At 66.2% G+C, this 112,572-nt stretch carries 104 protein-coding genes and 3 pseudogenes (1 of these 107 only partly in view); 52 read left to right on the top strand and 55 right to left on the bottom strand.

Annotation, left to right across the window (positions count from 1 at the left end):
- Both ACV22V_RS00535 and ACV22V_RS00530 read left to right on the top strand, forming a co-directional pair.
- Positions 1–1,277 carry the 3' portion of an NAD(P)/FAD-dependent oxidoreductase gene (locus tag ACV22V_RS00535; protein WP_448012678.1) on the top strand. 82 nt of this gene lie to the left of the window's left edge, so 1,277 of the gene's 1,359 nt are visible here — the last part of the coding sequence; its start codon lies beyond the left edge, outside the window; its stop codon occupies positions 1,275–1,277.
- A 324-nt stretch (positions 1,278–1,601) separates the two neighbouring features.
- Positions 1,602–2,036, top strand: a complete 435-nt coding sequence (locus ACV22V_RS00530; RefSeq protein ID WP_059533628.1) for a phosphatase — start codon at positions 1,602–1,604, stop codon at positions 2,034–2,036.
- A gap of 149 nt (positions 2,037–2,185) precedes the next feature.
- On the opposite strand, the gene ACV22V_RS00525 is transcribed toward ACV22V_RS00530, so the two are convergent.
- The gene (locus ACV22V_RS00525; protein WP_059447486.1) at positions 2,186–2,437 is read right to left on the bottom strand and encodes an energy transducer TonB family protein; all 252 of its coding nucleotides are present in this window, start codon (positions 2,435–2,437) and stop codon (positions 2,186–2,188) included.
- A gap of 41 nt (positions 2,438–2,478) precedes the next feature.
- Positions 2,479–3,018 (bottom strand): transcriptional regulator, encoded by a 540-nt coding sequence (locus ACV22V_RS00520; RefSeq protein ID WP_448012677.1) that lies wholly within the window; start codon positions 3,016–3,018, stop codon positions 2,479–2,481.
- A 113-nt stretch (positions 3,019–3,131) separates the two neighbouring features.
- Here ACV22V_RS00520 and ACV22V_RS00515 point away from each other — a divergent pair, with 113 nt between their 5' ends.
- From ACV22V_RS00515 to ACV22V_RS00500, 4 genes are all read left to right on the top strand, one after another.
- On the top strand, positions 3,132–3,443 hold the full coding sequence (locus ACV22V_RS00515; protein ID WP_059698731.1) for a hypothetical protein: 312 nt from the start codon (positions 3,132–3,134) through the stop codon (positions 3,441–3,443).
- A gap of 353 nt (positions 3,444–3,796) precedes the next feature.
- Positions 3,797–5,443 carry an EAL domain-containing protein gene (locus ACV22V_RS00510; protein ID WP_448012676.1) on the top strand — a complete coding sequence of 549 codons (1,647 nt, stop codon included), beginning with the start codon at positions 3,797–3,799 and terminating at the stop codon, positions 5,441–5,443.
- A 197-nt stretch (positions 5,444–5,640) separates the two neighbouring features.
- A complete protein-coding gene (locus ACV22V_RS00505) occupies positions 5,641–8,007 on the top strand; it encodes a DNA polymerase II (RefSeq protein ID WP_059698727.1) in 2,367 nt (788 codons plus the stop codon).
- Between the two features lie 116 nt (positions 8,008–8,123).
- Positions 8,124–9,257: a molecular chaperone DnaJ gene (locus ACV22V_RS00500; protein ID WP_448012675.1), complete on the top strand. Its 1,134-nt coding sequence runs from the start codon at positions 8,124–8,126 to the stop codon at positions 9,255–9,257.
- A 30-nt stretch (positions 9,258–9,287) separates the two neighbouring features.
- Here the strand turns inward: ACV22V_RS00500 and ACV22V_RS00495 are convergent, their stop codons facing one another.
- From ACV22V_RS00495 to ACV22V_RS00470, 6 genes are all read right to left on the bottom strand, one after another.
- Complete coding sequence (locus ACV22V_RS00495) at positions 9,288–10,193, bottom strand: LysR family transcriptional regulator (protein WP_059698723.1); 906 nt, start codon at positions 10,191–10,193, stop codon at positions 9,288–9,290.
- Positions 10,194–10,272: 79 nt separating this feature from the next.
- Positions 10,273–11,517 (bottom strand): acyl-CoA dehydrogenase family protein, encoded by a 1,245-nt coding sequence (locus ACV22V_RS00490; protein WP_448012674.1) that lies wholly within the window; start codon positions 11,515–11,517, stop codon positions 10,273–10,275.
- A gap of 39 nt (positions 11,518–11,556) precedes the next feature.
- On the bottom strand, positions 11,557–12,315 hold the full coding sequence (locus tag ACV22V_RS00485) for an SDR family NAD(P)-dependent oxidoreductase (RefSeq protein ID WP_059692622.1): 759 nt from the start codon (positions 12,313–12,315) through the stop codon (positions 11,557–11,559).
- A 7-nt stretch (positions 12,316–12,322) separates the two neighbouring features.
- Positions 12,323–13,087, bottom strand: coding sequence for an SDR family oxidoreductase (locus ACV22V_RS00480; protein ID WP_448012673.1), 765 nt, complete (start codon positions 13,085–13,087; stop codon positions 12,323–12,325).
- Positions 13,088–13,153: 66 nt separating this feature from the next.
- Positions 13,154–14,185: a phosphotransferase gene (locus tag ACV22V_RS00475; RefSeq protein ID WP_448012672.1), complete on the bottom strand. Its 1,032-nt coding sequence runs from the start codon at positions 14,183–14,185 to the stop codon at positions 13,154–13,156.
- A 20-nt stretch (positions 14,186–14,205) separates the two neighbouring features.
- Positions 14,206–14,880 (bottom strand): histidine phosphatase family protein, encoded by a 675-nt coding sequence (locus tag ACV22V_RS00470; protein ID WP_059533609.1) that lies wholly within the window; start codon positions 14,878–14,880, stop codon positions 14,206–14,208.
- A 212-nt stretch (positions 14,881–15,092) separates the two neighbouring features.
- Here ACV22V_RS00470 and ACV22V_RS00465 point away from each other — a divergent pair, with 212 nt between their 5' ends.
- A complete protein-coding gene (locus ACV22V_RS00465; protein WP_082721856.1) occupies positions 15,093–15,248 on the top strand; it encodes a DUF3309 family protein in 156 nt (51 codons plus the stop codon).
- A 370-nt stretch (positions 15,249–15,618) separates the two neighbouring features.
- Here ACV22V_RS00465 and ACV22V_RS00460 read toward each other — a convergent pair whose 3' ends face one another.
- From ACV22V_RS00460 to ACV22V_RS00425, 8 genes are all read right to left on the bottom strand, one after another.
- Positions 15,619–18,504: a beta-propeller fold lactonase family protein gene (locus ACV22V_RS00460; RefSeq protein WP_448012671.1), complete on the bottom strand. Its 2,886-nt coding sequence runs from the start codon at positions 18,502–18,504 to the stop codon at positions 15,619–15,621.
- A gap of 269 nt (positions 18,505–18,773) precedes the next feature.
- Positions 18,774–20,708: an SMP-30/gluconolaconase/LRE-like region family protein gene (locus tag ACV22V_RS00455; RefSeq protein WP_448012670.1), complete on the bottom strand. Its 1,935-nt coding sequence runs from the start codon at positions 20,706–20,708 to the stop codon at positions 18,774–18,776.
- Between the two features lie 89 nt (positions 20,709–20,797).
- The gene (locus ACV22V_RS00450; protein WP_448012669.1) at positions 20,798–21,160 is read right to left on the bottom strand and encodes a hypothetical protein; all 363 of its coding nucleotides are present in this window, start codon (positions 21,158–21,160) and stop codon (positions 20,798–20,800) included.
- Positions 21,161–21,165: 5 nt separating this feature from the next.
- Positions 21,166–22,464, bottom strand: coding sequence for a dicarboxylate/amino acid:cation symporter (locus tag ACV22V_RS00445; RefSeq protein ID WP_059698710.1), 1,299 nt, complete (start codon positions 22,462–22,464; stop codon positions 21,166–21,168).
- A gap of 345 nt (positions 22,465–22,809) precedes the next feature.
- Positions 22,810–24,015 (bottom strand): MFS transporter, encoded by a 1,206-nt coding sequence (locus tag ACV22V_RS00440; protein WP_448012668.1) that lies wholly within the window; start codon positions 24,013–24,015, stop codon positions 22,810–22,812.
- A 10-nt stretch (positions 24,016–24,025) separates the two neighbouring features.
- A complete protein-coding gene (locus tag ACV22V_RS00435) occupies positions 24,026–24,211 on the bottom strand; it encodes a DUF1289 domain-containing protein (protein ID WP_059508013.1) in 186 nt (61 codons plus the stop codon).
- A gap of 2 nt (positions 24,212–24,213) precedes the next feature.
- Positions 24,214–25,509, bottom strand: coding sequence for a CDF family Co(II)/Ni(II) efflux transporter DmeF (gene dmeF / locus ACV22V_RS00430; RefSeq protein ID WP_448012667.1), 1,296 nt, complete (start codon positions 25,507–25,509; stop codon positions 24,214–24,216).
- A gap of 11 nt (positions 25,510–25,520) precedes the next feature.
- Positions 25,521–25,793 (bottom strand): metal/formaldehyde-sensitive transcriptional repressor, encoded by a 273-nt coding sequence (locus ACV22V_RS00425; RefSeq protein WP_059692646.1) that lies wholly within the window; start codon positions 25,791–25,793, stop codon positions 25,521–25,523.
- Positions 25,794–25,954: 161 nt separating this feature from the next.
- On the opposite strand from ACV22V_RS00425, the gene ACV22V_RS00420 reads away from it, so the two are divergent.
- From ACV22V_RS00420 to ACV22V_RS00385, 8 genes are all read left to right on the top strand, one after another.
- Positions 25,955–26,932 (top strand): chromate resistance protein ChrB domain-containing protein, encoded by a 978-nt coding sequence (locus ACV22V_RS00420; protein WP_448012666.1) that lies wholly within the window; start codon positions 25,955–25,957, stop codon positions 26,930–26,932.
- Positions 26,929–28,107, top strand: a complete 1,179-nt coding sequence (locus ACV22V_RS00415) for a chromate transporter (RefSeq protein ID WP_448012665.1) — start codon at positions 26,929–26,931, stop codon at positions 28,105–28,107. The genes ACV22V_RS00420 and ACV22V_RS00415 overlap by 4 nt, the downstream gene beginning before the upstream one ends.
- Before the next feature lie 174 nt (positions 28,108–28,281).
- Positions 28,282–29,442 carry an MFS transporter gene (locus tag ACV22V_RS00410; RefSeq protein WP_448012998.1) on the top strand — a complete coding sequence of 387 codons (1,161 nt, stop codon included), beginning with the start codon at positions 28,282–28,284 and terminating at the stop codon, positions 29,440–29,442.
- Between the two features lie 98 nt (positions 29,443–29,540).
- Positions 29,541–30,596 (top strand): YncE family protein, encoded by a 1,056-nt coding sequence (locus tag ACV22V_RS00405; protein WP_448012664.1) that lies wholly within the window; start codon positions 29,541–29,543, stop codon positions 30,594–30,596.
- A gap of 495 nt (positions 30,597–31,091) precedes the next feature.
- Positions 31,092–31,655 carry a Cap15 family cyclic dinucleotide receptor domain-containing protein gene (locus ACV22V_RS00400; RefSeq protein WP_448012663.1) on the top strand — a complete coding sequence of 188 codons (564 nt, stop codon included), beginning with the start codon at positions 31,092–31,094 and terminating at the stop codon, positions 31,653–31,655.
- A gap of 2 nt (positions 31,656–31,657) precedes the next feature.
- Positions 31,658–32,791 (top strand): hypothetical protein, encoded by a 1,134-nt coding sequence (locus tag ACV22V_RS00395; RefSeq protein WP_448012662.1) that lies wholly within the window; start codon positions 31,658–31,660, stop codon positions 32,789–32,791.
- A gap of 743 nt (positions 32,792–33,534) precedes the next feature.
- Complete coding sequence (locus ACV22V_RS00390; RefSeq protein WP_059698690.1) at positions 33,535–34,152, top strand: LysE family translocator; 618 nt, start codon at positions 33,535–33,537, stop codon at positions 34,150–34,152.
- A 110-nt stretch (positions 34,153–34,262) separates the two neighbouring features.
- Positions 34,263–34,511, top strand: a complete 249-nt coding sequence (locus ACV22V_RS00385) for a hypothetical protein (protein WP_059818331.1) — start codon at positions 34,263–34,265, stop codon at positions 34,509–34,511.
- Between the two features lie 123 nt (positions 34,512–34,634).
- Here the strand turns inward: ACV22V_RS00385 and ACV22V_RS00380 are convergent, their stop codons facing one another.
- From ACV22V_RS00380 to pobA, 7 genes are all read right to left on the bottom strand, one after another.
- Complete coding sequence (locus tag ACV22V_RS00380) at positions 34,635–35,993, bottom strand: MFS transporter (RefSeq protein ID WP_448012661.1); 1,359 nt, start codon at positions 35,991–35,993, stop codon at positions 34,635–34,637.
- Between the two features lie 149 nt (positions 35,994–36,142).
- A complete protein-coding gene (gene pcaC / locus ACV22V_RS00375; protein ID WP_059692656.1) occupies positions 36,143–36,529 on the bottom strand; it encodes a 4-carboxymuconolactone decarboxylase in 387 nt (128 codons plus the stop codon).
- A gap of 10 nt (positions 36,530–36,539) precedes the next feature.
- Positions 36,540–37,325, bottom strand: coding sequence for a 3-oxoadipate enol-lactonase (gene pcaD / locus ACV22V_RS00370; RefSeq protein WP_059533583.1), 786 nt, complete (start codon positions 37,323–37,325; stop codon positions 36,540–36,542).
- Entirely contained in the window at positions 37,325–38,698 is a 1,374-nt protein-coding gene (locus ACV22V_RS00365) for a 3-carboxy-cis,cis-muconate cycloisomerase (protein ID WP_448012660.1), read from the bottom strand. Before ACV22V_RS00365 ends, pcaD begins: the two co-directional genes overlap by 1 nt.
- Before the next feature lie 88 nt (positions 38,699–38,786).
- Positions 38,787–39,443 (bottom strand): CoA transferase subunit B, encoded by a 657-nt coding sequence (locus ACV22V_RS00360; RefSeq protein WP_448012659.1) that lies wholly within the window; start codon positions 39,441–39,443, stop codon positions 38,787–38,789.
- Between the two features lie 18 nt (positions 39,444–39,461).
- Entirely contained in the window at positions 39,462–40,175 is a 714-nt protein-coding gene (locus ACV22V_RS00355; protein WP_014900666.1) for a 3-oxoacid CoA-transferase subunit A, read from the bottom strand.
- Between the two features lie 145 nt (positions 40,176–40,320).
- On the bottom strand, positions 40,321–41,553 hold the full coding sequence (gene pobA / locus ACV22V_RS00350) for a 4-hydroxybenzoate 3-monooxygenase (protein ID WP_448012658.1): 1,233 nt from the start codon (positions 41,551–41,553) through the stop codon (positions 40,321–40,323).
- Between the two features lie 116 nt (positions 41,554–41,669).
- Here pobA and ACV22V_RS00345 point away from each other — a divergent pair, with 116 nt between their 5' ends.
- The 3 genes from ACV22V_RS00345 to ACV22V_RS00335 all read left to right on the top strand — a co-directional run bounded on the left by ACV22V_RS00345 (position 41,670) and on the right by ACV22V_RS00335 (position 44,130).
- A complete protein-coding gene (locus tag ACV22V_RS00345) occupies positions 41,670–42,596 on the top strand; it encodes a LysR family transcriptional regulator (RefSeq protein ID WP_059692669.1) in 927 nt (308 codons plus the stop codon).
- Between the two features lie 101 nt (positions 42,597–42,697).
- Positions 42,698–43,327 carry a GTP cyclohydrolase I FolE gene (folE, locus tag ACV22V_RS00340; protein ID WP_059533577.1) on the top strand — a complete coding sequence of 210 codons (630 nt, stop codon included), beginning with the start codon at positions 42,698–42,700 and terminating at the stop codon, positions 43,325–43,327.
- Positions 43,327–44,130 (top strand): SDR family oxidoreductase, encoded by an 804-nt coding sequence (locus tag ACV22V_RS00335; protein WP_059692675.1) that lies wholly within the window; start codon positions 43,327–43,329, stop codon positions 44,128–44,130. Before folE ends, ACV22V_RS00335 begins: the two co-directional genes overlap by 1 nt.
- Positions 44,131–44,244: 114 nt before the next feature.
- Here ACV22V_RS00335 and epsC read toward each other — a convergent pair whose 3' ends face one another.
- Both epsC and ACV22V_RS00325 read right to left on the bottom strand, forming a co-directional pair.
- The gene (gene epsC, locus ACV22V_RS00330) at positions 44,245–45,165 is read right to left on the bottom strand and encodes a serine O-acetyltransferase EpsC (protein ID WP_059533573.1); all 921 of its coding nucleotides are present in this window, start codon (positions 45,163–45,165) and stop codon (positions 44,245–44,247) included.
- Between the two features lie 137 nt (positions 45,166–45,302).
- Positions 45,303–45,536 (bottom strand): hypothetical protein, encoded by a 234-nt coding sequence (locus tag ACV22V_RS00325; protein ID WP_011659947.1) that lies wholly within the window; start codon positions 45,534–45,536, stop codon positions 45,303–45,305.
- Positions 45,537–45,814: 278 nt separating this feature from the next.
- Here ACV22V_RS00325 and ACV22V_RS00320 point away from each other — a divergent pair, with 278 nt between their 5' ends.
- From ACV22V_RS00320 to fnr, 3 genes are all read left to right on the top strand, one after another.
- On the top strand, positions 45,815–46,225 hold the full coding sequence (locus tag ACV22V_RS00320) for a DUF3005 domain-containing protein (RefSeq protein ID WP_059692678.1): 411 nt from the start codon (positions 45,815–45,817) through the stop codon (positions 46,223–46,225).
- 340 nt (positions 46,226–46,565) lie between these two features.
- The gene (locus tag ACV22V_RS00315; protein WP_059533566.1) at positions 46,566–47,033 is read left to right on the top strand and encodes a universal stress protein; all 468 of its coding nucleotides are present in this window, start codon (positions 46,566–46,568) and stop codon (positions 47,031–47,033) included.
- Positions 47,034–47,171: 138 nt separating this feature from the next.
- Positions 47,172–47,918: a fumarate/nitrate reduction transcriptional regulator Fnr gene (gene fnr, locus ACV22V_RS00310; RefSeq protein WP_059447453.1), complete on the top strand. Its 747-nt coding sequence runs from the start codon at positions 47,172–47,174 to the stop codon at positions 47,916–47,918.
- Between the two features lie 53 nt (positions 47,919–47,971).
- On the opposite strand, the gene ACV22V_RS00305 is transcribed toward fnr, so the two are convergent.
- The gene (locus ACV22V_RS00305) at positions 47,972–48,865 is read right to left on the bottom strand and encodes a LysR family transcriptional regulator ArgP (protein WP_059533564.1); all 894 of its coding nucleotides are present in this window, start codon (positions 48,863–48,865) and stop codon (positions 47,972–47,974) included.
- Positions 48,866–48,972: 107 nt separating this feature from the next.
- On the opposite strand from ACV22V_RS00305, the gene ACV22V_RS00300 reads away from it, so the two are divergent.
- The 6 genes and pseudogenes from ACV22V_RS00300 to ACV22V_RS00275 all read left to right on the top strand — a co-directional run bounded on the left by ACV22V_RS00300 (position 48,973) and on the right by ACV22V_RS00275 (position 53,285).
- Positions 48,973–49,593, top strand: coding sequence for a LysE/ArgO family amino acid transporter (locus ACV22V_RS00300; protein WP_059533562.1), 621 nt, complete (start codon positions 48,973–48,975; stop codon positions 49,591–49,593).
- A gap of 325 nt (positions 49,594–49,918) precedes the next feature.
- Entirely contained in the window at positions 49,919–50,866 is a 948-nt protein-coding gene (locus ACV22V_RS00295; protein WP_448012657.1) for an aldo/keto reductase, read from the top strand.
- Between the two features lie 27 nt (positions 50,867–50,893).
- Positions 50,894–51,160, top strand: a pseudogene (locus ACV22V_RS00290) (GH3 family domain-containing protein); the annotation flags it as partial.
- Between the two features lie 211 nt (positions 51,161–51,371).
- A complete protein-coding gene (locus ACV22V_RS00285; RefSeq protein ID WP_448012656.1) occupies positions 51,372–52,082 on the top strand; it encodes a PadR family transcriptional regulator in 711 nt (236 codons plus the stop codon).
- 37 nt (positions 52,083–52,119) lie between these two features.
- Positions 52,120–52,941, top strand: a complete 822-nt coding sequence (locus tag ACV22V_RS00280; protein ID WP_059533539.1) for a siderophore-interacting protein — start codon at positions 52,120–52,122, stop codon at positions 52,939–52,941.
- Positions 52,942–53,060: 119 nt separating this feature from the next.
- Positions 53,061–53,285: a hypothetical protein gene (locus ACV22V_RS00275; protein WP_059533537.1), complete on the top strand. Its 225-nt coding sequence runs from the start codon at positions 53,061–53,063 to the stop codon at positions 53,283–53,285.
- 26 nt (positions 53,286–53,311) lie between these two features.
- Here ACV22V_RS00275 and ACV22V_RS00270 read toward each other — a convergent pair whose 3' ends face one another.
- Complete coding sequence (locus ACV22V_RS00270) at positions 53,312–53,893, bottom strand: undecaprenyl-diphosphatase (RefSeq protein WP_448012655.1); 582 nt, start codon at positions 53,891–53,893, stop codon at positions 53,312–53,314.
- 456 nt (positions 53,894–54,349) lie between these two features.
- On the opposite strand from ACV22V_RS00270, the gene ACV22V_RS00265 reads away from it, so the two are divergent.
- From ACV22V_RS00265 to ACV22V_RS00250, 4 genes are all read left to right on the top strand, one after another.
- Positions 54,350–55,090: an acetoacetate decarboxylase gene (locus ACV22V_RS00265; RefSeq protein ID WP_006485181.1), complete on the top strand. Its 741-nt coding sequence runs from the start codon at positions 54,350–54,352 to the stop codon at positions 55,088–55,090.
- A gap of 52 nt (positions 55,091–55,142) precedes the next feature.
- Positions 55,143–55,928, top strand: a complete 786-nt coding sequence (locus ACV22V_RS00260; protein WP_107938172.1) for a 3-hydroxybutyrate dehydrogenase — start codon at positions 55,143–55,145, stop codon at positions 55,926–55,928.
- A gap of 129 nt (positions 55,929–56,057) precedes the next feature.
- A complete protein-coding gene (locus tag ACV22V_RS00255) occupies positions 56,058–57,275 on the top strand; it encodes a patatin-like phospholipase family protein (protein WP_059529084.1) in 1,218 nt (405 codons plus the stop codon).
- Between the two features lie 60 nt (positions 57,276–57,335).
- Positions 57,336–57,800 (top strand): hypothetical protein, encoded by a 465-nt coding sequence (locus ACV22V_RS00250; protein ID WP_059689201.1) that lies wholly within the window; start codon positions 57,336–57,338, stop codon positions 57,798–57,800.
- 75 nt (positions 57,801–57,875) lie between these two features.
- On the opposite strand, the gene ACV22V_RS00245 is transcribed toward ACV22V_RS00250, so the two are convergent.
- Positions 57,876–58,760, bottom strand: a complete 885-nt coding sequence (locus ACV22V_RS00245; protein ID WP_448012654.1) for a LysR family transcriptional regulator — start codon at positions 58,758–58,760, stop codon at positions 57,876–57,878.
- 118 nt (positions 58,761–58,878) lie between these two features.
- Here ACV22V_RS00245 and argC point away from each other — a divergent pair, with 118 nt between their 5' ends.
- Positions 58,879–59,817, top strand: a complete 939-nt coding sequence (gene argC / locus ACV22V_RS00240; RefSeq protein ID WP_448012653.1) for an N-acetyl-gamma-glutamyl-phosphate reductase — start codon at positions 58,879–58,881, stop codon at positions 59,815–59,817.
- A gap of 151 nt (positions 59,818–59,968) precedes the next feature.
- Here the strand turns inward: argC and ACV22V_RS00235 are convergent, their stop codons facing one another.
- Positions 59,969–60,892: a LysR substrate-binding domain-containing protein gene (locus ACV22V_RS00235; protein WP_059689202.1), complete on the bottom strand. Its 924-nt coding sequence runs from the start codon at positions 60,890–60,892 to the stop codon at positions 59,969–59,971.
- Positions 60,893–61,009: 117 nt separating this feature from the next.
- Here ACV22V_RS00235 and ACV22V_RS00230 point away from each other — a divergent pair, with 117 nt between their 5' ends.
- Positions 61,010–62,095, top strand: a complete 1,086-nt coding sequence (locus ACV22V_RS00230; protein WP_223960384.1) for a tartrate dehydrogenase — start codon at positions 61,010–61,012, stop codon at positions 62,093–62,095.
- A gap of 436 nt (positions 62,096–62,531) precedes the next feature.
- Here ACV22V_RS00230 and ACV22V_RS00225 read toward each other — a convergent pair whose 3' ends face one another.
- A complete protein-coding gene (locus ACV22V_RS00225) occupies positions 62,532–63,011 on the bottom strand; it encodes a nuclear transport factor 2 family protein (protein ID WP_027781811.1) in 480 nt (159 codons plus the stop codon).
- 55 nt (positions 63,012–63,066) lie between these two features.
- Positions 63,067–63,681: a TetR/AcrR family transcriptional regulator gene (locus ACV22V_RS00220; RefSeq protein ID WP_448012652.1), complete on the bottom strand. Its 615-nt coding sequence runs from the start codon at positions 63,679–63,681 to the stop codon at positions 63,067–63,069.
- Between the two features lie 191 nt (positions 63,682–63,872).
- Here ACV22V_RS00220 and ACV22V_RS00215 point away from each other — a divergent pair, with 191 nt between their 5' ends.
- Together ACV22V_RS00215 and ACV22V_RS00210 are read left to right on the top strand one after the other, a co-directional pair.
- Positions 63,873–64,511, top strand: coding sequence for a GNAT family N-acetyltransferase (locus ACV22V_RS00215; protein WP_448012651.1), 639 nt, complete (start codon positions 63,873–63,875; stop codon positions 64,509–64,511).
- Positions 64,508–64,909, top strand: coding sequence for a hypothetical protein (locus ACV22V_RS00210; RefSeq protein WP_059698209.1), 402 nt, complete (start codon positions 64,508–64,510; stop codon positions 64,907–64,909). The genes ACV22V_RS00215 and ACV22V_RS00210 overlap by 4 nt, the downstream gene beginning before the upstream one ends.
- A gap of 524 nt (positions 64,910–65,433) precedes the next feature.
- Here ACV22V_RS00210 and tdh read toward each other — a convergent pair.
- Positions 65,434–66,462, bottom strand: a complete 1,029-nt coding sequence (gene tdh, locus ACV22V_RS00205) for an L-threonine 3-dehydrogenase (protein WP_448012650.1) — start codon at positions 66,460–66,462, stop codon at positions 65,434–65,436.
- Between the two features lie 13 nt (positions 66,463–66,475).
- Positions 66,476–67,675, bottom strand: coding sequence for a glycine C-acetyltransferase (locus ACV22V_RS00200; RefSeq protein ID WP_059529057.1), 1,200 nt, complete (start codon positions 67,673–67,675; stop codon positions 66,476–66,478).
- A 161-nt stretch (positions 67,676–67,836) separates the two neighbouring features.
- Between ACV22V_RS00200 and ACV22V_RS00195 the strand changes: the two genes are divergently transcribed.
- The 3 genes from ACV22V_RS00195 (at position 67,837) to ACV22V_RS00185 (ending at position 70,071) form a co-directional block, all read left to right on the top strand.
- Complete coding sequence (locus tag ACV22V_RS00195; RefSeq protein ID WP_059529054.1) at positions 67,837–68,448, top strand: helix-turn-helix domain-containing protein; 612 nt, start codon at positions 67,837–67,839, stop codon at positions 68,446–68,448.
- A 129-nt stretch (positions 68,449–68,577) separates the two neighbouring features.
- On the top strand, positions 68,578–68,955 hold the full coding sequence (locus ACV22V_RS00190) for a DUF2471 family protein (RefSeq protein ID WP_448012649.1): 378 nt from the start codon (positions 68,578–68,580) through the stop codon (positions 68,953–68,955).
- A gap of 102 nt (positions 68,956–69,057) precedes the next feature.
- On the top strand, positions 69,058–70,071 hold the full coding sequence (locus ACV22V_RS00185) for a tyrosine-type recombinase/integrase (RefSeq protein WP_448012648.1): 1,014 nt from the start codon (positions 69,058–69,060) through the stop codon (positions 70,069–70,071).
- A gap of 139 nt (positions 70,072–70,210) precedes the next feature.
- On the opposite strand, the gene ACV22V_RS00180 is transcribed toward ACV22V_RS00185, so the two are convergent.
- Positions 70,211–71,392 carry a DNA-binding protein gene (locus ACV22V_RS00180; protein ID WP_448012997.1) on the bottom strand — a complete coding sequence of 394 codons (1,182 nt, stop codon included), beginning with the start codon at positions 71,390–71,392 and terminating at the stop codon, positions 70,211–70,213.
- 1,822 nt (positions 71,393–73,214) lie between these two features.
- Here ACV22V_RS00180 and ACV22V_RS00175 point away from each other — a divergent pair.
- Complete coding sequence (locus ACV22V_RS00175) at positions 73,215–74,579, top strand: RepB family plasmid replication initiator protein (protein ID WP_448012647.1); 1,365 nt, start codon at positions 73,215–73,217, stop codon at positions 74,577–74,579.
- Positions 74,580–74,669: 90 nt separating this feature from the next.
- On the opposite strand, the gene ACV22V_RS00170 is transcribed toward ACV22V_RS00175, so the two are convergent.
- Positions 74,670–75,731 carry a ParB/RepB/Spo0J family partition protein gene (locus tag ACV22V_RS00170; RefSeq protein WP_448012646.1) on the bottom strand — a complete coding sequence of 354 codons (1,062 nt, stop codon included), beginning with the start codon at positions 75,729–75,731 and terminating at the stop codon, positions 74,670–74,672.
- Between the two features lie 23 nt (positions 75,732–75,754).
- Entirely contained in the window at positions 75,755–76,417 is a 663-nt protein-coding gene (gene parA, locus ACV22V_RS00165) for a ParA family partition ATPase (RefSeq protein ID WP_040138954.1), read from the bottom strand.
- Positions 76,418–77,312: 895 nt separating this feature from the next.
- Between parA and arsC the strand changes: the two genes are divergently transcribed.
- Complete coding sequence (gene arsC / locus ACV22V_RS00160; RefSeq protein ID WP_059529036.1) at positions 77,313–77,669, top strand: arsenate reductase (glutaredoxin); 357 nt, start codon at positions 77,313–77,315, stop codon at positions 77,667–77,669.
- 217 nt (positions 77,670–77,886) lie between these two features.
- On the opposite strand, the gene ACV22V_RS00155 is transcribed toward arsC, so the two are convergent.
- Together ACV22V_RS00155 and ACV22V_RS00150 are read right to left on the bottom strand one after the other, a co-directional pair.
- Positions 77,887–78,126: a zf-HC2 domain-containing protein gene (locus tag ACV22V_RS00155; RefSeq protein WP_448012645.1), complete on the bottom strand. Its 240-nt coding sequence runs from the start codon at positions 78,124–78,126 to the stop codon at positions 77,887–77,889.
- Entirely contained in the window at positions 78,107–78,703 is a 597-nt protein-coding gene (locus ACV22V_RS00150) for an RNA polymerase factor sigma-70 (protein ID WP_059529031.1), read from the bottom strand. The genes ACV22V_RS00155 and ACV22V_RS00150 overlap by 20 nt, the downstream gene beginning before the upstream one ends.
- 372 nt (positions 78,704–79,075) lie before the next feature.
- Here ACV22V_RS00150 and ACV22V_RS00145 point away from each other — a divergent pair, with 372 nt between their 5' ends.
- The gene (locus tag ACV22V_RS00145) at positions 79,076–79,630 is read left to right on the top strand and encodes an NADPH-dependent FMN reductase (protein ID WP_448012644.1); all 555 of its coding nucleotides are present in this window, start codon (positions 79,076–79,078) and stop codon (positions 79,628–79,630) included.
- Positions 79,631–79,675: 45 nt separating this feature from the next.
- Here the strand turns inward: ACV22V_RS00145 and ACV22V_RS00140 are convergent, their stop codons facing one another.
- Complete coding sequence (locus ACV22V_RS00140) at positions 79,676–81,919, bottom strand: hybrid sensor histidine kinase/response regulator (RefSeq protein WP_059529027.1); 2,244 nt, start codon at positions 81,917–81,919, stop codon at positions 79,676–79,678.
- Between the two features lie 442 nt (positions 81,920–82,361).
- Between ACV22V_RS00140 and ACV22V_RS00135 the strand changes: the two genes are divergently transcribed.
- From ACV22V_RS00135 to ACV22V_RS00125, 3 genes are read left to right on the top strand one after another with little or no spacing between them, the layout of a single operon-like run.
- Positions 82,362–82,730 (top strand): response regulator, encoded by a 369-nt coding sequence (locus ACV22V_RS00135; RefSeq protein WP_011548759.1) that lies wholly within the window; start codon positions 82,362–82,364, stop codon positions 82,728–82,730.
- A complete protein-coding gene (locus ACV22V_RS00130; RefSeq protein WP_059689214.1) occupies positions 82,723–83,349 on the top strand; it encodes a chemotaxis protein CheC in 627 nt (208 codons plus the stop codon). Before ACV22V_RS00135 ends, ACV22V_RS00130 begins: the two co-directional genes overlap by 8 nt.
- Positions 83,346–84,296, top strand: a complete 951-nt coding sequence (locus ACV22V_RS00125; protein WP_059689215.1) for a GGDEF domain-containing protein — start codon at positions 83,346–83,348, stop codon at positions 84,294–84,296. Before ACV22V_RS00130 ends, ACV22V_RS00125 begins: the two co-directional genes overlap by 4 nt.
- Before the next feature lie 38 nt (positions 84,297–84,334).
- Here the strand turns inward: ACV22V_RS00125 and ACV22V_RS00120 are convergent, their stop codons facing one another.
- Positions 84,335–85,219, bottom strand: coding sequence for an alpha/beta fold hydrolase (locus ACV22V_RS00120; RefSeq protein ID WP_448012643.1), 885 nt, complete (start codon positions 85,217–85,219; stop codon positions 84,335–84,337).
- A gap of 207 nt (positions 85,220–85,426) precedes the next feature.
- Here ACV22V_RS00120 and ACV22V_RS00115 point away from each other — a divergent pair, with 207 nt between their 5' ends.
- From ACV22V_RS00115 to ACV22V_RS00095, 5 genes are all read left to right on the top strand, one after another.
- Positions 85,427–85,759, top strand: a complete 333-nt coding sequence (locus tag ACV22V_RS00115; RefSeq protein WP_059529016.1) for a hypothetical protein — start codon at positions 85,427–85,429, stop codon at positions 85,757–85,759.
- Between the two features lie 257 nt (positions 85,760–86,016).
- Positions 86,017–86,865 (top strand): presqualene diphosphate synthase HpnD, encoded by an 849-nt coding sequence (hpnD, locus tag ACV22V_RS00110; RefSeq protein ID WP_059529130.1) that lies wholly within the window; start codon positions 86,017–86,019, stop codon positions 86,863–86,865.
- Between the two features lie 4 nt (positions 86,866–86,869).
- On the top strand, positions 86,870–88,123 hold the full coding sequence (gene hpnE / locus ACV22V_RS00105) for a hydroxysqualene dehydroxylase HpnE (protein WP_448012642.1): 1,254 nt from the start codon (positions 86,870–86,872) through the stop codon (positions 88,121–88,123).
- An 11-nt stretch (positions 88,124–88,134) separates the two neighbouring features.
- Positions 88,135–90,108: a squalene--hopene cyclase gene (gene shc, locus ACV22V_RS00100; RefSeq protein ID WP_059529011.1), complete on the top strand. Its 1,974-nt coding sequence runs from the start codon at positions 88,135–88,137 to the stop codon at positions 90,106–90,108.
- Positions 90,109–90,162: 54 nt separating this feature from the next.
- The gene (locus ACV22V_RS00095; RefSeq protein ID WP_415877876.1) at positions 90,163–90,819 is read left to right on the top strand and encodes a phosphorylase; all 657 of its coding nucleotides are present in this window, start codon (positions 90,163–90,165) and stop codon (positions 90,817–90,819) included.
- Positions 90,820–90,934: 115 nt separating this feature from the next.
- Here ACV22V_RS00095 and ACV22V_RS00090 read toward each other — a convergent pair whose 3' ends face one another.
- Together ACV22V_RS00090 and hpnN are read right to left on the bottom strand one after the other, a co-directional pair.
- Complete coding sequence (locus tag ACV22V_RS00090) at positions 90,935–91,894, bottom strand: MlaA family lipoprotein (protein WP_448012995.1); 960 nt, start codon at positions 91,892–91,894, stop codon at positions 90,935–90,937.
- Positions 91,890–94,521 (bottom strand): annotated as a pseudogene (gene hpnN / locus ACV22V_RS00085) (hopanoid transporter HpnN); the annotation flags it as partial. The pseudogene hpnN and the gene ACV22V_RS00090, both read right to left, overlap by 5 nt.
- 327 nt (positions 94,522–94,848) lie before the next feature.
- Here hpnN and ACV22V_RS00080 point away from each other — a divergent pair.
- Positions 94,849–95,445: an MlaC/ttg2D family ABC transporter substrate-binding protein gene (locus tag ACV22V_RS00080; protein WP_175910757.1), complete on the top strand. Its 597-nt coding sequence runs from the start codon at positions 94,849–94,851 to the stop codon at positions 95,443–95,445.
- 109 nt (positions 95,446–95,554) lie between these two features.
- On the opposite strand, the gene ACV22V_RS00075 is transcribed toward ACV22V_RS00080, so the two are convergent.
- From ACV22V_RS00075 to ACV22V_RS00025, 11 genes and pseudogenes are all read right to left on the bottom strand, one after another.
- Entirely contained in the window at positions 95,555–96,199 is a 645-nt protein-coding gene (locus ACV22V_RS00075) for a response regulator (protein WP_059528999.1), read from the bottom strand.
- Positions 96,200–96,230: 31 nt separating this feature from the next.
- Entirely contained in the window at positions 96,231–97,610 is a 1,380-nt protein-coding gene (locus tag ACV22V_RS00070; RefSeq protein ID WP_448012641.1) for a cache domain-containing protein, read from the bottom strand.
- A gap of 130 nt (positions 97,611–97,740) precedes the next feature.
- On the bottom strand, positions 97,741–99,303 hold the full coding sequence (locus ACV22V_RS00065) for a sensor domain-containing diguanylate cyclase (RefSeq protein ID WP_448012640.1): 1,563 nt from the start codon (positions 99,301–99,303) through the stop codon (positions 97,741–97,743).
- Between the two features lie 548 nt (positions 99,304–99,851).
- The gene (locus tag ACV22V_RS00060; protein WP_448012639.1) at positions 99,852–102,026 is read right to left on the bottom strand and encodes a malate synthase G; all 2,175 of its coding nucleotides are present in this window, start codon (positions 102,024–102,026) and stop codon (positions 99,852–99,854) included.
- Between the two features lie 42 nt (positions 102,027–102,068).
- A complete protein-coding gene (locus ACV22V_RS00055; protein WP_448012638.1) occupies positions 102,069–102,473 on the bottom strand; it encodes a GlcG/HbpS family heme-binding protein in 405 nt (134 codons plus the stop codon).
- 22 nt (positions 102,474–102,495) lie between these two features.
- Positions 102,496–103,026, bottom strand: a pseudogene (locus ACV22V_RS00050) (heterodisulfide reductase-related iron-sulfur binding cluster); the annotation flags it as partial.
- A gap of 238 nt (positions 103,027–103,264) precedes the next feature.
- Positions 103,265–104,116, bottom strand: coding sequence for a carbohydrate ABC transporter permease (locus tag ACV22V_RS00045; RefSeq protein WP_039318652.1), 852 nt, complete (start codon positions 104,114–104,116; stop codon positions 103,265–103,267).
- 26 nt (positions 104,117–104,142) lie between these two features.
- Entirely contained in the window at positions 104,143–105,102 is a 960-nt protein-coding gene (locus ACV22V_RS00040; RefSeq protein ID WP_059689227.1) for a carbohydrate ABC transporter permease, read from the bottom strand.
- Between the two features lie 54 nt (positions 105,103–105,156).
- Complete coding sequence (locus ACV22V_RS00035) at positions 105,157–106,416, bottom strand: ABC transporter substrate-binding protein (protein ID WP_059529124.1); 1,260 nt, start codon at positions 106,414–106,416, stop codon at positions 105,157–105,159.
- Between the two features lie 63 nt (positions 106,417–106,479).
- Complete coding sequence (locus ACV22V_RS00030) at positions 106,480–108,465, bottom strand: beta-galactosidase (protein WP_448012637.1); 1,986 nt, start codon at positions 108,463–108,465, stop codon at positions 106,480–106,482.
- Between the two features lie 8 nt (positions 108,466–108,473).
- The gene (locus ACV22V_RS00025) at positions 108,474–109,622 is read right to left on the bottom strand and encodes an ABC transporter ATP-binding protein (RefSeq protein ID WP_448012636.1); all 1,149 of its coding nucleotides are present in this window, start codon (positions 109,620–109,622) and stop codon (positions 108,474–108,476) included.
- A gap of 190 nt (positions 109,623–109,812) precedes the next feature.
- On the opposite strand from ACV22V_RS00025, the gene ACV22V_RS00020 reads away from it, so the two are divergent.
- Complete coding sequence (locus ACV22V_RS00020; protein WP_448012635.1) at positions 109,813–110,847, top strand: LacI family DNA-binding transcriptional regulator; 1,035 nt, start codon at positions 109,813–109,815, stop codon at positions 110,845–110,847.
- Between the two features lie 114 nt (positions 110,848–110,961).
- Here ACV22V_RS00020 and ACV22V_RS00015 read toward each other — a convergent pair whose 3' ends face one another.
- Positions 110,962–111,603 (bottom strand): GntR family transcriptional regulator, encoded by a 642-nt coding sequence (locus tag ACV22V_RS00015; RefSeq protein WP_448012634.1) that lies wholly within the window; start codon positions 111,601–111,603, stop codon positions 110,962–110,964.
- 94 nt (positions 111,604–111,697) lie between these two features.
- Here ACV22V_RS00015 and ACV22V_RS00010 point away from each other — a divergent pair, with 94 nt between their 5' ends.
- Positions 111,698–112,174, top strand: coding sequence for an OsmC family protein (locus tag ACV22V_RS00010; RefSeq protein WP_448012633.1), 477 nt, complete (start codon positions 111,698–111,700; stop codon positions 112,172–112,174).
- 162 nt (positions 112,175–112,336) lie between these two features.
- On the opposite strand, the gene ACV22V_RS00005 is transcribed toward ACV22V_RS00010, so the two are convergent.
- The coding region (locus tag ACV22V_RS00005; RefSeq protein WP_448012632.1) for an ISAs1 family transposase at positions 112,337–112,572 on the bottom strand (236 nt) is incomplete at its 5' end.

Raw genomic sequence — 112,572 nt, 5'->3', positions numbered from 1 at the left:
GCCTGCAGCTCGCCACGCGCCTCGGCGACACGGTCGGCCGCCGCGGGCAAGCCGACGTCGTGCTCGTCGACCGCTACCCGACGCACTTCTGGAAGCCGCTGCTGCACGAAGCCGCATCCGGGCATCGCGATCCGGCCTCGCACACGATCGAATACGCGGCGCAGGCGAAGCGCCACGGCTTCCGCTTCGTGCAGGGCGCGTTGCAGCAGGTCGACCGCGCGGCACGCACGGCGACGATCGCGCCGGTGCAGGACGCGGACGGCACGGAGATCCTGCCGCAACGCGCGCTCGGCTACGACGATCTGGTGCTGGCCGTCGGCAGCGTGACGAACTTCTTCAACGTGCCGGGCGCCGCGCGGCACGCGCTACCGCTCGAAAATCTCGACCAGGCCGAGGATTTCCGCCGCAAGTTCCTGGCCGCCTGCACGAAGGCGAACCACCTGGCCGAGCAGCAGCCGGCGCACCGCGCGGCACCGGTCTGCATCAACGTGATCGGCGCGGGCGCAACGGGTGTCGAACTGGCCGCGGCGCTGCGCCACGCGATCCAGCAGCTGACGACGTATCGCTTCAAGGCGCTGGTGTCCGCGCGCGACGTGCATATCCGGCTGATCGAAGGCGGCCCGCGCATCCTGCCGGCGCTCGACGCAAGGCTGTCGGCCAGGATGCACGCGCAATTGCGCACGCTGAACGTCGACGTGCTGACGGATACACGCGTCGCGGAAGTGGGCGCGGACGCGGTCATGACCGCGACGGGCGAGCGGCTTGCGAGCGACATCACGATCTGGGCGGCCGGCGTCGCGGGCCCCGCGATCCTGCGGGAACTGGGCGACATCGCGCTCAACCGGTCGAACCAGGTGATCGTGACCGACACGCTGCAGACGCCCGACGATCCGCACGTGTATGCGTTCGGCGACTGCGCTGCATGCCCGTCGGCCGATGCGAGCGGTTTCCTGCCGCCGCGCGCGCAGGTCGCGCACCAGCAGGCCGTGTATCTCGGCGATGCGCTCGCACGGCGCCTCGCCGGCAAGCCGGTGTCGGGCTTCACGTTCCGCGATGCGGGCACCGTCGTGTCGCTCGGCCAAGCGGGCGCCGTGTATCAGGCCGACCTCAGTGTGCGTTCGCGCTCGCTGATCGTCGACGGGCTCGCCGCGATCGGGCTGTACAAGTTCCTGTACCGCAAGCATCTGTTCAGCGTGTACGGACTGAAGCGCGCGCTGTTCCAGTCGCTGAGCCACTGGCTGCAAAGCCGCAACCAGCCGTCGATCAAGCTGCACTGATCGCCGACCGCCACGCGGCATCGCAACACGGCGTATCGGGCGCATCTCGCCCGATACGCCGTTTTTTCATCTGCACACATCGGGTGCATTCATTTCGTGCGCGCCTTTGGTGCATCACGTCGAAGCGCGTCGATACGATGCAGATCATCCGGAAAACACGGCCTCACATGCATCCCGCGCCAGCGCTGGCTCACCGCCCCATTCATTAGTCGAATCGTATGAGTCGGATATAAATATTAATTGGTCGCATATTCCGGATCGACGCTAATGTGTGCGGCATTCCCGTCCGCGAACGGATCGTCACGTCTCAGGAGAGGAATCACCGTGGTCATCGAAGCCATCGTCACCCGTCTCGACGCCGCATTCGCTCAGATCGAAGCGACACCGGATTCCCACGAATCGCGCAACCAGCGCGATGCGATCATCCAGTGGCTCGACAGCGCGTCGGAGCAGGGATATCGACTCGGTCTCGTCACGACGCTGCCTGCCGCCCGGCTCAGCGACATGTTCGAAGGCCAGTTCGGCCGCGCGAACCTCGACCGCTTCTCGGTCGTCGTGACCGACGCTCATCAGAAGGACTCCGTAGCAAATCAGCATCCATTCGACGTCGCGCTGCAGGCGCTGGGCGTGCCGCCCGAGCGCGCGGTGGCAGTCGCGAGCAGCGAACCGGAACGCCGCGAAGCCGAGACGTTCGGCCTGTCGCGTTGCGTGCGCATCACCGACACGATGCGCTCGATCGCATCGGCAGGCCTGCACTGACCTGAGCACCTGCATACGCGCATCGAAACGGCTCGCGGTTCATCGTGAAGATGCTGCGCAACGCACGCGAGTCGGATTTTCAGGCAGCGTGCGACGGCGCGACGATTGCAGGAAATTGAAGTGCTGCTACGGCTATCCGTGAGGCGTCGTCAGTCCACCGGGTAATCGAGATCGTGCCAGCGCTTCGCCGATTTCCCACCCGAGCCGAGGTGACCGCCGGGGAAGCGCATCACCGCAATCGCGTGAAGCGCCTTCTCGTCGAGCGCGGCGTCGCCGCAACTGCGCCTGACCTTGAGATCGCGGACACGCCCGTGCTCATCGAGCCAGACACGCACGATCACGCGCCTTCTCGACGTGCCGTTCTGCACGCCGCGTGACAGCAGGCGGTCCATCAGCGACATGAGATTCTCCGTGAAGGTCGAATGCGTCGGTTATCGCGGCGTCAATGCTGGACGGCCGCGGTTTTGTGCGCCGTCTGCACGGCCTTCGGCTTCGCGACGACGGGCGCCTTCGGATCGATGCCGACCGCACGCTCGACCTTGCGGGTCTTCGCGTGCGCCGCGTGCGCCTTCGACACGGGTTTTGCGTCGGCGTGCACTGCGGCCGGCGCATTCGACCGCGAAGAGCCGGTTTGCCGCCCCGGCTTCACGGCCGTCACACCGCTCGCCGCCACGGGCGAATGCTTGATCTGATGTGCGTATTCCTTGACGTCGTGGTCGCTCATCCACGATTCCGTATAGGCCGCCGACGCGGGCTGCGACAGGTTGAGATACGCGACCGATGCGACGAGAAAGGCACGAATTTGCGTGCGACGATTGAATGCGGTAATGACGAATGCTCCTTGCGAGCTGGCTCGACGCCCGGTATCGGCGCCGTCGTGGCGGCACGATAAATGAGCGCATTCGGCATCGCAAGCGTCTGACGGGTGATCCAAACGATTCTTGACGTTTGAACGATCGATCCGGTGCGCGAGACCGCTCACGCAGCGCGTTCGACCGCGTCGGACATGCCCATGTCGTCGCGCCTGCGGGGCCTCGGCGGCTTGCCGAACTTGGGCCCGCCGGCGGTGTCGAACGTGCATCGCCGGAGAATCACATGAAACGCGCCGCTCCTTTCGCCATCCTGATCCTGCTTGCCGCCGTCGGCTTGCCGGCGGTCGCCGGCACCGCGACGGACAATGCCGCCGCGCCGGTTGCGCAGCAGGCGAGAAACTGCGTGCCGTCCTCGACGTCCGCCGGCACGGCGCCCGGCTCCCGCGCGGCATCAAAGGCGCCGCCGATCCGCATCTGCGTCGGCGATTCCGATACGCAGCTGAACCTGCCGTGGTTCCTGACCGACGTCCTTACCGCCGTGGACACGCATCAATCGCCCCGCGACCTGCTCCACAAGATGCGCAACGACTTCTGAAGCACGGCCGCCGGAAATGACGCGCGGCGCAAATATTTCTCCACAAGCATCAATCTCGATATTTATCTACATTTTGGATAGCAATATTTCGTAATAAGGTGGGACACGCCTTATACTTGCCGCGCACCATCCTCGTGCCAAGAGACGGTGACTTCTGTCCCGGCTGCATACCGATGCGGCCGGGTTTTTTTTGGGCGTGCGATACCGATATACATGCGTTGTCGATGTATGTTACGAGAAAGCGCCTCGAATCCTGTGCCCGCCGCGCTGTCGCTTCGTGCGTTTCGCGAGCGTAGAATCGATTTGCGTCCCGATATGGGCGCGAGCCGCCGTGCCCCGGCCAGGCACGGCGAATGCCTCGCGCCAAGCCATCGACCGGTTCGACCTGCATTCACATGCGCACAACAACAAGTACGACCCGAGGACCCGCCGCGCTCGCACCGCGCCCGAAGCCCGCGTTCCAGCGCAGCGGCGCGTGGCCGCATGTCGTCTTTCCCGGCGCCCTGATCGTCTGCATTCTTGTGTTCATGCTGGCGCTCGTCGTTGCAGGGCGCCTCGCGCGCGACTCGATTGCACGGCACGAACGCGACGTCGCGAACGACATCGTGATATCGGTCGACCGTATCCTCGACGGGATTCGCTCGCGGCACCCGAATGAGCTGAACGCGCTGGTCGGGCGGCCCTGCACGACGATCTTCAGGACGCTCGCCGAAGTGGGCACTCACCTGCGCTATCTTCGGGCCGTCGGGCTGGCGAACGGCGGTCGCGTCACGTGCTCGTCGGCGCTGGGCGCGATCGACGTCCCGCTCGACGCGTACATTCACGCGCCCGCGCCGGGGATGACGGCCATCACGCTGCTTCGGCAGACGCCGTTTCAGCAACACGTTCCGGTGCTGGCGGCGTTTCGCGCGACCGCGCCCGACTCCGGCGTCCTTTATGTGGTCGAGGGCGACTATGTGGCGGACATGCTCGCGCACGGGACCCGCTTCGGGGCGGAAACGGCCACGCTGTCGATCGAGGGCGCGGGCAGCATCGATCAGCATGGCGCGTTCGTGCCGTCATTCGGCGCGGCGCCGGCCACCGGCAGCAAGATCGCGTCGAACGCCTGGCCGTTCACGGTCTCCGTCACCTCGGCGGAACCCTACGTTTCGCAGGTGCAGCGGCGCTACCGACTCATCTGCCTGACGATCGCGCTGCTGGTCAACGGCCTCGTCGCGGCCGCGTACCTGCTCGCAATAGCGCCGCGCCGGCTGTTGCTGAAGGCCGTTCGCAATGCGCTGAAGCGCAACGAATTTCATGTCGTCTACCAGCCGATCGTCGACGTCGAAACGCGACGGACCGTCGGCGTCGAGGCGCTGCTGCGCTGGCACCATCCGAAATGGGGGGCCATCAGTCCGGCCGTGTTCGTGCCGCAGGTCGAGTCGAGTGCGGTCCTGCCGAAGGTGACCGAGTTCGTGCTTCGGACGGCCGTATCGGAGCTGACCGCACTCGCGCCGTCGATGCCGCTGCGCATCGCGATCAACGTCGCGCCGAAGGATCTCGAACGCGCCCGCTTCGTGTCCGTCGTCGAAGACACGATCGGCCGGCTTCCACCGGGTTGCACGCTGGTGCTCGAAGTGACCGAGCGCATCCTGCTCGAGAAGAATCCGCGCACCACCGAGATGTTCGCCACGCTGCGCGCGAAAGGCGCGAAGTTCGCGATCGACGACTTCGGCACGCATCACAGCAACCTCGACATGCTGTCGCGCTTTCCGTTCGACTACGTGAAGATCGATCGACAGTTCATCTCGCAGCTCACGACGGGCAACGCGAAACTGATCGAAGGGATCGCGGCGGTCGCGCACCATTACGGCCTGAAGATCATTGCAGAGGGCGTGGAAACGGAAGAGCAGCATCGCGCGCTGCATGCGGTCGGGATTCAGTACGCGCAGGGTTATCTGTATCAGCGGCCACGGCGAGCGGAACACCTGAAGCGGAATTTCGCGCCGATGCCGGCTTGAATGCCGCAGCGGCGCGGCACGCTCGGCAGACGAATACGTGACGCACTCGCGTCGTCCGGTCTGCACGCGGTCGATGCGCTGCGTGGCGGATCGCGCGGCGGCTTCCCGCCACCTGATGCCATCGACGCGCCCTTCGGCGGGAGCCGCGCGAGAGGCGCTAAAATCCGCCGCCTGGGCATCCACGACGAGCAAGCGTTTTGACGGCGTTCGAGCAGGGTTTCATCCTCACCCGCCACTGGCGGGACACCGCATCCGGCATCGAGATCGAGTTCTGGCTGGCAACCGAACACGGTCCGCGCCGCGTGCGGCTGCGCCCGCAGGAAGCCGTCGCGTTCGTGCCGGCCGAGCAGCAGGCGCTCGCCGAACGCGCGCTCGCCGGCGAACGCGATGCCGAACTGCGCCCGCTCGCGCTGCGCGACTTCCGGCAGCGCGCGGTGGCGGGCCTATACTGCCGCCGCTACCGCCACCTGTCCGGCCTCCAGAAACGCCTCGCCGCGGCCGGCGTCGACGTCTACGAAGCCGACGTGCAGCCGCCCGATCGCTACGCGATGGAGCGCTTCATCACCGCACCCGTGCTGTTTCGCGGCACGGCCGGCCGCGACGGCACGCTGACCGACGCCGAACTGAAACCCGCGACCGACTATCGGCCGGCACTGCGCTGCGTGTCGCTCGACATCGAGACGAGCGTCCACGGCGAGCTGTATTCGATCGCGCTCGAAGGCTGCGGACAGCGACAGGTCTACATGCTCGGCCCACCGAACGGCGACGCGCCGGCCATCGACTTCCGCCTCGACTACTGCGACAGCCGGGCCGAGATCCTCACACGCCTCAACGACTGGTTCGATGAACACGATCCCGATGCGGTGATCGGCTGGAACCTCGTGCAGTTCGACCTGCGCATCCTCCATGCGCATTCGGAGCAATACGGCGTGCCGCTGAAGCTCGGCCGCGGCGGCAGCGTGCTCGAGTGGCGCGCGCACGGCCAGCAGCCCGACCATTTCTTCGCGGGCGCGGCCGGCCGCCTGATCCTCGACGGCATCGACATGCTGAAATCGGCGACGTGGACGTTCCCGTCGTTCAGCCTCGAATACGTGTCGCAGTCGCTGCTCGGCGAAGGCAAGTCGATCGACAATCCGTATCAGCGAATGGACGAGATCCAGCGCCGCTTCGATCACGACAAACCCGCGCTCGCGCGCTACAACCTGAAGGACTGCGAACTCGTCACGCGCATCTTCGACAAGGCCGACCTGCTGTCCTTCGCGCTCGAACGCGCGACCGTCACGGGCCTCGCGGCCGATCGCACCGGCGGCTCGGTCGCCGCGTTCACGCACCTGTACCTGCCGCGCATGCACCGGCTCGGCTACGTCGCGCCGAACCTCGGCGACGTGACGGGCCAGAACAGCCCCGGCGGCTTCGTGATGGATTCGCGGCCCGGGCTGTACGACTCGGTGCTCGTATTCGACTACAAGAGCCTTTATCCGTCGATCATCCGCACGTTCCTGATCGACCCGGTCGGGTTGATCGAGGGGCTCGCGCATCCGGGCGACGACACGTCGGTGCCGGGCTTTCTCGGCGCGCGCTTCTCGCGCACCGCGCATTGCCTGCCCGACATCGTGCGGCGCGTGTCGGAAGGCCGCGACGAAGCGAAACGCCAGCGCAACGCGCCGCTGTCGCAGGCGCTGAAGATCATCATGAATTCGTTCTACGGCGTGCTCGGTTCGACCGGCTGCCGGTTCTTCGATCCGCGCCTCGCGTCGTCGATCACGATGCGCGGCCACGAGATCATGCATCGCACGCGCGAGCTGATCGAGGCGCAGGGCTACGAAGTCATCTACGGCGATACCGATTCGACCTTCGTCTGGCTCGGGCGCGAGCACGACGACGACGCGGCCGCCGCCAAGGGCCGCGCGCTCGTCGACCACGTGAACCGCTGGTGGCAGGCGCACCTGCGCGATCGCTTCGGGCTGGAAAGCGCGCTCGAACTGCAGTACGAGCGGCATTACCGGCGCTTCCTGATGCCGACCGTGCGCGGCGCGGAGGAAGGCAGCAAGAAGCGCTATGCGGGCCTCGCGCTCGCGGCGAACGGCGGCGAGGACCTCGTGTTCAAGGGGCTCGAAACGGTGCGCACCGACTGGACGCCGCTCGCGCAGGCATTCCAGCGCGAACTGTACCGGCGCGTGTTCAAGCGCGAGCCGTACCAGGATTTCATTCGCGACTACGTGCGCCGCACGCTGGCCGGCGAATACGACGCGCAACTCATCTATCGCAAGCGCGTGCGCCGGCCGTTGAGCGAATATCAGCGCAACGTGCCGCCGCACGTGCGCGCCGCGCGGATCGCCGACGAATTCAATCAGGCGCGCGGCCGGCCCCTGCAATACCAGCGCGGCGGCTGGATCAGCTACGTGATGACGACGGCCGGCCCGGAGCCGCTCGAAACGATGCGCTCGCCGATCGACTACGCGTTCTACGTGAGCCGTCAGTTGCAGCCGGTCGCCGATGCGATCCTGCCGTTCCTGCGCGACGATTTCGAACGCGTGATCTCGGGGCAGGGGCAGTTGTTCTGAGCTTGCCGCTCGGCGTGCACGGCTCCCCGAGCCGTCCGTCCCGCCGCCGGCCACGGAGATGCCGGCTAAAATACCGGCCTGCCGCGCCCCCTTGCCGCGGCCGGAGGAGATTCATCATGACCGCACGTCGCGGTGCCGCGGTCGCCATCGCGCCCGGTCACGAGACAGCCAGCCTGTCGAAAGCCCAGCAAACCTTCAATACGCTCGTCAAGCACATCGAAAAGCGGCGCGAGCGGCTCGGCGCGTGGGAAGCCGTGATGCCGGCGTTCCAGAAGAAGTTCGTCGACGGGCTGTTGCCGCTCGAACAGGAAGCGACGGCGCTGCGGATCCGGCTGATTCATCTGCTCGACGACACGTTCCTGCGAAAAGGCTTGAGCAAGGCCGAGCAGCGCATGCTGTCCGACCTGATCGCCGACATGGCGCGCGACCTGCTGAACGTCAGCGACGACGCGGCGTTGAAGGTCATCTTCAACCGGCACGCGGAATCGGCGCGCGTCGGCAACGCGGCGGGCGAGCCCGAGCCGACGGAACGGGAACCGGAACGGGAGCCCCAACCGCAATCGCAACCGGCCGAGGATCTCGACTCACTGTCGCCCGACGAACTCGCCGAGCGGATGCAGGCCGAACTCGACGCACAGTTCGAACGCGACATGGCCGCTCACGCAGCCCGCGAGGCCCAGCGCGCAAAACGCAAGAAATCGCCGAAGCAGTCGGCCGCGCAGGCCAGGATCGAGGCCGAGCAAGCCGAATCGAACAAATCGATCCGCGAGATCTATCGCAAGCTCGCGAGCGCGCTGCACCCCGATCGCGAAACCGATCCGCAGGAACAGCAACGCAAGACCGCGCTGATGCAGCGAGTCAACCGCGCTTACGAGAAGGGCAACCTGCTGCAACTGCTGGAACTGCAGCTGGAGATCGAACAGATCGATCGGCGCGCGATCGACGGCCTCGGCGAAGCGCGGCTCGCGCGCTACAACGGCATCCTCGAGGAACAACTGCGCGAACTCGATCAGGAGATCCGGCACGTCGAGAACGATTTTCGGCGGAGCTACGGCATCGCGTCGTCCACCAAGGTCGCGCCCGATACGGTCCTGCGCATGCTCGCGCGCGACATCGCCGGCATGCAGCGCAGCAACCAGGACCTGACCGTCGCGCTGCGCGAATTCGAGGATCCGGATCAGGTGAGGGCCTGGGTGAAGGACATGAAGCGTCGGCCCGCATCGTCGCGCTTCGACGACGATTCGTATTGAGCCGGCACGCGCGGGCGCACGCCGCGCCCTTCACTGCGGCTCGCCCATCCCGCCCATCAGCATCATCAGTTGCTCACGCAGCCACCGACTGCCCTGATCCTGATCGGCGCTGCGATGCCAGTAGCAAAAGTATTCGAGCCCCGGCATCTCGAACGGCAGTTCGAGAATTCGCGCCGGGTAACGCTGCAGCAGCCTGAGCGGCGCCGTCAGCGCGAGATCGCCGCGCATCGCGATCAGCGGCGCGACCATGTAGTGCTGCACGCGCATCTGGATGTTGCGGCGCAGCCCGAGGCGCGTCAGCTCCGCGTCGACGTGCCCGCTGCCCTTGCGGCGGCTCGACACGTGGATGTGCCCCATCGACAGGTAGTCGTCCATGGTCAGCGTGTCGCCCTTGAACGGATGATCGTCGCGGATCATGCACGCGTAGCGGTCGCGCACGAGCAGCGCCTGGTGCAGGTGCGGATCGCCGATCAGCGGCGCGTCGATCGCGATGTCGACGGAGCCGTTCGCGAGCGCGGTCGCCACTTCGCGGCGGTCCATCGTGTAGCTGCGCACGTGCATGCCGGGCGCATGCGTCTGCAGCAGTTCACCGAGCGCGGGCAGCAGCAGCGCCTCGGTCAGGTCGCTCATGCTGAGCCGGAACACGCGCTCCGACGAAGCGGGATCGAACACGTCGCCTTCGTGCGCGCTCGAATCGAGCAGTTGCAGCGCCTCGCGCACGCGACCGACGATGTTTTCGGCCATCGGCGTCGGCATCATCCCGGCCGGCGTGCTGACGAACAGCGGGTCGTTCAGCGTCTTGCGCAGCCGCGCCAGCGCGTTGCTGACGGCCGGCTGCGTGAGGTTCAGCACCTCGGCCGCGCGCGTCAGGTTGCGCTTGTTGTAGATCGCCTCGAATACGACGAACAGGTTCAGATCAATCTTCGAAAGGCGCATCGCCGGATCTCCTTGCCGGCATCTTAATACGGCATGCGTCTCCCGCTCCGCCACGTCGCCTCCCCGCGCGGCGCGCGGCTCAACCGCGCGGCGGCCGCGTCAGGTACGGCTCGGTCGAACCGCGCACGGCGTCCTTGATTTCCATGCGCGCGATCGCCTGCAGATGCACCTCGTCCGGGCCGTCCGCGAAGCGCAGCGCGCGGCCCCAGGTCCACAGGTCGGCGAGCGGCGTATCGGGGCTCAGGCCCATCGCGCCGAACACCTGCATCGCGCGGTCGCACACGTCCGTGTAGACGGTCGGCACGAGCGCCTTGATCATCGAGATTTCCTTGCGCGCCGCCTTCGCGCCGACCTTGTCGATCATCCATGCGGCCTTCAGCACCAGCAGGCGCGCCTGATCGATCTCGATGCGCGAGCGCGCGATCCATTCGCCGATCGTGCCGTGCCGGTTCAGCGGCTTGCCGAACGCCTCGCGCGACTGCGCGCGGTCGATCATCAGTTCCAGCGCGAGTTCGGCCGCGCCGATCGAACGCATGCAGTGGTGAATCCGGCCCGGCCCGAGGCGCGCCTGTGCGAGCGCGAAGCCGCTGCCTTCGTCGCCGAGCAGGTTGCGCGCCGGCACGCGCACGTTGTCGAACGTGATCTCGCAATGCCCTTCCGGTGCGTAATGATTGACCACCGTGATGTTGCGCACGACCGTCACGCCCGGCGTGTCGCGCGGCACGAGGATCATGCTCTGTTGCCGGTGCGATTCCGCGTCGGGATCGGTCTTGCCCATCACGATGAAGATCCTGCAATTCGGATGCGCGGCGTTCGTGATGAACCACTTGCGGCCGTTGATCACGTATTCGTCGCCCACGCGCTCGATGCGCGTCGTGATGTTGGTCGCATCCGACGACGCGACGTCGGGCTCCGTCATCGCGAACGCCGAACGGATCTCGCCGCGCAAGAGCGGCAGCAGCCACTGTTCGCGCTGCTCGGGCGTCGCGAACATGTGCAGCAGCTCCATGTTGCCGGTGTCCGGCGCGTTGCAGTTGAACACCTCCGACGCCCAGCCCACGCGCCCCATGATCTCGGCGAGCGGCGCGTATTCGAGATTCGTCAGCCCGGTGCCCGGCTCGTCGTCCTTCAGGTGCGGCAGGAACAGGTTCCACAGCCCTTCGGCCTTCGCGCGCTCCTTCAGCGCCTCCATGAACGACACGGGATACTGGCCCGCATGCACTTCCTCGTTCCACTGGCGGATGCGCGGCACGATGTGCGCGTCCATGAACGCATGCACGCGCGCGCGCAGTTCTTCCACTTTCGGGGTGTAGCCAAAGTCCATGATCGACTCCTCGAGATTTTCGTGTTCCGTTCGTTCGGTTCAGAAGGCCGACACACCGCCGTCGACGGCGACGGCCTGCCCGGTCAGATAGGTGTTTTCCTTCGCGCACAGCGTGAGCATCGTCGCGACGATTTCCTCGGGGCGGCCGAGCCGTTTCATCGGCGAGCCCTGTGCGAGAAAATCCTGGCGATCGCCGATGTCGCTGTCGGTGACCATCGGCGTCGTGCTGTAGAACGGACACACCGCGTTCACGCGAATGCCGTGCCGCGCGTATTCGAGCGCGGCCGTCTTCGTGAGCCCGACCACGGCATGTTTCGACGCCGCGTACGCGGCCAGTTTCGGCGCGCCGCCAAGCCCGGCCATCGACGCGACGTTCAGGATCACGCCTTCGCGCTGCGCGAGCATCTGGCGAATCTGGTGCTTCATTCCGAAGAACACGCCCTTCGCGTTCACCGCGAAGCTCAGGTCGAGATCGGCTTCCTCGGTCTCGATCAGCGCCTTCAGCGGCGGGGCGATGCCCGCGTTGTTGATGCCGACGTCGAGCCGCCCGAAGCGCGCCACCGCCGCCTGCACCAGCGCCGCGACCTCCGCTTCGATGCGCACGTCGCAGCGCTGCGCGATCACGTCGGCGCCGGCCGCGCGCAGCGGCGCGGCCACGCGTTCGAGCGCGGCCTCGTTCAGGTCGCCGAGCGCGAGCCGCGCGCCCATCGCGGCCAGCTCGCTCGCGAGCAGCGCGCCAAAGCCGCTCGCGGCGCCGGTGATCATCACGGCCTGCCCGGCGTAGCTGTCGAGTTTCATCGCGCGCTCAGATCGTCAGGCCGCCATCGACGACGATGCACTCGCCGTTCGTGTAGCTCGCCGCGTCCGACACGAGATACAGCACAGTGCCGGCCATCTCGCGCGGCTCCGCGTGACGGCGCAGCGGAATCTTCGCCATCCAGGTTTCGTAGATGTCCTTGTCGGCGAACAGCGCGCCCGCGAACTTCGTCTTCGTGAGGCCCGGCAGCAGCGCGTTCACGCGGATGCCGAACGGCCCGCATTCCTTCGCGAACGCCTTCGTCATGTTGACGACCGCGGCCTTCGTGATCGAGTAGATGCCCTGACGGTCGCCCGGCTGCAGCGCGTTCACCGACGCGGTGTTGACGATCGCGCCGCCGCCCTGTGCCTTCATCATCTTGCCGGCCTCGACCGACATGAAGAAGTAGCCGCGGATGTTCACGTCGACGGTCTTTTCATATGCGGCGAGATCGGTATCGAGGATGTGCCCGAAATACGGATTCGCGGCCGCGTTGTTCACGAGGATGTCGAGCCGGCCGTGCTTGCCGCGGATCGTCTCGAAGATTGCGGCGATGTCCTCCAGCCGCCCGACGTGGCAAGCCAGCGCTTCCGCGCGACCGCCCGCCGCGACGATCGCGTCCGCGACCGCCTGGCAGTCGTCGAGCTTGCGGCTCGACACGATCACGTGCGCGCCCTGCGCCGCGAGCAGCTTCGCGATTTCCTCGCCGATGCCGCGGCTCGCGCCGGTCACCAGCGCGATCTTGCCCGTCAGGTCGAACAGATTCGTTGCCATGTTGCTGTGCTCCTCCATTGATGTTTTTCGTGCCGCCGCGCGGCGATGCCAGCGATGTCCGCGATGTCAGCGATGCGCGCCGATCACGTCGACCGCCATTTCGGCCAGCCGGCCGGCCATCGCGCCCACGCGCAGCGCCTGCTCGCTCGACGCATTGCCCTGCAACGCGCGCGCCTTCACGCCCTGCGCGATCGCCGCGAGCCGGAAGAAACTGAACGCGAGATAGAAGTGCCAGTCGCGGATCGGCGCGATCCCGCGCAGTTCGCAGTAGCGCGCGACGATCGCCGCTTCGTCGGGAATGCCGAGTTCGGCACGATCCTGGCCCGCGAGCCCGCGCACCTGGCCGCCCGACGGCAGGCGCAGGCACATGCAGAAATACGCGAGATCGGCGAGCGGGTTGCCGAGCGTCGACAGTTCCCAGTCGAGCACGGCCTGCACGCGATACTCGTCGCGCGCGAACATCAGGTTGTCGATCCGGAAATCGCCGTGCACCAGCGCGGGCCGGCCGGTGTCCTCGGGGCAGGCTTTCGGCAGCCAGTCGATCAGCGTCTCCATCGCGTCGAGGCGCTCCGTTTCCGCCGCGCGATACTGCTTCGTCCACACGCCGATCTGCCGCTCGAAGTAGTTGCCGGGGCGGCCGTAGTCGGCGAGGCCCACCGCGTCGACGTCCACGTCGTGCAGCGCGGCCAGCGTGCGCAGCAGCGCGTCGTAGCAGATCGCGCGATCGGCCTTCGGCAACTCCGGCAGCGCCGGATCCCAGAAGATCCGGCCGTCCTCGAAGCTCATTACGTAGAAGAGGCTGCCGATCACGTCGCGGTCTTCGCAGAGGTGATACGGGTGCGCGACCGGCACCGCGGTGCCCGACAGCGCGCTCAGCACGCGGAATTCGCGATCGACCGCATGCGCGGATTTCAGCAGCTCGCCGGGCGGCTGGCGGCGCAGCACGTAGCGGCCGCTCTTCGCGTGCAGCAGGAAGGTCGGGTTCGACTGGCCGCCGGCAAACTTCTCCATGTCGAGCGGGCCTTCGAATCCCGGCACGTGCGCTTCCAGATAGCGCGTGAGGCGAGCTACGTCGAGGGGCTGGGAAGGGTTCGTCATCGTCGCGATCGTTCGTGAGGTCAGCCGTAGGTGCGCCACGCATGTCGTTCGGAATCCTCTAAATGTGGAATGCCGTTGAACGACGCGAGGTGGAACGCTTCGGCGTTGAAGAAAAACTGCGAAAGACTGCTGTTGCGGATCTGCAGGTTCAGCGCGATCGCGCTCGACGCCGGTGCGGCGAGCACCTGCTGCACGGTCACCGCGATCGGGCCGCCGGAACTCACCGCGAGCACGCGCTGGCTGCCGCCCTGGCGGATCGCGGCGCGGGCGTCGGCGACGCGTTGCTGGAAATGCGCCCAGGTTTCGGGCGCGGTATCGCCGAGCTTGTCGTCGGCCCACAGGTGCAGCACCTGCCGCAGCGCGCGAAAGTATTCCTTCATCGAGCCGGCCGCGAGCCGCGCGATCTCCGGATAGTCGTTCGCCGCTGCCGCGAACAGCCCGTGGAAGTCGTATTCGTTCAGGCCGGGATGGCGGTCGACCTGTGCGCCTTCGCCGCCCATCCCGCGCAGGATCGCATCGACCGTCTGCGCATGCCGGTTCATCGTGCCGCAGATCACGCGGTCGAACGTCAGGCCCTGCCGCGCGAAGTACTCGCCGAGCCAGACGCCCTGCTGGTCGCCGGCCGCGGACAGCCGGTCGTAATCGTCCGTGCCGAACGACGCCTGCCCGTGCCGCACCAGAAAAAGTTCAGCCATTGCATGCCCGCCTGAGGGGGAAACCGATGGATCAGCATAGCGACCGGGTTTGCATTTTTGAAATTTATTTTCTGAATCGGGCAGTATTCATCGCATGAATTCACGGTATTCGAACGGTGCGCTGTCGCCGGCTCGCGCCGACGGCTGTGCCTGGCGGCACGGGAATTGCGCCCGCAGGCACCGTTATGTCGAACAAGTTCAGGAGGGGTGCGATGCTCGGTACAATCCTTATCATCGTTCTGATTCTGCTGTTGATCGGAGCATTTCCTGCATGGCCGCACAGTCGAAGCTGGGGTTACTGGCCATCGAGCTCCCTCGGGCTGATCGTCGTCATCGTCGTGATACTGGTGCTGCTGGGCCACATTTGAGTGTGATGGCGCGTGCCGGTTGAACGGGCACGCGTCGTTCGATCGCGCTGCCGTGGCTTCTTTACAAAAGCCGGCGATGAATGCCGACCCGGCATCGGCGGCCACGCAACCGGCCGACAATCGACGGCGAAATCCTTCACCGCATGTTGCGCACGCAGCGGCCTGCGCATTGTGCATGCGGCCTCCGCTTGCGCGGCTGTCCGCGTCTCGCGCCGCGCACCTGCGGCCCGCGCCGCCATCGACCGACACATTTTGTGCATCGCACGACGGATCCTGCGCAAAAAGTATCGATCCGGCTTTTCTTTTGATGTCGTAAAAAAACGGGCCCTCCCGACTGGAGGGCCCGCTTCCACACCGGGCGGCAGAGCGATCAGTCGTCGTCGCGGCTCGCCACCTTCTGCGTCACGCCCCTGAGCTTCGGATACGGCTGCGTGCCCATCATCCCTTTCCACAGCACGCGGTTGAACTGATCCGCCGGCACCTCGTCGGCATCGTCGAAGTCGAACTTCGCCGTGACCTTCGCCCAGTACGCCGCGTCATGCTTCGGCGTGACGTCCGGCCCCGCCGCGTATTGCAGCGCGTTCTCGCCCGCCCCTTCGGCCAGCCGCAACCCGGTGCCCTTCAGCGCCGTCGACGCGACGGCCGTGTAAGTCCACGACGCAGGGCCGTGCACGTCGAACACGTCGGTCATCGGCCGCTGGTAGGCGGTGTTCAGGTTCATGTGCTGCGTGCCGAGCACGTCCTCGATGGTGCGCAGCGCATTGACCTGGCTGTAGCGCGTCCGGATCACCGCACCCTGCTTCACGTACGGCCCGACGATATACGCGGGCCCGCGATGCGAATCCACGTGGTCGGGGCCGTCCTGCACGTCGTCCTCGGTCACGACGATCAGCGTGTCGTTCGCATACGGACTCTTCGCGACGGCCTCGACCAGCCGGCCAACCGCCAGGTCGTTGTCCGCCTGCTGCGTCTCCGGCGTGTTCACGCCGGCGAACGCCGTGCCGAACGCCCCCATGTGATCGTGCGACAGGCGCACCAGCGACAGCGTCGGCAGGTTGCCGCTCGCGACGTACTGGTCGAACTCGCGTTTCCACTCGTTGAGGCGCCATTGGTCCGGATACGTCTGGTCGAAACCGCGGAAATACACGTCGGTCATCGACGCCAGCCGCGGGTCGAGCGCGGCGACCTGAACGACGCCGGCCGCGCGCGGATCGACGATCGGATTCGCCGACGTGCCGATGCTGCCGATGTTGTTCACGAGGAAGCCGTAGTTGCGGACGGTGCCGCCGCCGGCGAGCACCGCGTCGAAGATGTAGCCGCGCTGGCGGCCGAACGGCGCATCGGACGACGCATGGTTGCCGGTGCCGGGCAGCAGGTTCGCCGCGCCGCCCGGCAGGCTGGCGGCCGCGTTGCTGTAGTTCGTGGTGCCAGCCGGCCCGGCCGCCGCGTCGCGTTGCTGCACCGACTCCCAGTTGACCGGCACGTTGCGGTTCGTGCCCTCGCTCTCGTACGACAGGCCGCGATTGACCGCCGCGTAGTTGATCTGCTGGGTGATCGTCTCCGTGTTGGTGACGCGCCCCTGCAGCGCCCACGACCAGCCGTCCATGCTGCCGTCGCCCGGGTTCATGAAGTTGTCGAGCGTCACGAACTGGCTCGCCAGACGATGGAAGTTCGGCGTGATGTTGCGGCCGAACTGGGCCAGCTTCGGATCGCCGTTGGCGCCGTTGCCGATGTCGCCGAGCACCTGGTCGAACGTGCGGTTTTCCTTGACGACGTAGATCACGTGCTTGATGTGACGGCGCAGGAAGCCCATCACTTCGTTGTCCCTGTCGTTGTCTTCCGGGCGATAGAAGTTGTTGCGCGCGGCCTGCTGCGTCAGCGTAGGCAGCTCGTTGGCGGCCGGCACCGGCGCGCTCACGAGCGACGCGCGCTCGAGCTGGAACTGGTATTCGTTCGATGCGCGCGACGCGGCGGCCTCCGCGGGGGTCGCGCCGAACAGGTGGCCGGGGTTCGGGCCGGTCGTGCTCTTGCCGTTCACCACGTACATCCACGTGCCGTCGGCGCTGAACGTCACGTCGTGCGGCTCGAACGCGGTCGGAATCAGGCCGGTGACACGATATGCGCGCTCGCCGACGAGCGGGATGACGGCGATTTCGTTCGCGCCGGCATTGGTCGCATAAAGCGTGCGGCCATCGCGCGACAGCGTGACCGCATACGTCGCCGCGCCCGTATGCGCCTGGCCATTCGCGAGCACGCCCGCCGGCGCGCGTGCGTCGATCCGGGCCACGATCGCGTTGGCGTTCGTGTCGATCACCGCGACCTGGTCGGCATTGTCCTGCGCGACGAACAGCCGCGATTGCGACGCGTCGAGCGTCATGCCGAGCGCGTTGCCGTCCAGCTTGATGCGCTTGACCAGCCGGCCGCGAGACGGCGACGACACGTCGATCGCGACGATCTCGCGATCGCGATCCGACGACACGTACGCGATGCCGTTGCCCTTCATCACGACCGCGAACGGGAACGTGCCGCCGGCGTCGCCGCTGCGACCTTCGTTGCCGGAGAAGAACGGACGCAGGTCGTGCTCGTAACGCACGTTGTTGGTCGCGGTATCGATCACGCTGATCGAATCGTTGTAGTTGTTCGCGACGACGAGCGTCTTGCCGTCGGCCGACAACGCGAGCCCGGCCGCGTTCGGCTGCACGCGGATGCCGACGCCCTTGCCCGCGTGGCCGAGCGCGATCGTCGTCGACAGCGCCCACGCGCCGCCCTGCTGCGCATAGACGTAGACCGCATCGTCGCTGCCGCCGGTCGCATAGAGCTTGCTGCCGTCATGCGAAAACGCCAGGCCGACGAACGCATTGGTCTGCTGAAGCACCTGCCTGAGCATCGGGCGCGTCTTGTTCGCGCCGGCGACGTCGTACAGGAAGATGAATTGCGTCGAGGCCGCGGTGTCGACCGAACCGTCCGGTTTGTACAGCGAGTTCTGGCCGGCGGTGATGATCGCCAGCGTCTTGCCGTCCGGGCTCAATTGCGAGCGCACGGCTTCCCCCGCGACGAAATGCGGATAGGCCGGCAACCCCGGATTCAGGAATTGCTGGACCGCGCCGCGCACGGCGAGCGGCGTGACGAACTGCCCGCTCGGCACGCGGGTGGCGTCGGCGGCGTTGAAACCTTCCGCATGCGCGTGCGACGCAAGCAGCACGGCCGACATGACGGCTCCGAGTCGGAGCGCGCGCTTGACCTGGCTATTTCTCATAGGAATCCTCTATACCTGTGGGGGCGATTACCGTCTGACGTGTCCGGCATGATCCTGGCCTCGTCTGCCCGTGCCGCGCGGTGGCGAGGGCCTGTGCCAATCGATCGAGTGCGTTGCGTCGGCGATCGCCGACGTGCCGGCATTACATCGCCGCCCAATGTCAAGCGGATGACCGGCTCCGTTGCGGGCCGGCTTATTACACATGGTTACAGCGAAGGCGTTTCGATGACAGCCATCGCGGTGTCATCGTCACGTTCGATGCGTCGCCGTCACGGCGTCCACCGATAAACGGTGATGCTGTTTCCCTTCACGTTGTTCTTCGTCACCACGTATTCGCCGTTCGAGCGGCGGTACGCGCGCACGCTGTACATCGCGTCGATCGCGCTGCTCGTATCCACGGTCGCGGGGCTCGCGTTGACGAGCGTCGTGTCGAGATTGCCGGTGTCGAGGTTGAACGCGTCGATGTTCGGCCACAGCGGCCCGCTGCTGCTGAACCAGTAGCCGACGAACAGGTGGTTGCCGGCCGCGTCGATCGACTTCGCGCCGCTGTGCGGCAGCGTGATCACCGGATTCGGCTTCGTCGTGTTGCCGGCGCGCCAGCCGTGATACACCTCGATGCGGGTGCCGATCGACGTCCAGTCGGTACTGCCGACCACACCCTGCGCGAGCACCATCGTGTCGCTGTCGACGAGATAGACGATGCGCGTCAGCGGCTGGATGCTGGCCGGCACCGGCGTCGGCACGCCCCGCCCCCACGAAGGCTTGCCGCTCGCGTCGAAACCGGTCAGCGGATAGTGATAAATGGCGCCGGTCTTGTCGAGGCCGGCCCAGACGCCGCCCTTGCCGTCGAGGCTGAAGCCGGCCGACACGCGCCGGGTCGTGTTGAACGCGGGCCCGGGGATCGACCCGTCGGGAATCGCGACGTAGCCATTGGCCGCGTTGAAGTGGAAGAAGTAGTAAACCGGCGGATTCTGCCCGGCCGCGACGAGGATGCGGTTCGCGCCGACCGACGTCAGCAGCCCGAAATGCTCGTCGCGCTGCGTGTCGCTCATGTTGATGCGCGGGTCCGACGGATACGCGAACGGATCGACGGTGTTCGCGACGAAGGTGCCGCCCGCGGTGCCGCCGTAGACGTGGGTGCCGCTGTAGAACAGCGCACCGTCGGTGACCGGATCCGGTGCGGCGATGCCTTCGAAGTTGAGCGACTGCAGCGTCCACCGCAGGCTGCCGGCGCTGCTGTACGCGTGAATGTCGGTCGCGCCGTTGCGGCCGAGGTCCCAGCTGCCGCCCCACGGGTTGTTGAGCACGTACAGGTTGCCGGCCGTGTCCTTGCCGATGCCGGCGATGCGGGTGAAGCGCTTCGCGCCGACCTGGCCCTTGATGCCCGTCGTCGTGTCGAGATAGCCGCCGAGCACGCCGAACGTGCCGGCCAGCGCGGGCCGGCCCGAGACGGCATAGCGCTTGATGTTCACGTCGGGCCCTTCGTCGCCGACCATCAGCTGGCCCGCCGCCGCGTCGAAATAGAGCGCCGACGGCTGCGACCCGGCGGCCAGCCGGATCGTGTTCAGCGGCGCGCCGGTCGGACTGAATTCGACGACCGAACCCGCGCTCTTCTGCGCGACCCAGATGTTCCCCGCGCCGTCGACCGCGAGCGCGCCGGGTGCCGACACGCCGATGTCGCGTTGCCACACGCCGTCGATCGTGAACACGCGCACGCGATTGCCGTAGAAATCGCTCGCATAGAGCAGCGAGCCGGCCGTGGCGAGCCCGGTGACGACGTCGATACGCGGCTGGTTGGTCGCCGCGGTGACCTGAATCAGCTTGTCGCGGAACCGCGTGGCGCGGTTGTAGCGCCCGACCGCGCCGCTGCCGTATCCGTTGCCGGGCTGCAGCGCGACGAACAGCGACGTCGCGTTGCCCGTGATCGCGCTGCCCTGGAATTCCGAGTGCGAGCCGATCGAGCCGGCGCTCTTGCCGTTCTGGTAGATCGCGACGCCGCCCTCGTCCTCGTCCCACATCGACGCCGTGTAGATCACACCTTCGGGCGCGACCCACATCGCGCGTGCGACGTTGCCGACGTGCGCGGCGAGCGTGCCATAGGTATTCGCGATCCAGTCGGTGGTATTCGCCGCGTTTCCGGCCGGCGCGATCGCGGCGACCGCGGCGGCGAGCAGCACGGCCTGAATCGGTTTTCTGGCAACCATGGCTGATGCTCTCCTGAATGGTGGAGTCATTCACATGAGGGGCAACCGGATGGTTTTAAAATCGGCAATGCGTAAATACTTCCGCTAAATCACCCGGTGCAGTCGGTATTACATCGCGCGTGCATTCGATAATCGGCAACGCCGAGAATATCGTCATATAAATCGAAAAAAATTGCGGGCTGCTCGCGCAGGCGGGGCGCGCGACTGCGCGAGAGTGAACGATCACTTGCGCGTTCGCGCATGCTATCGGGGCCGTGCAGCTTTCGATGGCGGAATATCGCCGCGATGTCGAATGCGGCGTATCGGAAATGGCGGAACGTTTTTCGGCGAATCGGGAAAATCGCCGGATGCGGGTAAAGACGGGTAAAGGAATGACCGCTGGCGGTTATCACACCGGCCCGAATCCATGTGGAATCCGGGCCGGCGCATTTCATTTGCAGCAGGGAAATCACGCGGACTACGCCGTCTCCCGTACCTGCACCTGCTTGATCTCGCCGCCGCCGTCCGAATCCGCGTCGTCGCGCGATTCGCCGAGCTGGCCTTCCCACTTCGCGACCACCGCCGCCGCGATCGAATTGCCGACGGCGTTGGTGGCCGAGCGGCCCATGTCCAGGAACATGTCGACGCCCATGATCAGCAGCAGCCCGGCTTCCGGCAGATGGAACTGGTTGAGCGTCGCCGCGATCACGACGAGCGACGCGCGCGGCACGCCCGCCATCCCCTTCGACGTCACCATCAGCATCAGCAGCATCGTGATCTGCGTGGCGAGCGGCAAATCGATCCCGTAGACCTGCGAGATGAACAGCACCGCGAACGTGCAGTACATCATCGAGCCGTCGAGGTTGAACGAGTATCCGATCGGCAGCACGAAGCTCGAAATCTTGCGATTCACGCCGAACCGGTCGAGCGCGTCGAGCAGCTTCGGATACGCGGCTTCGGAACTCGCCGTCGCGAACGACAGCAGGAACGGCTCGCGAATCAGGCGGATCAGCGTGAACGCGCGCTTGCCGAGGAACGCCACGCCGGCGAGCGTCAGCACGCCCCACAGCAGCGCGAGCGCCAGGTAGAAGCTCGCCATGAACTTCGCGAACGTGAGCAGGATGCCGAGCCCTTCCGTCGTGATCGTCGACGCCAGCGCGGCAAACACGGCGACCGGCGCGAACCACATCACCGCGCCCGTCACCTTCAGCATGACCTGCGCGAGATCGTCGATCACGCCGGTCAGGCGCTTGCCGGCGTCGCCGAGCGCGGACAGCGCGGTGCCGAAGAAGATCGAGAAGACGACGATCTGCAGGATCTCGTTGTTCGCCATCGCCTCGGCGATCGATTTCGGCACCAGGTGGACGATGAAGTCCTTCAGCGTGAATGCGCCCGTCTTCAGGTTCAGCGCCGCGTCGGCGGCAGGCAACGGCAGGCTCAGGTGGCTGCCCGGCTTCAGGATCGTCGCGGTCACGAGGCCGAGCAGCAGCGACGTGAACGACGCGATGATGAACCAGCCGAACGCCTTCACGCCCACGCGACCGACCGAGCCGCTGTCGCCCATCTGCGCGATGCCGACCGTCAGCGTCGCGAACACCAGCGGCGCGATGATCATCTTGATCAGCCGCAGGAACACGTCGGACAGCAGCGACACGTAGCCGGCGACTTCCTTGGCCATTTTCGGGTCGGGAAACGCGCTATGACAGGCGTAGCCCACGGCAATGCCAAGCACCATCGCGATGACGATGTACTTGGTGATGTTGTGCTTCTTCTTCATTAGCAATCCAAATTACAGAACTTGTGTTTCCAACGGCAGGGAGATCGCCGGCATCGAAATGAGAGCGGTGGTCCGCGCGCACGGCGCGCCGCTTCGGGTGCCGGTGCCCGTCCGTGGGCATGGCCACGGCGAACAGGGGGGGCATTCTATCGCAAACGCCGGACAATCTTTCAAATCTGAAAGCAGCAGGCGGTGCGCGGCGCGGGAAAGGCGGCGAGGCGGGCCCTCGCCGGTCGGCGCCGGGGATGGGCGGACCGCGACGGCGGGTACGTTCTTCGGGCACCGTCGTGCCCGGCCGTCAGCCCGGCCTTGCGCCGAACGTCGGCAGACCCGGCCGGCGCCGCGTCACGCGTGCGACGTGCCGGGTCGCGGCATGAACCGGCACAGGCACAGCGGCACGACGACCAGCGCCGCGCCCGCGAGAAACGTGGTCGACGCGCCGAAATGCGTCCACAGCGCGCCGGCGATGCTGCTCGCGAGCAGCATGCAGATGCCGCTCACCAGGTTGAATACGCCGAACGCGGTGCCGCGCAGCGTGGCCGGCGAGGTTTCCGACACCATCGCGGCGAGGATGCCCTGCGTGAAGCCCATGTGCAGCCCCCACACGGCCACGCCGGCGAACATCGAGATCGTCGACGTGCCGATGCCGAGCAGCAGGTCGGCCACGATCAGCAATACCATGCCGGCCGCGAGCAGCACGCGGCGATCGAGCCGGTCCGACACGATGCCGACCGGCCACGCCGACAGCGAATAGGTCACGCTCATCGCCACCATCACGGCCGGAATCCACGCCGCGTCGAGCCCCGTCTGCTGCGCACGCAGCACCAGGAACGCCTCGCTGAAGCGCGCGAGCGCAAACGTCGCGCCGGCCGCGACGACGAACCAGTAGCTGCGGGGAAACTCGCGCAAGGCGTTCCAGCGCAGCGGCGAGCGAAAGCGCCGGTCCGGTTTCGACTGCTCGGGCTCCCGCACGCCGAAGACGATCAATGCGATCGCGACGAAAGCCGGCACCACGGCAAACCACAGCACGGTCCGGATGCGGTCGCCGAACCACAGCATCAGCACGATCGCGAGCATCGGCCCGAAAATCGCGCCCACGGTATCCATCGACTGACGCAGGCCGAAGCACGCGCCGCGGATTTCGGGCGGCGCGATGTCGGCCACCAGCGCGTCGCGCGGCGCGCCGCGAATCCCCTTGCCGACGCGGTCGAGCAAACGGGCCGCCACGACGACGGCCGGCGTGGACGCCAGCGGAAACAACGGCTTGGTCAGCGCCGCGAGCCCGTAGCCGACCAGCAGCAGCCCCTTGCGGCGCCCGAGCCAGTCGCTGATCGCCCCGGAGAACACCTTGACGATCATCGCCGTCGCTTCGGCCGCCCCTTCGAGGACGCCGAGCGCGGCGACGCTCATGCCCATCGTCGACACCAGGTAGATCGGCAACAACGCATGGATCAGCTCGGACGACAGGTCCATGAAAAGGCTCACGAGGCCCAGGGCCCACACGGTCCGTGGAATCGCAGGTCTGCGGGCAGTCGGTGACGGAGCGCTCATGGTGTCGTGATCAGTCGGTCGTTTCCCGCGTCAGTTTCGCATGCCGCCGCGCGCGGTCGTTCACGATTTGATGACGCCGGTGATCCGTCATCTTCTTCCAGCCGCGCGCTTCATCGCGCGTTCGCAGGCATGCCACGCAGTAGCCGGTGCGGCCGTCGAACGAACACACGTCCACACAGGGGGACTTGACCGCCATGCTTATCGTCCTCGCGTCGCGGGCACGACTTCGACGGTGACATGCGACAGGTTCCTGAATCGCTGCAGCACGCCGTGATAGAAGCGCGCATCCCGATCCGGATCGGTCGTCGTCACCGACACCACCGCGCTCATGTGCCCCGGCCCGAGCCGCCACACATGCAGGTCGCCGACGCGGTCGCCTGCGCCTTCGATCGCGCCGCGCACCTTGTCCGCCAGACGGCGATCCGAACTCATGTCGAGCAGGATGCCGCCCGTGTCGCGCATCAGGCCGTACGACCAGTTCGCGATCACCAGCGCACCGATGATGCCGGCCAGCGGATCCATCCACACCCAGCCGAACGCACGCGCGAGCAGCAGCCCGACGATCGTCAGCACGGAAACCGCGGCATCGGCGATCACGTGGATGTAGGCGGAGCGGATGTTGTGATCGCGCGCCGCCGCCGCGGACGCGCCATGATCGTGCTCCTCGAACGCCAGTTCGTGTTCGCAACCGTTCAAGCGCACGATCGCCTTGAATTCATGCGGTTCGGGAATGGCTTCGGTCGACTCCAGATACCCATCGCGGCTTTGCATCGCGAACACCTGACGCGTGCCGTCCGGGCGGATCGTCGTCACCGACACGGCGCCCGCATCGACGAGCGTCGTCTCGTGCGTCGCAGGCGCGACGCGGAAAACCGGCGGGACGCCCGCCTCGAACACCGACACGACGAATGCGCCCTGCTGGTCGAAGATCCGGTGCGCTTCCTCTTCGTGGTCGTGGTCGTGATCGTCGTGATCGCCATGGTCGTGCCCGTGGTGATGACCATGGCCATGACCGTGGCTATGGCCATGATGATCGCCGCTCAGCAGCCAGACGCTCGCGATGTTGACGAGCAAGCCGGCCACCGCGATCGGAATCGCCTCGCCGAAATGGATCGGGACCGGGGCGAGCAGACGCGCGACCGCTTCGTACCCGATCAGCAGCGCGATCATCGCGAGCACGATCGCGCTCGTGAAACCGGCGAGGTCGCCGAGCTTGCCCGTGCCGAACACGAAGCGCGGATCGTTCGCGTGCTTGCGCGCATAGGTATAGGCGAACGCGGCGATCAACATCGCGCCCGCGTGCGTCGACATGTGCAGGCCGTCCGCGATCAGCGCCAGCGAGCCGAACAGCGACCCGCCGACGATCTCGGCCACCATCATCGCCGCGCACAGCGCGATGACCGTCCAGGTCCTGCGTTCGTTCTGCTCGTGCGCCGCGCCGAGAAAAATGTGGTCGTGCCCTGCGCCGAAGGCGTCATCGCTGAAATTGCTCATTGCGCCTCCGTTTATTTGAAGTAGCTGTGTACGACTTCGATAAGTTGCTCGGTCGCACTGCCTTCTTCGTCGTGCCCTTCGGCGTCGACCAGATGGCTGCGGATGTGATCCTCGAGCACGACCGCGAGCAGGCCGTTCATCGCGCCGCGGCCGCTCGTGATGAGGCGGAGGATTTCATTGCAACCGCGCTCGTCCTCCAGCGCGCGTTCGATCGCTTCGACCTGTCCCTTGATGCGGCGGACACGGTTCAGCAGCTTCTGCTTGTCCTTGATGGTGTGGCTCATGGTAGTCCCTTCATATAGCGGGGGGGACTATACCTCAAATCGCCTTTCCATATAGGGGGGAGGGGTATAGACCCGGCTAACGCAAGACGGGGGGCGACATCACATGACGATCGCGCGAAGTATTTTTGTAGTAATCGCAACTTTCATGTAGATTTGTCTACATGAACACAATCTCCACCTGGTCGCTCCTCGTTCTGACCCTTCCGACTGAAAACGCGACGGCCCGCATGCGGTTCTGGCGCGCGCTGAAGGCGAAGGGCTGCGCGGTATTGCGCGACGGCATCTACCTGCTGCCGTACACCGAAGAACATGAGGGCGCGCTGCGCGACCTCGCGGGGTCGATCGCCGAAAGCGGCGGCACGGCTCACCTGCTACGCGCACCGAGCCTGGACGCGCAGCAGGAACTGGAATTCCGCGCGCTCTTCGATCGCGGAGAGGATGACGCCGCCTTTATCCAGGCCCTTGCGGACGCCCGCAAGACCCTCGCCGGCCAGTCGGCCACGGAATTGACACGTTTGCTGCGGCGCATGCGCAAGGATTTCGACGCCATCCGCGCGATCGACTATTTCCCGGGCGACTCGGCCACCCGCGCCGAAGTCGCGCTGCAGGATTTCGCCGCGCTGGTCGACACCGTGCTGTCGCCAGGTGAGCCGCACGCCGCGGACCGCGCGATCCGCCCGCTGGTGGTCGACGAATATCAGGGCCGCACCTGGGCGACGCGGCAGCGGATGTGGGTCGATCGCGTCGCCAGCGCGTGGCTGATCCGCCGCTTCATCGACGCACGCGCCCGCTTCATCTGGCTCGCATCGCCGGCGGATTGTCCCGCTGACGCGCTGGGCTTCGATTTCGACGGTGCGACGTTCACGCATGTCGGCGAGCGCGTGACGTTCGAGGTGCTGCTGGCCAGTTTCGGCCTCGACAAAAGCCCTGCGCTCGCGCGGCTCGCCGAGATCGTGCACGCACTCGACGTGGGTGGCCCCGCGGCGCCCGAGGCGATCGGCTTCGAAGCCGTGATGGCCGGCACGCGCCAGCGCACGGAGAACGACGATCAATTGCTCGAGCAGATGAGCGCCGTGCTAGACGCCCTGCACGCGCACTTCTCGTCGAGCGGAAAGAACGAAACCGGAGCCAGGTCATGACCACTGCCATCGCCACGACCGAACCGACCTACTCGCTCGGCGAGCTGGTCGCCTACATGTTGCGTCTCGGCACGTTCGGCTTCGGCGGGCCGGTCGCGCTTGCGGGCTACATGCGTCGCGACCTGGTCGAGCGCCGCGACTGGATCACGGAGGCCGACTACAAGGAAGGGCTCACGCTGGCCCAGCTCGCACCGGGGCCGATGGCGGCCCAGCTCGCGATTTATCTCGGCTTCGTTCACTACCGCATTCTCGGTGCGACACTCGTCGGCTTCGCGTTCGTGCTGCCGTCGTTTCTGATGGTGCTCGCGCTCGGGTTCGCGTACGCGCATTTCGGCGGGCTGTCCTGGATGCAGGCCGTCTTCTACGGCGTCGGCGCCGCGGTGGTCGGCATCATCGCGATGAGCGCCTACAAGCTCACGACGAAAACCGTTGGCCACGACAGGCTGCTCTGGGCAATCTTCGTGACGCTCGCCGCCGTGACCTTCATCACCGAATCGGAAATCGCGTGGCTGTTCCTCGTCGCGGGCCTGGTCGGCTGGCTGTGGCGCGCTCCGCCCAAGTGGCTGCACCGGGGCGGACTGAATGCGGTTGCCGCGGCCAACCTGCCGGCCGCCAGCGGAATACTGAGCGGCATCGATCTGCCGCAGCTCGTTCAGATCGGCGCGTTCTTCACGAAGGCAGGCGCGTTCGTGTTCGGCTCCGGGCTTGCGATCGTGCCGTTCCTCTACGGCGGCGTCGTCACCGAACATCACTGGCTCAACGACAAGCAGTTCGTCGATGCGGTCGCGGTCGCGATGATCACGCCCGGTCCCGTCGTGATCACCGTCGGCTTCATCGGGTATCTCGTGGCGGGCTTGCCGGGCGCATGCGTCGCGGCGCTCGGCACGTTCCTGCCCTGCTATCTGTTCACGGTCATTCCCGCGCCGTACGTGAAGAAGTACGGGCACCGCCCGGACGTCAAGGCGTTCGTGGACGGAATCACCGCCGCGGCCGTCGGGGCGATCACGGGCTCCGTCCTCGTCATCGCGAAACGCTCGATCGTCGACCTGCCGACCGCACTGCTCGCCGTCGGTACCGTGCTGCTGCTGTGGCGTTTCAAGAAGTTGCAGGAGCCGGTCATCGTCACGGCTGCCGCGCTCATCGGGCTGGTGGCCTACCCGCTGCTCCATCATTGAGCCTCACTGCGGGGAGGTGGCCATGGCTGATTGCGCGATTCATCGACGATGCGCTTTACGCGTGGTGCCGGCGTGATGCCCCTGCCTGACAGCCGACGCGCGTCGACGCTCGCCAGCCGAATACTGCCGGCGGGCGTGGACGAGGCCGCATGGCTCATCCTCGCGAGCCGCGGCCTGCGCGGTTTCTGCGATGGCTTCATTGCCGTGTTGCTGCCCGCGTATCTGCTGTCGCTCGGGCTTTCGCAACTGGATGTCGGCCTGATCGGCACCACGACGTTGGCGGGTTCCGCAATCGCGACGATCGCGGTCGGCATGCTCGCGAGCCGCTTCACGCAGCGCCGCATGCTGACGCTCGCGGCGGTGCTGATGGCAGCGACGGGAATCGGCTTCGCGAGCTTCTCCGCATTGTGGCCGCTGTTCGTCGTCGCCTTCACCGGCACGCTCAATCCGAGCTCCGGCGACGTCAGCCTGTTTCTGCCGCTCGAACAGTCGCGTCTGGCGCAAGCAGCCGACGGCGACGCGCGCACGGCGCTGTTTGCCCGATACAGCCTCGTCGGGGCCGTTTCGGCGGCGGTCGGATCCCTTGCGGCCGGCCTGCCGATCTTCGTCGCATCACATACCGGAATCACCACGCTGAGCGCGATGCGCGGCATGTTTCTGGTCTATGCGGCGACGGGTATCGTCGTCTGCATGCTGTATCGGCGACTGCCGCGCCCGGAGACGCACGCCGCAACGCAGGCGCCGCCGCCGCTCGGCCCGTCGCGCCCGATCGTCATCCGGCTGGCGATGCTGTTCAGCGTCGACGCGTTCGCGGGCGGTCTCGTCGTCAACTCGCTGTTGTCGCTGTGGCTGATGCAGCGCTTCGGCCTCTCGATCGCCGCCGCCGGCCGGTTCTTCTTCTGGGCGGGCCTGCTTTCGGCCGGCTCGCAGCTCGCGGCCGCGCCGCTGGCGCGCAGGATCGGCCTGCTGAACACGATGGTGTTCACGCATATCCCGTCGAGCGTCTGCCTGATCGGCGCCGCTCTCGCGCCAACGTTGCCGCTGACGTTGACGCTGCTGCTGATGCGCAGCGCGCTTTCGCAAATGGATGTGCCGACACGAACCGCCTACGTGATGGCGGTCGTCACGCCGGCGGAGCGACCGGCAGCGGCCAGCTTTACATCCGTCCCGCGCAGCCTCGCGGCCGCGCTCGCGCCGACATTGGCCGGCGGCCTGTTCGGTCTCGGCTGGCTCGGTGCGCCGTTGCTCGCATGCGGTGTGTTGAAGATCGCGTACGACCTCACGCTGCTCGCAGCTTTTCGGCACGTCGAACCAAACGACGAGCGGCCGCGGTAAGCGGCGACCACGGTGGAACGACAAACGAGCGGGGAACCATGCAAAGCGACGACGACGCCGCATCGCAAATGCGGCGGCGGCCGTCGCGGGAGAAAATCATGAAGCACGCCGGACACTGGCGCTCCAGCCTGCCCCTGCTCGTCGCGCTGTGCGGCGGGGTCGGCGCGTCGGGCCCGTCGATTCATCAGGCTTTCGCCGCGGGCGACGATACGTCGATCGGCGCCCTGCCGCTGAAGCACGTCGCGGACATTCCGTTGCCGGGCAGACCGACCCGGCTCGACTACGCAAGTCTGGACTCACCCCGCAACCGGCTCATGATCGCCCACCTCGGCGACGACGAAGTGATTGCTTTCGATACGCGTGCATCACGCGTGATCGCACGGATCACGGCGGTATCGTCGGTACATGGCGTGCTTGCCGTGCCGGAGGTGTCGCGCATCTACGCATCCGCGACCGGGTCCGACGAGATCGTCGCGATCGACGCCGCGACGCTGAAAATCGTCGCGCGCGTGCCGGGCGGGCATTATCCCGACGGGATGGCCTATGCCGCCGACGCGCACAAGCTGTACGTATCCGACGAATACGGAAAAACGGAAACGGTCATCGACGTCCGGAGCAACCGGCGCGTCGCGACGATTCCGCTCGACGGCGAGGCCGGCAACACGCAGTACGATCCGGTCTCCCGACACATCTTCGTGAACGTCCAGACGCGTCGTCAGCTCGTCGAAATCGATCCGGCGACGGACCGTATTGTCGACCGTCTCGACTTGCCGGGTGCGAAAGGCAATCACGGTTTGCTGATCGAGCCGCGCAGCCGCCTCGCCTTCATCGCGTGCGAGGACAATGACACGCTTCTCGTCTTCGATATGCGCGCGCGGCGTGTGGCTCGAGCGTTTCATATCGGTGGCGGGCCGGACGTGCTGGCGTTCGATTCCGCGTCGGACGTGCTCTATGTCGCGGGTGAAGCCGGCGTCGTTTCGATGTTCGGCGTCAGAGGCTCGGATGTCGTCAAACTCGGCGAAGGCCGGCTCGGGCCGAACGCACACGTCGTCGCTGTCGATCCGGCCACGCATCGCTCGTACTTTCCGCTGAAGGACGTCGGCGGCCGGCCGGTGCTGCGTGTGATGGAAGCGGAGCGTGCGGCCAACCCATGATCGACCTGTCGGCTGGTGGCCCGGCCGTCGAGCGTCGACGCCAACCGATTCGCACCACCAGCAACCCGAGCACGATCCGGCTGTGGGCTCTCGGAAAACAATGTCTTTGGCACACTATAAAAATCAAGAAATTGGATTTTTTTTGAGACAAATGAATTGCGCGCGTCTCAGAAAATATGTCCGTGTCCAAAGGGATTCTCAGAAAAGTCGTCTTTGGGCAGTTGCGCGTCTCCATCGGTGCATCCGTGACCTGAGATGTTTCTTGTAGCCGTCCTTGGGCCTACCCGTTCATCGCCTGCCTCACGCCACAGCTCAGACCAGCGTTGTTCATTGAACGCATACGCTATATCATCCCTGCACTGTTATTCGAAGACTCGAATTCAATCTCGAATAACTGGTCACAAAAAAGATAATCTTTTGGGGAATTTCAATTTGGAACATGAATACTCTGTCCTTGGCGGCCTAAATAGAGCCGTCATCGGCCGTTATCTGAGCATGGTTTCCGCAATCGCGGCCTCGGGTATCGGTGTCTTCGTTTTGTGGGCAGTTGACCTGGCTAAGCGTCTTGGTGTTGCCAACCACGTTCCCGGCCTGGTGCTATGGCCGGTCACGGCAAGCCTTATCTACGCAGGCCTCTACTGGCTATTCGACAAGCGCGTCTGGAAAATCGGCGTCATCGCCAACCTTCTGAAGGTACCTGACCTAGCGGGCAAATGGCATTGCGACGGACAGACCATCAACCCTGATAAAACCCTGGGGTACAAATGGGAGGGCGAAGTTACGATCATCCAAAGCTGGGACAAGCTTCGCGTGCGGCTTAAAACGACACAGTCAGCTTCCAACAGCATCGCAGCTGCGCTGGTCTACGACCAAGCGGACGGATTCCGGCTTCTTTACAACTACAAGAACGAACCGAAAATTGGTGAAGCGGAACTAGTGGCGCATCGCGGAGCGGCTGAGCTGACTTTCTCCACAGACCTGACAGCGGCCGAAGGCGAATACTTCAACGGCCACGGTCGGTTCACATTCGGAAACATTAAGTTAACGCGAAAGGACTGAAGATGACACGTGATATTCAGAAGCGGCTGAAATCCCTTGATGCGCGCCGGCGCGGTACTGACCGTGGCGGAATGACTTTCGACTCCGCCGAGCAGATACTCGCCAAAAGCGCCGCACTGGAATCCTACCAGGAGCGCGGCGCCGAAAAAGAGTTCACGAAATACGCCCTTGGCTCAATGCAGGCGGTAGACCCAGATTACACACGTGTGGGCATCGAAGAGGCAACCAGGGTGGGCAAGCAGCTCAAGGCCGGTCTCGAGAAGCTCAGAATTGGGGTCGAATTTCGTCTCCAAGGGTCCGTCCCTTGCGACATCCATATTCGCGGCGCAAGTGATGTCGATCTGCTGGTGCTTGAAGAGCGTTACATCCACTACGACATTACCGGCCCGAAGGCACAGCGGGGTGAGTATCGAGATCCAGTGTCATACAACACCCTGGACGCGCTACGGAGCCTTCGGACACATTCTGAAAAGATTCTGACCGACGCATACTATGCAGCCGAGGTCGATACAACCGGCGCGAAAGCAATTCATCTGTCCGGCGGCTCCCTTCGTCGGGACATTGACGTCGTCCCGTCCAATTGGTTCGATACAGTTGACTATCAGAGAAGCGGCATCGAGGCCGACCGCGGTGTGGATATTCTCGATAAGAATGTTCCTACCCGTGTCAGGAATATGCCGTTTCGTCATATTCAACGCATCACCGACCGAGACCGAGAGTGCGGCGGCGGCCTGAAAAAAGCTATCCGTCTGTGCAAGAACGTCAAGGCAGATGCGATAGACGAAGGTACGGCCATTCGTCTTTCGAGCTTCGACATTGCCTCGATGCTGTGGCATGCAGACATGCGCGCACTCACCGTGGGCGTTGCGTACGAGTTGGCCATTTTGGGCGAAGCAACGCGCTTCTTGGACTATTTGGCACGCAACCCTGCCGAAGCGAAGAAGCTGTATGTACCTGACGGTTCGCGAATCGTGTTTGATACAGAGGAGAAGTTAGAAGCCCTCACTTTGCTTTCACTTGAACTGGATGACCTCTCGCTGAAGGTCAGTCGCGAACAAGCTCCTCTTCTAGGGCAAGGGCAAATTCCCTTGCAGCAAATCAACGAGGCTCTGCGCAAAGCCTACATCCCGGGTTAACACGATGCGAAGCTCACATGTGCGAGCAAACTCCCCAAGTTCAAACGCTGCCGAAAGCTAAGGCGAGAAATCACGGCACTGGCATCGATTACGGCCGTCAACCGACGACGTGTTTGCCGTCAGCGCGGCATGGCTTGGATGCACTCGGATGCAGAAAACTCGACGTGCACGCTCTGAGCACAACAGGCGATGATCTTGTTCCGAGCGAATCATGGCCAGCTTATATAGCTGTACTCTTCGGTGGGGGCGGACTGATCAAGCCCCTCCCTCTTGCATGTGATGACCAGCCCCACCCGAAGCCCGGCCGTTTCCGTTCCGATACATCGAGAATGGGGTCCGCGAATTGAGCGAATGGGCCGAGCCACTTGCCCTTCGCTCGGTTCCGGGAGGGCCAATCGATTTGTTCAGAAGATGGGCCACCAGCCGCAGCCGCCTGTTTGTCCACCGCACTCGCGTAGTCGCGAAACCGGACAGGGCGTTCCCAGTTTGTCGCATGCGACTCGACTTTTTTTGAAGCGCTCGACCACCCCTGTCAGCTGCCTCGTCAGGAATTCGTCTTTTATTCAAAGGCAACTTATTGAGACTACGGACCGCTTTTCTGAGAACCCACACACGATTCCGCCCCAGTCCGCCCCTCCCCCTCCCCGTACCGGCATCCATCCATCAAACTGTACCGGTACTGTACAGAAAACCGTCGCTACACTGGCTCCATCCCAGTCCCGAACACGAATGGAGAATCCGCGATGGACTTCCTCACCGTCAGCGCATTGCCCGCCGGCATGCTGTTCGCGCTAGTCACGTCGATCACACCCGGCCCGAACAACACGATGTTGCTCGCCTCCGGCGTCAATTTCGGTTTCCGTCGCACGATGCCGCACCTGTTCGGCATCAGCATCGGCGTCGCGATCCTGATGTTGTGCGTCGGCTTCGGTCTCGGCGAGGCGTTCCGGCGTGTGCCGGTGCTGTATACGGTCCTGGAAATCGCGAGCGTCGCGTACCTGCTGTACCTCGCATGGCGCATCGGCACATCGGGCGAAGTGAAGGCGCAGGGCGCCAAGCCGCGGCCGATGACGTTCCTCGAAGCCGCCGCGTTCCAGTGGGTCAATCCGAAGGCATGGATGATGGTGCTGACCGCCGCGACGACGATCCGCCTGTCCGCCGACTACGGGATGAACGCCGCGTGGATGGCCGTCGTGTTCATCCTGATCGGCTTTCCGTGCATCAGCCTGTGGGCCGCGTTCGGCCAGGGCCTGCGCCGCTTCCTGTCGAACCGCCGCGCACTGCGCATCTTCAACGTGACGATGGCCGTGCTGCTGATCCTGTCGCTGTATCCGCTCGTCGCGCATCTGCTCCCGCAGTAAGCGCTCACAAGCGCCCCCGTTGAGCTTCACGCCATGCAGGCGTACCCTTTTGGTAAGGGCGCGTGCAGCCGCTTCGCCGGCTGCACCGCTGCCCTGCATGGAGATTGCCGATGAAGCCAATGCTGAAAGCCGGCGAGCACATCGAGGGCATGCACTGGATCGCCGAGTACCACCCGCTCACACACGAGATCCGGGTGCTGCGCGAAAACATCGAGGTGGGCACGTACTGCGCGCCGCCCACGCTGTTCGGCGACGAGGAAGAGATGGGCGCCGCGAACCATGCCGATCATCGCAGCCAGGAGGCCGCGCTGCGCGCGTATCTGCGCAACTTCGTCAAGGAACACGACGCGGAAGAGTAGCGGCGCGACGGCCGTAAAGTCGACGGGCCGCCAAAGCGGCCCGGTCCGTCGCTGCGAGTCGGCCGGCTCACGACCTATCGCAACACGCAAAAGGCCGGCGCATCGCCCCGGCCCCGATCCCGCTCAATGCCCGAGCGACTCGATCTTGCCGCCCGGCTGCGCGACGCCGTGCGGCCGCGCCATCTGCTTGATCAGCAACGCAAGGCACGCAAGCAAGCCCGCGACCGCGATCGTCCCGAACACGCCCGCAAACGAGAAGTGCCGGCGCGTCAGTTCGGCGACGAGGAACGACCCGGCGATCCCGCCGAAGCGGCCGACACCGAGCATCCACGCCACGCCCGTGCCGCGCCCTTCGGTCGGATAGAACGCGGCGGCAAGCGCCGGCATCGACGATTGCGCGGTGTTCATCAGCACGCCGGCGATGAACACGACCAGCACGAGGAGCCCGACGTTCCCGGCAGCCTGCCCGATCGCATACACGCTGATCGCGGTCAGCGCGTAGCACACGGCGATCACGCGATTCGCGTTGAAACGGTCCATCAACACGCCGCACAGCACCGCGCCGACGCCGCCGAGCGGGAACAGCGCGGAAATCAGCGTCGCGCTCTTCGGCGTGAGGCCGGCATCCTTCAGCAGGATCGGCATCCAGTTGATCGACGCGTAGAAGATCACGAGGCCCATGAAGTACGCGAGCCACAGCATCACCGAGCCGACGACGTACGAGCGCGACAGCACGACGCCGATCCCCTTGCTGCCCGTCTGCGGCGCGGATTCGGTCATCGCGAACGAGCCGGCGTTCAGCGCGTCGCGCGAGATCCGCGAAAGCGTCGCGCGGATCCGGTCGATGCTCTGGCCTTGCGCAACCATGAAACGCACCGATTCGGGCATCTTCAGCAGCAACAGCACGCCGAGCAGCAGCGGCGTCACGCCGCCGAGCATCAGCACGCTGCGCCAACCGAAATGCGGGATCATCCACGCGGCGAGAAAGCCGCCGAACGCGGCGCCCAGCGGGAACCCGCAGAACATCAGGTTGATCACGGTTGCGCGGCGCTTATCCGGACAGAACTCGCCCATCATCGTGACCGCGTTCGGCATCGCGGCACCGAGGCCGACGCCGGTGACGAAGCGCAGCACCGTCAGGTGTCCGATGGTCGTCGAGAATGCGGACGCGAAACACGCGGCGCCGAACAGGAACACCGAGCCGAGCAGCAGCGAACGGCGCCCGAGGCGATCGGACAGCGGGCCCGACACGAGCGCGCCGCATGCAAGGCCGAACAGCGCGGCGCTCAGCACGGGTGCAAGATCGGGTTTAGTGAGGTTCCATTCGCCGAGCAGCGACGGCGCGATGAAGCCGATCGCGGCCGTATCGAAGCCGTCGAGCAGCACGATCACGAAACACATCAGGAATACGAGCCACTGGAAGCCGCCGAACGGCTGCTCGTTGATGAAGGTCTGGACATCGACCACGGGTGCGCGATTCATCGCGAGTCTCCTATGTAAACAACGCGACCTGATGGCCGCGTCTTTCCTTGTTTGCGCGCCGATTCGCCGCCGGCGCGTCATGCGTCGTCGACACCTGCCGACAGCGGCAGGCGTCGCGATCGGGTCACGTCCGGCGCGAGCCGGCCGTGTTATTCAGCCGCATCCTGTTCCTTGAAGATCTTGTCCGCGAGATGGAACGCGGAGTTCGCGGCCGGCACGCCGCAGTAGATCGCGGTCTGCAGCAGCACTTCCTTGATCTCGTCGCGCGTCACGCCGTTGTTGCGCGCGGCGCGCAGGTGCAGCGCGAGTTCCTCGCCGCGGTTCAGCGCGACCATCATCGCGATGGTCAGCAGGCTGCGCGTATGGCGCGGCAGGCCGTCGCGCGTCCAGATCTCGCCCCACGCATAGCGCGTGATCAGATTCTGGAATTCGTCGGTCACTTCGGTGCGGTTCTGGATCGAGCGGTCGACGTGCGCGTCGCCGAGCACCGCGCGCCGCACCTTCATCCCCGCTTCGTAACGTTGCTGGTCGTCCATCGTCGGTGCCTCACGCGGTCAGGAAGTCGAGCAGCGCGCGGTTGAAACCGTCGGTGCACTCGATGTTCGAAATATGCGCGGCGTCGAATTCGACGTGACGCGCGCCGGGAATCGCGGCGGCCAGCGCACGACCCTGGTCGGGCGGCGTCGACATGTCCTTCGCGCCGGTCACGACGAGCACCGGCAGCGCGATGCCCTTCACTTCCTCGCGCAGGTCGGCCGCGTTCAGCGCGTCGCAGTTCGCCGCGTAACCGTCCTTGTCGGTATGCACGAACGTGTCGCGGATCGCGTCGAACAGGCGCGGCTCGCGATCGACGAACGCGTCGGTGAACCAGCGCGGCAGCACGGCGTCGGCCAGTGCGGCCATCCCTTCCGCACGCGCCTTTTGCGCGCGCGGCGCCCACACTTCGGGCGAGCCGATCTTCGCGGCGGTGTTCGACAGCACGGCGCGCACGATGCGCGACGGGAAGCGCGCGGCGAGCGCGGCGCCGGTCAGACCGCCCATCGAAATCCCGCAGAAGTAAGCGCGATCGATGCCGACGTGGTCGAGCAGGCCGATCACGTCGCCCGCGAGCTGGTCGATCGTGTACGAGCCGGCCGGTGCTTCGGAATGGCCGTGGCCGCGCGTGTCGTAGCGCAGGATGTTGAAGTGCTGCGTGAGCGGGCGAATCTGCGGTGCCCACATCTGCAGGTCGGCGCCGAGCGAGTTCGAGAAGACGAGCCACGGCGCGTCGTCGCGCGCGGCACGGTCGATCCGGTAATGCAGTTTCACGCCGTTGACAGTGGCGAAAGGCATCAGTGTTCTCCTGGTTGTGTCGTGCCCGCGTGCAGCGCGAGCACGGCGTCGACGTAGGCCTGCGCCTCGCCGACATAATGTGCGGGATCGAGCAGCCGCGCGAGCGCGTCGCGCGACAGATGGGCGGATACGGTCGGATCGGCGGCGAGCACGTCGAACAGCGTCGCGCCGGTGCGCACGGCTTCCTTCGACGCATGCTCGACGACATGATGCGCATCGAGCCGGCCGATCCGGTCGCCGAGCGCGAGCATCACGGCTTCGCCGAGGATCAGCCCGTGCGTCAGGTCGAGGTTCTCGGCGAGGCGTCCGGTGTTCACGTCGAGGCCCGCGACGATCTGCGCGATCTGCGCGAGCGCGCCGCCGGTCAGACGCGCGAGATCGGGCAGCGCATCCCATTCGGCCTGCCAGCCGCCGAGCGCGCGCTCGTGCTCCTGGACCATCCCGGCAAACACGGTCGCGACGAGGTTCGGCGCGCGCACCGCGGCAGTCAGCACGGCCGCGCAGCCGACGGGGTTGCGCTTGTGCGGCATCGTCGACGAGCCGCCCTTGCCGGCGGCCGCCGGTTCGCCAAGCTCGCCGACTTCGGTCTGCATCTGCAGCGACACGTCGCGCGCGATTTTGCCGAGGGTGCCGGTCAGCATCCCGAAGCAAGACGCGGCTTCCGCGATGCGGTCGCGCTGCGTATGCCACGGCACGGCCGGCAGCGCGAGCTTCAGGTCGGCCGCGAGCGCGGCGCTCACGCCGGCCGCCTGCTCGCGCAGGCTCGCCAGCGTGCCGGCGGCGCCGCCGAACTGCAGCACCAGCGCGCGCTCGCGCAATTCGGCGAAGCGCGCGCGATGGCGCAGCAGCGCGTCGAGCCATTGCGCGAATTTCAGGCCGAGCGTGATCGGCAGCGCCTGCTGCAGCCACGTGCGGCCGATCATCGGCGTCGCGCGATGCATGCGCGCGAGCATCGCGAGCGACGCGCACGCTTCGTCGAGCAGCGGCTCGAGCACGTCGAGCGTGTCGCGCAGTTGCAGCACGGTCGCAGTATCGATGATGTCCTGGCTCGTCGCGCCCCAGTGCACGAACTTCGCGGCCTCGGGGTCGTCGGCTTTTACCTGGGCGGTGAGCTGCTTGACGAGCGGAATCGCGAGATTGCCGCCGAGCGCCGCGCCGTGCGCGAGCGCGTCGGCGTCGAGCCGGCCGGCGTCGCACGCGCGTTCGATCGGCGCGACCGCGGCGACGGGAATCACCTGCCGCGCGGCGAGCGCACGCGCGAGCGCGGCCTCGACGTCGAGCATCCGCTGGATCGTCGCGCGCGGCGACCAGATCCGGTTGAGCGGCTCGGTGCCGCAAATGAGGGAGGTCAGGCGGGCGCTGTCTTCGAGCATGGCATCAGAGTGGGGAAACGGCGTGCGCCTATTGTCTACCCAAGCGTGCCGGCGTGCGCGCGATCGCGCGCGCCGGCACGCTTGCCGTTCAGGCCGCGGCCTTGCGCGTCGCGTCGATCAGCGGCACGCCGGTCAGCTTCTGCAATTCGTCGAACGACAGGTCGGTGAAGATCTCGCTCACCGCGAAGCCGTCCGCCGTCACGTCGAGCACGGCGAGATCGGTATAGATGCGGCTCACGCACTGCACGCCGGTGACCGGATACGAGCACTGCGCGACGATCTTGCTTTCGCCCTGCTTCGTCAGATGTTCCATCATCACGAACACCTGCTTCGCACCGATCGCGAGGTCCATCGCGCCGCCGACCGCCGGAATCGCGTCGGGCGCGCCCGTATGCCAGTTCGCGAGGTCGCCGTTCGCCGACACCTGGAACGCGCCGAGCACGCAGTAGTCGAGGTGGCCGCCGCGCATCATCGCGAACGAATCCGAGTGGTGGAAATACGCGCCGCCGGTGAGCAGCGTCACGTGCTGCTTGCCGGCGTTGATCAGCTCGTCGTCTTCCTCGCCGGGCGCCGGCGCCGGGCCCATGCCGAGCAGGCCGTTCTCGCTGTGCAGGAAGATTTCCTTGCTCGGATCGAGGTGGTTCGCCACCAGCGTCGGCACGCCGATGCCGAGGTTCACGTACGCGCCTTCGGGGATGTCCTGGGCGACGCGCTTGGCCATTTCGTCGCGGGTCAGTCGTTTCATGTCGGGTCTCCTCTGCTGTCAGGCGGCTTGCGATGCACGTTCGGCGGCCAGCTCGGCCGCATGCGCGGCCTGCGGCACTTCGACGACACGCTGCACGAAAATGCCCGGCGTCACGATGTGTTCCGGATTCAACCCGCCGAGCGGCACGACTTCCGACACCTGCACGATCGCGACCTTCGCGGCGCTGGCCATGATCGGGCCGAAGTTGCGCGCGGTCTTGCGATACACGAGGTTGCCCCAGCGATCGCCCTTGTATGCCTTCACCAGCGCGAAATCGGCGTGGATCGGCGTCTCGAACACATACGACTTGCCGTCGATCACGCGCGTTTCCTTGCCTTCGGCCAGCTTCGTGCCGAAGCCCGTCGGCGTGAAGAAGCCGCCGATGCCGGCGCCCGCCGCGCGGATCCGCTCCGCCAGGTTGCCCTGCGGCACGAGCTCCAGCTCGATTTCGCCCGCGCGGTACAGCGCGTCGAACACCTGCGAGTCGCTCTGGCGCGGGAACGAGCAGATGATCTTGCGCACCCGCTTCGCCTTGAGCAGCGCCGCGAGGCCCGTCTCGCCGTTGCCCGCGTTGTTGTTGACGATCGTCAGGCCGCGCGCGCCCTGCTCGATCAGCGCGTCGATCAGCTCGGACGGCATGCCCGCCGTGCCGAAACCGCCGATCATGATGGTCGCGCCGTCGTGGACGTCCGCGACCGCCGATTGAAGCGATTCGAAAATCTTGTTGACCATGTCTCTTCCTGATACGAACCCGCGGCACGATGCGCGGCCTGTCGAGGGGGCACGCGCGTGTCGCGTGCCGCGTCGAAGGCCGTCGTCGACCTTCGGCATTTGTTCGCTATTAGAACCTAGATTCGATTAGCGAACGATGCGCCGATCATAGAGTCGTGCACAGCGCGTTGTCAAGGCGGGATCCCTCGGGGGGTGTCTGGTCGTCGAACGGCAGGCCGACGTAGTTTTCGGCGAGCGACTGCGCGGCGGCCCGCGAGCGCGTCACGTACTTCAGCTCGGCAAACTTCAGGCGATTGACAAACGGCGAGTCCTCCGGCGACGAGTGCAGCATGTTCGTCATGAAGTACGAGAAATGCTCGGCGCGCCACACGCGTTCGAGACAGGTCGCCGAATAGCGCTCGAGCGGCGTCGCGTCGCCGTTGCGGTAGCGCGCGCCGAGCGCGCGGGACAGCGCGCGGACGTCGGCCACCGCGAGGTTCATCCCCTTCGCGCCGGTCGGCGGCACGATGTGCGCGGCGTCGCCCGCGAGGAACAGGCGGCCGTGCTGCATCGTCTCCGACACGAAGCTGCGCATCGGCGTCACGCTCTTCTGCGTGATCCGGCCCTCGGTCGGCGTCCAGCCGGTGTCGTTCGAGAAGCGCGTGTGCAGTTCGTCCCAGATCCGCGCGTCGGACCATTCGGCGAGGTCTTCGTCGGGCTTGCACTGCAGGTAGAGGCGCGTGACCGTCGGCGAGCGCATCGAGAACAGTGCGAAGCCGTTGTCGTGATGCGCGTAGACGAGCTCGTCGAGCGACGGCGCCGCGTCGGCGAGGATGCCGAGCCATGCGAACGGATAGACGCGCTCGAACGTGTTCAGCCGCTCGGCGGGAATGGTCTGCCGCGCGATGCCGTGGAAGCCGTCGCAGCCGGCGATGTAGTCGCAGTCGATGCGGTCCGCGCGGCCGTCCGCGTGCTTGAACGTGACGGACGGGTGCTCGCTTTCGATATCGTGCAGCGCGACATCGCTGACTTCGAAGTGCATCTGATGCCCATGCGCGTCGCCGGCCGCGATCAGGTCGCGCACGACTTCGTGCTGGCTATAGACGGTGATCGCACGCCCGCCGGTGAGCGCGCTCAGGTCGATGCGATGGCGCTGGCCGGAGAACAGCAGCTCGATGCCGTGATGTTCGAGCCCTTCGCGGCGCATCCGCTCGCCGAGGCCGGCTTCGTTCAGCGTGTCGACGGTGCCCTGCTCCAGCACGCCGGCGCGGATGCGGTTCTCGCAGTATTCGCGCGAACGCGCTTCGACGAGGACGGAATCGACGCCTTGCAGGCGCAGCAGATGGGAAAGCAAAAGGCCGGACGGACCGGCGCCGATGATGGCGACCTGGGTGCGCATTGTTCGTCTCCTGAACATTGGTTCGAATAATGGAACCCATTTGAGCGCTTTCCCGACTATGCGGCAACGCGATTTTGAAGATAAGTTGTATACGTTTCCCGGATACCGGCCTCACGATGGATACGCTCGATCTGAACCTGATTCCCTACCTCGTCGCGCTCGACGACACGCGCAACGTCAGCCGCGCCGGCGACCTGCTCGGCGTGAGCCAGCCGCGCGTGAGCACCGCGCTCGGCCGCCTGCGCGAGTATTTCGGCGATCCGTTGTTCGTGCGCACGTCGCGCGGAATGGAGCCGACGCCGCGCGCGCTCGCGCTGCTGCCGGCCGCACGCGATGCGCTCGCGCAGATCGAGCGCGGCCTCGTCGCGCCGCACGATTTCGATCCGGCGGCGAGCACGCATACGTTCTCGATCGCGCTGTCGGACGTCGGCGAGATCGTGTTCCTGCCGAAGCTGCTGCAGGCGTTCGCGACGCGCGCGCCGCACGCGAACCTGCGCTCGGTCTCGCTCGGGCACGACGAAGTCGGCCGCGGCCTCGAAGCCGGCTCGATCGATCTCGCGGTCGGCTACTTCCCCGATCTCGACGGCAACAACTTCTTCCAGCAGCGTCTGTTCACGCACCGGTTCGTCTGCCTGATGCGGCGCGGCCATCCGCTCGAACAGGCGCGCCCGTTCACGGCCGAGCAGTTCCTTGCGTGCGGGCATGCGGTGGTGCGCGCCGAGGGGCGCAGCCAGGAGGTGCTCGAGAAATACCTCGCGAAGCAGCGCATGCACCGCCGTGCGGTGCTCGAGACGCCGCACTTCATGAGCCTGCCGTTCATCCTGAGTCGCACCGACCTGATCGCGACGGTGCCGCATGCGATCGGCTATGCGTATGCGGCCGAGCATGCGTTCATCGTGCCGGTCGAGCCGCCGTTGCCGCTGCCGCGCTTCGACCTGAAGCAGCACTGGCATCGCAAGTTCCACAACGATCCGCGCACCGCGTGGCTGCGCGGCGTCGTCGCGTCGCTGTTCAACGACGAGCAGGACGAATGGCCGAAGTGACGCAGGGTGTGCGGCAGGCCGCACGCACGAGCCGCGAAAGCATGAAACAATGCCCGGATATCCGCGCCGCCTCAGGCGGCCGCATTCGATGGAGCGACTAGATGGGTAAAAAATCCGCGCGGCCCGAGCCGGCCGCATCCCGGCCGAGCCGGAAAGAAGCCGAGGATGCCGTTCGCGTGCTGCTGCGCTGGGCCGGCGACGATCCCGCCCGCGAAGGCCTGCTCGACACGCCGGCACGCGTCGTGCGCGCCTATGAAGAGTTCTTCGCCGGCTACGCGCTGGAGCCGCGCGACATCCTCGCGCGCACGTTCAGCGAAGTCGACGGCTACGACGAAATGATCGTGCTGAAGGACATCCGCTTCGAGAGCTACTGCGAGCACCACATGGTGCCGATCATCGGCCGCGCGCACGTCGCGTATCTGCCGAACCATCGCGTCGTCGGCATCTCGAAGCTCGCGCGCCTCGTCGACGCGTTCGCGAAGCGCCTGCAGATCCAGGAAAAGATGACCGTGCAGATCGCCGACACGCTGTTCGACGTGCTGCAGCCGAAGGGCGTCGGCGTGATCCTCGAAGCCGCGCATCAGTGCATCTCGACGCGCGGCGTGCACAAGCCGGGCGTCGAGATGGTCACGTCGCGCATGCTCGGTACGTTCCGCACCGATCCGTCGACGCGGCGCGAATTCCTGTCGATCGTCGCGAATCCTTCTTCAGTCAACCTGACGAATACGTAATGCAGTCCACGAAGCAAGCGGCAAACGCGCCGGTCGTGCTCGTGACCGGCGCCGCGCGCCGGGCCGGGCGCGCGTTCGCCGAGTATTTCGCCGCGCACGGTTATCGCACCGCGGTCCATTACGACCGCTCCGCCGATGCCGCTCAGGCGGCGGCCCGCGCGATCGCCGAACGCGGGCACGATTCGGTCGCGCTGCAGGCCGACCTGTCGGATGCCGCGCAGATCACCACGCTGATCGACCAAGTATATGCGCGCTTCGGCCGCCTCGACGTGCTGGTCAACAACGCGTCGGTGTTCTGGCAGGACCATTTCCCGAGCTTCGACCTCGCGGCGTTCGACCAGGCGTGGGCGGTCAACTGCCGCGCGCCGATCCTGCTCACGCGCGCATTCTACGAGCGGGCCCGCGCGGCCGGCACGCAGGGCGTCGTCGTCAACGTGGTCGACCAGAAGATCAAGGAAAACTTCCACCGCGACCATTTCAGCTACACGGTCGCGAAGGCCGCGCTCGGCAACCTCACGCAGATGCTCGCGCTGTCGTCGTCGCCGGTGCTGCGCGTGAACGCGGTGTTCCCCGGGCTGATGCTGCCGAGCGACGACCAGACGCAGGCCGACTTCGAACACGCGAGCCGCGCATCGACGCCGCTCGCGCGCATCGCCGGCCCCGACGACGTCGCGGGCGCGATCCTGCTGCTGACGGGTAGTGCGTACAACGGCGTGGATTTCGTCGTCGATGCGGGGCAGAACCTGATCCGCGTCGACCAGGACGTGCTGTACAAGCATCGCTCGCCGGCCGGCAAGCACTGACGAACGGCATGGTCGACGGCAGCCGTGTGCGCCCTTCGCACGCCGGCGTGCATGCATCGGCACACGCCTTCATCTACGCTGCGCGAACGACCGTTCCGCCGTTCGCGCGCCGCGTTACGGCTTCTCGGCGCTGCCGCCTTCGCGGACCTTGCCCTGCGCGACGCTCGTGCCGGGCGGCACGCTGTGCGTGAGCCACACGTTGCCGCCGATCACCGAACCGCGCCCGATCGTCACGCGGCCCAGAATCGTCGCGCCCGCGTAGATCACCACGTCGTCCTCGACGATCGGATGCCGCGCATTGCCCTTCACCAGCGCGCCGTCGCCATCGGCCGGGAAGCTCTTCGCGCCGAGCGTGACGGCCTGGTACACGCGCACGCGCTCGCCGATGATCGCGGTTTCGCCGATCACGACGCCGGTGCCGTGGTCGATGAAGAAGCTCGGGCCGATCTGCGCGCCCGGGTGAATGTCGATGCCGGTGGCCGAGTGCGCGATTTCATTGATGAAACGCGCGAGCAGCGGCACACCGAGTTGGTGCAGCGCATGCGCGAGCCGGTGGTGCATCATCGCGAGCACGCCGGGGTAGCACAGCAGGATCTCGGTGATGTGCTGCGCGGCCGGATCGCCCGCGTAGGCAGCCTGGATGTCGCTGACCAGCAGCGCGCGAACCGCCGGCAACTGCCGGCCGAACTCGCGCGCGATCTCGAACGCGCGTTCGTCGAGTTCGGCGAACGGCGTGTCCGCATGCTCGGGCAGGAACGGCAGCGCGCGGCGGATCTGTTCGGACAGGATCCGCAGCGTGCTTTCGAGCGTGTGGCCGACGTAGTAGTCGACGCTTTCGTCGGTCAGATCCGGCGCGCCGTAGTGCGTCGGAAACATCGACGCGCGCAGGCCGGTGACGATCTTGCAGATCGCGTCGCGCGACGGCAGCTCGCGGATGCCGCGCGGATGTCGCGTGCGATGAAGTTCCTCGCGCGATTCGCGCAAGCCGGCAACGATTTCTTCGAGGCCCCACTGACGGGCGGGTGATGTCGACATATGCCAATGCAGGCGGCCGCGCTCGATCGCACGGCCGCTAATAAAGTGACGGGTTCCAGAAGATTACCGCGTTTTCGTCCGGCAGCGGCGCGCCCGGGGATCGGCCGGACGGCCAATGCCGCCATCGCGCGAGGGCGTCAGATCGTAATACTGCTCGCATCGATCCAGCGCACGGCCCAGTCGCGCGCGTGCGCGATCGCGTCGCCTTCGTCGTTGAACTGGAGCTCGGTCGGAAAAAAACGGTTCGCGACGAGTTCCCCGTCGCTCGATCGGGAGATCACGACGTAGGGTTTGAACGAGCCGTCGCTGGCGCGCGCGGGCGCGCAATTCAACAGATAACCGCGGTGCGTGAAGGCAGTAGTCGCTTGCATGAATCCGCCACCTCTAGTCCCTTGATTTGTTGTTCACTACCCGTCTTAAGGGTGCTGCGGCGCCCCGGTGCGGGCAGAGGCGGCGAGACCGCTTCCCCTGTCGCCGCTTCGCAGGAAATGAATCATACTCTGTAGAAAACGGGTCTTCTAGCTGAAATAAATCATGACAAATCAGCGCGCGCGGCACGACGGCGGCGACCGTCCGCGCGCCGTTTTCCCGTCTTGCCCGGAACGGGATTTGCTTCGATCCGGAGCGCTTCGCCGCCAGGAGAGCCGTGATGGAAACGACAGCTCCAGCCCGCGCCGCGCGTCCGCGCAGCATCGAACTCGACAACGACGACACGCACGACAGCACCGTCGACACCGACGGCAAGAATCGCGAGGCCGCGCGTCTCGCGAGCGGCCGCGCCTTCTCGCCCGACCAGATCACGCACAGCAACGCGTCGCTCGTCAATGCGATGCCCGAGGCCGGCGACGGCTTCGCCGGCTTCGACAGCCGGCCGGGCGGCAATCATCCGGCGTTCGCGCTGCGGGCCGGCTACATGGTGATCGAGAAGGGATTCGACGCGCCGTCGCACGCGGACGACGCGCTGTACGGCCCGGTTCACCGGATGTACGGCAGCGCATACTGGCCCGGCCATGGACGCCGGCCGGAACGGGTGATCGAAATCACGCCGGTGCCGCGGTGACGCGCGCGGCGTTTGAATCGACCGTTCGTTTGGCGGGTCGGTGCGCGGCCGATGACCGATGGCGGCGGAGCGACGCGCGCGTTCGCGCGCCGGTCCTCCGAATCGGCGCTGGAATCGATATCGGCGCCGGGTTCGCGTTCGACACTCGGGTTTCGCGACGTCGATGCATCGGCGTTGATCGAAGTCACGTGATCGCGGTCCGGATGATATTCAATGCACACTCGCGACGACCGGCACGTCGCTGCAAAGTCCCTGCCGTTGGTTTACCCTGCCTCGCAGCGACGCACGGCCTGCTCGGCCGTTCCGCCGACTTCCGTTCAACCCGCCACCTGGAGACACCATGTACAAGCGCATTCTGGTTGCCATCGACGGCAGCGACACGGCCCGCCACGCGTTCGATGCCGCCCTCGCGCTCGCGAAGGAGCACGGCGCCGAACTGCAACCGTTCTACGTCGTCGAAAACGCCGCGATCTACTACAACGTGCCGGGCTACGATCCGTCCGTCCTGCGCGACCAGCTCATCGCGCAAGGCAATGCGCTCGCGGCGGAGTTCAAGAAGCTGATGCAGGCGGCCGGCGTGAAGGGCGAGACGGTGACGAGCGAGGCGTCGTCGCTCAACGACGTGTCGACGCTGATCCTCGACGGTGCGAAAGCGTTCGGCGCCGATCTCCTCGTGCTCGGCACGCACGGCCGCCGCGGGTTCCGTCGCCTCGTGCTCGGCAGCATCGCCGAACAGTGCGTGCGGCATGCGACGCTGCCCGTGCTGCTGATCCCGGCCGCCGCGCATACGGACGATCAGGAAGGCTGAGCGGCGTCGGCGTCGGCATGCTTGCATGCCGATGCGATGCCCGCGACATGTGCGCGCGGTCGCGACGTTTTGTCACCCGACAGCGGCAACTTGCGGTGGGACAATGATTCGGTCGATTCAATGCCGGAGTAAACGATCATGTTGACGCCCGTCGCCACACGTCCCGCCGCCTCGTCCCATGCAGGCAACTGGGCTCCCCGCCAGGCACCGCACTGCTCGTCGTGCGCAATGCGGCACCTGTGCATGCCGCAGGGCCTCGCACCCGAAGCGCTCAGCCGCCTCGAATCAGTCATCTGCGCGGCGCGCCCGGTCAAGCGCGGCGAAGCGCTGTTCCGCGAAGGCGACACCTTCGACAACCTGTACGCCGTGCGCTCGGGTTCGCTGAAAACCGTCGCCACACGCCACGACGGACGCGAGCAGGTCACGGGCCTGCACCTCGCGGGCGAAGCGCTCGGCCTCGACGGCATCTGCGACGACACGCACCCGCGCACCGCGGTTGCGCTGGAAGACAGCTCGGTCTGCGTGATTCCGTACAGCGCGCTCAAGTCGCTGTGCTCGGAAGCCGGCACGATGCAGCTGCGCATGCACAAGCTGATGAGCGAGCAGATCGTGCGCGAAACGTCGCAAACCATGCTGCTCGGCTCGTTGAACGCCGAAGAGCGCGTCGCCGCGTTCCTGCTCGACGTGTCGTCGCGTTACCTGAAGCGCGGCTACTCGCCGTCGGAATTCAACCTGCGGATGACGCGCGAAGACATCGGCAGCTACCTCGGCATGACGCTCGAAACGGTCAGCCGCACGCTGTCGAAGTTCCAGAAGCGCGGCCTGATCGAAATGCACGGCCGCCTCGTACAGATCGTCGACTTCGACGGCCTGCACCACGTCTGACCCCGCGCGGCGCGTATCCTGCGCGCCGCCGCCGTCCATCCCTCCGGCCCCAATCAGTCGAGAAACAGCGCGGCGCGCGCCTTCAGCGCCGCGCTGAAATCGTCGAGCCAGCCGATCGACAAACGCCAGCTCTGCCAGTACAGGTCGATATCGACGGTCCGCCCGCGCGACATGTCGACCAGTTCGCCCGCCGCCAGCTGGCGATCGACCATCCGGTCCGGGCACATTCCCCATCCCAGCCCCGTTTCGCATGCGCGCAGGTAGCCCGCGACGTGCGGGATCCAGTGTTGCGGTGGATCGAGGTCCGCGCGCGTCACGCGCCGGATGAAGCGCGCCTGCAAACCGTCCTTCGGATTGAACATCACGCACGGCGCACGACGTAGCGCATCGCGCGTGATGCCCGCGCCGAAATAGCGGTCGTAAAACGCCGGCGAACACACCGCGCGATAGCGGATGCGCCCCAGCCGCGTCGACCGGCATCCCTGGATCGGCTCGGCCTGCGCGGTCACCGCGCCCTGCACGCTGCCATCGCGAATGCGCGCGGCCGTGTAGTCCTGGTCGTCGATCACGAGGTCGAGCAGGGTCTCGCGCTCGGTGCAGAACGGCCCGACCGCATCGATGAACCAGGTCGCGACGCTGTCGTCGTTGACGGCCACGCGCAACATCGGCCATGCGCTTGCGATCTGGCCGGGCAATGCCGGCATCCGGCCACCCAGTTCGGCCTCGAGCAACTGCACGCGCTCCGTATGCCGGCAGAGCAACGCGCCCGACGTCGTCGCGACGCACGGCTGCCCGCGCTTGACGAGCACGCTGCCGACCCGCTCCTCCAACAGTTTCACGCGCTGCGATACCGCCGATGGCGTGACGTTCAGCTCCCTCGCCGCCCGTTCGAACGAGCCGTACCGGATCACCGCCGCGAGAGCGTCGAGCAATGCGTAGTCGAGCATTAGATTTCCTTAATCGGCATTAGGTGAATTAGCTTCTCTTATGTTTCGGCTGACCGCAGACTAGCGCCAACCGATTCACCCGTCTACTGCCTCACCTCTTTCCCATCATGAACTGGATCGCTTTTTCCCACGGCGCCGCCCTGTGCGGGTCGCTCATCGTGACCATCGGTGCGCAGAACGCGTTCGTGCTCCGGCAAGGCATCATGCGCTCGCATGTCGGCAAGATCGTGCTGCTGTGCGCGCTGTCCGACATGATCCTGATCGGCGCGGGCGTCGGCGGCGCGTCGGTTCTCGTCGAACGCTATCCGACCTTCGTCCACGTCGTGCTGTACGTCGGCCTCGCATATCTCGCGTGGTTCGGCATCAACGCGCTGCGTCGCGCGTTCAAGCCGGGACACGAAACGCTCGACGTGCGCGGCGATGCCGTCGCGCCGCCGCCGCAGAGCGCGGTCGCGATCGTGCTGATGACGCTCGCGTTCACGTGGCTCAACCCACACGTGTATCTCGATACGTTCCTGCTGATCGGCACGGCCGGCGCGCGCGAGCCGGAAGGCTCGCGGCTTGCGTTCGCGATCGGCGCGATGGCGGTCAGCGTCGTGTGGTTCCTCGGGCTCGGATACGGCGCGCGGCTGCTTGCGCCGTGGTTCCGCAAGGCCGTCGCGTGGCGCGTGCTGGATGGCGCGATCGGCAGCATGGTCCTGTTTCTGGCGGCCGTGCAGTTGCGGTAACGGATTGGGGCGCCGATCGATCGCGGGCGGCAACTTTGCCGCCCGTTTTTCGTTCCGCTCCGTCGAAGTGGTGCGATACGCCGGATCTCCGCCTGCCTCTCCCCGGACGCCTCAAGATTCAGTTCCGGATCGAACGCCGCCGCGCGGATCATCCATCTGCCGGACGGACCATCCGCCGTCCGCTGCACGATTCCGCTCGATCAGCGAGAATGTTCCGGTGTCCGCGACAACGGCGAAAGCGCCTCGCCCGTTCGCCTTCCCGTCGCATTCATCCCGGCCAATCCTGTCGTCTCATCCCGTCACCCCTCAGATTCCGGAGAGCAACATGGCACTACGCACCCTCGGCACGTCGGACATCCAGGTTTCCCCGCTCGCCTTCGGCGGCAACGTCTTCGGCTGGACCGTCGACGAGAACGCATCGTTCGAGCTGCTCGACGCGCTCGCCGACACCGGCATCAACTTCATCGATACGGCCGACGTCTATTCGGCCTGGGCGCCCGGCAACAGCGGCGGCGAATCGGAAACGATCATCGGCAAGTGGCTCAAGCGTTCCGGCAAGCGCGATCAGGTCGTGATCGCGACCAAGGTCGGCCTGCTCGCGGCGCGCGCCGGCCTGACGAAGGACAACATCCTGAAGGCCGCCGACGATTCGCTGCGCCGCCTGCAGACCGACTACATCGACCTGTATTTCTCGCACCGCGATCTCGCCGACACGGCACCGCTCGACGAAACGCTCTCCGCTTACCAGACGCTGATCGACGCGGGCAAGGTGCGCATCATTGGCGCGTCGAACTACAGCGGCGCACGCCTGCGCGAAGCCGCCGACGTCAGCAAGCGCAACGGCCTGCCTGCGTATCAGGTGATCCAGCCGGAATACAACCTGATCAACCGCGCCGAGTACGAGCGCGATCTCGAACCGGTCGTGCGCGACCTGAAACTGGGCGTCGTCAACTACTACGCGCTCGCGAGCGGCTTTCTGTCGGGCAAGTATCGCAGCGAAGCCGACCTGAAGAAAAGCGTGCGCGGCGATCGCGTCGCCCGTTATCTCGATGCGCGCGGCCTGCGCATTCTCGCGGCGCTCGACGACGTATCGGCGAAGCACGGCACGCAACCGGCCGCGATCGCGCTCGCATGGCAGATCGCGCGGCCGACGATCACCGCACCGATCGCGAGTGCGACGTCGCTCGGGCAGCTCGCATTGCTCGGAGAGGCGATCCGCGTGCGACTCGACGAGGAAGACATTCGCAAGATCGACGCAGCGAGCGCGGTCTGAAGACCACTTGATGCGCCGGGAGATAAGCAGGCAGCCTGTCTATCTCGCTTGCTCGACGCAAATCGGAACATAGCGCTCTGTACTGCCAACTGTTTTTCCGAAATCGCAGATCCGGCACAATTTCGCAAGCGCGTGCCGGCGTCCCCCTACGCCGACACGTCCCGATGGATCGATCGTGCACTCCAGGATTTCGGTCCGGTCCTGACAGCGCAAGCGCCGCGTTTCTTCGAGCGCACGAGTGGCAGCAGCGAGCAGCAGAAGCTCATTCCCTACACGCGGGCTTTTCTCGAAGAATTGCAGTTCTCGCCGATCGTCTGGCTCGCCGATCTGCATCGCGCCGTGCCCGGCGTCGTGGCTGGTGGAAGGACTGAATACCGCAAAAAACCCACCTTCCCTGCAAACCCACAGATCTGCCCTCACTTCATCCGCCCCCTTATTTGCCGCTTGACGCTATATCTTTCGATATATATCTTTCGATATGTTTTACGACATACAGGACACAATCATGCGACACAACCCCTCCCGCGGCCATGCCCGATGCGACGGTCATGGTGCGCATGCCGGCCCTGGCTGGTACGCCAGCATCTGGCAAGCAATCGGCCGGCATCGGCGCGGCCACGATCCATTCGGCGGCGGCCCGTTCAGTGGCCGTGGCGGACGCGGCGGCTTTGGCGATTTCGGTGACGACGGCATGCCGCGCGGCCGCCAGTTCAGCTCCGACGATCTCCAGTTGCTGCTGCTCGCGCTGGTCGCCGAGCAACCGAGCCACGGTTACGAACTGATCAAGGCGCTCGACACGCGCTCGAACGGTTTCTATAGCCCGAGCCCCGGCATGGTGTATCCGGCGCTCACGTATCTCGAGGAAGTCGGCTTCGTCGCGTCGCAGGCGGAAGGCAACCGCAAGCGCTATGCGCTGACCGACGCCGGCCGCGCGCACCTCGATGCGCAGCGCGAACGCGTCGACACCTTGTTCGCACGCCTCACGCACCTCGCGCGCAAGATGGAATTCATGCGCCGCGCGTTCGCCGGCGAATCGGCAGGCGGCGAAGCGCGGGACGAAGCGCAGCCCGGCTGGCTGCCCGAGTTCGTCGAGGCCCGCCTTGCGCTGAAGCGGGCGCTGCTCCACAAGAGCGCCGCCGACGCCGACGAACAACGGCGCATCGCCGCAATCATGCGCCGCGCGACGGCCGAAATCGAAGGCGGCACCGGCGCGTGATCCGCGCCGCCCGTCAAAACCCAAGGAGAACGGATTGATGCAGAACCCATCCGGACGCGCCGTCACCCGCGTGCGCCATACGCTCAAGTTCCGCCTGCTGCAGGTCGTGCGCGTGCACGCAGTGACGCCGCACCTGCTGCGCGTCACCCTGGGCGGCCCCGACCTCGCGGATTTCGAATCGTCGTCGTTCGACGATCACGTGAAGGTGTTTTTCCCGCCGCCCGGCGCCGACCGGCCCACGATGCCGACGCTCGGCGCGAATGGCCCCGAATTTCCCGAAGGCCAACCGAGGCCGGTCGCGCGCGATTTCACGCCGCGCCGCTTCGACCGCGCCGCCTGCGAACTCGATCTGGAATTCGTGCTGAACCATCCGGGCCCCGCATCGCAATGGGCGGCGCAGGCACGCGTCGGCCAGTGGCTCGGCATCGGCGGTCCGCGCGGTTCGTTCGTGGTCCCGATCGATTTCGACTGGCATCTGCTGATCGGCGACGATACGGCGCTGCCAGCAGTCGCGCGGCGTCTCGAGCAATTGCCGGCCGGTGCGCGCGCGGCGGTCGTGCTGGAAGTCGCGGATCGCACCGCGCAAATCGCGTTCGATACGCGCGCCGACGTGCATGAAATCTGGCGCTTTCGCGCCGAAGCCGACGCGGCAGACGGCGACGTGCTGCTGAATGCGGTGCGCGAGCTGCCGCTGCCGTCCTCCGGCGACGGTTACGTGTGGGCGGCTGGCGAAGCGCAGTCGATGCGCGCGGTGCGGCAGCACCTGAGCGGCGAACGCGGCGTCGACAAGTCGCGCATCCGCGCGGCGGCATACTGGAAGCGCGGCGCGGCGGCCGTGCACGAAACGCTGGAAGACTGACGCGAACGGGTGCCCGCGCAGCGGCGGGCTTGGCATCGGCGGGGCGGCTGGTATATATCTATGTCTGCGACGCCGCTGTCGGGCGACAGCCGCCGCAGCCCGCCCAGGAGCGCCCGGTCATGACAAAAGAAAGCCACGCTTCGCCTTTCCTTCGCAACCTGAAGATCGCCGGCTATTGCGGCCTGGCGGCCGTCGTGCTCGCGCTGTTCGTTGCGATGTGCGCGATCCTGAAGGAAAGCGCACTCGAACGTGACGCCGCACAGCACCCGGGCGAGACGCCCGAACTGCACGAAGCGGGCGGCGGCCCGTCCGCTTCGGCTGAAGCGGCCAAGACGCCCGGTTGACGGCGTCCGGCCCCTGGTTCTCCCGCTCAGGGCGCGCGCTCGCGCCCCATCATCACCGCGTGCACGACGTCGCCGATCCGTTCGAGCAGTTCGACGACGCGTTGTCCGTACAGATGCGCGGCCAGCGCGCCGGCCGTGCCGACCAGCACGCCGCCGGCCATGTCGAACGGCCAGTGCACGCCCGCATACACACGCCCCCATGCAATCACGACGGCCATCGCGGCCATCACGAACCCGGTCAGCCGCGTGCTGCCGGCGAGCATCATGCCGACCGCAAGACTCCACGCGAACGTCATGTGATCGCTCGGAAACGAGCTGTCCGGCGCATGCGGAATCAGTTGCGTGCCGACGCCGACCATGAACGGCCGCGGCGAAAACCAGAAATGCCCGATCACCTGCGCGAGCGCCAGCGCCACGCACGTGCCGACGCCGGCTTCGATCGCCTGGCGGCGCGTCGGGCGCTCGCCGAAGATCCAGGTCAGCAGCAGCATCGCGGGCAGCGCATAGACGAGCCAGTCGGCGGCGAAGATCGCGACGCGAGCAGCACCGGGGTGCGACACGGCGCCGGCATTGACGGCGGAAAACAGGGTGAGATTGAGGTTCTGCATGAATGCGGTTGCGTGGGGGCGTAACGATTGGACCGGGCATGCCGGTCGGTTGGAACGATGCTAGTGCTCACTCGCTTAAGCAATGCTTAACGCGTCGGACGGCCGGGGATAAGAACCGGGCGCGTGCGTCGCGCGCGAACGCACTTAGAGCCTGCACTGCAACACAAGTTCACGCAATTGTCACATTCCCGCGTGACCGTCTCCTGTAAAAGCTCACCAACTATCCTGTAAAGGCTCACCTTTTTCACATCGTGGCGTCATCGACGCCTGAGAATATCGGACCGCCCCATGCGCTCCATGCCGTTCGCACCGTTCGCCTCAATATTTGCGTTGCAAATAATTCGAAATCGGCAACAATTAATTCCAGATGCGGCATCGCACAACGGCAACGCACAGGCATAGGATTACGGGCTTACGAGCACTCATCCACGAAGCGATCAACAACAAGGAGTCCGCATGAAACCCAGCGATGTCCGATCGAAAGCGTTTGCGATGCCGTTGACCAGCCCCGCCTTTCCGATGGGCCCGTACCGTTTCGTCGATCGTGAGTTTCTGATCATCACGTATCGCACCGATCCGGACCGTCTGCGTGAAATCGTGCCCGAGCCGCTGCAGGTCACCGAGCCGCTCGTCCATTACGAATTCATCCGCATGGCGGATTCGACCGGCTTCGGCGACTACACGGAAAGCGGCCAGGTCATCCCCGTCGAGTACAACGGCCAGGCCGGCGGCTATACGCTCGCGATGTATCTCGACGATCACCCGCCGATCGCCGGCGGCCGCGAACTGTGGGGTTTCCCGAAGAAACTCGCGTCGCCCACGCTGCACGTGAACACCGATCACATCCTGGGCACGCTCGACTACGGCAAGGTGCGCGTCGCGACCGGCACGATGGGCTACAAGCACAAGGAACTCGACATCGACGAGCAGACGAAGCGCCTCGCCGGCCCGAACTTCCTGCTCAAGATCATCCCGCACGTCGACGGCACCGCACGCGTATGCGAACTGGTGCGCTACTACATGCAGGACATCAAGATGAAGGGCGCGTGGACGGGCCCTGCCTCGCTCGAACTGGCGCCGCACGCACTTGCGCCGGTGGCCGACCTGCCGGTGCTCGAGATCGTCGAAGCGCGCCACCTCGTCGCGGATTTGACACTCGGCCTCGGCGAAGTCGTCTACGATTACCTGGCTCAGTAACACGTCCGCAGTCCTTTCTCCCTGTCAAACCTTTCACCACGGGAAATTCGAAATGAGCAACCTGAATGGCAAGACCGCAGTCGTCACGGGCGCCGCAAGCGGCATCGGCAAGGAAATCGCACTGGAGCTCGCGAAGGCGGGCGCCGCTGTCGCGATCGCCGACCTGAACCAGGACGGCGCAAACGCGGTTGCCGACGAGATCAACAAGGCAGGCGGCAAGGCGATCGGCGTCGCGATGGACGTGACCAGCGAGGAAGCGGTCAACAGCGGCATCGACAAGGTGGCGGAAACGTTCGGCTCGGTCGACATCCTCGTGTCGAACGCGGGCATCCAGATCGTCAATCCGATCGAGAACTACTCGTTCGCCGACTGGAAGAAGATGCAGGCGATCCACGTCGACGGTGCGTTCCTGACGACCAAGGCCGCGCTCAAGCACATGTACAAGGACGATCGCGGCGGCGTCGTGATCTACATGGGCTCGGTGCACTCGCACGAGGCGTCGCCGCTGAAGTCGGCGTACGTGACGGCCAAGCACGGGTTGCTCGGCTTGGCACGCGTGCTGGCGAAGGAAGGCGCGAAGCACAACGTGCGCTCGCACGTCGTGTGTCCGGGCTTCGTGCGCACGCCGCTGGTCGACAAGCAGATTCCGGAGCAGGCGAAGGAACTGGGGATCAGCGAAGAGGAAGTGGTGAAGAAGGTGATGCTCGGCAACACGGTCGACGGCGTGTTCACGACGGTGCAGGACGTCGCGCAGACGGTGCTGTTCCTGTCGGCGTTCCCGAGCGCCGCGCTCACGGGCCAGTCGTTCATCGTCAGCCACGGCTGGTTCATGCAGTAACGTCCTCGCCTCCCTGACGGGAGGCGATTCCCGCATCACGTCCATTCTCACGACTCACGATGGCGTACCGTCGAGCGACGGCACGCCATCCGTCTCCGCCGTCCACGGCGGGATTTCTCGGAGCAACTGATGAAACCGCACGCGCGTACAGAAAAGCAGGCCGTCGATGCGGCGGACCTGCATCACGAAGCCGGCGCGCCGGCCGCTGCGCGGTCGCTGCCTTACGAAACGATCGCGCTCGTCCTGCAGGGCGGCGGCGCGCTCGGCGCGTATCAGGCCGGCGTGTTCGAGGGCCTGCACGAAGCGGGCATTCCGCTCGACTGGATCGCCGGCATCTCGATCGGCGCGCTCAACACCGCGCTGATCGCCGGCAATGCGCCCGAACATCGCGTCGAACGGCTGCGCGAATTCTGGGAAACGATCTGCCAGCCGGCGTTCTTTCCCGCGATTCCGGCCGCGTTCGAGTTCGCGCTGTTCAACAGCATCGATCAGATCCGCACGTTCTTCACCGCGTCGCAGGCCGCGAGCGCGATGATGCAGGGCCAGCAGGGCTTCTTCGTGCCGCGCTTCCCGCCGCCGCTGCCGGGCGTGTCCGATCATCCGGAAAAGATCAGCTGGTACGACACGTCGCAGCTGCGCGCGACGCTGCTCAAGCTGTGCGATTTCGACCGGATCAACTCGGGCGAGACGCGCGTATCGGTCGGCGCGGTCAACGTCGGCACCGGCAACTTCGTGTACTTCGACAACTCGCGCATCCGCCTCGAGCCCGAGCACTTCATGGCGTCCGGCGCGCTGCCGCCCGCGTTCCCGCCCGTCGAGATCGACGGCGAGTATTACTGGGACGGCGGCGTCGTGTCGAACACGCCGCTGATGGAAGTGCTGCGCGCGCGTCCGCGGCGCGACACGCTCGCGTTCCAGGTCGACCTGTGGAGCGCACGCGGGCCGCTGCCGCGCACGATGGCCGACGTCGCGGAACGTACGAAGGACGTGCAGTATTCGAGCCGCACGCGCTTCGTCACCGACACGCTGCAGCGCGAACAGCGCTACCGCAACGTGCTGCGCCACGTGCTCGAGCAGGTGCCGGAAGAGCAGCGCAAGAACGACCCGTGGTGCGTCGAGGCCGAAGCGATGTCGAGCGGGAAGAAGTACAACATCCAGCACCTGATCTATCAGCAGAAGGCGTACGAGCACCACTACAAGGACTATCAGTTCGGTCTGTCGACGATGCGCGACCACTGGAGCGCGGGGCTCGACGACATCCGCAAGACGCTCGCGGTCAAGGACGGCCTCGCGCTGCCCACCAACGACGCGGGCTTCGTCACGCACGACATTCACCGCCGCCGGTAATGCCGCGTGCGACGGACCGGCGCGCTGGCTGCGCCGGCCCGTCCTCCTTTCCGATTCGACATGCCGATTTTCATTGCGCTGTTCGCGCTCATCGCCCTGGGATGGGGCGCGGTTCACCTGTTTCACGTCATCGCCGCGCAGTTCGGCCAGCCGGTCGCGATCGCAGCCGCCGTGCTCGCCGCCGCGATCCTGATCGCGCTGGTCGCGTGGTGGATCAAGCGCCGCCGTGACATCGCACCGAACACGAAGGAACAAGGCTGGACCCACATCGTGCATCGCGCGTGGGGCGAGGTGCGCGTGTCCGCGACGCAGGGGCTGCTGTGGCTGTCGCATGACGGCGCGGACGGCCGCTATACGTTGTCGCAGCTCGACGGCTGCGAAGCCGCGCCGATCGATGGCCGCTGGCATCTGGTCGTGCGTGTGCGCGACGCCGTACGCGGCGAATGGAAGCTGCCGATGATGGACAAGCGCGATGCGCAGCGCTGGGCGCGCGTGCTGATGCTCGCGCGGGACAACCGGCTGTGACGTGTCACGGCCACGTGCCGACGCCGGCGCGGCCGCGCGCGACGCCTGACGAACCGGAACGCCGCTGGCCGCTTTCTAGCGCGCGCCGAGCGCCCATAACGCGTCGAGCACGTGCTGGGTCGACCGCTCGACCGGGCCGGCCCGATGGGCGATGCCCAGTTCGCGCCACAACGCCGGACGCAGCGGCCGCATGACGATGCGTGCGTCCGGCAACGGGGCGCCCGCCTCGTGCGGCAGCAGCGTCGCGCCGTAGCCCGCGGCGACCAGACTCTTGATCGCATCGTTGTAGTTGAGTTCGATGCGCGGCTCGGGGCGGTGGCCACCGAGCGCGAACCATTCCGTCGTGAGCCGCGACAGGCGGGTGGCCGCATCGTTGAGAATCAGCGGACGCGGCGCCAGATAGGCCGGCGTCACACGCGCCGGCAGCCGCCAATCCGCGGGCAGAAAGGCCAGCACCGGATCGCGCCGCCATGCGCGGATCGACACCCCCGCGACCGCCGGCTGCGGCAGCGCCACCAGGCCGACGTCGAGCGTGCCCTGCGCGATGCGCGCCAGCGTGTCGTGCGACGTGAGTACCGCGATCTGGACATCGATGTCCGGATGCCGCTCGCGCAGCCGGGCCACCGCCTGCGGCAACAGATGGGCGATCGCGCCGGTCGAGGCGCCGAGACGCACCCGCCCGGTCAGCCCCTGCACTTGTCGCTCCACGTCGTCGAGGGTCGACTCGACCTCGGCCAGCAGACGGCGCGCCCGCTCCACCAGCACGGCACCGATGGTCGACGGCTGCACGTTGCCGCGCGTGCGCGACAGCAACGGCGCACCGATACGGCTTTCGAGTTCGGCAACATGAAGGCTGACCGTCGGCGGCGCGAGATGAAGCAGTTGCGCGGCGGCCACGAAGGATCCCTGGTCGGCGATCGCGACCAGCGTACGCAGTCGATCCAGACTGATCTCGCGCATTTCCACCTCTCGTTCAGGAAATCTGAATCTCGTAATCAGGAAATTCAACTTTTCCTATTCTAGGCGTTCGATGGACGATATGGCTTTCCCGACGTCCGAAGCGAGGAACGCGACCATCATGAGCCTCTCCACTGTCTACATCGACGGCGACCAAGGTACGACCGGACTGGAGATCCACGAGCGCCTGCGGGATCGCACCGACCTGCGGCTCGTCACGCTGCCCGATGCCGAGCGCAAGGACCCCGCGCGGCGCGCCGAGGCGATCAATGCCTCCGACATCGCGATTCTGTGCCTGCCCGACGCCGCCGCGCGCGAAGCGGTCGGCTTCATCCGGAATCCGGCGGTACGCGTGATCGACGCGAGCTCGGCCCATCGCACCGATCCGGAATGGGTCTACGGCTTTCCCGAGATGATCGACGGACATGCGCAGACGATCGCGCACGCGCGGCGCGTGACCAATCCGGGCTGCTATCCGACGGGCGCGATCGGCCTGCTCGGGCCGCTGCAACGAGCTGGCCTGCTTCCGCGCGACTATCCGGTGAGCATCCATGCCGTGTCCGGTTACTCGGGCGGCGGCCGGGCCGCCGTCGACGAATTCGAATCGAACGGAGCCGCACGCACGAAACCGCTGCAGGTCTATGGCCTCGCGCTTGCGCACAAGCACGCGCCCGAAATCCAGCTGCACGCCGGGCTCGCGCATCGTCCGCTGTTCGTGCCGGCCTATGGCGCCTATCGGCAAGGCATCGTGCTGACCGTGCCGATCGAGTTGCGCCTGCTCCCGGCAGGCGTGAACGGTGAGTCGCTGCATGCGTGTCTCGCGCACCATTACGCCGGCGCGCGCCACGTCGAGGTCACTCCGCTCGCGGATACACGCACGATCACGCATCTCGATCCGCAAGCGTTGAACGGTACGAACGACCTGCGGCTCGGCGTGTTCGTGAATGCCGAACACGGTCAGGTGCTGCTGTCGGCCGTGTTCGACAATCTCGGCAAAGGGGCATCCGGCGCGGCCGTGCAGAATCTCGACCTGATGCTCGGTGCGGCGAACGCGGCGTAAGCCGCGGGCGGGCGTCATCATTGGCAGGTCCGGCGCATCGCGGCCGCCGGTGTGCGCGGCACGCTACCGGATCGCGACGCGGTTGCGAGCCAACGACGGGCGTCCGCCAACGCTTTCACACGCCCCCGTAAAAGCTCACCTTTGGCCGATTTCAGGCCGCATCGTCCCCCGCTGCGGCGTTCAACCCGGCAAGCGCCTCCGCGAGAAAATCGACGCACACGCGCACTTTCGCCGAAGCCGCGACGCGTTCCGGATACACCGCCCAGATGTTCGCCGGCTGAATGACGTCCGGCAGCACGCGACGAAGCGCGCCGCGCTCGATCAGCGGCCCCGCTTCCCAGATCGAGCGCAGCACGATCCCGCGCCCGGCCAGCGCCCATTGCACGGCCACCTCGCCGTGGTTCGTCGACAGCGCGCCGCCGACCTTCACCGTTGCCGTTTCGCCGCGCAGGTTCAGCCGCCAGACGCCGAACGGATGGTCGCGCTCCTTGATCGCGAGGCAGTCGTGCGATGCGAGATCCGCGAGCGTGCGCGGCGTGCCGCGCCGTGCGAGATAGTCGGGCGACGCGCACAGCACACGATAGTTCGCGGCAAGGCGGCGCGCGATCAGGTGATCGGCGATCTCGTCGCCGATGCGCACGTCGAGGTCGTAGCCTTCGCCCGCGACGTCGACGAGCCGGTCGAACAGATCGAGCCGCACGTTCAGCTGCGGATAGCGCGCGGAGAAGTCGAGCAACGCCGGCGCGACGACATGACGGCCGAAACCGAAGCTGCTCGAGATGCGCAGCGTGCCGCGCGGCACCGTGCGCGTGGTCGACACGTCCTCGACGAGATGATCGACGTCGTCGAGAATCTTCTCGGCACGCGCGAACACGCGTTCGCCGGCCTCCGTGACCGTCACGCGGCGCGTCGAGCGATGCAGCAGCCGCGTGCCGAGCTGCGCCTCGAGCAGCGCGATGCGCTTGCTCACATAGGCGGGCGAGACCGCGAGCTGCTCGGCCGCCGCGCTGAAGCTCGTCAGGCGGACGACCAGGCTGAAGACGCGCAGGTCGTCGAGATTCGGTGATTTATTCACGATTCGTGGAAAGTCGATTAACCTTTCGCACGATTTTAATCTGAATGGAAATAAATAAAATGGCGTCGTGTTCCGCTGCGCATGCTGCCGGCGGCCCGACCAGCCAAGGAGGCTTGCATGAGCGACAAGACGTACAAGATTGCCGTCATCCCCGGTGACGGCATCGGCCGTGAAGTGATGCCCGAAGGCCTGCGCGCGCTCGACGCCGTGACGGCGCGCTTCGGCATCCGTTTCCAGTTCGAGCAGATCGACTGGGCGAGCTGCGACTACTACGCGCAGCACGGCAAGATGATGCCGGACGACTGGAAGGCCCGGCTGTCGGGCGTGGACGCGATCCTGTTCGGCGCGGTCGGCTGGCCCGCGACGGTGCCCGATCACATTTCGCTGTGGGGTTCGCTGCTGAAATTCCGCCGCGAATTCGACCAGTACATCAACCTGCGGCCCGCGCGCCTGTTCGACGGCGTGCCGTCGCCGCTCGCCGGCCGCAAAGCGGGCGACATCGACTTCATGATCGTGCGCGAGAACACCGAAGGCGAATATTCGTCGGTCGGCGGCACGATGTTCGAAGGCACCGACCGCGAAGTGGTGATGCAGCAGTCGATCTTCACGCGTCACGGCACGGAGCGCGTGCTGAAGTTCGCATTCGAGCTCGCGCAGCGCCGCGCGAAGCGCCTGACCGTCGCGACGAAGAGCAACGGCATCGCGATCAGCATGCCGTGGTGGGACGCGCGCGCGGCCGAGATGGGCGAACGCTATCCCGAGATCGCCGTCGACAAGCAGCACATCGACATCCTGTGCGCGCGCTTCGTGCTGCAGCCCGACCGCTTCGACGTCGTCGTCGCGTCGAATCTGTTCGGCGACATCCTGTCCGACCTCGGGCCGGCCTGCACGGGCACGATCGGCATCGCGCCGTCGGCGAACCTGAACCCGGACCGCACGTTTCCATCGCTGTTCGAACCGGTGCACGGCTCCGCACCGGACATCGCGGGCCAGTACATCGCGAATCCGATCGCGATGATCTGGTCGGCGGCGATGATGCTCGACTTCCTCGGCAACGGCGCGGGCCGCGAACGCGAGGCGCACGATGCGATCGTCGCGGCGATCGAGGACGTGCTGCGCACCGGACCGCGCACGCGCGATCTCGGCGGCCAGGCGGGGACGCAGGAAGTGGGAGAGGCGATCGCGGTGCGGATCGCCGGCTGACGGAACGATCCGAAGGCGCGCGGCTCGGAAGGGTTCGATCGATGTCGTGCTCAATGGTGAGCAGCACGACTGACTGCCGCGCACCTTCGTCGATTCCGACGCGCGCGCCTGGAGGCGTGCGTGTCGATGTCGAACGGTGAGTTGCATCGCGCATCGATATACACCGATTGAAACTTGAAACTTACCGCCATGCATGTACGCAACAAGTGCGACGCCGATGTCGCGTGCCGCGCTTCGATCAGTGCAACCGCATCGTTTCCTGCGAAGATCGATCGGTGAGATGCAGAGCGTGAAGAATCACACCGTCCCGCACGAAATGCCTCCACTCCCGAAAACGCTCACCTCAACCTGCGGCTCCCGTATTCCCTCACCGTTCAGCACAGGCGTCGCGCTCGATGCATGATCGAGCGCGTTCGCGCGACGCCATCGTGATGCGTCACAGCCCGAGATCGGACAGGCCGGGATGATCGTCCGGACGGCGACCGAGCGGCCAGTGGTACAGGCGATCCGCTTCGCGAATCGGCAGGTCGTTGATGCTCGCGTGGCGATGCGCCATCAAGCCGTTTTCGTCGAACTCCCAGTTTTCGTTCCCGTATGAGCGGAACCAATTGCCGGCGTCGTCATGCCATTCGTACGCGAATCGCACCGCGATGCGATTGCCGCCGAACGCCCACAGCTCCTTGATCAGCCGGTAGTCGAGCTCGCGCGTCCACTTCCGCTGCAGCAGTCCGACGATCTCGTCGCGGCCCGTCACGAACTCCGCGCGATTGCGCCACCGGCTCTGCGGTGTATAGGCAAGCGACACGCGCTGCGGGTCGCGCGTGTTCCATGCATCCTCCGCGGCACGCACTTTCTGGCGCGCCGTCTCGAGCGTGAAGGGCGGAACGGGCGGACGAACTTCCGGGGAAGCGGACATGGGATGCTCCTGTTCAAGGTTGGGGCCGCGCACGAACGCAGCCGGTTGGGACGCGTTACTTCGACGCTCGACACACCGTATCGAGCAAGAGTTCGGCGGTCGCGCGTGCATCGCGCGCCGCGGCCGCATCGCCGCTGACGAGCGCGACGCCGATCGCGCCGTCGATCAACACCAGCCATTGGCGCGCGAGGCGGGCCAGGCCGCGGCGCTCGATGCCGGCGTCGTCGGCATACGCATCGAGCCGCTCGCGCACGAACGCAAGCAAGCGCGCCTTGTGCATACGCGCGACGACGCGTACCGGATCGTCGGTGTCGGCAATCTCGCCGGACGCATTCAGAAACGCGCAGCCGTGAAAATCGGGTTGCGAGAACCAGTCGCGCAGCACGTCGAACATGCCGAGCAAGTGCGCACGCGGCGACTTGCCGCGCGCCAGCGTGGCGTCGACGAACCAGTGCATCCAGCGCTCGTCGCGGCGCTCGAGCGCCGCGACGACCAGCGCCTCCTTCGATTCGAAATGCGAATAAAAGCTCTTTCGCGCGGCACCGGATCGCTTCACGATCGCATCGACGCCCGTGGCGTGGATGCCGCCCGAGTAGATCAGCGCTTCGGCCGCGTCGAGCAGCCGGTCGCGAACGGCCGGTTCGCCGGAGAAGTCATCGTGTGTGTTCATGGGTTTACGGTAGAACGATCGTTCTCCATCGTCAACTGCCACGTGAAAAGGCCCTGTCGTCGGAAGGGCCGAGCGCCGCCTGGTTTCGACGGTAGGCAGCGCATTGCAGGAGGCGTTTACGACATTTTTTCTTGAAGCTGACGCAGGGTGCTCACTACACTTCGGTCAACCTGTCTGGCCGAAAGGGCATCATGCAGCGACCGGAATCCGCACGCTCCGAGCGTGCCTATGCGGCTTATGCGAAGCGGCTCGATGGCCGTGTCGTCGTACGGCGTTTCGATCCGCGCAGCGATTCGTACGAGTCTTTGACCGCGTTGCTGCATCGCGCGTACGCGCCTCTCGGCGCCGCGGGCTTCAACTGTCCGCCTGTCGACCAGCCGGCGTCGGCGACGCGCGAACGCATGCTCACCAACGAGTGTTTCGTCGCGCTCGGGAACGCGCATCTGGTCGCGACGATCACGATGCAGCCGCACGATCCCGATTCGCGGTGCGATCCGTACCGCAGCCGACGCGTCGCGACGCTCGGCCAGTTGGCCGTCGATCCGGTCTGGCAGGATCGCGGCATCGGCCGTGCGCTGCTCGCGTTCGCGCAACGGCGAGCGGCTGCGCGTGGCGCGACGCACCTCGCGCTCGATGCGCCGCATGCGGCTATCCGACTCGTCGACTTCTATCGACGCGAAGGATTTCAGTTGATCGACGTGATGCGGTTTGCAGGGCACAGCTACGACAGCGCGATCCTGTGCAAGGCCGTTGGCTTGTTCGACGGGCGGATACCTGCATCCGACATGACGTCGATCCACGTCGCGCGGCGCGCCGGAGCGGCGTCATGAAACACGAAGCCGACGACGACCGTGCGCGGCTCGCACTGACGCATGCCCGCACGCGGGCAGCGCTGCGCATGCGCGGGCTGGTGAAGTTGACTGTCATCACGATCGCGGTCACGCAAGTTCTGACGTTCGTGTTCGACGCCCTGCTCGCCGCGGTCGGCTACGCGCCGGAAGCCGCGACGTTGCTGCTGTTCCGTTTCGTCACGTGCGCGCTCGTCAGCTTCTGGCTTCAGGCGGACGCATCCCGCGCATATCGGCATGCGGCGCAGTACGGGTTCGTGACGGTGTCCGGTGCGCATGGCGAACTGATCGAGATCGCACCGCAATGCCCGAAACGCTGGCTCGTCGTGTTGAGTCTGCAACTCGAACCGCGATGGTTGAACGGTGAGCGGATCAAATAGCGGGCAGCGCACCGATCGATGCCGCCGGGCATGCTGATAGGTGAGTTCGCATGTCGTTGATCGGCTCACGCGTCGAGGCGGTACCGTAACGGCGTTGCGTGATGACGTGCTGGCGCGGAAGCACATCGTGGCATGCGGGCGATGCGACAGGGGCTCGCTATTGAGGCGCGGCAAACGAAACGGAAGGGCAGGAAGAATGACACGCGCCGAACGACGCGATGACGCGGACGGGAGAGCGACGCTGACAGGTGAGGTGCACGCGCGATTGCATGTCACCGATGCGAGGCTTGCTGCGGAATCGAAGCGCGATCGCGCTCATATCGCCAACGAGAAACGACGTGCAGCCCATTGACTTACTTGCCTGCACGCCTCGCGAATGCACGATCGAGCCGTCATTCGGCACGCAAACACAGCTCCCGAATAATCTCACCTCACGCGTTCGTCGAAGCCGCCCTGCCTCGACAAACGCTCATGCCGACACGAACGGGGCAGTCGGCAAACGCGCCGAGCCGCCCCGCCGGCACTCAGACCGTCCAGTCGAGGATCACCTTGCCGCTTTCACCGGACAGCATCGCGGCGAAGCCTTGTTCGTAATCGTCGGCCGCAAAACGATGCGTGATGATCGGCGAGAGATCGAGGCCGCTTTGCAGCATCGCGACCATCTTGTACCAGGTCTCGAACATCTCGCGCCCGTAGATGCCCTTGATCTCGAGCCCCTTGAAGATCACCTGGTTCCAGTCGATCGCCGTCTGCGCGGGCGGAATGCCGAGCAGCGCGACCTTGCCGCCGTGATTCATCGCCTCGAGCATGCTGGTGAACGCGCTCGGCACGCCCGACATCTCGAGGCCGACATCGAAGCCTTCCGTCATGTGCAGATCGGCCATCACGTCGCGCAGCGACTCGCGTGCGACGTTGACCGCGCGCGTCGCACCCATCTTGCGCGCGAGTTCGAGCCGGTAGTCGTTGATATCGGTGATCACGACGTTGCGCGCGCCGACGTGCTTCGCGATCGCGACGGCCATGATGCCGATCGGGCCCGCGCCCGTGATCAGCACGTCCTCGCCGACGAGATTGAACGACAGCGCCGTGTGCGTCGCATTGCCGAACGGATCGAAGATCGATGCGAGATCGTCTGAAATCTCGGGCGGAATCTTGAACGCGTTGAACGCGGGAATCGCCAGATACTCGGCGAACGCGCCCTCGCGATTCACGCCGACGCCGACGGTGTTGCGGCACAGATGCCGGCGGCCGGCACGACAGTTGCGGCAGAAGCCGCACGTGATGTGGCCTTCGCCGGACACGCGGTCGCCGATCGCGAAGCCGCGCACTTCCTGCCCCATCTCGACGATCTCGCCGACATATTCGTGGCCGACGTGCATCGGTACGGGAATCATCTTCTGCGCCCAGTCGTCCCACTTCCAGATATGGATGTCGGTGCCGCAGATCGCCGTGCGGCGAATCTTGATCAGCACGTCGTTGTGTCCGACTTCGGGGCGCTTCACGCGCGTGAGCGTGAGACCCGGGCCGCGCTCGAGCTTTGCCAGTGCTTTCATGGTCGCGCCTCCGTCAGACGATGCCGAGCGACTTGCCGACGCGCACGAACGCGGCGACCGTCTGATCGATCTGTTCAGGCGTATGCGCGGCGCTCATCTGCGTGCGGATGCGTGCGCGACCGCGCGGCACGACCGGGAACGAGAAGCCGATCACGTAGACGCCTTCTTCGAGCAACTTGTCGGCCATGTTGGTCGCGAGCTGCGCGTCGCCGAGCATCACCGGGATGATCGGATGCGCACCCGGCACGAGCGTGAAACCCGCGGCGGTCATCTGTTCGCGGAAACGCGCGCCATTCTCGCGCACGCGTGCGCGCAGCTTCGCCCCTTCGTCGCTGCCGAGCAGTTCCAGCACCTTCAGCGACGCCGCGGCAATGCTCGGCGTCAGCGTGTTCGAGAACAGATACGGACGCGAGCGCTGGCGCAGCAATTCGACGACCTCGCGGCGGGCCGCGACATAGCCGCCCGATGCACCGCCCAGCGCCTTGCCGAGCGTGCCGGTGATGATGTCGACGCGACCGTCGACGCCGCAGTGCTCGGGCGTGCCGCGGCCATGCGCGCCGATGAAGCCGACCGCGTGCGAATCGTCGACCATCACGAGCGCGCCGTAACGATCGGCGAGGTCACAGATGCCTTTCAGATCGGCGATGATGCCGTCCATCGAGAACACACCGTCGGTCGCGATCAGCTTGTGGCGCGCGCCCGCTGCGTCGGCTTCCTTCAGCTTCGCCTCGAGATCGGACAGATCGTTGTTCTTGTAGCGGAAACGCTTCGCCTTGCAGAGGCGGATGCCGTCGATGATGCTCGCGTGGTTCAGCTCGTCGCTGATCACCGCGTCGTTCTCGTCGAGCAGCGTCTCGAACAGGCCGCCGTTCGCATCGAAACAGCTCGAATAGAGGATGCTGTCTTCCGTGCCGAGAAACGACGCCAGCGCGCTTTCGAGCTGCTTGTGCACGGTTTGCGTGCCGCAGATGAAGCGCACCGACGCCATGCCGAAGCCATCCTGGTCGAGACCGGCCTGCGCCGCGGCGATCAGGCGCGGATCGTTCGCCAGACCGAGATAGTTGTTCGCGCAGAAATTCAGCACGCCGGCACCGCTGGCGAGCCGCACGGCCGCCGCTTGGGGACTCGCGATCTCGCGCTCGGTCTTGTAAAAACCGTCCGCGCGGATCTGGTCGAGCGTCCCGCGCACCTGGGCGAGAAAGGCATCACGCATCGCAAAGCTCCTGACATGGGTTCGCAATCCGCCGCGCGCCGCTCGTGGCGGCAGCGCAACGGCCTGCTACTGTTATAGTCGGTCGTTCGGTTGACCGCATTTATCCGATATTCCGAACTAGAATTCGAAATACCGAACAACTCTAAGCGAACGGAAACCAAATGGCAAGTTCCTCCGCGTCGCGGCGCACGCGTGCCGGCGCCGCACCGCAGCCGCCGGGCGTGACGCCGCCGCGCGTCGGCGAGCAAATCCAGCGCCTGCGCAACGAACGCAAGCTGACCCTCGACGACCTGTCGCGCGCAGCCGGCGTATCGAAGTCGATGCTCTCCGAGATCGAGCGTGACAAAGCCAATCCGACGATCGCGGTCGCATGGCGGCTCACGAATGCGCTCGGCATCACGCTCGACGAGCTGTTCTCGCAGCCGAAAGCGCCGGAAACGATCCGCGTGGACGGCCCGCACGACATCCCGACGCTCGCCGGCCACGACGGCCGCTATCAATTGCGCGTATGGGGCCCGATCGACCTGGCCGGCAAGTTCGAGTGGTACGAGCTGACGCTGCCGGGCGGCGGCGCGCTCGTGTCGAACGCGCACGAACCCGGCACGCGCGAGCACCTCACCGTGCTGCAGGGCGCGATGGAAATCGAAGCCGCGGCGGCGAGCCGGCGCCTGAAGGCCGGCGACACCGCGCGCTACCCGGCCGACACACCTCACGCCATCCGCAACCCCGGCAAGGCCGAAGCGCGCGCACTACTGATCGTGATTCATCGCTGACGATGCGAATAGCTGGCCGAAAGGCCAGTTGCGGAAAATACTGTATGTTTGTACAGTATACGGACATTCCGCCATGCATTGGCCGGGCCGGCGCACCGAGGCGCCCGCTCCGGTCGACAGGAGCCTGCGATGACAGAAGAACAAGATTTGGCCGCGCTCAGCTTCAAGGCTGCCGCGCACGACCTCGAGTTGATTGTGCGTCATATAGCCGGGCGCTACATCCATCAGCGCGTCCCGCTGTCGTGGCGTCTGCTGCACGCCATCGAAGCCGAGGCGCTCGCCGATCTCGGCTTTGCCAGCCGGCACGAAGCCGGCATGCGCCAGTTGTTCGAACGGCCGTCGGACATGACCTTTCCCGAAACGGATGATCCGATCGACTTCGGACGATCGAATGCGCTACCCGCTGTCTTCTCGTTCGCGGTCCTCGCGTATGAAGCCGCAGCCAGATCGCAGGAAGCGGCACCCCGCGAGCGCACTCATCGCCCGTCCAAGGCGTGGGGCGACTGACACCCGGCCCCGGCCGTTTGAAACGGCGGCCGGCTCCCGCATCCTGCTGCCCGCGACGTTGCGGATAGGGCTACCATATACGCAACTAACGGAATAAACGACATGTCCCTTCCCATATCCTCCGACACCCCCGCACGCCCGGAAGAAAAGGATCTGTTCGACCGCGGTGCGTCCGACTGGATCATCTCGCCCGAAGCCGCGTTCGACGCCTGGCTTGCCATGCAGGACTACCGCCGCTCGTCGGCTGACGTCTACCGCGCACAATGGGGCGCTTTTCTTGCATGGCTACGAGCACATCAAAAAAACCTGGCCACGGTCGATACCGCAACGATCGCGAATTTCGTCAGCGAGCTTCCTATCCGGAAAACACAGCGAATGCGCTATTTGAGGCTGATCGAACGCGTGCTCGACCACATCCGGCGCACCGAGCTCGCGTCCACCAACCCGGCCCGCTTCATTGCTCAGGATGGCGAAGCGAACTGGCGCCAGGCACGCGACAACGAGCCGACCGGTTTCCTGACACCGGCCGAACGCGCGAAGTTGCTGGCATACCTGTTTTCGCCGATTGGTGTATCCGGCTCCGCATACTGGAAGGAGCGGCGCGACCGCGCACTCGTCGCCGCATTTCTCGGGGCCGGCGTGAAAACCGGCGAAGCACGCGTGCTCACGATTAGTTGCATCAATACGAGTGGAACGTCGCTGCAGATCCCGTCGACGCATCCCGATTTCGCGCGCGAAACCCATCTGGCCTCGTTCGCGATCGCGTTGCTCGAAGCATGGCTCGTGGAGCGCAAGCGCCAGGAGATTCCGGGGGAGCTCGTGTTTCCGGCATCGCACGCCGGGCGGCCGATGCACAAGGCGACGATGCTGCGCGCGATCGATGCGATCGTCGAATCTGCGGGGCTCACGTCGTCACGCACCGCACGCGCGAGCCCGCAAACGCTGCGCAACACTTACGCAGCGGAACTGTTCGAGCATGACGTACCGCCCGAGCGGGTCGGCAAATGGCTCGGCTTCATGCGGCCGATTTCGTCGAACCGTCTGCACCGCGCATGGAAAAACTGGCGCGATGATCTCGCGAATGGTGACGTGTCCGAGCAAGACGAAACGCTCTAATGCCGAGCCGGTTGCTCACGCAACATGACTCGTGAGCAGCCTTGTGCGGCGTAGCCTCACCGTTTCACAGCTCCCGGAAAACCTCACCTCACGCGTCCCGAATCGTCTCACCTGTGCGATCCCTGTGCCGGACGACACGTCAGTCGCGCGCAAAGCGCGCGATCGCTTCGAATCGTGAAGGCCACGGCCCCGACGCATGTTCGCACTCGGGGCACGACACTTCGAATCCGTCATCGCCATGCGACAACTCCGGCTCCCCGTCGCAATGCGGGCACTGGGTCGGCACCGGAATTTCGTGGTCCAGTGACGTCCCGATTGCGGAAAACGCATCCGCATCGAGCTGACCTGCGTCGGCCAGGCGGCGAATCAGTGCGGAAATCTCCGGATTCATCCCGCGGCTCGCGCGCAGCGTATTCACGTCGCGTGTCGCGCGGTCCAGTTCGTCGCTCTGGGTGCGCAACTGTTCCTCGAGCCGGTCTGCGCGGGCCTTGGCCGAACTCAGTTGCTGAAGAAAATCGAATTCCTTGCGCTGCACGTCGCGCAGACCGCTCTGGTAGGTCGACGCCATGCTGCGCAGCGAGTCCAGCTCGACCAGCATCGGTTTGACACGGCGCTCGGCTTCGGCCACCGCATCCTTGATCTGCTGCGCGTAGTGTTCGGTGCGCTGCTGCAATTCGGCTTGCAGCGTGTCGATGCGGTCGCGCAGCGTCGCATTCTGCGTCTGCTCGGTATCGACGCGGCCGGCCATGACGGCCAGTTCCTTTTCAAGTCGAGCGACTGTGGTGAGCAGTGTCGCCTCGTTTGCCGAACCGTGCGTCGACTGCGAAGCCAGCTGCACCTCGAGTTCGGTCACACGCGCCTGCAGCTGCTCGTTGCGGGTTTCACTGCGCGTCAGTGCACCCTCGAGGGTTTCCTGGCGAACCGTGGCATCGCGCAGCCGTTGTTCCGCATCGGCCAGGCCGGCGCGAACCTGTTCGCGATCGAGATCGAGGCTTTCCCTGGCCGCTTTCAAGGCCTCTTCATATAGCGCGCCGAGCAACGTGCCTGCCTTTTCCTCGACCGCTTTCGGGATCGCTGCACCGTCGAGCCGAATTTTCGATGCGGAACGGATTCGTTCCCAGAAATGATCGATGTCCTTCGGAATGTCGCTGGCGCTGCCGGTCTGGGTCAGGTCGCGAACGTTGGCGGCCGACGGTCGGATACCGAGATCGAAGAACAACCGCTTGCACGCATGCAGCGACAACTCCTGGCGGCGCGCGCCGCTCGCGCGAAGCGATTCCAGTTCTTCTCGGATGACTTCACGCATTTCATCCAGCGTCATGGGAGGACTCACAGACATTGATATGTTGCGATCATAACGAAATACGTATTTTTTGATACTTCTTTTCGCGGCGTGTCGTGAATTTACGTCGCTGTGCACAGAAATCAGGGCTGTGGGCCAATCCGGACGAACCAGCTCTTCGATTCCGTGAAACAAAGCGAAGAAAACAAGGCAAGTCCTTGTCCCGAAAGCATTTTTGAGTAGGCCCCGAAAAAGTGCATTTGTTTCACATGACCGACGTCATCGCAGCCAGTCGGTGTTCAGGCGTTGGGTCTCTGTGGAAAACTCGACGTCCGATGTCTTGAGAGTATTAGAAGTAAACACCCTTGAACCCTTAGTTAAAAACGTTAACGCCACGGCACAGCCTTATGTAGCAAGGCTTTCCGGCCGACAAGGTGAAGTTTTACGGGAACCAAGGTGATCTTCTGCGGGAGCTGAAGTGATGGGGTTCGGGGATCTGCGTGAGCCGATGCAGGAAAGGTCGTGAGCGGATTCGGGATCACAGTGAAACACGAGATTTCCCCAAAGGTGAGGTTTTTCGGGGCCACACAGCCACAGAACCCATGCTGTGCCTACGCGCACAGTTTTCTGCCTGTGCAGACACAGGTGAGAATTTGCGGGACCTTCTTCGCGCCCCTATTCTGCCCATCTTTTGAGCAGTTTTCGGGAAAGGTGAGGTTTCACGGGACTCCACAGGGATTTGCTGTGAGGATTTCCGGGAAACGACCGTCATTTTGCACAGCAAAAGTGCCCTGTGAAGCCAGTGAGGCCCGAAAGGTGAGGCTTTTCGGGAGCAAAATCCGGGTTTTCCTGCACGGATCCCGATAAGGTGAGCTTTTTCGGGGCATCGATCAAACGCTGCCGGGCGCCTCACAGGTGAGGTTTTTCAGGAGCGCCATTTGCTCGAAGATTGGCGAAAGGTGAGGGTTTCCGGGATCGGGAGTGCAGCGAATTCGCTGAAAAGCCCACCGGGACTGGCGGAAATCTGATTTTCGCTGTGCCACTTTTTGGCACAGGTGAGATTTTTCAGGAGGCAGCACACAGCTGCCGCATCCGCCCGACCGCCGTAAAGGTGAGGCTTTTCGGGGGATGATCGCTGGACACAGCGGAACGCCTTGCGCACATAAGTATCGGATGTCATTGACATTTTTGATACCGCGGCGGTTACGGTGAGATTTTTCGGGAGCAGCTTCCGCGTTCGTTGGAACGTCGTTTTTATCGTCAAGGTGAGGTTTTTCGGGAGCCTTGAACTGCTGATCCCGCGTGTGTCGGGGATTCGTCGATATCGTGGTCACAGAATTTCGAGCCGATAAGGTGAGAATTTTCGGGACCGAACGGATTCTGTGCGCTGTACAATGCGCGCCCGGGCCAGTGAAACGGTTTCGATCGACGTTGCGGAGACGCTTTTCGGTGCCGGTTTCCGGATGCGGGGCGCGGTCGCGACTGCCCCATCAGCCGCGCCTGTACATGCATACAGGGCGTTGCGAGCCTGTCCGCTCGATGCCGCGACGGCCAGTGGCGATGCTGTGACGAGCACCCGGAAGCGCAGTCGTAAAATTGCGACAAATCGAAAGGTGAGCCGATACGGGAGCAAATTTCGCACGTATCGAGCACAGGCAAAAATCTGTGAATCCGCGCATCCCGCGACACGTCTGGACGAGTCCGAAACGCTTTAAATCCGGACCGGTGAGGGTTTTCGGGAGAGGGTTGGGGTGAGTGCCGTTTTGCGCGCGCACTTCACCGGCTATGGTGAGCATGTCGTTCTGGACGCACATCACCACAGGCGCTATCCTTCCGTGAAACTTCTCCTCCGACCAGACGCATGGCCACGAAGCGCGCCAAGAAAACCGATGTGGATGTGGTGAGTGCCAGTTCAGCCGAATTGCGTAAGGCCGTCGAGGCGATCGCAATTCAGCCGAAGAGCGGCAAGATCACGCTCCTGACCCGCAAGCTGTTCAACGTCCTGCTCGCCGTCGCGCAGCAGGCCGACGACTCGGGCGATACCTATCGCGCGCTGCTGTCGGACATCGTCGCCAACTCCGCCTTCGATTCGAACGACACCGCTCTGGTGAAGGAACACCTGCGCCGTATGGTGTCGGTCCAGGTCGAATGGAGCACGGGGACGTCGAGCCAGAAGCCGGGCCGCAAGTGGGGGATTTCGACGCTGATCGCCGATGCCGAAATTCTCGAGGATCCGGCCACCCGCCGCGTGTGGGTCGAATTTTCATTTGCACCGAAGATCAAGAAGAAACTGCTCGACCCGGTCCAGTACGCGCGTCTGAGTCTGCAGTTCCAGAGCCAGCTGCGCAGCAGCGCTGGTCTTGCGCTCTACGAAATCTGCGTGCGCTACCTGACGAACCCGAGCCACCTGACGATGCGCGAGCCGTGGGAATGGTGGCGGCCGATCCTGTCGGGCACGCCCGATACGGAAGCCGGCGACGAGGCGAAGCGCGAGTACAAGTACTTCAAGCGGGACTACCTGCGTCCGGCGATCGCCGAGGTCAACGCGGTCACCAACATCTTCGTCGAGCTGATCGAGCATCGTGAAGGGCGGCGGGTCGCGGAGATCCAGTTCCGCGTGACCGAGCGCAAGCAGCCGATGCTCGCGCTCGACGAGCACCCGAACGTGTTCGACAGCACGCTGGTCGACCGGATGGTGAAGCTCGGGATTCCGCTCAAGGAAGCGCAGACGCTCTATGCGGACAGCGAAGAAAACCGGATTCGCGCCGCGCTGCAGATGACCGAGCAGCGGATGCGCAGCACGACGCTGCCGCCGGTGCGCAGTGCGCCCGCGTTGTTCAAGGACGCGCTGAAGAAGGGTTATGCGCCGCCGGTCGAGTCCGTCGACGCGCTGCCTTCCGGCATGCCTGCCGCGAAGGCCGTCTCGGCGCAGCCGGACGATCTGAAGGCTCGTCTGTTGAGCGAATTCGCGGTGTTCCGCCGCAAGGAAGCGAAGGTGCTGTACGAGGAGCAGGGCGACGCGGAGCGCGAAGTGGCGCGCGAGTCGTTCGAGTCGGAGGTGTTGCCGACGATGGGCTCGCACCTGCGCGACGACTGGCGCAAGCGCGGTCTCGATTCGAAGCTGGCCGAGACGGCCTTTTTCGACTGGCTCGCCCAGAAGACCTGGGGCGAGCCGACCGACGGCGACCTGCTGTCGTTCACCCTGAATCAATCTCGGGCCGCCTGAGGCCCGTTCAGGCCCCTCTGACGGGGCCGTCGCCGGCCGCCCGCCATCGGGCGGGCCCGGCGCCTCACCAGGCCCTGCCGGCCGTTTCCATCACTCCGACAACAGCATCCGCTCGAGCTGCTCGAGGATCGCGTCGCGCTTGTCCTTCGGGAGGCCGCGCAGGCGCAGTTCGATGCGGTCTTCGCCATACGACTTCAGGTCGCCGACCGACTTGCCGCCGAGCTTGATCTCGAGACGCTGCGCATAGCGCTGGCGACCTGCCGGTTTCGGCGTTTCCTGCGCCGCGACGCGGCCCTTGACGATGTCCGACACCTGGCGCGTGCTGAGATCGTCGGACACGATCTTGTTGATCAGCCGCAGCGTCGCCTCGGTGCCGCGCGCATTGTGATAACGACCGACCTGATACGCCATGTTCGACCCGAAGCGATCGGGGCGCGCGACCATCTCCTGCATCACGCTTTCCGGCAGCTTGCCGATCGACAGCGCAACCGCGACCGTCGACTCGTCGAGGCCGAGATGCTCGGACAGTTCCTTCTGACTCTGGAAATGTTTGTCGTCGAGGAAACGGCGCCATACGACGGCGTTGTCGAACACCGTCTGCGAATCGCGTTGCACGTTCAGGTCGTAGCCGAGCTTGTAGCTCTGGATTCCGATCGGCACGTCGATCACGATCGCCTTCACCGACTCCTTGTTCGCTTCCTTCAACGCACGCACACGACGGCCGCCGTCGCTGACGAAATACGAACCCGGATTGTCGTAGTCCGGAATCACGTGGATCGCCTGCTGTTGCCCCTGCTTCGCGAGGTTGACCGCGAGTTCGGCAATCGACGACTTCAGATAGAAGTGCCGCGGGTTGAACGGGCTATGCTTGATCGCCTTCAGCGACAGCTCGATTACCTGGCCGGGCGCATAGCGGTTCTCGAGGCGCCACGCGCGATATTGCGGCGATTCGTCGGTCGACGGATCGAGCAGGACGTCCGGGGCCGGCGGCGGTGAGATGTCCTTCTTGGCGGACTTCGTCGGTGCCGGCGTGGCCGTCTCGGACTTGACGATGCCGTCGATGGCATTCAGCCGATCAAGCGCCGTGCGCTTCTCGCTCGTCGTGATATCCGGGCGCGCCTGGAATCCTTTTGCAAATTGGGAGGGTTTCATGCGACTCCTTTATGCGCATAAAGTCAGGGCAGCATGGCGACGATTTCGTCGGCACATGCGCGGATTTCCGCGGCGGCCAGCTTCGCGCCACGATCGTTCATCTGCAGCACGGTCTGACCGAGCGCCATCGCCTGCTTGTACGCTTCCCGGGTCGGGATTTGCGTCTTCAGCAACGGGAAGCCGAGTTCCTCGAGCGCGCGCTTGAGCTCGCGGGTCAGCATGCGCTTCTCTTCGGTCTTGTTCAGCAGGAAGACGGCGCGGAGATCTTCGTTCATCACCTGCGCCTGCTGGATCAGCTTGACCAGCCCGACGCTCGACCAATAATCGGCCGGCGACGACGAAGTCGGGATCACGGCGATCGATGCGGCCAGCAGCACGACGCCGGAGACTTTCTCGGTGATCGACGGCGGGCAATCGACGACGATGATGTCGTAGTCGTTGATGAACTTCTTGATTTCGCGATGGATCTGGCCGCCGGCTTCGGCGAGGTTGACGACCGGGAACGGGATGCCGGCGTCGCTGTCACCGGATGCGCTCGACCAGTGAACCAGTGTGTTTTGACCGTCTGCGTCGATGACGAGGACGCGCTTCCCTTTCTCATGGAATGCCGCGCCGAGGTGCATGGCAATCGTGCTTTTGCCGACGCCACCTTTTTGTTGAGTGACTGCAATGATTTCCGCGGCCAATTTTCACTCCTGTTTTTGGTCGTTGGAATTCTACAGGACGATATTTATATTTCAATGAAATTGTCGTTCGCCAACTACGCGTTAGCCATTCGGGCGATTGGTTTATGCGCATAAACGAGCTGGGGATGTCGGATGGCTGGCGCCGGTGGAGGAAGCGAGGTCGCTGCGGTGGATGATGAATGGTGATGCTCTTGGCGACGGGCGGCTTCGGTTCCACGTTTGGCACACTGATCGGCACTGCCCTATCCATCGTTGAAGGGGGCGCTGCCGTGGTGTCGGGGGAGTTTGTGCGCATAAACTTCGGCAGTGCCGGAGAGCACCGACGACTCTGGGTTCTCGCTTGAGCGTGCTCCCCGATGACAAACGCTGCGCGGCTCAGACCGATGCGACGCGATACATGCCATTCAGTGACGAAGCGCGCTGGCCGTCCCCACTGTGCTTATGCGCATAAACCACCGGGAGGCTCGGCCGTTATCGGAGGTCACACGCCCCCAGACTCCATCACGCATTGCGCTGATGGTCGTTCGGCGCATCGAAGTGCCCGCGCCGACCGTGATATCCGCGGTCCTTTCCACTAGGGGACGCGCTAGCTTTATGCGCATAAACCCCGCGCGGATATATGAGGTGGCGCCACGTCGGCGCCGTCAACACGACATGACGATGAGTCTGATCCCCTCAGCTATCCGCCACCGAAGACGGCGTCGCAAATTCCCCATGCAACGCACTTTATGCGCATAAACGCACCAAGCGGACTAGGCACTCGTCGGCGCAACTCACTCGCCCCTGCACGCCACACCGAGATTCCAATCCCCTTCCACCCGTGTACCGACACCCCGCCGAAACACCCGCAACCAGACTGGCTACAATACGGGCCTTTCTCATCCAGGCCCGAACGATGATCACGATCTACCACAACCCCCGTTGCTCGAAGTCTCGCGAAACGCTCGCATTGGTCGAGACACTGAACACCACCGGCACGCCGGTGAACGTCGTCGAATACCTGAAGACGCCGCTGACGGTCGAAGAGCTGGAAGCGCTGCATCGTCAGCTCGGGCGCCCGGCGCGCGACATGCTTCGCGATGGCGAGGAGCCGTACAAGACGCTGGATCTGGCCCGTACGAACCTGACGGACGCGGAAGCCTACGAAGCGATTGCGGCGCATCCGATTTTGCTGCAGCGTCCGATCGTCGTGTATCGAGGCAAGGCCGCCATCGGCCGCCCGCCCGAGTCGGTGCGGGCACTGTTCGAATAATTTTAGTTCGGCGTATTTTTCTTATCGAATCGATCTCGGCGCGAGCGCGCCGGGATCGACCGACAGGATTCGCAACCGCCAGCCGATCCCCGACGCCACGCAGCAGGCAGCCCGTACTCGGCGCGCTCGCCCCACAAGGCGCCTCCAGCACCGACCCTACGACGTCAACAACGACATCGCCAACTGCGACGCGCAACCACAGACTGACATCGGCGACTTAGCCCTTCGGCGCGTCGCCCGACGGCTCGTCCCGATCACCCCTCGCCTCATCCACCATCCCCCGCCCCGCCGCTGCATGCGCCGCCGTCCGCAGCATCGCGATCTGCCCGCGATATGCGCGGCATCCGCTGCAAGCCGGCAGATGCACGTGCACCTGCATGCGCTCATGGAGCGTCAACGATCGGTCGAGCGCATCCGAAAGCAGTCGCGTCACGTCTCTACATTTCCCCGGCAGCATCTTCGGTCGTCAGTCCTTTTTCGCTCAGGCAGGTGCGCAGGCGCGTGCGCGCCCGATACAGCAGCACGCTGCAATGATTCGTCGTCAATGTCAGTTCGCTGCAGATATCGGCAATCTCGACGTCGAGAAATTCGCGCATCATGAATACGCGTCCGATATGTTCCGGCAGGTGGTCGAGGCAGACCTGAAACAGCGTCCAGAACTGCCGTTGCTGCAGCAGCGTTTCGGGGCGTGCCCACGGTCGCGGCTTCGTGTGCGCGGCCCAGTGCCCGTTTTCCTTGAACAACTCGCGATCGAGCACGGATTCGCCGTCGAGCTCCGCATCGAGTGCGGACAGACTCACCGTCCGCTGCCGTGCACGCAGAATGTCGATCAGCTTGTTGCGCAGGATGCCGAACACCCAGGTCTTGTGGGCCGACCGTCCCGCGAACTCCCCCGCATGCGTCCACGCAGCGGTCAGCGCTTCCTGTACGGCATCCTCGGCCGCATCGGCATCGCGCAGTTGGAGTCGCGCGAAGCGCAACAGGTCGCGGCGCAGTTGCGCGAGATAGGTGGGGTCGTCGTACGCGGACGGCATGGCGGGTCGGGAGCCTTACGGAGCAGAGGCGATCATGGCGCGCCGTCGGGCGGGCGCATCGCGGTGCGAGCAGCTTACTGGTCAAGACGCCGCGCTGCAACGGATGTTCCGTCACGAATTCACGAAGCCGGCCGGCGCGCTGCGCTATGCTTGCCGGAGCCCCGCACCGCGCGTCGTGAAATCGCGACGCGGGCGGTCTGTAACATCAGATCATAGCGGCCAAGTTATCCACAATTTCTGTGGAAAACCTTGTGGAAAGTCGGCCGGTCGGCCCCGTGGGACGGCTCGCGGGCTGGCTTGCCTATAAACAGACCTTTGTCGCCTGTTCGGAATCAATCGATTCGATTCCTCACCCACCGGAAGGAGAAAGCCATGTCCTATCGTGTTGCAGTCGTCGTCGGCAGCCTGCGTCGCGGTTCCTGGAACCGCGCGCTCGCGCATGCCGCGATCTCGCTCGCCCCCGCCGATTTCTCGTTCGAATTCGTCGAGATCGGCGAACTGCCGCTGTACAGCCAGGACTACGACGCGGATTTTCCGGAAGTCGCGAGGCGCTTCAAGCAGTCGATCGAAGCCGCCGACGCACTGCTGTTCGTCACGCCCGAATACAACCGCTCGATTCCGGGCGTGCTGAAGAACGCGCTCGACTGGGGCTCGCGCCCGTGGGGTCACAACTCGTGGTCCGGCAAGCCGGGCGCCGTGCTCGGCACGTCGCCGGGCGCGGTCGGCACCGCGCTCGCGCAGCAGCACCTGCGCAACGTGCTCGCGTATCTCGACGTAAAGACGCTCGGGCAGCCGGAAATGTTCATCAAGCATGACCCGGCGCGCATCGACGACGAGGGGCAGATCGTCAGCGAGGACACCCGCAAGTTCCTGCAGGGTTTCGTCGACCGCTACGTCGACTGGGTGCGCGTGCTAAAGGCGGCCTGAGCACCGTCCCCTTCCCGCCGCCGGCACCGGCCCGCATGCCGCGGGTCAGGCGCCGGCATGCCGCGCATCGCGCGCTTCGCGGATACCGAGCAGGATCTCGTCGAGCAGCGCGATGTCGAACGGCTTCGACAGCACGCGCACGTTGACGGTACGCGTGCGGTCGAGTTCCTCCGCGTATCCCGTGACCAGGATCACGGGCAGCTTCCCCGGCCGCTTGTCGATCGCTTCGGCGAGATCGATGCCGTTCAGGCGGCCCGGCATGTGGATATCCGAGATCACCAGATCGAAGGCGTCGTTCGCGGCCGCGCCCTCGATCAGGCGCAACGCGTCGTCGGCGGTGGGGGCGTAGGTGACGCGGTGCCCGAGCAGCGTCAGCAGCGCTTCGGTGCCGGCCGCGACTTCGCTGTTGTCTTCGACCAGCAGCACGTGCAGGCCCGCGAGCGCGCCGGTGTCGTGCGCGACGGGCTGCGAGCGCGCGACGATGTCCTCGACGCGTGCGCGCGGCAGGTAAAGGCGCACCGACGTCCCGGCGCCGACCGCGCTGTCGATCGTCGCGAGGCCGCCCGAGCGCTCGCAGAACGCGAACACCTGCGGCAGCCCGAGCCCCGTTCCCATCCCCTGCGCCTTCGTCGTGAACAGCGGCTCGAACGCGCGCGCGAGCACGTCGGGCGCCATGCCCGAGCCCGTATCGTCGAGCGAGATCTGAACGAAGTCGCCGATCAGCGGAAAGCCGTCCTCGCGGCGCAGTGTCACGTTGCGCGCACCGACCGTGAAGCGGCCGCCCGCCGTCATCGCATCGCGCGCGTTGACGGCGAGATTGATCACCGCGAGCTCGAGCTCCGCGACATCGACCCGGATCGGCCAAATGCCGGGCTCGATCGCGACGACCAGCGACGACTTCGAACCGAGCGACGTCTTCAGCAGTTCGCGACACGTGCCGAGCCACTGGCCGACGTCGATCGTCTCGTTGTGCAGCGGCTGCTTGCGCGCGACGCCGAGCAACTGGCGCGTGAGCGACTGGCCGTTCTTCAGTGCGCGTTCGATTGCGCCGAGTTCCTTGTCGAGATGCTGGACGCCGCGTCGCCGCGCGATCTGCACGTTGCTCGAGATGATCATCAGCAGGTTGTTGAAGTCGTGCGCGACGCTGCCGACCAGGTTGCCGAGCGCCTGCATCTTGCGCGACTGCCGGTATGCCGATTCGATCGAGCGCCGCATCGACGCTTCGGCCTGCCAGCGGTCCCACGCCTCCTCTTCCGCCTTCAGCCGCTTCAGCGACAGCCAGATCACCGACCACAGCGCGATCGACGGCGCGAACATCGAGATGAACAGCACGCTCAGGTGTTCGTACCATTCATGCCAGATCGCGGAGGTGCGGTACGCGCAGGTCACGTACACGGGGTAGCTGCCGACCTGGCGGTACGCGACGATCTCGCTGCTGGCGCCGTCGTGGCGCACGCGCACGACGCCCGCGCGCGGATCGTTGCGCGCGTTGCCGAACGTGGCCGTGAGATCGGTGTGCGCGAGCGACGGCGGCGGCGGATACGACGCGATCACCGCGCCGTCGGAGCGCGCGAGCGCCATCGTCATCGGCGTGGCCGCGCCGCCGAGCAGGTCGCGGTAGAACGCATTGAAATACGACGACTTCAGCGCGATCGAGACCATTCCGGCGAACGAACCGTCGCTGTGGCGTCGCGCGACGCCCGTGTTGAACACGGGGATGTTCTCGAGCTTGAGCGGCCCCATCATCAGTTTCGAGATGTGTTCGATCACCTTGCCGTCGCGGATGCCGGCGAAGTCGTCGCGATACGCGATCGACGCATAGGGCGCCGGATAGTAGAGGCTGTTCGCGAGCAGCATCCCGCTCGCACCGAAGATCGACACCGCGGCCACCTGCGGATAGCCGCCGCCGATCGTGTTCAGCGCTTCGTGGATGTCGGATTCGTGGCGGCGCACGGTGGCGTCGTCCATGTCCTGCACGAGGTCGACGATGCGCGCGTCGAGCGTCTCGCTCAGGTCGAACACCTTGAGCGCATGCTCCTCGGCGACACGCACGGTGCGCATCGTCACGTCGCTCGCCGCGGCCTCGCGTGCCTTCAGGTCGTTGTACGCCATGACCGACACGTAGATGCACGGCAGCACGATCGCCGCGACCAGCAGCACGATCAGCGTCACGCGCCGGACCGCGAAATCGTGCTCGGGTGCGCCGGACGCATAGCTGCCGTCGTCCTGCCAGTCGTCGGCGGGCGGGGAGACGGGTGTACGGGAGTCGGCGGGACGTTCGGACGTCATCGAGGAAGGCGGGCCAAGCTGAGATGTTCAATCATAAACGAGTTGCGCTTGCCCGCCGAACCCGCGCGCGGATGTGCAACCTGATGATTCCGACAGGGCGAAATGAAAGTTTGAAAACGCTATGAATCCGGCAGCGCAAACGTACACAAAGAAAAATTTTGCGTGCTTATCTTGAAAATGGTCGCGCCTGTTTTCGGAATGCCGGCCGATCGAACCGATTTTGTTCGAAATGGTGAAAATGGCGAGTTGCACTGCCTTCGGTTTACTCAGAGAATCGCGCCTTGCTTTCCCTATGACAGATATATGCGCCCGCCGGCGTTCGCGGCGCGGTGTGTCGCGTGCCTCGCGCCGCGCCGCCCGCGCTTGATTGCACGGCGCCTCAAGAAGCGCGCCGCGCGGTCGTTAACGCGAGAGAGACCATTCCGTATACCGCTTCGCCGCCATGCCTTTGCCGATCGTGATCGCCGACGACTCCTTGCTCGCTCGCAAACTTCTGACAAAGGCGCTGCCGGGAGACTGGGACGTCGACGTCGCGTATGCGGCGAATGGTCGCGAGGCTCTGGCGCTCTATCGTGACGGCAAAGCTTCCGTGATGTTTCTGGACCTGACGATGCCCGACATGAGCGGCTATCAGGTGCTCGAGACACTGCGCCACGAAGATCTGAACACGTTCGTGATCGTGGTATCCGCCGATATTCAGCCGCAGGCGCAAGCACGCGTGCGCGAGCTGGGCGCGATCGCATTCGTTGCCAAGCCCGTGACGTCGGAGGCGTTGCTGCCCATTCTCAAGGAGTATGGGTTGTATGCCTGAATCGGTGTTCACGGCGGAGCAACGCGACGCGTTGCAGGAGATCGCCAACCTCGCGATGGGCCGCGCCGCCTCACGGCTCGCGTTGCTGCTCGGGCATTTCATCGAGCTGTCGGTACCGCGCGTGCGCGTCGTGAAGGCCGCCGATGCGGGCGACGCGCTGCGCGAGATGACGGGCATCCACGACAACGTGACGGCCGTGCGCCAGGGATTCCGTTCCGACATCAAGGGCGAGGCGATCGTGCTGTGCCGCAGCGCGGGCGTCGCGCGGCTCATGTCGCTGATGGACCGCACGTTCGGCGACGGCGTGTACGCCGGCATGGCCACGCAGGACGAACTCGTGTTCGATGTCGCGAACGTGCTGATGAGCGCGTGCGTCGCATCGATTCTCGACGAGCTTGGCCGCAAGCCCGTGTTCTTCCCGCCGGGGCTGCTCGGCGCGAACGTGTCGTTCGACGACGTGTTCCAGCCGAACGCGCTCGCATGGAGCGTCGCGCTGCTGCTCGAAGTGAACTTCGGCCTCGAGGATCACGCATTCCGCGCACATTTCGTGATGCTGATGGCCGAGGATTCGATCCGGCTGATGGGCGACGCGCTCGACGCATTGCTGTCCGCGCTATGACCGCTACCCCGACCACCACCGCCGCGTCGCTGAGCGACCTCGTGATCGAACGCGTCGGCTTCGGCCTGTTCGTGCTCGACCGCACGATGAACGTGCTGATGTGGAATCGCTTCATGCAGGACCACAGCGGTATCCCGGCTGCCGACGTGATCGGCCGCAACCTGTTCGACCGCTTTCCGGAACTGCCGCGCGCATGGCTCGAACGCAAGCTCGAGAGCGTGTTCCAGCTCGGCAGTTTCGCATTCAGCTCGTGGGAGCAGCGGCCTTACCTGTTTCGCTTCGAGCACGACCGGCCGATCACCGGCGGCGTCGACTACATGCAGCAGGACTGCACGTTCATGCCGCTCACGCGCGGCCGCGAAGTCGAGGCCGTCTGCGTGACGATCTCGGACGTCACGCACGTGAGCGTGATGCAGCGCGAGCGCGAGGAGGCGGTCGCGAAGCTGCGCGAGCATGCGAATCGCGACGGCCTGACCGGCATCGCGAACCGGCGCTTCTTCGAGGCGCGGCTCGGCGACGAATTCGCGCGCTGGCAGCGCTACGGCGGCGACCTGTCGGTGCTGCTGTTCGACCTCGATCACTTCAAGACGATCAACGACCGGTTCGGACACGCGGCCGGCGATGCGGTATTGCGCGAGACGGCGCGCCGCGTCGCGTCCATCGTGCGCGCGCAGGATACGTTCGGCCGCTTCGGCGGCGAGGAATTCGCGCTGCTGCTGCCGTGCACGAATCTCGACGAGGCGATGCGGGTGGCCGACAAGGTGCGCGACGCGATCGGCAGCACGCCGGTCGACGCGGAAGGCGTCAGCGTGCCGGTGACGGCGAGCGTCGGCGGCGCGTGCGCGACGGCGGGCGCGTCGGGGTTCGACGCGCTCGTCAACGAGGCCGACACCGCGCTCTATCGCGCGAAGCGGCTCGGGCGCGATCGGTCGATCGCCTACGCGTAACCGCCGCGCCGCCGCTTCCCGCGTGCGCTGCGCGCCGTTCAGCTTTTCGCGATATCCGCGAGCACGCCGGCCAGCACGGCCGGCTGCGACACGAACGGCGAATGGCTGCTGTCGAGCTGGTGCACGTGTGTCGGGTTGCCGGGCACGAATGCGTCGGCTTCGTCGATGAAGCGCTGCTGCAGCGCGGGCAGGATCACGCGATCCGCCAGGCACTTGATGTAGTGACGATCGATCGCGCCCCAGCGCGCGGTGGTCGTCGGGATCGCGGTCGCGAACGGCGCGGCCGGCACGTCGCAGGTCATCAGGTTCGCCACCGCCTCGAAGTCGGCCTGCGGCACGTCGTCGTACAGCGCGCGCTTCGCCAGCTCGCGATACGCGGCATCGCCGCTGCGCGGATCGATCCGCAGCGCGCCCGCGACGCGCGGGCTCGCGAGCATCAGCGGGCCCAGCATTTCACCCTTGTTTTCGGGCGCACGCACATAGTCGAGGCCCGGCACGCCCGACGCGGGCATGAACGCCGCGAGATAGACGATCTTCGCGATCTTCTCCGGCGCGCGCTCCGCCGCGGCCGTGATCGCGAGGCCGCCCATGCTGTGGCCGACGAGCACGACCTTGCCGCGGCCGAGCGCGTATGCGTCGTCGACCGCCTGCATCACCTGTGTCGCGTAATCGTCGAGCGTGGTGTTCGCGACCGGCGACGGCTCGGCGCCGAATGCGTCTTCGTCGAGCGGCCGTTCGAGATACGACGCGGGAAAGCGGGCATTGATGCCGTGCGCGGGCAGGTCGCGCGCGATCGACAGGCAGCCGCGCGCGGCCAGCGCGGCCGCGACGTGCGCGTAGCACCACGCACCATGCCACGCGCCGTGCACCAGCACGAAAACGGGATGGTCGGATTGCGCGGCGGCGGTTACGTTCGTCTCCATGGTGTCCGTGTCTTTTTTCGAGAAAGATGTTCATCTTAGACGAAGCCGCGCGCGTCCAAGCATGAACGCGCGGCCCGACCGTGCGCGCGCCCGGATCGGCTGTCGCGATCAGGCCCTTTTGTCTCGTTCAGGCCACATTTCGTCCTGATCTGATTTGAATTTGCGCCGAAGCGCGCTAATTTGACGCTTTGTTACCGATTGCGCTCCATGAACGTCGACTACCTCTTCTACCGGCGGCCGGAAAAGCCTGGCCCCTATTCGCTCGACGATCTGGGCGAGATCGCGCCGCCGATCGGTCCGAGCGACGTGGTGCGCGCGGGGATCGCGCGCGTGTTCGAGCAGATCGACTGGCACGAGTCGCCCGACGTGCCGGGCGCGTGGTTCGGCACCGGCGGCCCGTCGTTCCAGTTCACGGCGGAGCCCGACGGGCGCGTGACGAGCTTCATGGGCTCGCGCCTCGAACGCCGCTCGATGCTGCAGCTGACCCGCGAAATGGGGCTCATCGCGCTCGATCTGCAGCGCGACATCGTCTACGGCTGACGGGCGGCGCGACGCCGTTCCCCGTCGCGGCCGGCCACGCCGGCACCGGGCCCCGAGGCGGCCCGCCGGGCGCGGCGTGTGTCCGCCATCGAACTTCAAAGATTGCTATACTTTCGCCCAATTCCGGCTTCCGGCCGGTAATTTGTGCCCGTCTGCGTCGATCGTTCGCATATCTCGCACGCATTTGACGCCCTGACCAACCCAGCCGGGCATGGCCTCTTCAATCGCCCCGCGTGGGTGTCTCCGTGGAGCTCGTCTTGGCCGTTTCCAATCTCGTCGTGGACGAACAAGAAACCGACGCCGCTGCCGTCACATCGGGCAGTTCTTTCTATCTGGCGATGCGCATCCTGCCGGCAGTGCAGCGCGACGCGATGTTCCAGGTCTACGCGTTCTGCCGCGCGGTCGATGACATCGCCGACAGCGACCTGCCGCGCGCCGAGCGCAACGCGGGCCTCGATCGCTGGCGCGCGGACATCGACGCGTGCTTCGCCGGCCAGCCGCCGCGCCATCTGGTCGCGCTCGAGCGCGAGATCCGCGCATTCGACCTGAAGCGCGAGGACTTCCACGCGATGATCGACGGGATGGCGATGGACGCCGCCGAGGACATCTGCGCGCCGGACGAACCGACGCTCGACCTGTTCTGCGATCGCGTGGCGAGCGCGGCCGGCCGTCTGTCGGTGAGGATTTTCGGGATCCCGGAGGCGGAAGGCATCGAGCTGTCGCACCACCTCGGCCGCGCGCTGCAGCTGACGAACATCCTGCGCGACATCGACGACGACGCGGCGATCAACCGCTGCTACCTGCCGCGCGAGCTGCTCGCGCGCGAAGGCATCGCGATCACCGATCCGGCGACGATCGTGCGCGACCCGGCGCTGCCGCGCGTGTGCGCGACGCTCGTCGAGCGCGCGCTCGAACACTTCCGCGCGGCGGACGCCGTGATGGATCGCTGCACGCGCGCGCAGGTCAAGGCGCCGCGCATCATGTCGGGCGCGTACCGCTGCATTCTGGAAGCCGCGATCGCGCGTGGCTTCGCCGCCCCGCGCGTGCCGCTGCGCAAGCCGAAGGCGCGCATGCTGATGATCGCCGCGCGCTACGCGCTGTTCTGAGCCGATGCCCAGAACCGTCCACGTGATCGGTGCAGGACTCGCGGGCCTGTCGGCCGCCGTCGAGCTGCAACGCCGCGGGCGGCGCATCGTGCTGCACGACGCGCATGCGCATGCGGGCGGGCGCTGCCGCTCGTGGTTCGACGGGACGCTCAACACGACGCTCGACAGCGGGCTGCACCAGGTCTTCGCGGGGCAGTCCGCGACGCAGCGCTATCTGCGTGCAATCGGCGCGGCCGATCAACTGACGGGCCCCGCGCTGCCTGAATATCCGGTGGTCGACGTCGCGTCGCAGCAGCGCTGGACGCTGCGCTTCGGCAACGGGCGCTGGCCGTCGTGGCTGTTCGACGCGGCATCGCGTGCGCCGGGCACCACGCCGCTCGACTACCTCGCGCTGGCGTCGCTCGCGTTCGCGCGCACCGGTCGTTCACTCGCACAGACGATGCGATGCGACGGCGTGCTGTGGGATCGTTGGCTGCGGCCGTATTGGCTCGGGGTGCTGAACGTCGAACCGCGCCACGCAAGCGTCGAACTCGCGCGTGCGGCACTGTGCGGGATGTTTGCCGCGGGCGGCCCCGGCTGGCGCCCGCTCGTCGCGCGCCACGGGCTCGGCAGCGCATTCGTCGAACCGGCGCTGCGGATGCTGCAGCACGGCGGCGCGCAGATCCAGCTGAATTCGCGGCTCGATGCGTTCGAATTCGGCGCGCACGGCAACGCGGTCGATGCGGTCACGATCGGCGGCGAGCGCGTCGATCTCGCGCCGGGCGACGCGGTCGTGCTGGCGGTGCCGCCCGAGGTCGCGCAGCCGCTCGTTCCGGATCTCACCGCGCCCGACACGTTCAGCGCGGTCGTGACCGCGTATTTCGCGGTCGATACACCGGCCGGCAGCTCGCTGCAGACGGCCGTCGTCAACGGCATCGTCGACGCGGTGCGCACCGGCGATGGTCCGATCGCGGCGACGATCCGCGACGCGGGCCGCTGGCTCGACATGCCGCGCGATGCGCTCGCGCGGCGCATCTGGGAAGACGTCGCGCGCGTGACCGGCGCGAACCCGGAAACCCTTCCCGCGTGGCAGCTCGTCGTCGAGCCGCGCGCGGGGTTCGCGGCGGTGCCGTCGCAGGAAATGAAACGTCCGGCCGTGCGTACGCGCTGGACCAATCTCGTGCTGGCGGGCGACTGGATTGCCACCGGCTTGCCCGCCACGATCGAGGGCGCGATCCGTTCCGGCCAGCTGGCCGCGGACGTGCTCCAGACACAATAAGAGAGGGACCGATGAACGATCTCACCGATATGGCTACCCTGTCCGCCGGCACCGTGCCGGCCGGGCTCGACGCGGCCGTCGCCAGCGCGACCGACGCGCTGCTGGCCGCGCAGAACGCGGACGGACATTGGGTCTACGAACTCGAAGCCGATTCGACGATTCCCGCCGAATACGTGCTGCTCGTCCACTATCTCGGCGAGACGCCGAACCTCGAACTCGAACAGAAGATCGGCCGCTATCTGCGTCGCATCCAGCAGGCCGACGGCGGCTGGCCGCTGTTCACCGACGGCGCGCCGAACATCAGCGCGAGCGTGAAGGCGTATTTCGCGCTGAAGGTGATCGGCGACGACGAGAACGCCGAGCATATGCAGCGTGCGCGCCGCGCGATCCACGCGATGGGCGGCGCCGAGATGTCGAACGTGTTCACGCGGATCCAGCTCGCGCTGTACGGTGCGATCCCGTGGCGCGCGGTGCCGATGATGCCGGTCGAGATCATGCTGCTGCCGCAGTGGTTCCCGTTCCACCTGTCGAAGGTGTCGTATTGGGCGCGCACCGTGATCGTGCCGCTGCTGGTGCTGAACGCGAAGCGTCCGATCGCGAAGAACCCGCGCGGCGTGCGTATCGACGAGCTGTTCATCGACCCGCCCGTCAACGCCGGTCTCCTGCCGCGTCAGGGCCACCAGAGCCCCGGCTGGTTCGCGTTCTTCCGCGTGGTCGATCACGCGCTGCGCGCGGTCGACGGCCTGTTCCCGAGCTACACGCGCGAACGCGCGATCCGCCAGGCCGTGTCGTTCGTCGACGAGCGCCTGAACGGCGAGGACGGCCTTGGCGCGATCTATCCGGCCATGGCCAACGCGGTGATGATGTACGACGTGCTCGGCTATGCGGAAGATCATCCGAACCGCGCGATCGCGCGTAAGTCGGTCGAGAAGCTGCTCGTCGTGCACGAGGACGAAGCGTATTGCCAGCCGTGCCTGTCGCCGGTGTGGGATACGTCGCTTGTCGCGCATGCGCTGCTCGAAACCGGTGACGCACGTGCCGAGGAAGCGGTGCTGCGCGGCCTCGACTGGCTGCGCCCGCTGCAGATCCTCGACGTGCGCGGCGACTGGATCTCGCGTCGCCCGAACGTACGGCCGGGCGGCTGGGCGTTCCAGTACGCAAACGCGCACTATCCGGACGTCGACGATACTGCCGTGGTCGTGATGGCGATGGACCGTGCGCAGAAGCTCAAGCAGACGGATACGTATCGCGAATCGATGGCGCGCGCGCGCGAATGGGTCGTCGGCATGCAGAGCAGCGACGGCGGCTGGGGCGCATTCGAACCGGAAAACACGCAGTACTACCTGAACAACATTCCGTTCTCGGATCACGGCGCGCTGCTCGATCCGCCGACCTCGGACGTATCGGGCCGCTGCCTGTCGATGCTGTCGCAGCTTGGCGAGAGTGCGCTGAACAGCGAGCCGGCCCGTCGCGCACTCGACTACATGCTGAAGGAGCAGGAACCGGACGGCAGCTGGTACGGCCGCTGGGGGATGAACTACGTGTACGGCACGTGGACGGCCCTGTGCTCGCTGAACGCAGCCGGCCTGACGCCGGACGATCCGCGCGTGAAGCGCGGCGCGCAGTGGCTGCTCTCGATCCAGAACAAGGACGGTGGCTGGGGCGAGGACGGCGACAGCTACAAGCTGAATTACCGCGGCTTCGAGCAGGCGCCGAGCACCGCGTCGCAGACGGCGTGGGCGCTGCTCGGCCTGATGGCGGCCGGCGAGGTGAACAACCCGGCCGTCGCGCGCGGCGTCGACTACCTGATCGCGCAGCAGAACGAAGAAGGCCTGTGGGACGAGACGCGCTTCACCGCGACCGGCTTCCCGCGCGTGTTCTACCTGCGCTATCACGGCTATCGCAAGTTCTTCCCGCTGTGGGCGCTCGCGCGCTATCGCAACCTGAAGCGCGCCAATGCGACGCGCGTGACGGTCGGGATGTAACGCGTGGCACCGGCGCAGCACAACGGCACGTTGCCCGTCATCGCCGTCACGGGGATGGCGTTCGAGGCACGCATCGCGCGCGGCCACGGCGTCGAGGCCGTGTTCGCCGCGCGGGCCGACCGGCTCGAGCGCGCGCTGGCCGAGGCGACCGCGCGCGGTTGCGCGGGCATCGTGAGTTTCGGCACGGCGGGCGGGCTCGCACCCGATCTCGCGCCCGGCGCACTCGTGATCGCGGACGCGATCGACGGGCCGTTCGGCCGCGTGCAGACCGATCCGGGCTGGAGCGCGCGGCTCGTCGCCGCGCTGCACGACACGCCGGTGTGGGCGCGCGTCACGCGCGGCACGATGGCGGCGGTCGGCGCGCCGGTGGTCAGCGAGCAGGAAAAGACGTCGCTGCATCGCACGAAGGGCGCGCTCGCCGTCGACATGGAGTCGCATATCGCCGCGGCCTTCGCGGCGTCGCGCGGCGTGCCGTTCGCGGTGTGCCGCGCGATCGTCGACCCGGCGTGGCGCACGTTGCCGCGGGCGGCGACGGCCGGCCTGCGCGACGACGGCAGCACGGCCATCTTGCCGATCCTGCGCGAACTGCTGAAGCAGCCGTCGCAGCTCGGCCCGCTGCTGCAGGTCGCGGGCGACGCGCGCGCGGCACGCACGACGCTGATCCAGGCGCGGCACGCATTCGAGCGTGCCGGCGCGATGCGGATTGTCTGAGCGGCGCTCGCCGCTTTCCGCTTCTTCTCCCCCTTCCCTTTTCGTTTCGCGTACGCGCAAAAAAGAGCGCTGCATGATGCAGCGCTCTTCGGCTTGCGGGCGGATGCCGCTGGCGTTATTGCACGGCCGGACCGCTCGCGGGCACCGTCGGCATCGCCGGCGCGATCGGTGCGCCGTTGGCAGCCGGCGCACTCGCCGGCATCGCCCCGTCCGCACCCGGATCCTCATACTGCGGCAACCCCGGCGCGACCGGCGCATTGCCCGGTGCCGTGCCCGATGTGCCGCCCGACTCGCCCGGATCCTCGTAATTCGGCAAGCCCGGCACGGTCGGCGCGGCCGCCGGCACCGCACCCGATTCACCCGGCTCGGTGTAGTTCGGCGGCGCGGCCGATGCCGACTGGCCGCGATACGTCAGCGACTTGCGCTGCTGCAGATACGCATCGCGGACGAACGAGTACGGATCGAGCGCCGCCTGCTTCAGCAGATCGGTCGCGCCGAGCAGGTCCGAACGCGCGCTGATGAACTGCGCGATGTACATCGGATTGCGCGCGGCCGGCTCGATATAGTTGAGCAGGTTGAAGCGGACGTCCACCGCGCGGCCGACGCCATCGCGGATCGTGCTCGGCCCGAACACGGGCAGCACGAGGTACGGGCCGGACGGCACGCCCCAGCGCGCCATCGTCAGCCCGAAATCCTGGTGATGCTTGGGCAGCCCGGCCGGCGTCGCGATGTCGATCAGGCCGCCGACGCCGAACACCGAGTTCATCGCCACGCGCATCAGATCCTGCGTCGCATCGGTGATGCGCAGCTGCAACAGGTTGTTGGCCATGTTGCCGAGATCGCCGAGGTTCGAGAAGAAGTTGCTGATCGCGGTGCGCACGGGCGTCGGCGTGACCTTCTGGTAACCCTTCGCGATCGGCACGGCGATGTTCGTGTCGACCGTGTCGTTGAACTTGTACATCGCCCGGTTCATCGGCTCGAGCGGGTCGTTGGGGTTGCGGTTCGGGCCCGTCGCGCAGCCGCTCAGCACCGCGCTGGCAGCGACGGTCGCCGCAATGATTCGCACCTTGTTCATTATTTCCTTGCGATTGGTTCTTTGGCGCGTTTGACGCGCGGTTTGCCCATCAGGACGGGCTGAAACACCACGGCGCCGATCAGGGTGCAGGTCAACGCCAGCGCGAGCAGCTTGCCCATGCTCGACGTGCCCGGATGATGCGACAGCCACAGGCTGCCAAAGGCGGTTGCGGTCGTCGCGGCGCTGAACAGCACCGCGTGCGTGAGGCTCGACTGCAGCAGGCCCGTCTGGCCCGCGCGCCACGCCATCACGAAGTACACCTTGAACGCCACGCCGACGCCGAGCATCAGCGGCAGCGCGATGATGTTCGCGAAGTTCAGCGACATGCCGAGCACGACGCACATCTCGAGCGTGACGAGCCCCGACACGAGCAACGGCACCAGCGTGCGCAGCACGTCGCCGAAGCGGCGCAGCGTGATCCACAGCAGGATCGTGATCGACAGGATCGACCACAGCGCCGCGTGCAGGAACGCGTTGATGATCGTGTCGGCCGAATGCAGGATCGAGATCGGGCCGCCGATCGCGCCCGGCTCAGCGGCCTTCACCGCCTTCGCGAAGCGGCGCAGCATCGTGTCGTCGTTCGGGTCGACGCCCTTCGGCACCTTCGGCGAAATCTGCACGAGCGCGTGACCGTCCGGCGCGATCCAGTCGCGCACGAGCTGCGGCGGCAGCGCGTCGCGCGTGATGTCCTGCGGCTGCAGCAGCGTCGCGAGCTGATCGAGCGCGATGCGCAGCGTGTCGGAGAACGCGCGTTCGGCGCGGTCGCGCGTCGCGCTGTCGGCGGCGGCGAGCTTCGCGAGCGATGCCGACAGATGCTGGGCGGCGGCCGCGCCCGGGCCCGGGTGATCTTCCGCCGCGTAGCTCAGCAGGTCCGACACGCGCTTGAGCGCGGCGACGCGCTGCGCGTCGGTCGCGGGCGGCGCGGCCGGTTGCGTCAGCGCGGGCAGCAGGTCGCTCGCGGCCGCGGCGATCGCCGCACGCTTGGCCGGCTGGTCGGCCGGCACGAAGGTCGACAGCGTCGTCGTGCGGCCGACTTCCGGCAGCGCATCGAGGCGCTTCGCGGCCGCGTCGGCCTCGGCGAGCGACGGCGCGAGCAGCGTGACGTCGTTGACGGCCGCTTCGGGCGAATCCTTCAGCGCGAGCAGCGTCGCCATCGATTCGCTGTTCGGATCCTTCAGGTGCAGCGGATTGAAGTCGAAGTGCAGGAACGCGAGCAGCGGCAGCGCGCCGATCACGACCGCGAGCGTGCCGATCAGGATCGGCTTGCGATGGCGATCGAGGAAGTCGTCGACCGGCGCGAGCCACGGAAAGCCCGGCGTCTTCGATTCGCCCGGCGGCGCGAACAGGCGCAGCAACGCGGGCAGCAGCGTGAGCGTGGTCAGCAGCGCGACGAACATCCCGACGCCCGCGATCAGGCCAAGCTCGGACACGCCGCGATAGGCCGTGGGAATGAACGAGAAGAAGCTCGCCGCGACCGCCGTGGTGGCCAGCGCGAGCGGCATGCCCATCGAGTGCGCGGCGCCGATCAGCGCGTGATCGATGCGTGGATCGCGGAAGCGTTCCTCGCGGTATTTCACGCCGTACTGGATCGAGAAGTCGACGCCGAGCCCGACGAACAGCACCATGAACGCGACCGAGATCATGTTCAGCGAACCGACCATCGCGAGGCCGAGCGCCGCGGTCACGACGAGGCCGACGAACAGCGTGACCAGCACCGAGCCGATCATCCGCTTCGAGCGCAGCGCGAGCCACAGGATCACGAGCACGGCGAGGAGCGTGAGCGCGCCGTTGAGCGCGGCGCCGTCTTCCACCGACGCGAATTCGTCGTCGGCGAGCGGTTGTTCGCCGGTCAGGCGCACGACCGCGCCGTAGCGTTGCTCGAGGCCGAGCGCTTTTGCCGTGTCGCGGATCACCTGGGTCGTTTCGGCGCCGGCCTTCAGCGCACCGTAGTTGACGACCGGCTGCACCGTGACGAACGCGCGGGCCGGCTGGCGTGCGGCATCGCTGTCGACCAGCCCGCGCCACGAGAACGCGGCGGGCTTGCCGGCCAGCACGTCGTCGACCGTCGCGGCGCTGCGCGCGAGCAGCTTCGCCATCGCGGGCAGCTTCACCTGGCCGGTCAGGAGCGGCTGGCCGAGCGTGGTGGACAGCGTGGTCGCGAGCCCGGTCAGGCTCGGGTTCTTCGCGAGCTCGTTGACGAGCGGCCGTGCGCTCGCGAGCTGCGTCGTCGTGTCCGTCACTTCCTGCGGCGACAGGAACAGCAGCCCGTTGTGCTCGAAGAACGGGCCGCCGCCGGGTTCGGCGACCTGGCCGATGCGGCCGGCGTCGGCCTGCTTCTGCAGGGCTTCGGTGAGCGTATGCGCGGCGGCGGTCGCGAATTCGGGCGCCGGGGCCTCGACCACCGCGAGGATCGTGCCGTTGCGTTGCGGGAAGGCCTTGTCGACGGCCTGGCCGAGCGCGGCCCACTGGGGTTCCGCGTCGACGAGCTTGCTGATGTCCGTGCTGATCTTGAAGTGCTGCGCGACGTAGACGCCGCTGAAGACGGCGACGACGAGCGACAGCACGACGACCCAGACGGGGCGGCGTACCGACCATGCGACGAGTCGGACGATGAGAGATGTCACCATGTGGCGGTGGGGAGGGGCTGGCAAGGACAAAACAACGAGTATACCGGCGCAACGTGGCGTCGGTCGCGACGATGGAGCGTAAAGGGGCGGGAAGGATATTTGCTCCGCAGCGCAGGAATCGGCGCGCAGCGCCCGGCGATTCGTATGGGGATACTTACATAATCGACCGGCATCGCGCCGTGGCGGGGCCTGTGACAAAAGGGGTTGAAAGGTAACAGTCGGTCACCGCGCGGCAGGCCGGCCGCCGGGCCGCTATACTTCGACCCACCGGCCGATGCCACCGATGCAATCCGCCGGCCGTTTTTTCTCATCGAGTGCGATATCCGTATGAAACGTCATCTGTTTGCTTTCGTCGCGGCGGCCGCCGTGTCGGTTTCCGCTTTCGCGCAGAGCGCGCCCGTCGACATCGTCCGCAATGCGGTCGAAGGCACCGTCAACGCGATGAAGGCCGATCCGGGTGCGCGCGGCGGCGACATGGCGAAAGTCACGCAAGTCGTCGAGCAGCGCTTCCTGCCCGCGACGAACTTCGAACGCACGACCCGCATCGCGGTCGGCGATGCCTGGAAGCAGGCGACGCCGCAACAGCAGCAGGAGTTGTACAAGCAGTTCAAGCTGCTGATGACGCGCACCTATGCCGCGTCGCTCGCGCAGCTCGGCGGCCAGGATGCGAAGTTCTCGTTCAAGGCCGGCGGCGCGTCGGGCGCCGATGCGCTGGTGCAGTCGACGGTCACGACGCCGGGCGACAGCCAGTCGGTCGGCTATCGCCTCGGCAAGGTCGGCAACGACTGGAAAATCTACGACATCGACATGTCGGGCGCGTGGCTGATCCAGGTCTACCAGGGCCAGTTCAAGGGCCAGCTCGCGTCGGGCGGCATCGACGGCCTGATCGCGTATCTGCAGAAGCACAACTCGCGGACGAACTGATCGCCGCCGGTCGGCCGGCATGTTCAGCATGCCGGCATGCATCAAGGGCGCCCTCGGGCGCCCTTTTTCGTTGCGGGTTCGGAATGACGCGGGGACCCGTGTCGGGGCGCTACCGCCGCCGATGCTCGACCGCGAACTTGATCAGTTCCGCCTGCCCTTCGATTTCGAGCTTGCGCTTCAGATTGAGCCGGTGCGTTTCCACCGTGCGCACCGATAGCCCCGTCTGCTGCGCGATCTGCTTGCTCGACAGCCCCTCGGCCAGCGCATCGAGGATGTCGCGTTCGCGCGGCGTCAGGCGGTCGAGCGGCGACGCGGCCGCGCTCGCCTGGATCATCCGCGCGGCGAGCCCTTCGCTGAAGAACGTCTGCCCCGTGAGCACCGCGCCGATCGCGCGCACGATCTCGCTCGCGGGCGAATCCTTCAGCAGATAGCCGCTCGCGCCTGCGCGCACGGCCTGCGTCACGTATTCGATGTTGTCGTGCATCGACAGCATCAGCACGCGAATCCCCGGAAAGCGCTCGTGGAAGACGCCGGCGAGCGTGATGCCGTTCATCCCGTTCATGCCAACGTCCATCAGCGCGAGATCGGGCTCGAGCGACGCGGCGAGCGCGAGCGCCTCGTCCGCGTTGCCGGCTTCGCCGACCACGGACAGGTCGGCCGCCTCGAGCCGCATCCGCAGGCCGTCGCGCACTAGCGGGTGATCGTCGACGAGCAGCAGTCGGGCGGCGGGCTGGACGGTATCGGGGGCGCTCATGGGCAAAGGTCTCCGGTGATGGGGCGCGTGCTCAGGCGGCGCGCAGCGGCACGCGCGCGGCCACGACGGTGTGGCCGACCTGCGACGTGATCGTCAATGTGCCGCCGAGCGCGTCGAGGCGCTCGCGCATGTTGCGCAGCCCGATGCCGCGGCGCGCATCGGTCTGCGACCGCTCGGCATCGAAGCCGCAGCCGTTGTCGGCGATGGTCAGCGTGGCGGAATGCGCGCCGACGTCGAGCGTGACGGCCGCGCGCGACGCCTGCGCATGATGCACGATGTTGCTGAGCGCTTCCTGCGCGATCCGGAACAGCGCCGTATTGACCGGCGCGGGCAACGGCCGCGCGCCGCTGTGCGCGACCTGCGTATAGCCGATGTCGATGGCGCTTTCCGCGCCGAGCTCGCGCACGAGCTGCTCGAGCGCGGCCGCGAGGCCGAGATCGTCGAGCATCGCCGGGCGCAGCGCATGCGAGATGCGCCGCACTTCTCGCAGCGTGTCGCCGAGCCGCCCGACGCCGGACGCGAGCGCCTGCTCGGCTTCGGGCATGCGCGTCGCGCCGCGCTCGAAGCGGGCGAGCGCGGATTCGAGCATCAGCTTCGCGGACACCATCATCTGGCTGATCCCGTCATGCAGTTCGCGCGACAGCCGCTCGCGCTCCTGCTCCTGCGATTCGACGACACGCTGCGCGAGCTGCTTGAGCTTCGCGTCGGCGCTGCGCGATTCGCTGACGTTCAGCACCAGCGCGCAGACGGCGATCGCCGCCGCGCCGGTCAGCGCGATCGCGGTGAGCCAGCTCATCGTCCGCTCGATGTTCGCGGACGCGCGCGCGTCGATGCGTTGCAGCGCGGTGTCGACGTCGTCGAGATAGATGCCGGTGCCGACCATCCAGCCCCAGCGTTCGAGCGCGACGACGTAGCCGAGCTTCGGCGCGGGCTTGCCCGTCGACGGCCGCTGCCACGTGTAGCGCACGTAGCCGCCGCCGTGCGATGCGGCGCCGATCAGCTGCTGGATCGTCAGCGCGCCCTGCGGGTCGCGCATCGACCAGTAGTTGTGGCCGACGCGCTCGGGCTCGCGCGGATGCATCAGCGCATTGCCGTGCAGGTCGTAGACGAAGAAATAACCGTCGGGGCCGAAATCCATCTTCTGCAGCATCGCGAGCGCCTGCGTGCGCAGCAACGCGTCGTCGCGCGCATTGCGGCCGCTCGCGTCGTACAGCGGCATGATCGCGCTCGTCGCGAGCTCGACGTAATGCTTCAGCTCGATTTCCTTGCTCGACAGGTAGGCGGCCTGGATCGTCGCGTGCTGCGTGCGCGCGAGCGACGTCGCCTGCTGGCGCACGCCGAAGCCGATGCCGGCGATCGCGAGCAGGAATGGCACGATCGCCAGGAGGAAAATCTTTGCCTTGAGTCTCATGATGGTGTGAAGCGGGCGCGGGCCGGCCGGCGCATGTGTCTGTCGCGCGGCGGCGGCGAGCCGACATTGTCGGCGATTTCGCCCGCGGGCGATCGGAAGGCCCGGCGAAGGCCTGCCGGCCCGCCGTGGCTCAGGCGCGCCGCGGCGTGCGATCGACGCTCACGGCCGTCTGCACGACGACCCGGTTGCGCCCGCGTTCCTTCGCGCGGTACAGCGCGTCGTCGGCGAGCTTCAGCGCGGCCTGGATGCTGTCGTCGCGCTCCGGATAGCAGGTCGTCACGCCGATGCTCGCGGTCAGGCAGTCGGACGAGCCCGTGGCGTGCCGGATGCCGAGATCGAGGATGCCGGTGCGGATTGCTTCGGCGATCGTCACGGCGCCGGGCGTATCGACGTCGGGCAGCACGACGACGAACTCCTCGCCGCCGTAGCGGGCCGCATAGTCGGCCGGGCGCCGCAGGCAGCCGGCGATGCAGCGGCCGACCGCGGCGAGCGCGTCGTCGCCGGCCTGGTGGCCTTGCGTGTCGTTGTAGCGCTTGAAGTGATCGACGTCGACGAACAGCAGCGACAGCGCATGTTGCGAGCGTGCCGCGCGGCGCCATTCGCGCTCGAGCGTGACGTCGAGCATGCGGCGGTTGTCGAGGCCGGTGAGGCCGTCGGTGCGCGCGAGCGCCTGCAGTTCGGTTTCCGCGCGGTGACGCTTGCGCAGTTGCACGTCGAGCAGCAGCGACAAGCCGACGAAGCCGAGCGCGAGCATGACCATCGCCGAGCCGATCGGGATCGCGCGGTCGTACCACGCGGCGTAGGTGTCGGCTTCCGAGCGCGCGACCATGATGATCAGCGGCAGATTTTCGAGATGCCGGAACACGTACAGGCGGCGCACGCCGTCGATCGACGCGGTATCGGCGAAGCTGCCCTCGTTCGCGGTCATGAAGTGACGGAACGTGCTGGCCTTGCTGATGTCGCGGCCGACGATCGCCGGATCGTACGGCTTGCGCGCGACCATCCGGCCGTCGGTGTTGATCAGCGCGACGGAGCCGCGATCGCCGAGCGCCAGGCGCGAGAACAGGTTCTGGAAATATTCGAGCCGGATCGACATCACGGCGACGCCGCCGAACGACCCGTCGGGCCGCGTGATCCGCCGGCTGAGCGCGATGCTCAGCGAGCCGCCGCGCAGCCGCGAACGGTACGGATCGCTGATGTACACGCCGACGTTCGGGTGGTCGCGGTGCACCGTGAAATACGGTTCGTTGCGGAAGTTGGCCTTGCGCGGCACATCGCTCATGCCGTCGACCGCGATGTCGCCGTTCGCGTCGAGCACGTAGATGCCGCCGAGGTATTTGGCCGTCGTCGCGCGGTCGAACAGCACCTGGCGGCGCAGCGACATCGGCAGCGCGGCGACCGCGGGATCGTTCGAACCGTCGACGACCGCCTGCAGCGACAGCGAATAGATCTCGATGTTGCGCTCGATGTCCCACGACGCCATCAGCGCGATGTTCTGCTGGGTGGTGCGCGCGCGATCGCGTGCGTCGATGCGGCCTTCGTACAGCACGATGGCGCACAGCAGCAACAGGAGCAGCGCGATCAGCAACCCTGAATAGAAGATCAGGTGCGGCAGCAGGAACCGGCGAAATTGCGCGGCGATGCGGCCCGTCAGGCCGGATTCGCTGGGCATTGCGTAGTCGGTTTCTGCCATGGTCCGTGGATTGATGGGCATCGCCGCCAGGCGGCGGGCCGATGCGATTGTTCGTATGGTTTGCCGGCGGCGATCCGGTGCGCGGTCTCCGATGCGCACGCCGCCCGATCGACCGGAGAACCGGAGCCGATCATCCAAGATTGCGGCCGGATAAACCGCAAAAATCGCTCCATTCACCGGGAGGATTGGCCGCGATTCGACGATCCGACGAATCGGGCGGCGCGGATTGTTCCGAGTATAACGCGCGTATTTGTATACGCGGAGAATGTTGCCGACCGTTGATCCGGATCAAATTATCGCCGTGGCCAATACTTGCCAATCGCGCGTGGAGCGTTGCGGTGCAAGGCTTTGCGCCAGGCGCGGAGCGGCGCGCATTCCACGGTCGCCGGTTTTACTGTTTTAACGGCCGGTGAAGCGGAAACTTGAAGCGGTGCGATACGGACCGATTATCGATTTCGGTGTCCGCGTGAATTCGCGGATGAAAACGGGCGGCCACGATGGCCGCCCGTTTCGCGAAACCACATGCGGGAAAGCCCGCATGCAAGGGTTTACGCGCCGTGCTGCTGCGCCTTGTACGCGAGCCGGAACCGATGCAGCAGCGGCTCGGTATAACCGCTCGGCTGCGACGTGCCCTGCAGCGCCAGCGCGCACGCGGCCTTGAATGCCGTCGACTGGTCATAGCCGGGCGCCATCGGGCGATAGTTCGGGTCGCCGGCGTTCTGCTGATCGACGACGCGCGCCATCCGCTTGAACACGTCGAGCACGAACGCCTCGGTGATCACGCCGTGGCGCAGCCAGTTCGCGATGTGCTGGCTTGAGATGCGCAGCGTCGCGCGGTCTTCCATCAGGCCGACGTCGTGGATGTCCGGCACCTTCGAGCAGCCGACGCCCTGTTCGACCCAGCGCACGACGTAGCCGAGGATGCCCTGCGCGTTGTTTTCGACTTCGCTCAGGATCTCGGCCTCGCTCCACTCGGCGCGTTCGACGACCGGCACGGTCAGCAGGCCTTCGAGCAGCGCGTCGCGTTCGCTCGCATACGGCGTCTTCTCGAGTTCCTGCTGGACGGCCTGCACGTCGACGAGGTGGTAGTGCAGCGCGTGCAGCGTCGCGGCGGTCGGCGACGGCACCCACGCCGTGTTCGCGCCGGCGCGCGGATGCGCGATCTTCTGCTCGAGCATCGCGTGCATCAGGTCCGGCATCGCCCACATGCCCTTGCCGATCTGCGCGCGGCCGCGCAGGCTGGCCGACAGGCCCGCGAGCACGTTGTTGCGCTCGTACGACTGGATCCACGCCGACGACTTCATGTCGCCCTTGCGGATCATCGGGCCCGCCTCCATCGCGGTGTGCATCTCGTCGCCGGTGCGATCGAGGAAGCCGGTGTTGATGAACGCGACGCGCGCGGCGGCGGCCGCGATACAGGCGGCGAGGTTCACGCTGGTGCGGCGCTCCTCGTCCATGATGCCCATCTTCAGCGTGTTGCGCGGCAGGCCGTACAGGTCCTCGATGCGCGCGAACAGCGTGTCGGCGAACGCGACTTCGACCGGGCCGTGCATCTTCGGCTTCACGATGTAGATCGAGCCCGTGCGCGAGTTGCGCTTCGCCTTCAGGTCGTGCAGCGAGCACAGCACCGTGACGACGCCGTCGAGGATGCCTTCCGGAATCTCGTTGCCGTCGCGGTCGAGCACCGCGCCGTTGGTCATCAGGTGGCCGACGTTGCGCACGAACAGCAGCGAGCGGCCGTGCAGCGTCAGCGTGCCGCCGGCCGGCGTCGTGTATGCGCGATCGGCGTTCAGCCGGCGCGTGAAGGTCTTGCCGCCCTTCGCGACTTCCTCGACCAGCGTGCCCTGCATCAGGCCGAGCCAGTTGCGATAGAGCTGGACCTTGTCGTCGGCGTCGACCGCCGCGACCGAATCCTCGCAGTCGATGATCGTGCTGACCGCGGCTTCGAGCACGACGTCCTTCACGTTCGCGAGATCGGCGCGGCCGATGGGGGTCGACGCGTCGATCTGGATCTCGAGGTGCAGGCCGTTGTGCTTCAGCAGGATCGCGGACGGTGCGCCCGCCGCGCCCTGGTAGCCGACGAACTGCGCCGGCTGTGCGAGGTGCACGACGCCCTTGCCGGTTTCGACGGCGAGCTGGCCGTCCTCCACGCGATAACGCAGCGCGTCGCGGTGCGAGCCGCTCGCGAGCGGCGCCGCGTTGTCGAGCACGTCGCGCGCGTAGTCGATCACGCGCTGGCCGCGCGTCGGGTTGTAGGCCGTGGTGCGTTCGGCGCCGCCGTCCTCGGGCAGCGCGTCGGTGCCGTACAGTGCGTCGTACAGGCTGCCCCAGCGCGCGTTCGCGGCGTTCAGCGCATAGCGCGCGTTCGACAGCGGCACGACGAGCTGCGGGCCGGCCTGCGTCGCGATCTCGCTGTCGACGTTCGCGGTGGCTGCCGCGACGTTCGACGGGACCGGCACGAGGTAGCCGATCTGTTCGAGGAACGCGCGATACGCGGCATGGTCGCGCACCGGGCCGGGGTGCGCGCGATGCCACGCGTCGAGTTCCAACTGCAGGCGGTCGCGTTCCGCGAGCAGTTCGCGGTTGCGCGGCGCGAGGTCGTGCACCAGGGCCGAGAAACCGCTCCAGAAGGCGGCCTTGTCGACACCGGTGCCGGGCAGTGCTTCGTTTTCAATGAACTGGCTCAGCGCTGGCGCGACTTGCAGTCCTGCTTGGTCGATCATCGTGATTCCTCCCGGGGAAAAAATCGCGCGCGGCTTGGCTGGTTATGCCGCGACGCTTTGTGTGCCGGCGCGGGCGATCTGCGCGTCCCGTTCGGACTTTACGCCGGATACACCGATCGCGCCCGCAATACGGCCGCTCACCGTTACCGGCACGCCGCCTTCGAGCAATCCTGTCAGCGGCACGCTCAGAAACGCCGTGCGGCCACCGTTGATCATATCCTCATACGCCTTCGTCTCGCGACGGCCGAGCGCCGCCGCGCGCGCCTTGTCCTGAGCGATGCAGGCGCTGGCCGCCGATGCACCATCGAGGCGCGCGAACGCGAGCAGGTGGCCACCGTCGTCGACGACGGCGATCGACACGGCCCAGCCGTGACGCTCGGCCTCCGCACGGGCGGCGGCGAGCATGCGGTCGACGTCGGCGAGTTCGAGTTCGGGCTTCGTTTTCATGGCGTTCCTCCGGAATCAGCGATCAGTTGACGAGTCGGTTGTCGACGAGCTCGATCCAGTGGCGCACGCGCGTGCGGCCCGCGCCGTTCAGGTGAGTCTGGCAGCCGATGTTGGCCGTGACAATCAGGTCCGGCCGCGCGGCTTCGAGTGCGTCGAGCTTGTTGTCGCGCAGTCTGGTGGCGAGTTCGGGCTGCGTCAGCGCGTAGGTGCCGGCGGAGCCGCAGCACAGGTGCCCGTCGGCGACATTCGTCAGATCGAAGCCGAGCCGCGTCAGGATGCGTTCCACCGCGCCGCCGAGCCGCTGCGCGTGCTGCAGCGTGCACGGGCAATGAACCGCGACGCGGCGCTGCGTTGCATCGGCCAGCGCGTCGAGCGGCTCGGCCGCGATGACTTCCGCGAGATCGCGCGCGAGCGCGCTGACGCGCCGCGCCCTGTCCGCATAGACGGGGTCGGAGCGCAACAGGTCGCCGTATTCCTTCACGAACGCGCCGCAGCCGCTCGCCGTCAGCACGATCGCGTCCGCGCCGGCCTCGATCGCGGGCCACCACGCGTTGTCGGTGATGCTGGTCGCGCACGAGAGGAACATCGGGGCCGTGGAGGCGAGGTTGCGGGAGGGCCGCCGGGCGACGCGTAACAGACGCGCTTCGGCATTGTTCGCCAGGCGTGCGGAGAACGGGCGCCGCGCGTCACGGCACGCTGCGCGGAAAAAAAAGCCCGCCGAAGCGGGCAATCCTCTCGATGAAGAGGGGGAGATCCGAATTCGCGATCGACGATCGGCGGTCAGCGCGAATTCAACCTTTGGTCGCCCCGAACGTCAGCCCCGCGACGAAATGTTTCTGCATCGCGAAGAACATCGCGACCGACGGCAACGCGGCGAGAATCGACCCGGCCGAGACGAGGTTCCACGACGTCGTCCATTGTCCCTTCAGCGCCGCCACCCCCGCGGTGATCGGCGCGGCCTCGTCGCCTTGCGTGAGACACAGCGCCCAGAAGTAATCGTTCCACACGAACGTGAACACGAGAATCGCAAGCGCCGCCAACGCCGGCCGGATCAACGGCAACACGATCCGCCAGAACACCGTCCATTCGCCGGCGCCTTCGATCCGCGCCGCCTCGATCAGCTCGAACGGCAACTGCTTGATGAAATTCCGCAGAAACAGCGTACAGAACCCCGTCTGAAACGCGACGTGAAAGAGAATCAACGCCTCGACCGTATTGAATACCCCGAGCCTGAGCGACAAATCCCGCACGGGAATCATCAACACCTGCACCGGCACGAAATTCCCCGCGACGAACGTCCCGAACAACGCGGCGTTCCCGCGAAACCGGTAAGTCGCCAGCGCGAACCCGGCCATCGCGGCAAGCGCGATCGACCCGAGCACCGACGGCACCGTGATCTGCACGCTGTTCCAGAAGTAATGCAGCATCGGCGACGTGGTCAGCGCGTCGCGATAGTTCTCGATCATCGAGAAGTGTCGCGGCCAGCCCCAGTAGTGGCCTTCGACCAGTTCCTCGGTCGAGCGCACCGACGTGACGAACACCGCGATCATCGGCAGCAGCCAGATCACCAGCGCGACGGGCAGCGACAGCTTGTACAGCCGGCGCGATACCGGCTTCCAGTGGGCAACGGGTGTCGGAAACATGATGAAGGCATCCCCGGAAAGTCAGGTCACTGCTCGTTGCGCAGCATGCGGCGCAACTGGAACACGATGTAGACGAGCATGATCGCGAACAGCACGACCGCGATCGCCGCGGAATAGCCGAGCCGGTAGTACTTGATCGCCTGGTCGTACATGTAATACGCGAGCACGGTCGAGCTCTCGAACGGGCCGCCGCCCGTCATGACCGAAATCAGGTCGAAGCTGCGCAGCGCGCCGATCACCGTGACGACGATCGCCATGAACGTGGTCGGCCGCAACTGCGGCAGCACGACGTGCCACAGCAGCGCGAAGCCGCGCGCGCCTTCCATCCGCGCCGCTTCGATCTGTTCCGGGTTCACCGACGTGAGGCCGGTGAGGTACAGGATCATGCAGTACGCGGTCTGCGGCCACAGCGCGGCGAACACGATGCCGAACGTCGCGTAGCGCGCATCGCCGAGCACCGGGATGCCGTGTCCGGCGATCAGCGCGAGCAGCCCGAAGGTCGGATCGTAGAACCACGAGAAGATCAGGCCGACGACCACGCCCGACAGCACGAACGGCGCGAAGAACAGCGACTTCACGAGCCGGATGCCGGCGACCGCCTGGTTCAGGTACAGCGCGAGCGCGAGGCCGAGCGGCGGCGCGAGCATGAACAGCGCGAGCCAGATCACGTTGTTGCGCAGCGCGGTGTAGAACGTCGGCGCGTGCAGCAGCTCGGCGTAGTTCGCGAGACCGACGAACGTGCGCTCGGTCATCCCGTCCCAGTTGCAGAGGCTCAGCCACAGCGTCGACAGGATCGGCCAGATCACATAGACGGCAACCATTGCGCACGCGGGCGCGAGAAAGAGCCACGCGGCGCGCTGTTGCCGCCGCACGGCCGGCGACGGGCGACGCGCGCGCAGTGCGGCGGGCGACCTGCCGGCCGGCGGCGCGGCGGCGGCCGGAGCGGCAGGCGTTTCGACGGGTCTGGACGTGATCGGACTGGACACGGCAAGCCTCCTGGACGGACGCGGCGGCACGAGGCCGCCGCAGGGGTCACGCGGTTACTTCTTGTAGATCCGCTTGCGGGTCTGCTCGAGTTGCGCGAGCACGGTATCGAGCTGCGCGGGATTCGCGAGGAACTGCTGCATCCCCTTCATCCCTTCGTCGGCCATTTCCTTCGTCATGTCGCGGTCATAGAACTGAGCGACGCCGCCGCGTGTATCGGCGAGGATCCGGAAGCCGATCCGCGAGATCGGATCGGCCGGCTCCGGCGACTTGCTGTTGGCCGACAGCGAGCCGAGCCCTTCCGCGAGCTTCGCGCCCATCTCGGGCGTTTCGACGAACGCGAGGAACGTATGCGCGTCGGCCTTGTTCTTCGCCTTGGTCGGGATGTGCAGCGATTCGACCGGGCCGTCCTCGGCGGTCGGCACCTTCGGGTCGATGATCGGGAAGCGGTAATAGCCCATTTCCTGCTTCACGTTCGGCGGAAAGCCGGCGGCGATGAAGGTGCCCATCAGCATCATCGCGGCCTTGCCCTGGAACAGGAACGGCTGCGCGCCGTCGAGATCGTAGGACAGCGCGTTGTCGATGAAATAGCCCGAATCGATCAGCGATTTCCACGTCGTGTAGACCTTCTTCACGCGCGGGTCGGTGTACGGCACGTCGCCGGCCATCAGCTGCTGGTGGAACGCATTGCCGTTCAGGCGCAGGTCGAGATAGTCGAACCAGCCGGCGAGCGTCCACGCGTCGCGGCCGCCGACCGCGACCGGCGTGATGCCGGCCGCCTTCAGCTTCCTGCATGCGTCGAGGAACTGGTCCCAGGTCTTCGGCTCGTCGGCGATGCCGACCTTGCGGAACAGGTCCTTGCGATAGAACAGCCCCCACGAGTAATAGACGGTCGGCGCCGCGTACTGCTTGCCGTTGTACGACGATGCGTCGCGCGTCGACGCGTACATCGCGCCCCAGCCGTTCTTCGCCCAGTCGCCGCTCAGGTCCTCGAACAGCCCGCGCTTCGCGTAGTACGCCATTCGCTCGCCCGCGTGCCAGTTCACGACGTCGGGTGCGACGGTCGTGAGCCATGCGGGGAGCTGCACCTTGTACGCTTCCTCGTCGACGAAGGTGGGCTTCACGTCGATGTCGGGATGGGCCTTGTGGAACGCCTCGAGCGTCGACTGCCAGACCGCGCGCTGGCTGGCGCCCTTGAACGCGATGTTGATCGTCAGCGTGCCCGCGTCGGCCGGCGCCGCGGCGCCGAACGAAGCGAACGCGATGGCGGCGGCGGTCGCAAGCCGGGCGGCGACGCGAAGGGGGCGATGTGTCATGTATGTCTCCATTCCTGTGTGTCGTTGTGCTTGACCGGCGCGTCGCGGCGCCGGGGGCGGTTGCTACGAACGGCTTCGGTACACGGCGACGCCTTGCGGCTCGACCTGCGCGGCGCCGACCACGAACGCGGACGGCGGCACCGCATCGATCGTGTGCGGCGTGCTGCCGTAGTTGAATACGTAGGTCAGGCCGCCGCGCCGGCTCACGCGCACGCCGTCGCCGAGCGGCGACGGTGTCAGGCCGGCTTCGGCCGCGACGTCGGCGAACAGGCGCGCGGTGGTCGCATCGTTGAACAGCGCGGCCCAGTAGTGCAGCGTGCCATGCGACACGCAGGCCGGATGACCGTCGGCGAAGCGTGCACGCACGACGCTGCGTGCGTCGTCGTGCAGCTCGACGAGGTCGCGCCAGTGGCGTGCGTCGCCGGCGAGCGGCGAGCCGTCGCGCAGCGTGCCGTCGATCCGCTCGGTCACGTTCGGCCGCAGCGATTCGACGCGCCACACACGCGTCGGCAGGATCGCGGCGAGCGGGCCGGGCGGCAGCGTCGGCGGAATCTGCAGGTCGATGGTCTTCGAACCGGTGCGCGGCCCGAACACCGCATGCGCGCCCGAGGCGGCGAGCCGCGCCGCGAAGTCGTCCGGCACGATCGGCAGCGGCGGCACGACGACGAGCCGGTAGCCGTCGAGCGGCGCATGCGCGGAAATGATGTCGACGTCGAGGCCGAGCGAACGCAGCGCCGAGTAGTACTCGAACGCGAAGCGCGGGTAGTGGAAATCGGCGCCTTGCGGCTGCACTTCGAGCAGCCACTTCGCTTCGTAGTCGAACACGAGCGCGACGGGCGCACGCACGGCGCCGTTCGCGTCGGCATCGGCGCCGATCACGGCGGCAATCTCGTGCGCGACGCGCTGTGCTTCGCGGCCGCCCTCGTCGAGTCGATCGTCCGGCGTGTGCAGGCCCGCATGCATCTGCTCCTGCGCGAACGGCGCCTGCCGCCAGCGGAAGTACGACACGCAGCCGGCGCCGTGCGCGAACGCTTCCCAGCTCCACAGGCGCACCATGCCCGGCAGCGGCGCGGGATTCCAGTGTGCCCAGTTCACGGGCCCCGGCTGCTGCTCCATCACCCAGAACGGCAGCTTCGACATCCCGCGATAGAGGTCATGGTTGAACGACGCGAAATCCGGGTGGCCGGTGCGCAGCCAGCGCGCCTTCACGTCGGGCGCGAACCATTGCTCCTCGAGCGCGCCGAGCGGGTAGCTGTCCCACGTCGCGACGTCGAGGTCGCGCGCGACCTCGTAGTGATCGAACTCGGTGAAGAGCTGCATGAAATTGTGCGCGACGGGGCGGCCCGGCGAATGGGCGCGGATCACGTCGACCTGCATCCGGTGATAGCGCGCGACTTCGTCCGACGCGAAGCGCCGATAGTCGAGGCGGTGCGACGGATGCGCTTCGGTCACGGTGCCGACCGGCGCGTCGACTTCGTCGAAATGCCGATACTCCATGCTCCAGAACACGGTGCCCCATGCGCGGTTCAGCGCATCGATCGTGCCGTAGCGCGCCTGCAGCCATGCGCGAAAACGCACGAGCGCGGCGGGCGAATAGCTGACGACCGTCTGATGGCAACCGAGCTCGTTGTCGGTCTGCCAGTAGCGCACGGCCGGGTGGTGGCCGTAACGTTCGGCGACCGCCGTGCAGATGCGGCGCGACGCGTCGAGATAGGTCGGCGACGAGAAGTCGTAGTGGCGGCGCGAACCGAACGTGCGCGGCCGTCCGTCCGCGCCGATCGCGAGTATGTCGGGGTGACGGTCGACGAGCCACTTCGGCGGCGTCGCGGTGGGCGTGCACATCACGATCTCGAGACCGGCCGCGGAGAGCACGTCGACCGCGCGGTCGAGCCAGCCCCAGTCGTATTCGCCCGGCGACGGCTCGATGCGGCTCCACGCGAATTCGGCGATCCGCACCTGCGCGATGCCGAGCGCCTTCATCCGGCGGGCGTCATCGGCCCACATCGATTCCGGCCAGTGTTCCGGGTAGTAACAGACTCCGAGGCGCATGCCGATCCTTATGCGTAATGGTGGACGGGAAGGTCGGCGCACGCGGGCAGCGCGCGGCCGTCTTCGGTGAAGAGGTGGCAGGCCGCGGCCGGCGCATGCGCGTGCACGCGCTCGCCGCGACGCAACGGCGCGTCGCCGGGCACTTTCGCGATCAGCGGCGTGCCGCCGGGCTGGTCGAGGTGAACGTAGGTCTGCTCGCCGAGACGCTCGACGAGCACGACGTCGCGCGCGAGCGTGGTCGCGTCGTGCGCGGCGCCGAGCGTCAGGTGTTCGGGGCGGATGCCGAGCGTGACGGCCGCGCCGACCGCGAGCGCGGAACCGTCGCGAGCCAGCGTGAAGGTTTCGCCGGACGGCACGACGGTGACGATCGTGCGCTGCGCGTCGCAGGCGACGACAATGGCCGGCAGGAAGTTCATCCGCGGCGAGCCGATGAAGCCGGCGACGAAGCGGCTGGCCGGATGGTGATAGAGGTCGAGCGGCGCACCGACCTGCGCGATGCTGCCGTGCCGCGCGGTGTCCGCGCCGGCGTGCAGCAGCACGATCTTGTCGGCGAGCGTCATCGCCTCGGTCTGGTCGTGCGTCACGTAGACGACGCTCGCGCGTTCGAACTGCCGGTGCAGCTTCGCGATCTCGATGCGCGTCTGGCCACGCAAGGCCGCGTCGAGGTTCGACAGCGGTTCGTCGAACAGAAACACGCCGGGCTCGCGCACGATCGCGCGACCGATCGCGACGCGCTGCCGCTGGCCGCCCGACAGCGCCTTCGGCTTGCGCTCGAGCAGCGTGTCGAGCTGCAGGATCCGCGCGGCGTCGCGCACCTTCCGGTCGATCTCTGCCTTCGGCACGCGCGCGAGCTTCAGCCCGAACGCCATGTTCTCGTAGACCGTCATGTGCGGAAACAGCGCGTAGCTCTGGAACACCATCGCGACGCCGCGTTCGGCGGCCGGCACGTCGTCGACGCGGCGGCCGTCGATCGAGAGCTCGCCGTCGCTCAGGTCCTCGAGGCCCGCGATCATTCGCAGCAGGGTCGACTTGCCGCAGCCGGACGGACCGAGGAACACGCAGAACTCGTGCGCGCCGATCTTCAGATCGACGTCGCGAATGACCGGCGCGTGCTCGCCGTAGGCTTTCTGCACGCGCTGCATCGAGATGCTCGCCATTGTCTCCGCTCCATGTTCTAATGCGCTCTCATCGATGCTTAAGCGCTTAACCATCGCGATCAAAAAAAGCGCCGATAGCGATCGTGGCCGAGCCGTGCCCGTTGATCGGGCGGCAGGGTGTGCGGCGATAGTGCGCCGCTTCGGTGAGCGAAGCAAATACTGGATCGGCATCTCATATAGTGGACACATCATGGCGACACTCGATGAAGTGGCCCGCCGCGCCGGCGTGACGGCCGCGACGGTCTCGAACGTGCTGCGCAACCGCGGCCGGGTCGGCGAAGCCACGCGGGCGCGGGTGCTCGACGCCGTGCAGGCGCTCGGCTACCGGCCGCATCTGGCCGCGCGGGCGCTGGCGGAAGGGCGCGCGCCGACGGTCGCGCTGATGGTGTCGAGCATCGCCAACCCGTTTTATCCGGAATTCGCGCTCGCGGTCGAACGCGCGGTGCGCCGCAACGGGCAATTCCTGATCGTCTGCAATACCAACGAAGATCCGTTGCAGGGGCGCGCGTATCTCGACCAGATCGCCGGCACGATTTCCGAAGGCATTCTCGTGACCAACGCGAACCTGCATTTGCCGGATCTCGTCGACGTCGCGCGGCGCGGCGTGCCGGTCGTGCTGTGCCTGTGGGAGCGGCCCGATGCGCCGCCCGAAGGGTTGCCGTGCGTGGCCGTGGATTTCCGCGAGGCGGGGCGGATCGCGACGCGGCATCTGCTCGAGCTCGGGCATCGGACGATCGGCGTGATCGTCGGCGGCTCGGCGAGCGGCGTGCAGGCGGCGCGCTACGACGGCTTCGTCGACGTGATGCGCGAAGCCGGGCTCGACGCGTCGATCGTCGCGGCCGAACCCGATTCGATCGAAGGCGGCGTGCGCGCGGCGGGCTGGCTGCTCGACGCGCATCCGGAGCTGACCGCGCTGGTCGCGACCAACGACCTGCCCGCGATCGGCGCGCTGCACGCCGCGGCCGATCGCGGCCGGCGCGTGCCCGACGATCTGTCGATCGTCGGCATCACCGATATTCATCTGGCCAGCGACACGCGTCCCACGCTGACGACCGTTGCGATCCCGACCGCCGAGGCCGCGGGGCTCGCGGTCGAACTGCTCAACGCATTGCGCGAGGCGGGCGGGCACATCGACGATGCATCGCGCGTGCGGACGGCGCCGGTGCCGCGATTGGTGGTGCGGGGTACGACGGGCGCGGTGCCGGGGCGGCGCGCGACGGCGTAGACGTCGACGGGGCGCGAGTTTTTCCGGTACCGGGCGCGGGCTGGAAGCTGTAAATGGGGCGAGCCGCGAACCGGTGGACGCAATGACGAGGCCGGGCCGGATCGCCCGGCATCGTCACCCGCCTTCGACGAGCCGCATCACGATGCGCCGTGCCGAATCGAGATGCGCGACCGTCATCGCGCGGGCGCCACGTGCATTGCGTTCGCGGCATGCTTGCAGGATTGCGTCGTGCTCGACCTGGAACGACGGCGTATCCGCGAGCAACGTGGTTTGCAGCCGCTCGTAGCGCTCGACCTGGCTGCGCAGTTCCGCGATCGCCTTCAACTGCCGCGCGTTGCCGCAGCACGAATACAGCAACGCATGGAATTCGCGATTCAGTTCGCCTTGCCGGCGCGGCACGTTCGATTCGCCGAGCAGCCGGTGCACGAGTTCGGCACGCGCGAGCGTTTCGTCGTCGAGCCGCTTCACGCTGCGGTAGATCGCATCGCCTTCGAGCAGCGTGCGCATGTCGTAGATTTCCTGCACGTCGGACGCGCTCAGCATTCGCACGACCGCGCCGCGATTGCGGAAGATGTCCAGCAGTCCTTCGCGCTCCAGCCGCTGGATCGCCTCGCGCATCGGAATCCGGCTGATCCCGAAGCGCTCGGCGAGGTCGCGCTCGACGAGCCGCTCACCTGCCTGCAACTCGCCGTTGATGATCATCTCCCGCAACGATGCGGCCACGGCGTCCGCCGTGGAATCGGGTCTGGCTTCCATGCTTCCGGGTTCCTCATTTTGGAATAATGGTATACCAAACGACATTCCGGTGCCACAATGACGGCCTCACGTTCCGACAGCAGAGGAGAGCGAGATGGCGCATGGCGAACACAAGTACCGCGTGGCAGTGGAGTGGACCGGCAACCGGGGCACCGGCACGTCGGGGTATCGCGAATACGGCCGCGATCATGTGATCCGCGCGGGTTCGAAGCCGGACATCCCGGGCTCGTCGGATCCGGCGTTCCGCGGCGACGCGGCGCGCTGGAATCCGGAAGACCTGCTGCTGGCGTCGGTATCGGCGTGCCACAAGCTCTGGTATCTGCATCTGTGTTCGGATGCGGGCATCCGCGTGCTCGCGTATGTCGACGCCGCCGAAGCGACGATGCTCGACAGCCCCGAGCCGGGGCGCTTCACCGAAATCGTGCTGCACCCGCGTGTGACGATCCGCGCGGGCGACGATCGCGAGTTAGCCGAGCGGCTGCATCATGACGCGCATGCGAAGTGCTATGTGGCGAATTCGGTGAATTTCCCGATCCGGTGCGAACCGGTGATCGAGTGCGCGGCGGGGTGATGCAGGCCGTGGAGAAGACGTGAAGGCACGCGGAGGAAAACGGCCTGAGTCGCGCGCGCATGGTGTGGGAGCGCGACGAGATATCTCCGAATGCATGTCAATTGGACGTGTCTGGAATTTGAATTTTGTTGTGTCGATTCCAGGGCAATCGCATGAAGGGGCTTACCAGCCAAGGAGGTGAGCGCGATAGCTGTCGCTGGTGGCGGCCTTGAGCCGGCGGATTTTGAGGCCTGCCTTGGTTTGCGTGTCCTTGCGCAGCAGGTTCATCGTGATGCGGCGCAGAATTGCAAAGTTTTGCGCCGCATGTTCGACTCGCACCCTGCCTTGATCTTCGCCGAACGCTACGTCGAGCACCCAGTGCATCGAGTTCTCGATCCGCCAGTGTGAGCGCATGGCGT

It is taken from the genome of Burkholderia sp. AW33-5 (assembly GCF_053427615.1).
Note: the sequence above shows the minus strand (reverse complement) of the source record. Positions and strands in the feature narration are given on the sequence as shown.

Excerpts from the sequence above, each read along its gene's own strand:
- folE (WP_059533577.1), top strand. The coding sequence starts at position 42,698 with ATGGGTAAAAAATCCGCGCGGCCCGAGCCGGCCGCATCCCGGCCGAGC.
- ACV22V_RS00030 (WP_448012637.1), bottom strand. The coding sequence starts at position 108,465 with ATGCGCCTCGGAGTCTGTTACTACCCGGAACACTGGCCGGAATCGATG.
- ACV22V_RS00435 (WP_059508013.1), bottom strand. The coding sequence starts at position 24,211 with ATGGCGGTCAAGTCCCCCTGTGTGGACGTGTGTTCGTTCGACGGCCGC.
- pcaD (WP_059533583.1), bottom strand. The coding sequence starts at position 37,325 with ATGCCTTTCGCCACTGTCAACGGCGTGAAACTGCATTACCGGATCGAC.
- ACV22V_RS00455 (WP_448012670.1), bottom strand. The coding sequence starts at position 20,708 with ATGGTTGCCAGAAAACCGATTCAGGCCGTGCTGCTCGCCGCCGCGGTC.
- ACV22V_RS00300 (WP_059533562.1), top strand. The coding sequence starts at position 48,973 with ATGAACTGGATCGCTTTTTCCCACGGCGCCGCCCTGTGCGGGTCGCTC.
- ACV22V_RS00190 (WP_448012649.1), top strand. The coding sequence starts at position 68,578 with ATGACAGAAGAACAAGATTTGGCCGCGCTCAGCTTCAAGGCTGCCGCG.
- ACV22V_RS00010 (WP_448012633.1), top strand. The coding sequence starts at position 111,698 with ATGGCGCATGGCGAACACAAGTACCGCGTGGCAGTGGAGTGGACCGGC.
- ACV22V_RS00170 (WP_448012646.1), bottom strand. The coding sequence starts at position 75,731 with ATGAAACCCTCCCAATTTGCAAAAGGATTCCAGGCGCGCCCGGATATC.
- ACV22V_RS00195 (WP_059529054.1), top strand. The coding sequence starts at position 67,837 with ATGGCAAGTTCCTCCGCGTCGCGGCGCACGCGTGCCGGCGCCGCACCG.
- ACV22V_RS00405 (WP_448012664.1), top strand. The coding sequence starts at position 29,541 with ATGAAGCACGCCGGACACTGGCGCTCCAGCCTGCCCCTGCTCGTCGCG.
- ACV22V_RS00305 (WP_059533564.1), bottom strand. The coding sequence starts at position 48,865 with ATGCTCGACTACGCATTGCTCGACGCTCTCGCGGCGGTGATCCGGTAC.
- ACV22V_RS00295 (WP_448012657.1), top strand. The coding sequence starts at position 49,919 with ATGGCACTACGCACCCTCGGCACGTCGGACATCCAGGTTTCCCCGCTC.
- ACV22V_RS00045 (WP_039318652.1), bottom strand. The coding sequence starts at position 104,116 with ATGTTTCCGACACCCGTTGCCCACTGGAAGCCGGTATCGCGCCGGCTG.
- ACV22V_RS00490 (WP_448012674.1), bottom strand. The coding sequence starts at position 11,517 with ATGGACTTTGGCTACACCCCGAAAGTGGAAGAACTGCGCGCGCGCGTG.
- ACV22V_RS00150 (WP_059529031.1), bottom strand. The coding sequence starts at position 78,703 with ATGCCGTCCGCGTACGACGACCCCACCTATCTCGCGCAACTGCGCCGC.
- argC (WP_448012653.1), top strand. The coding sequence starts at position 58,879 with ATGAGCCTCTCCACTGTCTACATCGACGGCGACCAAGGTACGACCGGA.
- ACV22V_RS00280 (WP_059533539.1), top strand. The coding sequence starts at position 52,120 with ATGCAGAACCCATCCGGACGCGCCGTCACCCGCGTGCGCCATACGCTC.
- ACV22V_RS00360 (WP_448012659.1), bottom strand. The coding sequence starts at position 39,443 with ATGAAACGACTGACCCGCGACGAAATGGCCAAGCGCGTCGCCCAGGAC.
- ACV22V_RS00255 (WP_059529084.1), top strand. The coding sequence starts at position 56,058 with ATGAAACCGCACGCGCGTACAGAAAAGCAGGCCGTCGATGCGGCGGAC.
- ACV22V_RS00115 (WP_059529016.1), top strand. The coding sequence starts at position 85,427 with ATGAACGTCGACTACCTCTTCTACCGGCGGCCGGAAAAGCCTGGCCCC.
- ACV22V_RS00425 (WP_059692646.1), bottom strand. The coding sequence starts at position 25,793 with ATGAGCCACACCATCAAGGACAAGCAGAAGCTGCTGAACCGTGTCCGC.
- ACV22V_RS00355 (WP_014900666.1), bottom strand. The coding sequence starts at position 40,175 with ATGGTCAACAAGATTTTCGAATCGCTTCAATCGGCGGTCGCGGACGTC.
- ACV22V_RS00460 (WP_448012671.1), bottom strand. The coding sequence starts at position 18,504 with ATGAGAAATAGCCAGGTCAAGCGCGCGCTCCGACTCGGAGCCGTCATG.
- ACV22V_RS00135 (WP_011548759.1), top strand. The coding sequence starts at position 82,362 with ATGCCTTTGCCGATCGTGATCGCCGACGACTCCTTGCTCGCTCGCAAA.
- tdh (WP_448012650.1), bottom strand. The coding sequence starts at position 66,462 with ATGAAAGCACTGGCAAAGCTCGAGCGCGGCCCGGGTCTCACGCTCACG.
- ACV22V_RS00335 (WP_059692675.1), top strand. The coding sequence starts at position 43,327 with ATGCAGTCCACGAAGCAAGCGGCAAACGCGCCGGTCGTGCTCGTGACC.
- ACV22V_RS00500 (WP_448012675.1), top strand. The coding sequence starts at position 8,124 with ATGACCGCACGTCGCGGTGCCGCGGTCGCCATCGCGCCCGGTCACGAG.
- ACV22V_RS00510 (WP_448012676.1), top strand. The coding sequence starts at position 3,797 with ATGCCTCGCGCCAAGCCATCGACCGGTTCGACCTGCATTCACATGCGC.
- ACV22V_RS00015 (WP_448012634.1), bottom strand. The coding sequence starts at position 111,603 with ATGGAAGCCAGACCCGATTCCACGGCGGACGCCGTGGCCGCATCGTTG.
- ACV22V_RS00275 (WP_059533537.1), top strand. The coding sequence starts at position 53,061 with ATGACAAAAGAAAGCCACGCTTCGCCTTTCCTTCGCAACCTGAAGATC.
- ACV22V_RS00175 (WP_448012647.1), top strand. The coding sequence starts at position 73,215 with ATGGCCACGAAGCGCGCCAAGAAAACCGATGTGGATGTGGTGAGTGCC.
- ACV22V_RS00230 (WP_223960384.1), top strand. The coding sequence starts at position 61,010 with ATGAGCGACAAGACGTACAAGATTGCCGTCATCCCCGGTGACGGCATC.
- ACV22V_RS00465 (WP_082721856.1), top strand. The coding sequence starts at position 15,093 with ATGCTCGGTACAATCCTTATCATCGTTCTGATTCTGCTGTTGATCGGA.
- pcaC (WP_059692656.1), bottom strand. The coding sequence starts at position 36,529 with ATGGACGACCAGCAACGTTACGAAGCGGGGATGAAGGTGCGGCGCGCG.
- ACV22V_RS00215 (WP_448012651.1), top strand. The coding sequence starts at position 63,873 with ATGCAGCGACCGGAATCCGCACGCTCCGAGCGTGCCTATGCGGCTTAT.
- epsC (WP_059533573.1), bottom strand. The coding sequence starts at position 45,165 with ATGTCGACATCACCCGCCCGTCAGTGGGGCCTCGAAGAAATCGTTGCC.
- ACV22V_RS00320 (WP_059692678.1), top strand. The coding sequence starts at position 45,815 with ATGGAAACGACAGCTCCAGCCCGCGCCGCGCGTCCGCGCAGCATCGAA.
- ACV22V_RS00245 (WP_448012654.1), bottom strand. The coding sequence starts at position 58,760 with ATGCGCGAGATCAGTCTGGATCGACTGCGTACGCTGGTCGCGATCGCC.
- ACV22V_RS00345 (WP_059692669.1), top strand. The coding sequence starts at position 41,670 with ATGGATACGCTCGATCTGAACCTGATTCCCTACCTCGTCGCGCTCGAC.
- ACV22V_RS00200 (WP_059529057.1), bottom strand. The coding sequence starts at position 67,675 with ATGCGTGATGCCTTTCTCGCCCAGGTGCGCGGGACGCTCGACCAGATC.
- ACV22V_RS00185 (WP_448012648.1), top strand. The coding sequence starts at position 69,058 with ATGTCCCTTCCCATATCCTCCGACACCCCCGCACGCCCGGAAGAAAAG.
- ACV22V_RS00090 (WP_448012995.1), bottom strand. The coding sequence starts at position 91,894 with ATGAACAAGGTGCGAATCATTGCGGCGACCGTCGCTGCCAGCGCGGTG.
- ACV22V_RS00180 (WP_448012997.1), bottom strand. The coding sequence starts at position 71,392 with ATGACGCTGGATGAAATGCGTGAAGTCATCCGAGAAGAACTGGAATCG.
- ACV22V_RS00065 (WP_448012640.1), bottom strand. The coding sequence starts at position 99,303 with ATGGCAGAAACCGACTACGCAATGCCCAGCGAATCCGGCCTGACGGGC.
- ACV22V_RS00385 (WP_059818331.1), top strand. The coding sequence starts at position 34,263 with ATGAAGCCAATGCTGAAAGCCGGCGAGCACATCGAGGGCATGCACTGG.
- pobA (WP_448012658.1), bottom strand. The coding sequence starts at position 41,553 with ATGCGCACCCAGGTCGCCATCATCGGCGCCGGTCCGTCCGGCCTTTTG.
- ACV22V_RS00315 (WP_059533566.1), top strand. The coding sequence starts at position 46,566 with ATGTACAAGCGCATTCTGGTTGCCATCGACGGCAGCGACACGGCCCGC.
- ACV22V_RS00475 (WP_448012672.1), bottom strand. The coding sequence starts at position 14,185 with ATGACGAACCCTTCCCAGCCCCTCGACGTAGCTCGCCTCACGCGCTAT.
- ACV22V_RS00020 (WP_448012635.1), top strand. The coding sequence starts at position 109,813 with ATGGCGACACTCGATGAAGTGGCCCGCCGCGCCGGCGTGACGGCCGCG.
- ACV22V_RS00095 (WP_415877876.1), top strand. The coding sequence starts at position 90,163 with ATGGCGTTCGAGGCACGCATCGCGCGCGGCCACGGCGTCGAGGCCGTG.
- ACV22V_RS00075 (WP_059528999.1), bottom strand. The coding sequence starts at position 96,199 with ATGAGCGCCCCCGATACCGTCCAGCCCGCCGCCCGACTGCTGCTCGTC.
- ACV22V_RS00260 (WP_107938172.1), top strand. The coding sequence starts at position 55,143 with ATGAGCAACCTGAATGGCAAGACCGCAGTCGTCACGGGCGCCGCAAGC.
- ACV22V_RS00325 (WP_011659947.1), bottom strand. The coding sequence starts at position 45,536 with ATGCAAGCGACTACTGCCTTCACGCACCGCGGTTATCTGTTGAATTGC.
- arsC (WP_059529036.1), top strand. The coding sequence starts at position 77,313 with ATGATCACGATCTACCACAACCCCCGTTGCTCGAAGTCTCGCGAAACG.
- ACV22V_RS00390 (WP_059698690.1), top strand. The coding sequence starts at position 33,535 with ATGGACTTCCTCACCGTCAGCGCATTGCCCGCCGGCATGCTGTTCGCG.
- ACV22V_RS00060 (WP_448012639.1), bottom strand. The coding sequence starts at position 102,026 with ATGATCGACCAAGCAGGACTGCAAGTCGCGCCAGCGCTGAGCCAGTTC.
- ACV22V_RS00225 (WP_027781811.1), bottom strand. The coding sequence starts at position 63,011 with ATGTCCGCTTCCCCGGAAGTTCGTCCGCCCGTTCCGCCCTTCACGCTC.
- ACV22V_RS00380 (WP_448012661.1), bottom strand. The coding sequence starts at position 35,993 with ATGAATCGCGCACCCGTGGTCGATGTCCAGACCTTCATCAACGAGCAG.
- ACV22V_RS00395 (WP_448012662.1), top strand. The coding sequence starts at position 31,658 with ATGACACGTGATATTCAGAAGCGGCTGAAATCCCTTGATGCGCGCCGG.
- ACV22V_RS00515 (WP_059698731.1), top strand. The coding sequence starts at position 3,132 with ATGAAACGCGCCGCTCCTTTCGCCATCCTGATCCTGCTTGCCGCCGTC.
- dmeF (WP_448012667.1), bottom strand. The coding sequence starts at position 25,509 with ATGAGCAATTTCAGCGATGACGCCTTCGGCGCAGGGCACGACCACATT.
- hpnE (WP_448012642.1), top strand. The coding sequence starts at position 86,870 with ATGCCCAGAACCGTCCACGTGATCGGTGCAGGACTCGCGGGCCTGTCG.
- ACV22V_RS00525 (WP_059447486.1), bottom strand. The coding sequence starts at position 2,437 with ATGTCGCTGATGGACCGCCTGCTGTCACGCGGCGTGCAGAACGGCACG.
- ACV22V_RS00480 (WP_448012673.1), bottom strand. The coding sequence starts at position 13,087 with ATGGCAACGAATCTGTTCGACCTGACGGGCAAGATCGCGCTGGTGACC.
- fnr (WP_059447453.1), top strand. The coding sequence starts at position 47,172 with ATGTTGACGCCCGTCGCCACACGTCCCGCCGCCTCGTCCCATGCAGGC.
- ACV22V_RS00035 (WP_059529124.1), bottom strand. The coding sequence starts at position 106,416 with ATGACACATCGCCCCCTTCGCGTCGCCGCCCGGCTTGCGACCGCCGCC.
- ACV22V_RS00025 (WP_448012636.1), bottom strand. The coding sequence starts at position 109,622 with ATGGCGAGCATCTCGATGCAGCGCGTGCAGAAAGCCTACGGCGAGCAC.
- ACV22V_RS00080 (WP_175910757.1), top strand. The coding sequence starts at position 94,849 with ATGAAACGTCATCTGTTTGCTTTCGTCGCGGCGGCCGCCGTGTCGGTT.
- ACV22V_RS00140 (WP_059529027.1), bottom strand. The coding sequence starts at position 81,919 with ATGACGTCCGAACGTCCCGCCGACTCCCGTACACCCGTCTCCCCGCCC.
- shc (WP_059529011.1), top strand. The coding sequence starts at position 88,135 with ATGAACGATCTCACCGATATGGCTACCCTGTCCGCCGGCACCGTGCCG.
- ACV22V_RS00445 (WP_059698710.1), bottom strand. The coding sequence starts at position 22,464 with ATGAAGAAGAAGCACAACATCACCAAGTACATCGTCATCGCGATGGTG.
- ACV22V_RS00400 (WP_448012663.1), top strand. The coding sequence starts at position 31,092 with ATGGTTTCCGCAATCGCGGCCTCGGGTATCGGTGTCTTCGTTTTGTGG.
- ACV22V_RS00420 (WP_448012666.1), top strand. The coding sequence starts at position 25,955 with ATGAACACAATCTCCACCTGGTCGCTCCTCGTTCTGACCCTTCCGACT.
- ACV22V_RS00070 (WP_448012641.1), bottom strand. The coding sequence starts at position 97,610 with ATGAGACTCAAGGCAAAGATTTTCCTCCTGGCGATCGTGCCATTCCTG.
- ACV22V_RS00145 (WP_448012644.1), top strand. The coding sequence starts at position 79,076 with ATGTCCTATCGTGTTGCAGTCGTCGTCGGCAGCCTGCGTCGCGGTTCC.
- ACV22V_RS00210 (WP_059698209.1), top strand. The coding sequence starts at position 64,508 with ATGAAACACGAAGCCGACGACGACCGTGCGCGGCTCGCACTGACGCAT.
- ACV22V_RS00120 (WP_448012643.1), bottom strand. The coding sequence starts at position 85,219 with ATGGAGACGAACGTAACCGCCGCCGCGCAATCCGACCATCCCGTTTTC.
- ACV22V_RS00220 (WP_448012652.1), bottom strand. The coding sequence starts at position 63,681 with ATGAACACACACGATGACTTCTCCGGCGAACCGGCCGTTCGCGACCGG.
- ACV22V_RS00495 (WP_059698723.1), bottom strand. The coding sequence starts at position 10,193 with ATGCGCCTTTCGAAGATTGATCTGAACCTGTTCGTCGTATTCGAGGCG.
- ACV22V_RS00265 (WP_006485181.1), top strand. The coding sequence starts at position 54,350 with ATGAAACCCAGCGATGTCCGATCGAAAGCGTTTGCGATGCCGTTGACC.
- ACV22V_RS00270 (WP_448012655.1), bottom strand. The coding sequence starts at position 53,893 with ATGCAGAACCTCAATCTCACCCTGTTTTCCGCCGTCAATGCCGGCGCC.
- ACV22V_RS00155 (WP_448012645.1), bottom strand. The coding sequence starts at position 78,126 with ATGCTGCCGGGGAAATGTAGAGACGTGACGCGACTGCTTTCGGATGCG.
- ACV22V_RS00415 (WP_448012665.1), top strand. The coding sequence starts at position 26,929 with ATGACCACTGCCATCGCCACGACCGAACCGACCTACTCGCTCGGCGAG.
- ACV22V_RS00485 (WP_059692622.1), bottom strand. The coding sequence starts at position 12,315 with ATGAAACTCGACAGCTACGCCGGGCAGGCCGTGATGATCACCGGCGCC.
- ACV22V_RS00285 (WP_448012656.1), top strand. The coding sequence starts at position 51,372 with ATGCGACACAACCCCTCCCGCGGCCATGCCCGATGCGACGGTCATGGT.
- ACV22V_RS00250 (WP_059689201.1), top strand. The coding sequence starts at position 57,336 with ATGCCGATTTTCATTGCGCTGTTCGCGCTCATCGCCCTGGGATGGGGC.
- ACV22V_RS00365 (WP_448012660.1), bottom strand. The coding sequence starts at position 38,698 with ATGCTCGAAGACAGCGCCCGCCTGACCTCCCTCATTTGCGGCACCGAG.
- ACV22V_RS00055 (WP_448012638.1), bottom strand. The coding sequence starts at position 102,473 with ATGAAAACGAAGCCCGAACTCGAACTCGCCGACGTCGACCGCATGCTC.
- ACV22V_RS00440 (WP_448012668.1), bottom strand. The coding sequence starts at position 24,015 with ATGAGCGCTCCGTCACCGACTGCCCGCAGACCTGCGATTCCACGGACC.
- ACV22V_RS00470 (WP_059533609.1), bottom strand. The coding sequence starts at position 14,880 with ATGGCTGAACTTTTTCTGGTGCGGCACGGGCAGGCGTCGTTCGGCACG.
- ACV22V_RS00130 (WP_059689214.1), top strand. The coding sequence starts at position 82,723 with ATGCCTGAATCGGTGTTCACGGCGGAGCAACGCGACGCGTTGCAGGAG.
- ACV22V_RS00125 (WP_059689215.1), top strand. The coding sequence starts at position 83,346 with ATGACCGCTACCCCGACCACCACCGCCGCGTCGCTGAGCGACCTCGTG.